113 protein-coding genes, 1 tRNA gene and 1 other RNA gene (1 of these 115 only partly in view) are annotated in these 111,234 nt (G+C 63.9%); 69 read left to right on the forward strand and 46 right to left on the reverse strand.

Translation table 11 applies throughout. From position 1 onward, the window contains the following. The first annotated feature begins 282 nt into the window (after positions 1–282). From ligA to AB4136_RS07400, 4 genes are all read left to right on the forward strand, one after another. Positions 283–2,499, forward strand: a complete 2,217-nt coding sequence (gene ligA / locus AB4136_RS07385; RefSeq protein ID WP_024924431.1) for an NAD-dependent DNA ligase LigA — start codon at positions 283–285, stop codon at positions 2,497–2,499. Next, the gene (locus AB4136_RS07390; protein WP_024924432.1) at positions 2,499–3,191 is read left to right on the forward strand and encodes a DUF2461 domain-containing protein; all 693 of its coding nucleotides are present in this window, start codon (positions 2,499–2,501) and stop codon (positions 3,189–3,191) included. Before ligA ends, AB4136_RS07390 begins: the two co-directional genes overlap by 1 nt. A gap of 100 nt (positions 3,192–3,291) precedes the next feature. Next, positions 3,292–4,044 carry an AzlC family ABC transporter permease gene (locus tag AB4136_RS07395; protein WP_024924433.1) on the forward strand — a complete coding sequence of 251 codons (753 nt, stop codon included), beginning with the start codon at positions 3,292–3,294 and terminating at the stop codon, positions 4,042–4,044. Next, positions 4,041–4,337, forward strand: coding sequence for an AzlD family protein (locus tag AB4136_RS07400; protein WP_024924434.1), 297 nt, complete (start codon positions 4,041–4,043; stop codon positions 4,335–4,337). The genes AB4136_RS07395 and AB4136_RS07400 overlap by 4 nt, the downstream gene beginning before the upstream one ends. Positions 4,338–4,367: 30 nt before the next feature. On the opposite strand, the gene AB4136_RS07405 is transcribed toward AB4136_RS07400, so the two are convergent. The 3 genes from AB4136_RS07405 to AB4136_RS07415 all read right to left on the reverse strand — a co-directional run bounded on the left by AB4136_RS07405 (position 4,368) and on the right by AB4136_RS07415 (position 7,799). Further along, positions 4,368–6,194, reverse strand: a complete 1,827-nt coding sequence (locus AB4136_RS07405) for an aminopeptidase P family protein (RefSeq protein WP_024924435.1) — start codon at positions 6,192–6,194, stop codon at positions 4,368–4,370. A 112-nt stretch (positions 6,195–6,306) separates the two neighbouring features. After that, the gene (locus AB4136_RS07410) at positions 6,307–7,179 is read right to left on the reverse strand and encodes a 50S ribosomal protein L11 methyltransferase (protein ID WP_024924436.1); all 873 of its coding nucleotides are present in this window, start codon (positions 7,177–7,179) and stop codon (positions 6,307–6,309) included. 41 nt (positions 7,180–7,220) lie between these two features. Beyond that, positions 7,221–7,799, reverse strand: coding sequence for an SCO family protein (locus AB4136_RS07415; RefSeq protein WP_024924437.1), 579 nt, complete (start codon positions 7,797–7,799; stop codon positions 7,221–7,223). Positions 7,800–8,011: 212 nt separating this feature from the next. On the opposite strand from AB4136_RS07415, the gene AB4136_RS07420 reads away from it, so the two are divergent. The 3 genes from AB4136_RS07420 (at position 8,012) to AB4136_RS07430 (ending at position 9,786) form a co-directional block, all read left to right on the forward strand. After that, on the forward strand, positions 8,012–8,515 hold the full coding sequence (locus AB4136_RS07420; protein ID WP_036255056.1) for a CreA family protein: 504 nt from the start codon (positions 8,012–8,014) through the stop codon (positions 8,513–8,515). 41 nt (positions 8,516–8,556) lie between these two features. Next, on the forward strand, positions 8,557–9,195 hold the full coding sequence (locus AB4136_RS07425) for a DapH/DapD/GlmU-related protein (RefSeq protein WP_024924439.1): 639 nt from the start codon (positions 8,557–8,559) through the stop codon (positions 9,193–9,195). Positions 9,196–9,474: 279 nt separating this feature from the next. Further along, positions 9,475–9,786, forward strand: a complete 312-nt coding sequence (locus AB4136_RS07430; RefSeq protein WP_024924440.1) for a hypothetical protein — start codon at positions 9,475–9,477, stop codon at positions 9,784–9,786. Positions 9,787–9,929: 143 nt separating this feature from the next. Here AB4136_RS07430 and AB4136_RS07435 read toward each other — a convergent pair whose 3' ends face one another. Beyond that, positions 9,930–11,081: a hypothetical protein gene (locus AB4136_RS07435; RefSeq protein WP_137900515.1), complete on the reverse strand. Its 1,152-nt coding sequence runs from the start codon at positions 11,079–11,081 to the stop codon at positions 9,930–9,932. Positions 11,082–11,482: 401 nt separating this feature from the next. Between AB4136_RS07435 and AB4136_RS07440 the strand changes: the two genes are divergently transcribed. Beyond that, positions 11,483–11,764 (forward strand): hypothetical protein, encoded by a 282-nt coding sequence (locus AB4136_RS07440; RefSeq protein WP_024924442.1) that lies wholly within the window; start codon positions 11,483–11,485, stop codon positions 11,762–11,764. Here the strand turns inward: AB4136_RS07440 and AB4136_RS07445 are convergent. From AB4136_RS07445 to AB4136_RS07455, 3 genes are all read right to left on the reverse strand, one after another. Further along, positions 11,761–12,345, reverse strand: a complete 585-nt coding sequence (locus AB4136_RS07445; protein ID WP_024924443.1) for a TMEM175 family protein — start codon at positions 12,343–12,345, stop codon at positions 11,761–11,763. The two genes, AB4136_RS07440 and AB4136_RS07445, sit on opposite strands and share 4 nt — an antisense overlap. A gap of 75 nt (positions 12,346–12,420) precedes the next feature. After that, positions 12,421–13,755 carry a DUF2778 domain-containing protein gene (locus tag AB4136_RS07450; RefSeq protein ID WP_024924444.1) on the reverse strand — a complete coding sequence of 445 codons (1,335 nt, stop codon included), beginning with the start codon at positions 13,753–13,755 and terminating at the stop codon, positions 12,421–12,423. A gap of 489 nt (positions 13,756–14,244) precedes the next feature. Continuing rightward, positions 14,245–17,010 carry an ATP-dependent helicase gene (locus AB4136_RS07455; RefSeq protein WP_024924445.1) on the reverse strand — a complete coding sequence of 922 codons (2,766 nt, stop codon included), beginning with the start codon at positions 17,008–17,010 and terminating at the stop codon, positions 14,245–14,247. A 267-nt stretch (positions 17,011–17,277) separates the two neighbouring features. On the opposite strand from AB4136_RS07455, the gene AB4136_RS07460 reads away from it, so the two are divergent. Then, positions 17,278–17,844: a glyoxalase superfamily protein gene (locus AB4136_RS07460; RefSeq protein WP_024924446.1), complete on the forward strand. Its 567-nt coding sequence runs from the start codon at positions 17,278–17,280 to the stop codon at positions 17,842–17,844. A 72-nt stretch (positions 17,845–17,916) separates the two neighbouring features. Here the strand turns inward: AB4136_RS07460 and AB4136_RS07465 are convergent, their stop codons facing one another. Continuing rightward, positions 17,917–18,351, reverse strand: coding sequence for a hypothetical protein (locus tag AB4136_RS07465; RefSeq protein WP_024924447.1), 435 nt, complete (start codon positions 18,349–18,351; stop codon positions 17,917–17,919). Between the two features lie 148 nt (positions 18,352–18,499). Here AB4136_RS07465 and AB4136_RS07470 point away from each other — a divergent pair, with 148 nt between their 5' ends. Further along, positions 18,500–19,369 (forward strand): dienelactone hydrolase family protein, encoded by an 870-nt coding sequence (locus tag AB4136_RS07470; protein ID WP_024924448.1) that lies wholly within the window; start codon positions 18,500–18,502, stop codon positions 19,367–19,369. Positions 19,370–19,382: 13 nt separating this feature from the next. On the opposite strand, the gene AB4136_RS07475 is transcribed toward AB4136_RS07470, so the two are convergent. Beyond that, positions 19,383–20,264 (reverse strand): EamA family transporter, encoded by an 882-nt coding sequence (locus tag AB4136_RS07475; RefSeq protein WP_137900516.1) that lies wholly within the window; start codon positions 20,262–20,264, stop codon positions 19,383–19,385. A gap of 93 nt (positions 20,265–20,357) precedes the next feature. On the opposite strand from AB4136_RS07475, the gene AB4136_RS07480 reads away from it, so the two are divergent. Both AB4136_RS07480 and AB4136_RS07485 read left to right on the forward strand, forming a co-directional pair. Next, positions 20,358–20,852, forward strand: a complete 495-nt coding sequence (locus AB4136_RS07480; protein WP_024924450.1) for an Lrp/AsnC family transcriptional regulator — start codon at positions 20,358–20,360, stop codon at positions 20,850–20,852. A 190-nt stretch (positions 20,853–21,042) separates the two neighbouring features. Then, on the forward strand, positions 21,043–21,291 hold the full coding sequence (locus AB4136_RS07485) for a hypothetical protein (protein WP_024924451.1): 249 nt from the start codon (positions 21,043–21,045) through the stop codon (positions 21,289–21,291). Positions 21,292–21,391: 100 nt separating this feature from the next. On the opposite strand, the gene AB4136_RS07490 is transcribed toward AB4136_RS07485, so the two are convergent. Both AB4136_RS07490 and AB4136_RS07495 read right to left on the reverse strand, forming a co-directional pair. Then, complete coding sequence (locus tag AB4136_RS07490; RefSeq protein ID WP_024924452.1) at positions 21,392–21,589, reverse strand: hypothetical protein; 198 nt, start codon at positions 21,587–21,589, stop codon at positions 21,392–21,394. A gap of 157 nt (positions 21,590–21,746) precedes the next feature. Continuing rightward, the gene (locus tag AB4136_RS07495) at positions 21,747–22,232 is read right to left on the reverse strand and encodes a thioesterase family protein (RefSeq protein ID WP_024924453.1); all 486 of its coding nucleotides are present in this window, start codon (positions 22,230–22,232) and stop codon (positions 21,747–21,749) included. A 102-nt stretch (positions 22,233–22,334) separates the two neighbouring features. On the opposite strand from AB4136_RS07495, the gene AB4136_RS07500 reads away from it, so the two are divergent. Continuing rightward, positions 22,335–23,762, forward strand: a complete 1,428-nt coding sequence (locus AB4136_RS07500; RefSeq protein ID WP_137900517.1) for an FAD-linked oxidase C-terminal domain-containing protein — start codon at positions 22,335–22,337, stop codon at positions 23,760–23,762. 157 nt (positions 23,763–23,919) lie between these two features. Next, on the forward strand, positions 23,920–24,399 hold the full coding sequence (locus tag AB4136_RS07505) for a GNAT family N-acetyltransferase (protein WP_024924455.1): 480 nt from the start codon (positions 23,920–23,922) through the stop codon (positions 24,397–24,399). A 54-nt stretch (positions 24,400–24,453) separates the two neighbouring features. Here the strand turns inward: AB4136_RS07505 and AB4136_RS07510 are convergent, their stop codons facing one another. Further along, a complete protein-coding gene (locus tag AB4136_RS07510) occupies positions 24,454–24,861 on the reverse strand; it encodes a DUF3011 domain-containing protein (protein ID WP_024924456.1) in 408 nt (135 codons plus the stop codon). A 225-nt stretch (positions 24,862–25,086) separates the two neighbouring features. On the opposite strand from AB4136_RS07510, the gene AB4136_RS07515 reads away from it, so the two are divergent. Beyond that, the gene (locus AB4136_RS07515) at positions 25,087–28,926 is read left to right on the forward strand and encodes an AsmA family protein (protein ID WP_024924457.1); all 3,840 of its coding nucleotides are present in this window, start codon (positions 25,087–25,089) and stop codon (positions 28,924–28,926) included. A gap of 75 nt (positions 28,927–29,001) precedes the next feature. Beyond that, complete coding sequence (locus AB4136_RS07520; protein WP_137900518.1) at positions 29,002–29,502, forward strand: GNAT family N-acetyltransferase; 501 nt, start codon at positions 29,002–29,004, stop codon at positions 29,500–29,502. A 38-nt stretch (positions 29,503–29,540) separates the two neighbouring features. Here AB4136_RS07520 and AB4136_RS07525 read toward each other — a convergent pair whose 3' ends face one another. The 6 genes from AB4136_RS07525 to AB4136_RS07550 form a co-directional block, all read right to left on the reverse strand. Further along, positions 29,541–30,104: a DUF4337 domain-containing protein gene (locus AB4136_RS07525; protein WP_024924459.1), complete on the reverse strand. Its 564-nt coding sequence runs from the start codon at positions 30,102–30,104 to the stop codon at positions 29,541–29,543. Between the two features lie 110 nt (positions 30,105–30,214). After that, on the reverse strand, positions 30,215–30,484 hold the full coding sequence (locus AB4136_RS07530; RefSeq protein ID WP_137900519.1) for a hypothetical protein: 270 nt from the start codon (positions 30,482–30,484) through the stop codon (positions 30,215–30,217). Between the two features lie 133 nt (positions 30,485–30,617). After that, positions 30,618–30,848 (reverse strand): ribbon-helix-helix domain-containing protein, encoded by a 231-nt coding sequence (locus tag AB4136_RS07535; RefSeq protein ID WP_137900520.1) that lies wholly within the window; start codon positions 30,846–30,848, stop codon positions 30,618–30,620. 10 nt (positions 30,849–30,858) lie between these two features. After that, complete coding sequence (locus tag AB4136_RS07540; RefSeq protein ID WP_137900521.1) at positions 30,859–31,071, reverse strand: DUF4169 family protein; 213 nt, start codon at positions 31,069–31,071, stop codon at positions 30,859–30,861. Positions 31,072–31,083: 12 nt separating this feature from the next. After that, entirely contained in the window at positions 31,084–31,614 is a 531-nt protein-coding gene (locus tag AB4136_RS07545; protein WP_137900522.1) for an SspB family protein, read from the reverse strand. Positions 31,615–31,747: 133 nt separating this feature from the next. After that, on the reverse strand, positions 31,748–32,428 hold the full coding sequence (locus tag AB4136_RS07550) for a TetR/AcrR family transcriptional regulator (RefSeq protein WP_137900523.1): 681 nt from the start codon (positions 32,426–32,428) through the stop codon (positions 31,748–31,750). Between the two features lie 161 nt (positions 32,429–32,589). On the opposite strand from AB4136_RS07550, the gene AB4136_RS07555 reads away from it, so the two are divergent. Continuing rightward, complete coding sequence (locus AB4136_RS07555; protein WP_137900524.1) at positions 32,590–33,795, forward strand: multidrug effflux MFS transporter; 1,206 nt, start codon at positions 32,590–32,592, stop codon at positions 33,793–33,795. A 180-nt stretch (positions 33,796–33,975) separates the two neighbouring features. Continuing rightward, a complete protein-coding gene (locus tag AB4136_RS07560) occupies positions 33,976–35,121 on the forward strand; it encodes a GGDEF domain-containing protein (RefSeq protein ID WP_171020930.1) in 1,146 nt (381 codons plus the stop codon). 29 nt (positions 35,122–35,150) lie between these two features. On the opposite strand, the gene AB4136_RS07565 is transcribed toward AB4136_RS07560, so the two are convergent. After that, the gene (locus tag AB4136_RS07565; RefSeq protein WP_137900526.1) at positions 35,151–35,702 is read right to left on the reverse strand and encodes an AAA family ATPase; all 552 of its coding nucleotides are present in this window, start codon (positions 35,700–35,702) and stop codon (positions 35,151–35,153) included. A 173-nt stretch (positions 35,703–35,875) separates the two neighbouring features. Next, positions 35,876–36,238, reverse strand: a transfer-messenger RNA (tmRNA) gene (gene ssrA / locus AB4136_RS07570). Positions 36,239–36,405: 167 nt separating this feature from the next. Between ssrA and AB4136_RS07575 the strand changes: the two genes are divergently transcribed. Together AB4136_RS07575 and AB4136_RS07580 are read left to right on the forward strand one after the other, a co-directional pair. Next, complete coding sequence (locus AB4136_RS07575) at positions 36,406–36,717, forward strand: DUF2853 family protein (protein ID WP_024924482.1); 312 nt, start codon at positions 36,406–36,408, stop codon at positions 36,715–36,717. Positions 36,718–36,858: 141 nt separating this feature from the next. Beyond that, positions 36,859–37,653, forward strand: a complete 795-nt coding sequence (locus AB4136_RS07580) for a thymidylate synthase (protein ID WP_024924483.1) — start codon at positions 36,859–36,861, stop codon at positions 37,651–37,653. Between the two features lie 38 nt (positions 37,654–37,691). Here AB4136_RS07580 and tsaA read toward each other — a convergent pair whose 3' ends face one another. Continuing rightward, positions 37,692–38,183, reverse strand: a complete 492-nt coding sequence (gene tsaA / locus AB4136_RS07585) for a tRNA (N6-threonylcarbamoyladenosine(37)-N6)-methyltransferase TrmO (RefSeq protein ID WP_024924484.1) — start codon at positions 38,181–38,183, stop codon at positions 37,692–37,694. Between the two features lies 1 nt (position 38,184). Then, positions 38,185–38,391 carry a TOBE domain-containing protein gene (locus AB4136_RS07590; RefSeq protein ID WP_024924485.1) on the reverse strand — a complete coding sequence of 69 codons (207 nt, stop codon included), beginning with the start codon at positions 38,389–38,391 and terminating at the stop codon, positions 38,185–38,187. Positions 38,392–38,598: 207 nt separating this feature from the next. On the opposite strand from AB4136_RS07590, the gene modA reads away from it, so the two are divergent. The 4 genes from modA to AB4136_RS07610 all read left to right on the forward strand — a co-directional run bounded on the left by modA (position 38,599) and on the right by AB4136_RS07610 (position 41,652). Further along, entirely contained in the window at positions 38,599–39,384 is a 786-nt protein-coding gene (gene modA, locus AB4136_RS07595) for a molybdate ABC transporter substrate-binding protein (RefSeq protein ID WP_024924486.1), read from the forward strand. Between the two features lie 16 nt (positions 39,385–39,400). Then, the gene (modB, locus tag AB4136_RS07600) at positions 39,401–40,105 is read left to right on the forward strand and encodes a molybdate ABC transporter permease subunit (protein ID WP_024924487.1); all 705 of its coding nucleotides are present in this window, start codon (positions 39,401–39,403) and stop codon (positions 40,103–40,105) included. Continuing rightward, on the forward strand, positions 40,102–41,214 hold the full coding sequence (gene modC, locus AB4136_RS07605; RefSeq protein ID WP_024924488.1) for a molybdenum ABC transporter ATP-binding protein: 1,113 nt from the start codon (positions 40,102–40,104) through the stop codon (positions 41,212–41,214). Before modB ends, modC begins: the two co-directional genes overlap by 4 nt. 96 nt (positions 41,215–41,310) lie before the next feature. Next, the gene (locus tag AB4136_RS07610; RefSeq protein WP_024924489.1) at positions 41,311–41,652 is read left to right on the forward strand and encodes a winged helix-turn-helix domain-containing protein; all 342 of its coding nucleotides are present in this window, start codon (positions 41,311–41,313) and stop codon (positions 41,650–41,652) included. A 35-nt stretch (positions 41,653–41,687) separates the two neighbouring features. On the opposite strand, the gene cobF is transcribed toward AB4136_RS07610, so the two are convergent. Next, on the reverse strand, positions 41,688–42,449 hold the full coding sequence (gene cobF / locus AB4136_RS07615; protein WP_024924490.1) for a precorrin-6A synthase (deacetylating): 762 nt from the start codon (positions 42,447–42,449) through the stop codon (positions 41,688–41,690). A gap of 143 nt (positions 42,450–42,592) precedes the next feature. On the opposite strand from cobF, the gene AB4136_RS07620 reads away from it, so the two are divergent. The 6 genes from AB4136_RS07620 (at position 42,593) to AB4136_RS07645 (ending at position 48,107) form a co-directional block, all read left to right on the forward strand. Beyond that, positions 42,593–43,609, forward strand: a complete 1,017-nt coding sequence (locus AB4136_RS07620; RefSeq protein WP_024924491.1) for a DUF4424 domain-containing protein — start codon at positions 42,593–42,595, stop codon at positions 43,607–43,609. Further along, the gene (locus AB4136_RS07625) at positions 43,609–44,124 is read left to right on the forward strand and encodes a dihydrofolate reductase (protein ID WP_024924492.1); all 516 of its coding nucleotides are present in this window, start codon (positions 43,609–43,611) and stop codon (positions 44,122–44,124) included. Before AB4136_RS07620 ends, AB4136_RS07625 begins: the two co-directional genes overlap by 1 nt. A gap of 150 nt (positions 44,125–44,274) precedes the next feature. Then, positions 44,275–45,369 (forward strand): FtsH protease activity modulator HflK, encoded by a 1,095-nt coding sequence (hflK, locus tag AB4136_RS07630; protein WP_024924493.1) that lies wholly within the window; start codon positions 44,275–44,277, stop codon positions 45,367–45,369. Further along, positions 45,369–46,283, forward strand: a complete 915-nt coding sequence (hflC, locus tag AB4136_RS07635) for a protease modulator HflC (RefSeq protein ID WP_024924494.1) — start codon at positions 45,369–45,371, stop codon at positions 46,281–46,283. The genes hflK and hflC overlap by 1 nt, the downstream gene beginning before the upstream one ends. A 3-nt stretch (positions 46,284–46,286) precedes the next feature. After that, complete coding sequence (locus AB4136_RS07640) at positions 46,287–46,472, forward strand: DUF2065 domain-containing protein (RefSeq protein ID WP_024924495.1); 186 nt, start codon at positions 46,287–46,289, stop codon at positions 46,470–46,472. Positions 46,473–46,601: 129 nt separating this feature from the next. Continuing rightward, positions 46,602–48,107: a DegQ family serine endoprotease gene (locus tag AB4136_RS07645; protein WP_024924496.1), complete on the forward strand. Its 1,506-nt coding sequence runs from the start codon at positions 46,602–46,604 to the stop codon at positions 48,105–48,107. A 47-nt stretch (positions 48,108–48,154) separates the two neighbouring features. On the opposite strand, the gene AB4136_RS07650 is transcribed toward AB4136_RS07645, so the two are convergent. Both AB4136_RS07650 and serB read right to left on the reverse strand, forming a co-directional pair. Next, positions 48,155–48,727 (reverse strand): GNAT family N-acetyltransferase, encoded by a 573-nt coding sequence (locus AB4136_RS07650; protein WP_024924497.1) that lies wholly within the window; start codon positions 48,725–48,727, stop codon positions 48,155–48,157. Continuing rightward, a complete protein-coding gene (gene serB, locus AB4136_RS07655) occupies positions 48,724–49,611 on the reverse strand; it encodes a phosphoserine phosphatase SerB (protein ID WP_024924498.1) in 888 nt (295 codons plus the stop codon). Before serB ends, AB4136_RS07650 begins: the two co-directional genes overlap by 4 nt. On the opposite strand from serB, the gene miaA reads away from it, so the two are divergent. Further along, a complete protein-coding gene (gene miaA, locus AB4136_RS07660; RefSeq protein ID WP_024924499.1) occupies positions 49,610–50,575 on the forward strand; it encodes a tRNA (adenosine(37)-N6)-dimethylallyltransferase MiaA in 966 nt (321 codons plus the stop codon). The two genes, serB and miaA, sit on opposite strands and share 2 nt — an antisense overlap. Before the next feature lie 103 nt (positions 50,576–50,678). Continuing rightward, entirely contained in the window at positions 50,679–51,470 is a 792-nt protein-coding gene (locus AB4136_RS07665) for a GGDEF domain-containing protein (protein ID WP_024924500.1), read from the forward strand. A gap of 74 nt (positions 51,471–51,544) precedes the next feature. Here the strand turns inward: AB4136_RS07665 and AB4136_RS07670 are convergent, their stop codons facing one another. Continuing rightward, positions 51,545–53,371 carry a helicase HerA domain-containing protein gene (locus tag AB4136_RS07670; protein WP_137900527.1) on the reverse strand — a complete coding sequence of 609 codons (1,827 nt, stop codon included), beginning with the start codon at positions 53,369–53,371 and terminating at the stop codon, positions 51,545–51,547. 157 nt (positions 53,372–53,528) lie between these two features. Between AB4136_RS07670 and AB4136_RS07675 the strand changes: the two genes are divergently transcribed. The 4 genes from AB4136_RS07675 to AB4136_RS07690 are packed head-to-tail and all read left to right on the forward strand — an operon-like array spanning position 53,529 to position 55,467. Beyond that, the gene (locus AB4136_RS07675) at positions 53,529–54,095 is read left to right on the forward strand and encodes a helix-turn-helix domain-containing protein (protein ID WP_024924502.1); all 567 of its coding nucleotides are present in this window, start codon (positions 53,529–53,531) and stop codon (positions 54,093–54,095) included. Between the two features lie 2 nt (positions 54,096–54,097). Beyond that, complete coding sequence (locus AB4136_RS07680; protein ID WP_024924503.1) at positions 54,098–54,406, forward strand: hypothetical protein; 309 nt, start codon at positions 54,098–54,100, stop codon at positions 54,404–54,406. A gap of 36 nt (positions 54,407–54,442) precedes the next feature. After that, positions 54,443–55,012 carry a GNAT family N-acetyltransferase gene (locus AB4136_RS07685; RefSeq protein WP_024924504.1) on the forward strand — a complete coding sequence of 190 codons (570 nt, stop codon included), beginning with the start codon at positions 54,443–54,445 and terminating at the stop codon, positions 55,010–55,012. After that, complete coding sequence (locus AB4136_RS07690) at positions 55,009–55,467, forward strand: GNAT family N-acetyltransferase (protein ID WP_024924505.1); 459 nt, start codon at positions 55,009–55,011, stop codon at positions 55,465–55,467. Before AB4136_RS07685 ends, AB4136_RS07690 begins: the two co-directional genes overlap by 4 nt. 71 nt (positions 55,468–55,538) lie before the next feature. On the opposite strand, the gene AB4136_RS07695 is transcribed toward AB4136_RS07690, so the two are convergent. Then, positions 55,539–57,338 carry an NAD(P)/FAD-dependent oxidoreductase gene (locus AB4136_RS07695; protein WP_024924506.1) on the reverse strand — a complete coding sequence of 600 codons (1,800 nt, stop codon included), beginning with the start codon at positions 57,336–57,338 and terminating at the stop codon, positions 55,539–55,541. Between the two features lie 296 nt (positions 57,339–57,634). On the opposite strand from AB4136_RS07695, the gene AB4136_RS07700 reads away from it, so the two are divergent. From AB4136_RS07700 to AB4136_RS07735, 8 genes are all read left to right on the forward strand, one after another. Further along, positions 57,635–58,972, forward strand: a complete 1,338-nt coding sequence (locus AB4136_RS07700; protein ID WP_024924507.1) for a DUF6600 domain-containing protein — start codon at positions 57,635–57,637, stop codon at positions 58,970–58,972. A gap of 344 nt (positions 58,973–59,316) precedes the next feature. Then, a complete protein-coding gene (locus AB4136_RS07705) occupies positions 59,317–61,098 on the forward strand; it encodes an acetolactate synthase 3 large subunit (RefSeq protein ID WP_081766885.1) in 1,782 nt (593 codons plus the stop codon). 73 nt (positions 61,099–61,171) lie between these two features. Further along, complete coding sequence (ilvN, locus tag AB4136_RS07710) at positions 61,172–61,747, forward strand: acetolactate synthase small subunit (protein ID WP_024924509.1); 576 nt, start codon at positions 61,172–61,174, stop codon at positions 61,745–61,747. 136 nt (positions 61,748–61,883) lie between these two features. Then, positions 61,884–62,480, forward strand: coding sequence for a LysE family translocator (locus AB4136_RS07715; RefSeq protein WP_024924510.1), 597 nt, complete (start codon positions 61,884–61,886; stop codon positions 62,478–62,480). Positions 62,481–62,671: 191 nt separating this feature from the next. Beyond that, positions 62,672–63,976 (forward strand): efflux RND transporter periplasmic adaptor subunit, encoded by a 1,305-nt coding sequence (locus tag AB4136_RS07720; protein WP_024924511.1) that lies wholly within the window; start codon positions 62,672–62,674, stop codon positions 63,974–63,976. A gap of 6 nt (positions 63,977–63,982) precedes the next feature. Next, complete coding sequence (locus AB4136_RS07725) at positions 63,983–67,129, forward strand: efflux RND transporter permease subunit (protein WP_024924512.1); 3,147 nt, start codon at positions 63,983–63,985, stop codon at positions 67,127–67,129. A 154-nt stretch (positions 67,130–67,283) separates the two neighbouring features. Further along, positions 67,284–67,847, forward strand: coding sequence for an NADPH-dependent FMN reductase (locus tag AB4136_RS07730; protein WP_024924513.1), 564 nt, complete (start codon positions 67,284–67,286; stop codon positions 67,845–67,847). Positions 67,848–67,981: 134 nt separating this feature from the next. After that, on the forward strand, positions 67,982–69,109 hold the full coding sequence (locus tag AB4136_RS07735) for an ATP-dependent DNA helicase (RefSeq protein WP_024924514.1): 1,128 nt from the start codon (positions 67,982–67,984) through the stop codon (positions 69,107–69,109). 60 nt (positions 69,110–69,169) lie between these two features. On the opposite strand, the gene AB4136_RS07740 is transcribed toward AB4136_RS07735, so the two are convergent. Then, positions 69,170–70,033, reverse strand: a complete 864-nt coding sequence (locus AB4136_RS07740) for a hypothetical protein (RefSeq protein ID WP_024924515.1) — start codon at positions 70,031–70,033, stop codon at positions 69,170–69,172. 153 nt (positions 70,034–70,186) lie between these two features. On the opposite strand from AB4136_RS07740, the gene AB4136_RS07745 reads away from it, so the two are divergent. The 9 genes from AB4136_RS07745 (at position 70,187) to AB4136_RS07785 (ending at position 77,281) form a co-directional block, all read left to right on the forward strand. After that, positions 70,187–70,510 carry an ArsR/SmtB family transcription factor gene (locus tag AB4136_RS07745; protein WP_024924516.1) on the forward strand — a complete coding sequence of 108 codons (324 nt, stop codon included), beginning with the start codon at positions 70,187–70,189 and terminating at the stop codon, positions 70,508–70,510. Next, positions 70,507–70,938 carry an SRPBCC family protein gene (locus AB4136_RS07750; protein ID WP_024924517.1) on the forward strand — a complete coding sequence of 144 codons (432 nt, stop codon included), beginning with the start codon at positions 70,507–70,509 and terminating at the stop codon, positions 70,936–70,938. The genes AB4136_RS07745 and AB4136_RS07750 overlap by 4 nt, the downstream gene beginning before the upstream one ends. Positions 70,939–70,983: 45 nt before the next feature. Continuing rightward, positions 70,984–71,205 (forward strand): hypothetical protein, encoded by a 222-nt coding sequence (locus AB4136_RS07755; protein ID WP_024924518.1) that lies wholly within the window; start codon positions 70,984–70,986, stop codon positions 71,203–71,205. Positions 71,206–71,215: 10 nt separating this feature from the next. Then, positions 71,216–71,689, forward strand: coding sequence for a DUF1801 domain-containing protein (locus tag AB4136_RS07760; protein WP_024924519.1), 474 nt, complete (start codon positions 71,216–71,218; stop codon positions 71,687–71,689). Between the two features lie 47 nt (positions 71,690–71,736). Then, the gene (locus AB4136_RS07765) at positions 71,737–72,210 is read left to right on the forward strand and encodes a DUF1801 domain-containing protein (RefSeq protein ID WP_024924520.1); all 474 of its coding nucleotides are present in this window, start codon (positions 71,737–71,739) and stop codon (positions 72,208–72,210) included. Between the two features lie 149 nt (positions 72,211–72,359). Further along, positions 72,360–73,100 carry a pyridoxine 5'-phosphate synthase gene (locus AB4136_RS07770; protein ID WP_024924521.1) on the forward strand — a complete coding sequence of 247 codons (741 nt, stop codon included), beginning with the start codon at positions 72,360–72,362 and terminating at the stop codon, positions 73,098–73,100. Positions 73,101–73,206: 106 nt separating this feature from the next. Beyond that, entirely contained in the window at positions 73,207–75,126 is a 1,920-nt protein-coding gene (locus AB4136_RS07775) for a potassium transporter Kup (RefSeq protein ID WP_024924522.1), read from the forward strand. 25 nt (positions 75,127–75,151) lie between these two features. Next, on the forward strand, positions 75,152–76,009 hold the full coding sequence (locus AB4136_RS07780; RefSeq protein ID WP_245317511.1) for an alpha/beta hydrolase family protein: 858 nt from the start codon (positions 75,152–75,154) through the stop codon (positions 76,007–76,009). A 6-nt stretch (positions 76,010–76,015) separates the two neighbouring features. Continuing rightward, positions 76,016–77,281 (forward strand): FAD-dependent oxidoreductase, encoded by a 1,266-nt coding sequence (locus AB4136_RS07785; RefSeq protein ID WP_024924524.1) that lies wholly within the window; start codon positions 76,016–76,018, stop codon positions 77,279–77,281. On the opposite strand, the gene AB4136_RS07790 is transcribed toward AB4136_RS07785, so the two are convergent. Further along, positions 77,278–78,465 (reverse strand): MFS transporter, encoded by a 1,188-nt coding sequence (locus tag AB4136_RS07790; RefSeq protein ID WP_024924525.1) that lies wholly within the window; start codon positions 78,463–78,465, stop codon positions 77,278–77,280. The two genes, AB4136_RS07785 and AB4136_RS07790, sit on opposite strands and share 4 nt — an antisense overlap. A 108-nt stretch (positions 78,466–78,573) precedes the next feature. On the opposite strand from AB4136_RS07790, the gene AB4136_RS07795 reads away from it, so the two are divergent. From AB4136_RS07795 to ilvC, 4 genes are all read left to right on the forward strand, one after another. Beyond that, positions 78,574–79,485, forward strand: coding sequence for a LysR family transcriptional regulator (locus AB4136_RS07795; RefSeq protein WP_024924526.1), 912 nt, complete (start codon positions 78,574–78,576; stop codon positions 79,483–79,485). A gap of 120 nt (positions 79,486–79,605) precedes the next feature. Next, positions 79,606–80,334 carry a GNAT family N-acetyltransferase gene (locus tag AB4136_RS07800; RefSeq protein ID WP_024924527.1) on the forward strand — a complete coding sequence of 243 codons (729 nt, stop codon included), beginning with the start codon at positions 79,606–79,608 and terminating at the stop codon, positions 80,332–80,334. A 100-nt stretch (positions 80,335–80,434) separates the two neighbouring features. Further along, positions 80,435–81,124: a TetR/AcrR family transcriptional regulator gene (locus tag AB4136_RS07805; RefSeq protein WP_373426369.1), complete on the forward strand. Its 690-nt coding sequence runs from the start codon at positions 80,435–80,437 to the stop codon at positions 81,122–81,124. Positions 81,125–81,148: 24 nt separating this feature from the next. Further along, positions 81,149–82,168, forward strand: a complete 1,020-nt coding sequence (gene ilvC, locus AB4136_RS07810; RefSeq protein WP_024924529.1) for a ketol-acid reductoisomerase — start codon at positions 81,149–81,151, stop codon at positions 82,166–82,168. Between the two features lie 351 nt (positions 82,169–82,519). Here ilvC and AB4136_RS07815 read toward each other — a convergent pair whose 3' ends face one another. Beyond that, entirely contained in the window at positions 82,520–83,065 is a 546-nt protein-coding gene (locus AB4136_RS07815) for a BA14K family protein (RefSeq protein ID WP_024924530.1), read from the reverse strand. A 189-nt stretch (positions 83,066–83,254) separates the two neighbouring features. Between AB4136_RS07815 and AB4136_RS07820 the strand changes: the two genes are divergently transcribed. The 4 genes from AB4136_RS07820 (at position 83,255) to AB4136_RS07835 (ending at position 86,420) form a co-directional block, all read left to right on the forward strand. Further along, positions 83,255–84,364 (forward strand): endonuclease/exonuclease/phosphatase family protein, encoded by a 1,110-nt coding sequence (locus AB4136_RS07820; RefSeq protein ID WP_024924531.1) that lies wholly within the window; start codon positions 83,255–83,257, stop codon positions 84,362–84,364. Between the two features lie 2 nt (positions 84,365–84,366). Beyond that, a complete protein-coding gene (locus tag AB4136_RS07825; protein WP_024924532.1) occupies positions 84,367–85,080 on the forward strand; it encodes an NUDIX hydrolase in 714 nt (237 codons plus the stop codon). Between the two features lie 219 nt (positions 85,081–85,299). Beyond that, positions 85,300–86,208 (forward strand): PhzF family phenazine biosynthesis protein, encoded by a 909-nt coding sequence (locus AB4136_RS07830; RefSeq protein ID WP_024924533.1) that lies wholly within the window; start codon positions 85,300–85,302, stop codon positions 86,206–86,208. 136 nt (positions 86,209–86,344) lie between these two features. After that, a tRNA-Lys gene (locus AB4136_RS07835) sits at positions 86,345–86,420 on the forward strand. A gap of 91 nt (positions 86,421–86,511) precedes the next feature. On the opposite strand, the gene AB4136_RS07840 is transcribed toward AB4136_RS07835, so the two are convergent. Beyond that, positions 86,512–87,801 carry a helix-turn-helix domain-containing protein gene (locus AB4136_RS07840; RefSeq protein WP_244437887.1) on the reverse strand — a complete coding sequence of 430 codons (1,290 nt, stop codon included), beginning with the start codon at positions 87,799–87,801 and terminating at the stop codon, positions 86,512–86,514. 322 nt (positions 87,802–88,123) lie between these two features. On the opposite strand from AB4136_RS07840, the gene AB4136_RS07845 reads away from it, so the two are divergent. The 7 genes from AB4136_RS07845 to AB4136_RS07875 are packed head-to-tail and all read left to right on the forward strand — an operon-like array spanning position 88,124 to position 95,458. After that, entirely contained in the window at positions 88,124–89,113 is a 990-nt protein-coding gene (locus AB4136_RS07845; protein WP_051504772.1) for a UDP-glucuronic acid decarboxylase family protein, read from the forward strand. Continuing rightward, positions 89,113–90,099 carry a UDP-glucose 4-epimerase GalE gene (gene galE, locus AB4136_RS07850; protein WP_024924536.1) on the forward strand — a complete coding sequence of 329 codons (987 nt, stop codon included), beginning with the start codon at positions 89,113–89,115 and terminating at the stop codon, positions 90,097–90,099. Before AB4136_RS07845 ends, galE begins: the two co-directional genes overlap by 1 nt. Then, complete coding sequence (locus tag AB4136_RS07855) at positions 90,096–91,943, forward strand: glycosyltransferase family 2 protein (protein WP_024924537.1); 1,848 nt, start codon at positions 90,096–90,098, stop codon at positions 91,941–91,943. Before galE ends, AB4136_RS07855 begins: the two co-directional genes overlap by 4 nt. Positions 91,944–91,975: 32 nt before the next feature. Further along, entirely contained in the window at positions 91,976–93,367 is a 1,392-nt protein-coding gene (locus AB4136_RS07860) for a UDP-glucose dehydrogenase family protein (RefSeq protein WP_024924538.1), read from the forward strand. A 7-nt stretch (positions 93,368–93,374) separates the two neighbouring features. Further along, on the forward strand, positions 93,375–93,947 hold the full coding sequence (locus AB4136_RS07865; RefSeq protein ID WP_024924539.1) for a DUF995 domain-containing protein: 573 nt from the start codon (positions 93,375–93,377) through the stop codon (positions 93,945–93,947). A gap of 15 nt (positions 93,948–93,962) precedes the next feature. Beyond that, positions 93,963–94,925: a glycoside hydrolase family 26 protein gene (locus tag AB4136_RS07870; protein ID WP_024924540.1), complete on the forward strand. Its 963-nt coding sequence runs from the start codon at positions 93,963–93,965 to the stop codon at positions 94,923–94,925. A gap of 29 nt (positions 94,926–94,954) precedes the next feature. Further along, positions 94,955–95,458: a DUF995 domain-containing protein gene (locus AB4136_RS07875; protein WP_024924541.1), complete on the forward strand. Its 504-nt coding sequence runs from the start codon at positions 94,955–94,957 to the stop codon at positions 95,456–95,458. 79 nt (positions 95,459–95,537) lie between these two features. On the opposite strand, the gene AB4136_RS07880 is transcribed toward AB4136_RS07875, so the two are convergent. From AB4136_RS07880 to AB4136_RS07920, 9 genes are all read right to left on the reverse strand, one after another. After that, positions 95,538–95,813, reverse strand: coding sequence for a hypothetical protein (locus AB4136_RS07880; RefSeq protein ID WP_137900528.1), 276 nt, complete (start codon positions 95,811–95,813; stop codon positions 95,538–95,540). Between the two features lie 381 nt (positions 95,814–96,194). Further along, the gene (locus AB4136_RS07885; protein ID WP_024924543.1) at positions 96,195–96,482 is read right to left on the reverse strand and encodes a hypothetical protein; all 288 of its coding nucleotides are present in this window, start codon (positions 96,480–96,482) and stop codon (positions 96,195–96,197) included. Between the two features lie 133 nt (positions 96,483–96,615). Continuing rightward, positions 96,616–97,626, reverse strand: a complete 1,011-nt coding sequence (gene cobT / locus AB4136_RS07890; protein ID WP_024924544.1) for a nicotinate-nucleotide--dimethylbenzimidazole phosphoribosyltransferase — start codon at positions 97,624–97,626, stop codon at positions 96,616–96,618. A gap of 24 nt (positions 97,627–97,650) precedes the next feature. Then, positions 97,651–98,418 carry an adenosylcobinamide-GDP ribazoletransferase gene (locus AB4136_RS07895; RefSeq protein ID WP_024924545.1) on the reverse strand — a complete coding sequence of 256 codons (768 nt, stop codon included), beginning with the start codon at positions 98,416–98,418 and terminating at the stop codon, positions 97,651–97,653. Next, positions 98,415–99,731 (reverse strand): cobyrinate a,c-diamide synthase, encoded by a 1,317-nt coding sequence (locus tag AB4136_RS07900; protein WP_024924546.1) that lies wholly within the window; start codon positions 99,729–99,731, stop codon positions 98,415–98,417. Before AB4136_RS07900 ends, AB4136_RS07895 begins: the two co-directional genes overlap by 4 nt. Further along, on the reverse strand, positions 99,728–100,513 hold the full coding sequence (gene cobA, locus AB4136_RS07905) for a uroporphyrinogen-III C-methyltransferase (protein ID WP_024924547.1): 786 nt from the start codon (positions 100,511–100,513) through the stop codon (positions 99,728–99,730). Before cobA ends, AB4136_RS07900 begins: the two co-directional genes overlap by 4 nt. Beyond that, positions 100,510–101,268 carry a precorrin-4 C(11)-methyltransferase gene (gene cobM, locus AB4136_RS07910; protein WP_024924548.1) on the reverse strand — a complete coding sequence of 253 codons (759 nt, stop codon included), beginning with the start codon at positions 101,266–101,268 and terminating at the stop codon, positions 100,510–100,512. The genes cobA and cobM overlap by 4 nt, the downstream gene beginning before the upstream one ends. Continuing rightward, positions 101,265–101,672, reverse strand: a complete 408-nt coding sequence (locus AB4136_RS07915; protein ID WP_245317510.1) for a cobalamin biosynthesis protein — start codon at positions 101,670–101,672, stop codon at positions 101,265–101,267. Before AB4136_RS07915 ends, cobM begins: the two co-directional genes overlap by 4 nt. After that, entirely contained in the window at positions 101,651–102,886 is a 1,236-nt protein-coding gene (locus tag AB4136_RS07920) for a bifunctional cobalt-precorrin-7 (C(5))-methyltransferase/cobalt-precorrin-6B (C(15))-methyltransferase (protein ID WP_024924550.1), read from the reverse strand. Before AB4136_RS07920 ends, AB4136_RS07915 begins: the two co-directional genes overlap by 22 nt. Position 102,887: 1 nt before the next feature. Here AB4136_RS07920 and AB4136_RS07925 point away from each other — a divergent pair, with 1 nt between their 5' ends. Then, positions 102,888–103,655, forward strand: coding sequence for a cobalt-precorrin-6A reductase (locus AB4136_RS07925; RefSeq protein WP_024924551.1), 768 nt, complete (start codon positions 102,888–102,890; stop codon positions 103,653–103,655). On the opposite strand, the gene AB4136_RS07930 is transcribed toward AB4136_RS07925, so the two are convergent. The 6 genes in view from AB4136_RS07930 to cobW are tightly spaced (at most 12 nt apart) and all read right to left on the reverse strand, a layout consistent with a single transcriptional unit that may run on beyond the window. Next, positions 103,619–104,383 (reverse strand): precorrin-3B C(17)-methyltransferase, encoded by a 765-nt coding sequence (locus tag AB4136_RS07930; protein ID WP_024924552.1) that lies wholly within the window; start codon positions 104,381–104,383, stop codon positions 103,619–103,621. The genes AB4136_RS07925 and AB4136_RS07930 overlap by 37 nt on opposite strands. Next, positions 104,380–105,129 carry a precorrin-2 C(20)-methyltransferase gene (locus tag AB4136_RS07935; RefSeq protein ID WP_441931006.1) on the reverse strand — a complete coding sequence of 250 codons (750 nt, stop codon included), beginning with the start codon at positions 105,127–105,129 and terminating at the stop codon, positions 104,380–104,382. The genes AB4136_RS07930 and AB4136_RS07935 overlap by 4 nt, the downstream gene beginning before the upstream one ends. Next, positions 105,126–105,758, reverse strand: a complete 633-nt coding sequence (locus tag AB4136_RS07940) for a precorrin-8X methylmutase (RefSeq protein ID WP_024924554.1) — start codon at positions 105,756–105,758, stop codon at positions 105,126–105,128. The genes AB4136_RS07935 and AB4136_RS07940 overlap by 4 nt, the downstream gene beginning before the upstream one ends. A gap of 12 nt (positions 105,759–105,770) precedes the next feature. After that, positions 105,771–107,114: a precorrin-3B synthase gene (gene cobG / locus AB4136_RS07945; protein ID WP_024924555.1), complete on the reverse strand. Its 1,344-nt coding sequence runs from the start codon at positions 107,112–107,114 to the stop codon at positions 105,771–105,773. After that, complete coding sequence (gene cobN, locus AB4136_RS07950) at positions 107,111–110,548, reverse strand: cobaltochelatase subunit CobN (protein WP_024924556.1); 3,438 nt, start codon at positions 110,546–110,548, stop codon at positions 107,111–107,113. The genes cobG and cobN overlap by 4 nt, the downstream gene beginning before the upstream one ends. A 3-nt stretch (positions 110,549–110,551) precedes the next feature. Next, on the reverse strand, positions 110,552–111,234 hold the 3' portion of the coding sequence (gene cobW / locus AB4136_RS07955) for a cobalamin biosynthesis protein CobW (protein ID WP_024924557.1). It continues 355 nt past the right edge of the window; the window shows 683 of its 1,038 coding nt (coding positions 356–1,038); its start codon lies off the right edge, out of view; the stop codon is at positions 110,552–110,554.

The raw sequence follows: 111,234 nt of genomic DNA on the forward strand, positions 1-111,234 counted from the left end.
CGGCTGCCGCGAATGGCGGCTTTGRGGTCCGAAGTCTGCCGTCGCGAATGACGGCGAGGTCGGTCCGGGGCAAGAACACTGGCGGGGCGCCCGGAAGGCGCCACGTACTGTTTGCTAAGAGGCACCGACCCGGCGCCCCGCTTCCCACCTCCCGCAAGGGAGCATTTCTCGGCAAAGGCCAGACGGAGATTTCCGGGTGTGGCAGTGGTGATGCGCGCCCCTCTTGAACCCGCACCCCCGGTCCGGCCATAGTCCGCAGCCGAAGCAGCCACGGAAATTGCCATGTCCTCTCTCTCCGAAAAAGACGTCGAAACGCTTGACCTGGAGGAGGCGGCCGCCGAGCTGAAACGACTGGCCGGCGAGATCGCCGAACATGACCGGCGCTACCACGCCGAGGACGCGCCGACGATCTCGGACGCCGACTATGACGCGCTGCGCCGCCGCAACCTCGCCATCGAGGACCGGTTCCCGGCCCTGGTTCGCGAGGATTCGCCGTCGCTCAGGGTCGGCGCGCCGCCGGCGGAAGGCTTCGCCAAGGTGCGCCATGCCGTGCCGATGCTCAGCCTCGCCAAGGCCTATACGGACCAGGACGTGGTCGACTTCCTCGATCGCGGCCGGCGGTTCTTCGAGCGCGACAAGGACCTCGACATCGCCTTCACGGCGGAACCGAAGATCGACGGGCTGTCGGCGTCTTTGCGTTACGAGAACGGTGTGTTCGTGCAGGGCGCGACACGTGGCGACGGCACGGTGGGCGAGGACATCACCGCCAATCTGAGGACGATCGCCGACATTCCGCACCGGCTGAAGGGCACAGGCTGGCCCGAAACCATCGAGATACGCGGCGAGGTCTACATGACCTATGCGGAATTCGAGGCGCTCAAGCAGCGCTCGGCGGCCGCCGGCGGCCAGGACTATGTCAATCCGCGCAACACGGCGGCCGGCTCGTTGCGCCAGAAGGATGCCTCCGTCACCGCCAGCCGCAACCTCAATTTCTTCGCCTATGCCTGGGGCTACACCACCGAGGACCCGGCGCCGACGCAGTATGAGGCGGTGCGGAAATTCGCCGAATGGGGGTTCAGGATAAGCCCGCTGATGGTGCGGGCGAAATCGGTCGACGACCTGATCGCCCAGTACAAGCTGATCGAGGAACAGCGCTCGTCGCTCGGCTACGACATCGACGGCGTCGTCTACAAGGTCGACCAGCTCGAATTGCAGCGTCGCTGGGGTTTCGTCACCGGCGAGCCGCGCTGGGCCGTCGCCCACAAATTCCCGGCCGAGCAGGCAACGACCACGGTCCACAAGATCGATATCCAGGTCGGCCGCACCGGCACGCTGGCGCCGGTGGCGCGGCTGGCGCCGGTCACGGTCGGCGGCGTCGTCGTCGAGAACGTCACGCTGCACAACGAGGATTACATCAAGGGCTTCGATTCGAACGGCGAGCCGATCCGCGAGGGCAACGACATTCGCGTCGGCGACACCGTCGTGATCCAGCGGGCGGGCGACGTCATCCCGCAGATCGTCAGCGTCGTCATCGACAAGCGGCCGGCGAACGCGGTGCCTTATGAATTCCCGCATACCTGTCCGGTCTGCGGCTCGCCGGCGACGCGCGAGATCAACGAGAAGACCGGCAAGGAGGATTCCCGCCGTCGCTGCACCGGCGAACTGATCTGCGCGGCGCAGGCGGTGGAGGGGCTGCGCCATTTCGTGTCGCGCGGCGCTTTCGATATCGAGGGGCTGGGCTCGGAGAACATCGACCTGTTCTTCAACGCCGGGCTGGTCAAGACGGCCGCCGACATCTTCACGCTGAAAGACCGGCGCACTGACGTCCAGCAGGCCCTGTTCGAGCGGCGCGAGGCGCAGGCGCGCGAGCGCGAGGCGGCGAAAGGCACGGCCCGCAAGAAGGTGCTTACGGCCGAGGAGCGCACCTATGAGGGGCTGGACAAGCTGTTTGCGGCCATCGACGCGCGCCGCGAGCCCGAACTCGACCGCTTCATTTTCGCGCTCGGCATCCGCCACATCGGCGAGACGACGGCGGCGGTGCTGGCCCGCACCTTCTCGACCATCGAGGAACTGATCCGCGTCGGCAAGGAGACGGCAGCCGCCGAGGATCCGCATACGGTGTTCCCGTCGGTCAACGGCATCGGCGACACGGTGATCGGCGCGCTGCGCGATTTCTTCGGCAATGAGCGCAATGACGAGGTGCTGGATGCGCTTTTGGCACAGGTGCACCCCAAGCCCTATGTCGTGACGGTTTCGGCCGACAGCGTCGTTGCCGGCAAGACGGTGGTGTTCACCGGGTCGCTGGAGAAGATGACGCGCTCGGAGGCCAAGGCGATGGCCGAGCGGCTGGGCGCCAAGGTGGCGGGCTCGGTTTCGGCCAAGACCGACCTCGTCGTGGCCGGCCCCGGCGCCGGTTCCAAGCTGAAAGCCGCGACCGATCTCGGCATCGAGGTGATCGACGAGGACAGCTGGTTGGAACGCGTCGGCAGGAGCAGCTGATGTCGGCCGTGTTCACCGGCTTCGGCCAGAAGGCCATTCCGTTCCTCAAGGCGCTGGATTTCCACCAGAACCGGGAGTGGTTCCACGAAAACCGCGACCTGTTCGAAAAGGAGCTGCGCGAGCCGCTCGGCGATCTGGTCGAAACGCTGACCGAGCGGTTTGGCGCCGCCGGCCTCGGCCTGCGCGGCGACCGCAAGAAGTCGCTGTTCCGCATCAACCGGGACGTGCGCTTTTCGAAGGACAAAAAACCCTACAACACCCATGTCTCGGCCATTCTGTCGCCGGACGGCACCAAGTCGGATTTGGGTGTTTTCTTCTTCTATCTCGGGCTCGACGCCTGTTTTGCCGCCGTCGCCTGGTGGCAGCCGGACGCCGCATTGCTGCAGGCGCTGCGGCGAGCCATCGAAACCCGGCCCGCTGAATTCCGCAAGCTGGTCGCAGCACTTGGCAAGGGCGGGTTGGAGTTCGGCACGCAAGGCGCGATGAAGCGCATGCCGCGCGGCTTCGAGCATGTCGTGGATGCCGATCTCGCCGCGGCCATCCGCAACCGCCATTTCGTCGTTCGCCAGACTATCGATCCCGCCGACATTCACACGCCGGCGCTGGCCGACCAGCTCGCAGCCTTCGCGGTTCACGCCAGGCCGCTGCTTGACTGGGGCAGGGCCATTCAGGGAAGCGTAGCGCCGCAATGAACGGCCCGACCTATCATTTTCGCTGATCGTTTGGCTCAAGCGAATTGGTGTGACAACCAGCCGCCGGCTACCTAAATACGGCCTTCCACAGGAGAGGCCGATGTCGTCGCAAGCGATCGCCGAAAGGTCCCGGGCCAGCGAATTCTGGCAGGGCGTGCGGCTGAGCACGCCGGTTGTCGTGGCTTCGGCGCCGTTCGCCATGCTGTTCGGGGCGCTTGCCGTCGACAATGGTTTTTCGGTCGTCGAGGCGATTTTGATGAGCGCCACCGTCTATGGCGGCGCCAGCCAGATGGTCGGCATCGAGCTGTTCGGCCAGCATGTCGCGCCCTGGCTGATCGTGCTTTCGATCTTCGCCGTCAATTTCCGCCACGTGCTTTATTCGGCCGGCATCGGCCGGCGCATCGCCCATTGGCCGGTCGTGCAGCAGGCGCTCGGCTATTTCATCCTGACCGATCCGCAATACGCCATCTCGGAACGCAAGGCTGAAAGCGGCGAGACGGTCAGCTTCATCTGGTATCTGGGGCTCGGCCTGCCGGTCTATGTGTTCTGGGTGGTCGAGACCGCGCTTGGCGCCTATTTCGGCAAGCTGATCACCAACACCCATTCGCTCGGCATCGACTTCCTGCTGCCGATCTATTTTTTCGGTCTGGTCATGGGTTTCCGCAAGCGGCCGCTGTGGCTGCCGGTGGTGGCGGTCAGCGCGGTTGCCTCGATCATCGCCTACAAGACCGTCGGCTCGCCCTGGCATGTCTCGATCGGCGCGGTCGCCGGCGTGCTGCTCGCCGTCATCCTGCCGCCGCACCATAGCGGCGTCGGCGTCAAGCCTGGCGACGAGATGGAGGAACAGCCGTGAGTTCGACCTTCTGGATCATCATCGCGGCGGCGATTGCAACATACCTTACCCGGGTCGGCGGCCATTTGGTCATCTCGCGCTTCGAGCGTGTGCATCCGCGCGTCGAGGCCGGGCTGAATGCGGTGCCGGCCGCGGTGCTTACCACGCTGGTGGCGCCGGCGGTGCTTGGCGCCGGTCCGGCCGAATGGGCGGCGCTCATCGTGGCAGGGGCCGTCTCGCTGCGCGGCGGGCTGCTGTCGATGTTCTTGGCGGGCGCCGCGGTGCTGATCTTGGCGCGCCAGTTCGTGGCGTAAGCACCTTTCCACTGGGGGAAGGTTGGTGCCTTACAGCGGTGCCGTGGCCTTTTCCAGCCAGGCCAGCGTCTCGCCATCCACCATCGGTCCGATCTCGGCCAGGACGCGGGCGTGATAGGCATCCAGCCATTCAAGCTCGGCCTTGGTCAGGAGATCGGCGCGGATCAGCCGGCGGTCGATGGGTGCGAGCGTCAGCGTCTCGAAGTTGTGCATGGCGATGTCGCCGCCTTCGATTTCCTCCGCCGGCGTGACGATGATCAGGTTCTCGATGCGGATGCCGTAATGGCCTTCCTTGTAATAGCCCGGCTCGTTGGACAGCATCATGCCGGCCAGAAGCTTCTCCGTGCCGGTGCGGGCGATGCGCTGCGGGCCTTCATGCACGGCGAGGTAGGAGCCGACGCCATGGCCGGTGCCGTGGGCGTAATCGCAGCCATGCTGCCACAGGGCCATGCGGGCGACGGCGTCGATCTCGGAACCGCGCGTGCCGGCCGGGAAGCGCAGCATCGAAATGCCGATCATGCCCTTGAGCACCAGCGTGAAGCGTTCGCGCATCTCTTCCGACGGCTTGCCGATGGGGACGGTGCGGGTGATGTCGGTGGTGCCGTCCTGATATTGCGCACCGGAATCGAGCAGGAACAGCTCGTCCTTTCCTAGCTTGCGGTTGGTCTCGGTGGAGACGCGATAATGCATGATGGCGCCATTGGGGCCAGCGCCCGAAATCGTGGCGAAGGACACATCGCGCAGCGACATCTGGGTTTCCTCGCCGGTTTTGCGGCGTACCTCTTCCAGCCGCTTGACGACGGTGATCTCGTCGAGCGTGCCTGGCTTCTGGCGCTCCAGCCAGCACAGAAGCTTGGCCACGGCGGCGCCGTCACGGCGATGCGCGGCGCGGCTGCCGGCGATCTCGGCCTGGTTCTTGGTGGCACGCGGGATGCGGGCGGGGTCGGCGGCGGCAATGACGGTGCCGCCATTGTCCTCGACCAGCATACGCAGCCGGTCGGCGGCGAGAACCGGGTCGAGCGCGACCTTGGCGCCGCCTTTTGCGAGGGCCACGACAGCGCCCTCGAATTCGGCTGGTTCGTGCAGATCGCTGAGCTGGGTGAGATAGGCGGCCACGGTGCGCGAAAACTTGCGGCTGTCCATGAACAGCTGGTGCTTGCCGTTGGCCGCCAGGATGGCGAAGCCGAGCGCCAGCGGGGTGTGGGGCACGTCGCCGCCACGGATGTTGAAGGCCCAGGCGATGGAGGAGGGGTCGGTCAGCACGGCATGAGTAGCGCCGTCCTTCTCGATCGCTGAAGCCAGTCTCGCCAGCTTGTCCTTGGCGAGTTCGCCGGCGAAGGATTGGGGATGCAGTTCGACCGGTGCGATCGGCGCATCGGGCTGGTCGTCCCAGATGAGATCGATCGGGTTCGCGGTCACCGGAACCAGTTCAGCACCGGACCTTGCCGCGCCTGCCTTCAGCGCCTTCACTTCAGCGATGGTGTGCAGCCAGGGATCGAAGCCGAGCCGTGCGCCCTTGCCGAGGTTCTCCGAAATCCACGAAGCGGGCGGATTGTCGATCAGGCTCTCGATGACGAAGATGTCGAGATCGACCTCGGCGCGCACCTGCAGCGTGTAGCGGCCGTCGACGAAGACGAAGGCACGGTCGCCGAGCACGATGGCGACGCCGGCCGAGCCGCTAAAACCGGTCAGCCAGCGCAGCCGCGCCGAGCGCTCGGGCACATATTCGCCCTGATGCTCGTCGGCGCGCGGCACCATGAAGCCGTCGAGGCCGTTGTCGGCCAGCCATCGGCGCAGCCTGGCAACGCGCGGCTTGCCCACGGTGGGATCGCCAGCGGGGTCGAAGGTCTGGAACATGGGCTAAAACCTGCGGGCTATTGGATTGCGTGGCCGGACCGTAACCGCATGGCCGATGCCTGACAATCGGCGCGGTGTGGTCCAGAAGTCTGGAGCGGGATGCGTGGCTATGTCAGCGCTTCATGTGGATGGTCACCCAGCCTTCGCGATGGGTGGTGCGTACATGGCGGAACTGCTGGCCGGCATAAGCCGCCACCACGGCGTCGCGCTGGCGGTCCAGAATGCCGGACAGCACGATGGAGCCGCCAGGGGCCAGGTATTTCGCCATTTCCGGTGCCAGTTTCATCAGCGGCCTGGCCAGGATATTGGCGACGATCAGGTCGAAGGGGGCACGGGCGGCAAAGACCGGGTGATGGAAACCAGGCGCGGTCACCGCCTCGACCAGCGACGAAACCTGGTTCAGCCGCGCATTGGCGACGGCGACCTCGATGGCGACAGGGTCGATGTCGGTGGCCAGAACCGGGATATGGGCGAGGCGCGCGAGCGCGATGGCCAGCACGGCGCTGCCCGTGCCGAGATCAAGCGCATTGCGCGGCTTTTCGCGGATCGCCACCCGCTCCAGCATAGCGAGGCAGCCGGCGGTGGTGCCATGGTGACCGGTGCCGAAGGCAAGGCCCGCCTCGATCTCGATGGCGATGTCGCCGGCGTGGCGCATCTGGCGGTCATGCGCGCCATGGACGAGGAAGCGCCCGGCGCGCACCGGTTTCAGCCCATCCAGCGAACGTGCCACCCAGTCGACATCCGGCAACACCTCGCGCTCGACCGGCCTGGACAGGCCAAGCGAGGCTAGCTCGGTCTTCAGGCGGGCCTCGATCGGCTCGATGTCGCCATCGGCGTAGAGCGAAACTTCGTGCAGGTCCCGATCCTCGTCGAGTTCCAGCACGGCGATCGGCAAGCCGTCCTCCTCGAACACCAGTTCGAGAGCGGCGAAGACGCGGTCGGCCTCGGCCTTGGAAGCGGTCAGAAAAAGGCGCGTCTGGCCCATGGGCACCTGTCTTGCGGCTCGGCCGCGTTAAAGGATCTTGCTTAGCCGTCTTTGGCCAGCCGCTTCAATTTGGCAAGTGCGGCGTCCGGGTTTTCCTCATAGGCGATGGTGCCGAAGAAGTCGCCCTTGCGGTTGAGCATCAGCACGGAAGCGGTGTGGTCCATGGTGTAGTCGCCGCCGCTGGTCTCGACCCGCTTGAAATAGATGCCGAACGACTTCGCCATGGCGCGCACCTTGTCGGGATCGCCGGTGATGCCGACGATGCGGTCGGAGAAATTGCCGACATAGGCCTTGATGACGTCAGGCGTGTCGCGCTCCGGATCGATGGAGACGAAGTAGGCCTTGATGTTCTTGCCGTCGTCGCCCAGCGTCTTCAGCCAGCCGGAGAGTTCGAACAGCGTGGTCGGGCACACTTCCGGGCAATGGGTGAAGCCGAAGAACAACACGGTCGGCTGGCCGCGGAAGGCCGCTTCGGTGACGGGCTGGCCGGTCTGGTCGGTCAACGCGAAGGGCGCGCCGAAGGGTTGGCCGCCATAGTGGCCGCGATACCAGTCGAAGGTCAGCCAGCCGATGCCGGCGGCCATGAGCACGAGAATGCCGATGAGGATTGAGCGCATCATGGGAAGGGTCCGGGCAGAAGTTCGTTTGCGGTTTCGGTAGCCGGTCCGTTTTCAGGACTTGCACGGCGAGACCATGTTCGGCGGCGACATTATCGCCTTGCCGAAACGAGCGCAAAGTGCGTCATTGCCGCAACCTGGACTGCGGACCGCCTTGCAAGCAGCAGGTGGCGGGCCCAAGTGAAGGTGGCATCAACGTAGCCAAGGAGGCTTTCTTGCTTCACAGCACGACGCGAAAACTGATTGGCGGGGCGCTGGTCGGCTCGCTGCTCGTCGCCGCCGGCGCGACCTTTGCCCAGGAGGTCGGCAAGGTCGGTGTCGACTGGTTGGGCAACGACATCATCGTGGAAGCCATCAAGGACCCGAAGGTCGAAGGCGTGACCTGCCACGTTTCCTATTTCGATCGCGGCGTCATCGACCGGCTGCAGAAAGGCAACTGGTTCGAGGACCCGTCGGACTCGGCCATTTCCTGCCAGCAGACCGGGCCGCTCAGCATCGGCGACATCGACCTCGGCAAGGGTGGCGAAGAGGTGTTCAAGCAGGGCATCAGCCTGATCTGGAAGAAGCAGGTGGTGAACCGCATCTACGACAAGGCCAACAACACGTTGGTCTACCTGTCGCATTCGCGCCAGGTGCAGAACGGCTCGGCCAAGATGGCGATCTCGACGGTGCCGCTCTACAACCAGAACGTCGCCTGGAAGAACGGCAAGCCGCAATAGCCCGGCTTGCGAGGTCTGGCTGCCCGGCGTAAAGCCGGGTCATGGACCGCAACGACCAACTCGTGCCGAAGGATCGGGAGCCTCGCATCCACCCGACCGCGGAGCTGAAATCCTGTCGCCTCGGCCGCTATTCGGCCATAGGCGAGCGCGTCGTGCTGCGCGAGGTGACGGTCGGCGACTTCTCCTATTTCGAGCGCCATGCCGAGGCCATCTACACCAGCATCGGCAAGTTCTGCTCCATCGCAGCCAACAGCCGCATCAATGCGCTGGAACATCCGATGGAGCGGCTGACCACGCACAAGGTCAGCTACCGGCCGAACGAGTATTTCCGCTGGCTGGGCGTCGACAACGGTTTCCGCGAGCGGCGCCGGGCGAGGCCGGTGACGATAGGCCATGACGTCTGGGTCGGCCATGGCGCGGTGATCCTGCCGGGGGTGAGCATCGGCAACGGTGCGGTGATAGGCGCCAATGCCGTCGTATCGCATGATGTGCCGGCCTATATGATCGTCGCCGGCGTGCCGGCGAGGCCGCTGCGCCGGCGCTTCAGCGAGGAGATTGCCGCGCGCATCGAGACGCTGTCCTGGTGGGACTGGCCACCGGAGGTGCTGGCCAGGGCTGTTCCGGACATGCAGGCGCTCGCCATCGAGGCCTTTCTCGACCGCTGGGAACGGGAAGCCTAGGCCGGCTTCAGGTCATTTTCACCAGCACCTCGTCTCAGTTCTTAACCATGAGTGTTTGCGCGGAGATATCGCGCAAGCTCAATTTGGTGTTCGCGGTAACCATTCTTGGTAACCAAATTATTTAACGTAAAACATTAAAGTTAAAAATTGGAAAACATTGTGTATTCCTAAATTACACTTCGCTCATACTTGTGTAGTTTGTGATCATGTGTACTATCAATCCTCAGAGGTACTGATGAAGAGGCGCAAGTAAACACTGTTGTAACAAGGAGAGAAGTCATGAAGAAATTCGCGATTGTACTCACTGCCGCAGTTGTTTCGTTTTCAACCGTCAGCGCTTATGCCGGCGGCTTCGGTTCCCACGGCAACAGCAACAACTCGGGCGGTGGGCTCATCAACATTTCCCCCGGCATCGCCCTGGGAGACATCGGCATCCTGAACGGCTCGCCGATCCTCAGCGGCAACAACACGCAGGTCGGTGGTATCCTGAACGGCGTGGGCGTCGGCATCCTGGGTGTCGGCACCGGTCTCAGCAAGGTCACCAACACCATTCTCGGCGGTGGCAACACTTATAAGCTCGGCAAGCACTGAGCATCAGGGGCGGTTTGCCTGAACAAGGCAATCCGGGGGGCGGGAGGGTTTTGCAGCCCTTCCGCTTTTGCCTTTTCAGGATTTGAGGATCATCCGATCATCTGAGCGCGCGATGCTGGTTTGCCCGGCGCGCATATTGGCGGTCAGATCTTGGCGCGCAGCGCGATAAAAGTATCGACGGTGTTCTCACGCACGTCGATCACCGTCTTGAAGGTGCGGGTCACATCCACCCGCAGCACCACGGCGGCGCGGGCGCTCGCGTCATAGGTAGCTTCCGCGTAGAAGATGCGCTTGCGCTCCACATTCTCCCACAAAAGATTGCGCTTGAACTCGCAGGCAACACCAGAGGCGAGCTTCAGGTCCTCGCGCAGCTTATAGCCGACCTCGAATTCGCCGCGGTTGACCCAGGAAGCGAGCGGGTCGTCGCTGTCGGCGGTTTCGTAACGGCCGTACCATGTGCCGCGCAGGTCGAAACCCTTTGGCAAAGGCTTGGCGAAGGTGAGCTGCCAGGCCGGTCGGATGCGCGAATAGGTGTCGTCGGCGCCATGCAGCAGCTCAGCGCCCAGCGCGAGGCCCGCAGTGGCGCCGCCAGCCCCGACATAAGTGATCTCGCCACGCAGGCCGTATTGGTTGAGCGAAACGCCAACCGGCGGACTGCCGAGCCGCTCGACGGCGATGCGCAGCGCCGTCGCCTGGACGCCCAGGGTGAACTGACCGAGCGTACGCACCAGTTTGATCGCGACCTGCGCGTTGCGCTTGTCGGGGTCGAGCTTGCTGGGCAGGAAGATGTCGTTCTCGAAATGCGTGAGGCCGGCTTTTTCGAAGCTGGTCGTGGCGTCGACGATGAGCGCGGTGGCGTTGCCGAGGTCCAGGCCGACCTGCACCTGGCCACTCACCACCTGCTTCAGCGTGCGGGTGCCGATCACGACGGGGCCGAAGTCGATATGGTCGCCCTTGGTGGTGGCGTTGTAGGCGAGGGTGCCGCGCAGTTCGAGGCCGCCGGCGAGGCGACGGAAAGCCTGCACCTGTACGCCGCCGGCGCGGTCGTCCTCGATGGTGACCTCGTCATGGCGCGTCGCTTGGCCTTCGGCGTTCAGCGAAACATAGGCGTCCTCGTCGCCCCATTTGCGGAAGAAAGTGCCGCGCAGCAGGGAATACCAGTCGGCGACTGGCTTATCGCTCCGCATCGCATTGGTGGTGTAGTGACGCTCGATGCTGGTGGTGATGGTTGGCTGCAGCGCCTCGCCAGCGCGGGCTGGGGTGCCGGCCAAGCCGAATGCGACGCTGGCGGTCAAGATCAGCGATCCGCCCAGCGCCCTTGCCGTCATTTGTGCCCAGGTCCCGCCAGTGTTTCGGGCATGATGGCATCTCCAGATACCAGACCCCTTCCGCCTGCTAGTGCGAAGCGGAAGGGGCCCGAGGTACCGCTCAAGGCGGAAGAGCAGACATCATTGCCTGCAAGTTCAAATTTTGCATAGAATCCATAAAAATATATTACCGTGTTATTATATACAGAACTTAAGATGTATTCGTTCTGATCTCGGAGAGTTCAAGAACGCGCGGCCGCGTGCTGAAAACTGTACGCTGTACTGCTTTTCGAGATGAAGTAGAAGTGTGCGCTGCACAATGGACTTGGTGTTGCCGCGATCCGCCGGTAGAAGGGGCGCATCGGCATATCATGGGCCTCGACGAAACATTGACCGACTGGCTGGAGATCCTGAAACAGGAAACCGCGACCGGCGAGCGCATGAGTCGCGAGGTGCCGGAGATGCTCACGCATCCCGAGATCAGCGAGCAGCAGGTCAGGACTCTGTTTTCGGCGCTCGAGAAGCAGGTCGATTTCGCTGAGAAGCTCAGGCTAGCCCTGGAAAAGTTCGACCACGACTTTCCCGTCATCACCGCCGCGGAGCGGCTCGAAGAACGCTATGCCGATCTCGCTGCTACCGTGGCGGAGAAGCTGAAGGCGATGCGGCGCTAGCCTTGTTTTTCGTGCAGCTGTCGTTCGAAGCGTTTGTCGGGCACGAACCACATGGCGGCGACACATACGTAAAGCGCGAGGCCGAGCCACTGGTTGACGAAGGCGAGCGCGACCGCCGCCAGATAGATGACCACCGAGAGCTTGCCCTTCAGGTCATTGCCCAGCCCGCGCGCGAAGGCGGTCTGTGGTCCGTGCAGCCGGCGAAGGGCGGTGACCAGCAGCCAGTAGGCTATGCCGCACAGCACCAGGTCGATGCCGTAGACGGCGACCGGGACCGGCGCGAAATGGTTCTCGCCCATGAAGGCGGTGGTTGCCGGCATCAGCGACAGCCAGAACAAAAGATGCAGGTTCGCCCATAAAACGCGGCCGTCCACCCGTTCCACCGTGTGGAACATGTTGTGCAGGTTGTTCCAGTAGATGCCGACATTGACGAAGGACAGCACGTAGGACAGGAAGATCGGCCACTGCGGCACCAGCGCCGAGAAGGTTTCGCCTTCGGGCACTTTCAGTTCCAGCACCATGATGGTGATGATGATGGCGACGACGCCGTCGGTGAATGCTTCGACGCGGCCTTTGCCCATGCTCTCTCCCGCTGCAGCCTATGGTAGAATCAGCTGCAAGCCATCATAGAGCGGCCAGGCTAGGCTAGGAAAGGTTCAGACGCCGCGACCATTGTCGGCGACGGTGGCCGCCTTGCCGCGCGAACTGCCGCCCACTACCACCAGCCGCTTGATCTTGCCCTGCTTGAAGGCGGCGAGGAAGCGCTTGTAGTCCTTGAAGGCAACGCAGCCATGCGACTGCGCGCGGCCGCCGCGCAGCAGATAGGAATGCGCGAGCAGGCCGGTGCGGCCATGCTTGGTCTTGCCGTCGGTGGGGGTGAGGCGGATCGCCTCGACGCCGTGGAACAAGGATTCCCGCATCGACAGATTGTAGGTGTCGGGCGGCGTCGGGCCGCGCATCTTCTGGTTCACGTAGCGGACATTGTCGGCCATTTCGCCAATGCCGGAATGCGCCTCCAGCCTGGAGCCATCGGGCATGGTGACGGTGGCGGAGGCGATGTCGTAGACGGCGGTACCGTTGCCGGCACGGGCGCTGGAGCCGGGCGAAGAGAACAGGTTGCGGAACGCTTGGCCAAGACCGCCGCTTTCCGCCGGATTGTCCGGTCGCGCATAGGCGAGCACCGGCTGCGACGGTTGGGTGATGCGCTTCGGCTTCGGGGCCGGTGGGGTCACGGGCTGAGGTGTCGCCTCGGCACGGCGCGGCTTTTCTTCCGCCTTCGGGCGCTCTTCGGCGCGAGGGCGATAGACCGGCAGCGGTCCGCTGTCCGGCACGGCGGCGAAAGCGGGCGCGTCGGTCTGGCCGGGATCGGCCAGCGCGATCTCCTGATCACCACTGTCGTCCTGCTGGTCGGGCAGCACCAGGCTCGCCACCAGAACATCGCGCACGGCGGCGTCGGGCGTCGGCGATGGCTCGGCGAAACCGAGCTCGACATTGGACGGGCCAGAGAGCGCGAGCGCAACGCGCGCGGCGCGTTCCGGCTCGGCGAGCTGCGGGCCGAAACGATCGGCGTCGGGCGTTGCGGAAATCGATGCGGTTGCGGCGAAGCGTTCACCGAGCGGGGCGTTCGCCACCAAAGCGGCAGCGGCTGCCGTCTTGGCCTTTTCCGCCATCGCCAGCTTCTCTGCCTCGGCCTGCCGTCGGAATTTCGCCCATTCGCGCGCGACAAGCGCTTGTTTGAGCTTGGACGCCGCTTCGCCACCGCGCGGATCGACCATGGCGGTGCTGGCACGCACGGGCATGAAATGCGCATTGGCGCGGATCGAAGTGGCGGCCGAATAGGCGCCCGCGACGGTTGCCAGCGACCATAGCGCAAGGGCAACACCCGCGCCGGGGATGGCCACCCAGGCGACTAATTTGCCCGAGCGGGCGAGGATTTTTTTCAGACCGTTTGCGGAACCGCCGCCCCGGACTACTTCACGCGCGAACGCCATGCCAACCGAACTTCTTTCAATCGGCGCTACACGTGGAAACCGCGCTACCCATTCGCCCGCCGGGAGGCCGGCGAAGCGGCGCGTTCCATTGCCGATCGTCTCAAAGGATGGACAAAGATGGTTAACCAATCCCTGTGATGCCCCTCTTTGGATTGGAGCCCGCCGCGACAAACCCTCCTAAAAAGGCAAGAAAGCGGCAAAAACGCCACATGGCAAGGATTTTTGTCCGATTCACCCAAAGAAAATGACGTTAGGGAAGGGCGTGGAAGCGGCCCGCGCAGGAGATGAAAAGCCAAGTGCATGGCGTTTCAAGCTTCGAATGCGGCGCGTTTCCGGGAGGCCGGGCGCAGACATCACCGACCCTCGGCGATGGCTTGGATCGTCGAGGCTTGGCGAAGTTCACCAAGCCTCTTCAGGCGCTTGCGGCAAGCGCTTCTGTCTGTTTGAGCTTGTTGGCCGGGTTAAAAATTGAACGCGTTCGGCGGTTTCTCACACCGCCGTCACGAACCCGTCCAGCACCTTCTTCTGGCCGGCGCGGTCGAAATCGATGGTCAGCTTGTTGCCGTCGATCGCGGAAATATTGCCGTTGCCGAACTTCTGGTGGAAGACGCGGTCGCCGACCTTGAAGGCCGATGGCTGGTCGGCGACGGACTTCGCCACCAATTCACCCTCGATGGTGCGGCCCTTCACCGAAGTGCGGCCGGCGCCGTAGCCGGAATCGACCTCGCCATAGCCGATGCGCTCGACCTGGTGGCCGCTGCGCGTGCCCCAATTGCGGCTGGTCGCCTCGGTGCGGTTTTGTTGCGCGCGTGCCCAACCGGGCGTGGCATAGCTGTTGGAGAAGGCGCCGCCCTGGCCCCTTTCTTGTCCGGCTGCGCCGCCTTTCTGGTCGCCACGGCCGGCAAAACCGCCGGACGGCGAGCCGAGGCTGTCGAAGCGCGAGGCGCCGTAAGGGTTCTGGCGTCCGGCTGAAAAACCGCCGCGCCCGGAAGCGAAGGCACCGCCGCCATAAGGATTGCCGTAGCCGCCATAGTTCGAGCCACCGCCCTCCTGCACCTCGACATGGGCTTCCGGCAATTCGTCGAGGAAGCGCGACGGGATGGTCGATTGCCACAGCCCGTGAATGCGGCGGTTGGAGACGAACCACAGATGCAGGTTCTTCTTGGCGCGGGTGAGGCCGACATAGGCCAGCCGCCGTTCCTCTTCCAGGCCCGAGCGGCCGCCTTCGTCCAGCGCGCGCTGGTGGGGAAACAGGCCTTCCTCCCAGCCGGGCAGGAACACGGTCTCGAACTCCAGCCCCTTGGCCGAATGCAGGGTCATGATCGAGACGGCGTCGAGACCCTCATTCTGCTCGGCGTCCATCACCAGCGCGACATGTTCGAGGAAGGCGCGCAGCGATTCATACTCCTCCATGGAGCGGATCAGCTCCTTGAGGTTTTCGAGACGACCCGGCGCGTCGGCCGAACGGTCGTTCTTCCACATGTCGGTGTAGCCGCTCTCCTCGAGAATTGTCTCGGCGAGTTCGGTGTGCGGCGTGGTGTCGAGCAGGCTTTGCCAACGGGCGAAGTTGGCGGCGACCTCGCGCAAGGCGGCGCGCGGCTTCGGCTTCAGTTCGTCGCTTTCGGCGAGCTTGCCGGCGGCCTCCAGCATCGGAACGCGCAGCGCGCGCGCCGTGTCGTGGATCTGGCGGATGGTGGCGTCGCCGAGGCCGCGCTTCGGCACGTTGACGATGCGCTCGAAGGCAAGGTCGTCGGCGCCCTGGGCGACGACGCGGAAGAAGGCCATGGCGTCGCGGATTTCCTGGCGCTCGTAGAAGCGCGGGCCGCCGATGACACGGTAGTTGAGGCCGATCTCGATGAAGCGATCCTCGAAGGAGCGCATCTGGAAGGAGGCGCGCACCAGGATGGCCATGTCGTTCAGCTTGTGGCGGTCTCGCTGATAGGCCTCGATGGTCTCGCCGACGGCGCGTGCTTCTTCGTCGGAATCCCAGGCGGCGTGCACATTGACCTTGGGGTCTTCCGGGTCGGGCCGGTCGGTGAACAGCGTCTTGCCGAGGCGGCCTTCATTGTGGGCGATGAGATGGGCGGCGGCACCCAGGATATGGGCGGTGGAGCGGTAGTTGCGCTCCAGGCGGATGACGGTGGCACCCGGAAAATCCTTCTCGAAGCGCAGGATGTTGTCCACCTCGGCGCCGCGCCAGCCATAGATCGACTGGTCGTCGTCGCCGACGCAGCAGATGTTGACGAGGTTTCTTTCCCTCTCCCCGTTCACGGGGAGAGGGTGGTCCGCAGGACCGGGTGAGGGGCGGGAGCTCGCCTCGGAGACGTTTGCGCCGCCCCTCATCTGCCTGCCGGCATCTTCTCCCCGTGAACGGGGAGAAGAGGGCTGTTTCGGTCGCTGCGCGAGCAGCCTGAGCCACATGTACTGAGCGGTGTTGGTGTCCTGGTATTCGTCGACGAGGATGTATTTGAACTTGCGGTGGTACTCGGCCAGCACGTCGTGATGCTGGCGGAAGATGCGGATCGGGTGCAGCAACAGGTCGCCGAAGTCGCAGGCGTTCAGCGTGGTCAGCCGGTCCTGATAGGCACGGTAGAGCTCGCGGCCACGGCCATTGGCAAAGGCGCGCGCATCGCCTTCCGGAATCTCGTCGGGGCCGAGACCCTTGTTCTTCCAGCCGTCGATCATCTGCGCGAAGGTGCGCGGCGCCCAGCGCTTGTCGTCCAGCCCCTCGGCCTGGATCAGCTGCTTGATCAGACGGATGACGTCGTCGGTGTCGAGGATGGTGAAGTCCGAGCGCAGGCCGGCAAGTTCGGCATGGCGGCGGAGCAGCTTGACGCCGATGGAGTGGAAGGTGCCCAGCCACGGCATGCCCTCGACCGCCTCGCCGACGAGGATGCCGACGCGCTGCTTCATCTCGCGCGCGGCCTTGTTGGTGAAGGTGACGGCTAGGATCTGCGAAGGGAAGGCGAGGCCCTGGCTGAGGATATGGGCGATGCGGGTGGTGAGCACGCGTGTCTTGCCGGTGCCGGCGCCGGCCAGCACCAGCACGGGACCTTCGGTGGTTTCCACCGCCTGGCGCTGCTCGGGGTTCAGCCCCTTCAGATAGTCGGGCGGGTTGTTGTGGCCCTGGCGGGCGGCCATGGCGCGGGCGGCGATGCCGGAGGGGCCTGACTGTGGTGCGGGTGCACGCGCGCTGTCGAAACGCGGAGCATCGTCCTCGTCGAAGAAGGGCATGTCGTGGGGGTCGCCGGCCATTTCGCCTCCGAATGTAGTGATTCGGGCGAGAAAGGCCAGCAATGTTCACACACTGTTCCCTAATTTGGCGGGTTTGCGGGCCATTGACGCCACCAGCAGGATGCGGCTAGCGTCGATTACGGCTCGACGCAGCCGGCAGTCCGCGCCCCGAAATGGGTATGGCGAATGCGTCGCGACACTTCAGTCTGGTCCTTGTCCCTTGGGGCGAAGGCGCCGGCAATGCGGACCCCGGTGAAGCCTGAGCGCCCTGACGAGAAGGATCGCATTATGCGCACATTCCTGGATGCCAAGGCGATGGCGAAAGCCATGCGCGAGACGCTTGCCGTCAAGAAAATCGACATTTCCCATTCCGAGGCGCTGGAGATCGTTGCCTGCCAGTTCGGCCTCGACAATTGGAACATCCTGTCCGCCCGGATCGAAGACAGAGCCGGGCAGGCGGGGGCACCGGCCGCCGATGCAGGCGATATCACCTTCGAACAGGCGGTTCCGATCGTGCGTATCTTCGACGTCGCCAAGGCGCACGAGTTCTATCTCGGCTTCCTCGGTTTCACGGTGGATTGGGAGCATCGCTACGGCGATAATTTCCCGCTCTACACGCAGGTATCCCGGGCAGGCCTCAGGCTGCATCTGTCCGAACATTCGGGCGACGCCAGCCCGGGCGGCAACATGGTCGTCTATATGAGCGGCGTCGAGGCCTTCCAGCGCGAACTGGCGGCGAAGGACTACCGCTACATGAAGCCCGGGCTGGAAAAGGTCGACGACCGGCTGGAGGTCGAGGTCATCGACCCGTTCGGCAATCGCATCCGTTTCATGCAGATCGTGACGGCCGGCTGACCGGCAGTACCGCTGCGGTTCAGAGCTGTGGCCGGAAGGCATGGCCTTCCGGCTTCTTGCGCCCTTTTTCTTCTAGAGGCCGAGCTGACTCTTGAGGCCCGGCACGGAATCCAGCACCTGGCTGGTCAATTGCGGACCGGCGGCGGTTTTCGCCTGCTGGATCAGCGTGGCGGCGGCCTGCTGGATCTGCGCCATGCTGAGGCCGGTCGATTCCAGCTGCGCGACGCCGTTGACCAGCGCGCCGGCCTTGCCACCGAGGATGCCGCCGAGCGCCGACTGCAGCGAACCGAGCAACCCGCCGCCACCGCTGGCGGGAGCCGCGCTCATCACGTCATATTGCTGGGCGAGCTGGTCGGCGCCCGGCAGCTTGGCGAACCACGGCTCGACCGTGGCGGCGTCGACTTCATGCTGGATGACCGACAGGATGGTGCCGACCACCTTTTCCGTCGTCGGCTGGTCTATGCTGGTTTTCTGCGCAATCGTATTCACAACGTCCTGGGCATTCATGGGGCTCACCTTTCGCCATATCCGTGCCCGTTGCGCGGGCTCCGGCAAAGCATGGAATGGTCGCTCGGACGAGGCCATTCACTTCGTCGTGATTCGACGCTCTGGACGGGCTCCTTATTCTGGCCGGCGTTGACCGCGGGAGTATGACATGACCAGGCCGGCCATCACCCAGGCGATGATCGACGCCTATGACGAATACACGCATCTGACGCTCGACCGTCGCGGCTTCATGGACAAGCTGACCCGCTTGGCCGGCTCCGGCGCCGCGGCTGCCGTCATCGCGCCGCTGCTGTCGGCCAATGCCGCGGCGGCATCCATCGTCGCGGCCGACGATCCGCGCGTGAAAGCGCAGGATATTACCTATCCCGGCAGCAATGGCGCCGTGAAAGCCTATCTGGTGCGGCCTGCGAAACAGGACGGCAAGGCAGGCACGGTTGTCGTCGTGCACGAGAACCGGGGCCTGAACGAGCATATCCGGGACATCGCGCGTCGCGTCGCTCTGGAAGGTTTCGTCGCGCTGGCGCCGGACCTTCTGTCGTCGCTCGGCGGTACGCCGGACGACGAGGACAAGGCGCGCGAGATGATCTCGCAGCTTGATGCCGACCGCACGGTTACCGACGCGGCGGCGTCTATCGCTTTCTTGAAGGCCGACGCCAATGGCAAAGTCGGTGCGATCGGCTTTTGCTGGGGCGGCGGCATGGTCAACCAGATGGCGGTCCACGCGCCGGACCTTGCGGCCGCCGTCGCTTATTACGGCATGCAGCCGAAGGCCGAGGACGTGCCCAAGATCAAGGCGTCGCTGCTGTTGCATTATGCCGGCCTGGACGAACGCATCGACGCCGGCATCGACGCCTTCCGCGCGGCGCTCGACGCCAACAAGAAGGATTACAAGATTTTCGTCTATGACGGCGTCAACCACGCCTTCAACAACGATACGTCGGCGGCGCGCTATGACAAGAAGGCGGCGGATCTCGCTTGGGAGCGCACCACCACCTTCCTGAAGCAAAAACTCGCCTGAACGTCGAGGGGGCTCAGTTGCGCGCCGGCGCCGGCTTGTGCATGGCAACGCCGGCCACCACCAGCGCGACGCCAGCGAGGTCCTTCATCTCGGGTATCTGGCGCAACACGATAGCACCGATCAGTGTCGCCACGGCCGGCAGCAGCGCCAGCATCAGCGCAAAGGTGGCGCGCGGCAGGCGAGCCATGGCGAACTGATCGCAGATGTAAGGAATAACCGAGGAACAGATGCCGACGCCGGCGGCCGCCATCAAAAGCATGGGCGAGGAAAAGGCGGGCAGGGCTTGTCCGAAGCCGACCGGCAGCACGACGACAAAGGCGACCGCCATTGCGGCGCCGAGGCCGGTCAGGCCGCCTGTTTCGGCGCGCGAAACGCGATGGCCGAGCACGATGTAGGCAACGAACAGGCCGCCATTCAGGAAAGCGAAACCCAGGCCGACGGGATCGCTTGCCCAGCGGATGTCGATGAGGATGAGGACGCCAGCGACAGCGACGACCAGCGCCGCGACATTGCGGGCGCTGCGCAGGCCGACCAGTGCCACGCCGATGGTGCCGACGAATTCGATCGCCGCCACCAGCGAGATCGGCAGGCGGTCGAGCGCCAGGTAAAAGGAGCAATTCATGATCGCGAGGCAGACGCCGAAGGCAACCAACAACCGCCTGGTGGCCGCATCGGTATGCGCGAAGGTGCGCCATGGCCGCGTCAACGGCAGGAAGATGAGCGCCGCGACACCGATGCGCAACCAGGCCATGCCAAGCACGCCGATCTGCGCGAAAAGCAGCACCGCGAAAGCCGGACCAAGGTAATGGAAGACGGCGCTGACGAGGAACCAGGCCGGTGCGGGGATGCTGGTCACCAGCCGGCTGGTAGCAAGGGGTTGCGCTTGATCGCTCATGGCATCATCATCGCAGGGAAAACAGCTTTTCCATATGAGCGGATGGTGCCCTGGAAACTCGATATGCCTTGAAAACGGAGATGGTTTTGACCGATGAGACTCGGAAACGAAAATGCCGACATCGATGCGATCGACGTGAAGCTGCTGCGGCTTCTGGAAAAGGACGCGCGGACCAGCATCGCGGAGCTTGCGCGTTCGGTGGGGCTGTCGGCGCCGAGCGTGGCCGAGCGGATCAGGCGGTTGCAGGAAAGCGGCGTGATCGAGGCCTACACGGTGCGCATCAGTTCGACCGCGCTTGGCCTGCCGCTTTCGGCATGGCTGCGTATCAGGCCCGTGCCCGGCCAGCTTGCTACCGTCGCCGAAATCATCCGCGGCCTGCCGGAGATCGCCTTATGCGATCGCGTCACCGGCGAGGATTGTTTCATCGCGCTTGCCCATGTCGGTTCGGTCGCCGAGCTGGAGCGGTTGATCGACCGCATCATTCCCTATGCGATGACCAACACGGCGATCATCCAGTCTTCGCCGGTTACCGCGCGTTCGCCATTGAAGGCGGCGCTGCGCGCGCTTGGGCATGATGCGGAGAGATGATGGGCCGGGACAAGGGCGTGGAAGCCGGCAAGCGTTTCCCGAAATCCACAGTGCCGCCTTGTTATCGCCGCCGCGCGCGAGTTTAGTCTTGCCCCGTGGGCGCGGTCGTTTAAGTCTGTCGGCGCTACTAGAAGCCAGTCAAGGCGATGTCATGGAAAAACCATTCGACCCCAAAGGATCCGGACCCAGAATGGACGATAATTTCGACAAGGCCGCCATCGCCGTCATCATCGTGTTCGGCGCGTTGATCATTGGCGGGCTGATGGCAGCCAACCTCGTCATGGGCCACCGCAACGGCTTCCTTTATGCGCTGGGTGCCGCCGGCACCGCCTGGATCGCCGGCCACATGATCCTGTTCGACCTGCCGCGCGCCTATGCGTTCATGGTGGCGGCGTCCTTCCTTTTGGCCTTCGCCTCGACGCTGTCGCTGGTGACCTGAAGGCGCGGGCGCGAACGGGTTCGCCCAGGAATTTCACACATTCGGCTAAGCATTTGTGGAGAGGCGTGCATGGCGCGCCTCTTTTTGACGTGGCCGGAATTCAACCCGGCCCGCGTTTCGAGCGCGCCTGCTTGAGGATGGCGCGCCAGCGCAGCATGTCAAAAGGGATCGGCTCGTTGGAGTTGGCGATCTGGAAGATTTCGTTGTTGAGGTTCTTCAGCGAACGCCAGAAATCGTAGTCGCTGATGCGCGGGTCGGCGGCCAGCTTGGCCGAGAGAGCCTCGATGTCGATTTTCATGCTCGTCCTTCGGCCGGCTTCCTCCGGCCATCCTCCGCGCTTCGTGCCGGCCTCCCGCTGCCGTGTTTTCGTGCGCGCCGCTGATTCGCTCAACGGCGCGAAACGGCTTCTCCCTGTTCAATATTGATTAAGGTTAACGCAGCCGATGCGGCTTCATCTAGACCGTCTTTCGGCGGATGCCGATCGAACGACCGGCGCGTTCGGGGAGGGCCAGGCCGGCATGGGCGGCGCGCATCGCTTCCACCTTGGCCAGCACATCCGCCGGGAAGGGAGCGACCTTCGGCCCGCTCATGTCGACATGCAGCGAAAGCGATTCGGATGTGGCGGCCAGCCAGCCGTCGACATGGCGGATTTCCTGATAGACGCGCAGCCGCTTCTCATCGTGGTCGAGAAGCTGGAAGGTGGCGGTCACCTTGTGGTCGAGATGCAGTTCCTGCACGTAGCAGACATGCACTTCGGCCGTGTAGATGGTGAGCTTGCGGCCCACGGCATAGTCTGGCCCCATGCCCATCAGCTCGAAGGCTTCGTCCGAACAGCGGTCGAACAGCACGTTGTAATAGGCCATGTTGAGGTGGCCGTTATAGTCGATCCAGTCCTTTTGGATATCCATGACGCGGGAGACAAAAGGGGCGGGGATGGGCATCGCGTAGTTTCCTCTGGCGCTGGACAAAGCCGAATGGCACGGCAGACTACGTGTCCATAAGGTGAGAGCAAGGGCCGCGCTGGTCCATTCGCGGAGGAAAGCATGGCCCTGAGCGACCTCGTATCGGTCGAACGCAACGAGGAAGGTATTGCCGCCGTCCTCGGTATCCTGAAACTGCAGCTCGACGAGCGCTTTCAGACCGGGCAGGCGATCCGCGAGCAGCACGCCCACACCACCACCTATATCCCGACACAGGCGCCGGATGGCGTCGCCTTCTGCGAGACGACGGAAGAGGTACAGGCGGTGGTGCGGGCCTGTGCTGCACACCACGTGCCGGTGATCGCCTTCGGTGTCGGTACCTCGCTGGAGGGCCATGTCAACGCGCCGGGCGGCGGCATCTCGGTCGACCTGTCGCGCATGAACCGGATCCTCGCCGTCAATGCCGAGGATCTCGACTGCCGGATAGAGCCTGGCGTGACGCGCGAGCAGCTCAACCAGTATCTGCGCGACACCGGCCTATTCTTCCCGATCGATCCCGGCGCCAACGCCACTTTGGGCGGCATGGCGGCGACCAGGGCATCGGGCACCAATGCGGTGCGCTATGGCACCATGCGCGAGAATGTCCTGTCGCTGACGGCGGTGATGGCAGACGGCGAGGCGGTGACGACCGGCAAACGCGCCAGGAAGAGCTCGGCCGGCTATGACCTCACTCGGCTTCTGGTCGGTTCGGAGGGCACGCTTGGCATCATCACGGAACTGACGCTGAAGTTGCAGGGCATTCCGCAGGCGATTTCGGGCGGCGTCTGCCCGTTCCCGACGCTGGAGGCGGCGTCGCGGGCGGTGATCCAGACCATCCAGATGGGTATTCCGGTTGCGCGTATCGAATTGGTCAACGCGTTGCAAATGCGGGCGATGAAAGCCTATTCCAAGCTCGATTATCCCGAGAGCCCATGCCTGTTCCTGGAATTCCACGGCAGCGATGCAGGCGTGGCCGAACAGGCGGAGACCTTCGGCATGATCGCCGAGGAAAACGGCGGCGGACCGTTTCTGTGGACCACCGTTGCCGAGGAGCGGACGAAGCTGTGGAAGGCGCGCCATGATGCCTATTGGGCCTCGCTGACCTTGCGGCCCGGCGCGAAAGGACTGTCCACCGACGTCTGCGTGCCGATTTCGCGATTGGCGGAATGCGTGGCTGCAACCGAGGCCGACATCGCCGAGATGGGGTTGATCGCGCCGATCGTCGGCCATGCCGGCGACGGTAACTTCCACGTGCTGGCGTTGATGAACCCGAACGATGCCGGCGAGGTGGCGCTGGTCGAGCGCTTTGTCGCCCGGCTCAACATGCGGGCGATCGCGATGGAGGGCACCTGTACCGGCGAGCACGGCATCGGCCAGGGCAAGGCCGGGTTCCTGAGAGCCGAGCACGGTCGCGGCGTCGACGTGATGCGCCAGATCAAGCATGCGCTCGATCCGCTAAACATCATGAACCCGGGCAAGATCCTGCCGGCCTCGGCCAATCCGCCGCATTGATCGTCCGGACAGGCTCGGCTACTGCCATTTCGTCCAATCGGGAATTTTATGCGCAGAGACGTTCATCGCTGAATGCCGGTCACGACCGGGAGGCCGCAAGGCCGATGCTGGCGCGTGCGCGCCACTCTCTGAAACTAAAAATTCCAAGGACATTTCCATGATAAAAGACCGTGGCGCGACGATCCGCGCCTATCGTGACGATCTCGACCGTGACCGGCTCGCCGAAATCTGGCTGGCGGCGTCGCGGGTCGGCCATCCTTTCCTGAGCGAGACGGAACTGCTCGATCAGCAGGCCAAGGTCAGGAATACCTACCTGCCACAAGCCGAGAATTGGGTCGTCGAGGACAATGGCAGCCAGGTCGGGTTCATCGGCCTGATCGACAATTTCATTGGCGGGCTGTTCGTCGACCCGACCGCGCATGGCAGCGGGCATGGCAAAGCGCTGGTGCTGTACGCCGCAACGCTGAAAGGAACGCTCGACCTGGAGGTCTATGCGGCCAATGTGGCGGCCATAGGCTTCTATCGACGCTTGGGGTTCCTTGAAGTCTCACGAAGCCAGCGGGACGATGAGGGCACATCGCGCGAGGTCGTCCTGATGCAGCGGCCGGCGTCGGAACAAGGCTGTCCCGGCAGATAAAACAAAACGGGCGGAACGGTGAGCCGTTCCGCCCGCCTCTCGGTCACATTGCGGCTAGCAATCGCCGTTGAAGAAGCAGTCGTCCCGACGGCGATCGTCATAGCGACGGTCGTAATAGGGATCGTAGTCGCGGCGCCGTTCGATGATGATGCCGCCGCCATTGTCGTCATAGTAACGACGCACGGGGCGACGGCTAGGCGAACCTTCGCCGAAGACGGCGCGGCACCCACCATCGACCCAGATGGTACCTGAATCACGGTCGTAACCCCAGGTGCGGTTGCGGATGCAGGGGCTGTCCGATTTCTGTCGCAGGATGACGGCGGATCGGAAATCGGCTTGGCATTCGTTGTATTGGTCGCCATTGGACGAACATGTCACGGTGCGCCCGGCGCTGGCCGGTACGGTGGAAACGCCCACAAGGGCGGCAAATCCGATGAGGGAGGCGGCGGCTATTCTGAACACGGTTGGATCTCTATTTCAGTATGAGCTCATTTTATGAAACGCCCCCCGACCCGACAAGACGCGGCCAGGCAGTGCAAGGCGAAACTAGCGCGTGGATTTCGTCATTTTTCCATCAGCGACATTCACGAATGCACCGACAAATGTAATGGATTGCGAGATGCCACTTTATCAACGCAGCATTGCCGTTAGATTGCGGGCACATTTTTACCCAGCGGTTTCGGAGTGATGCTCGCACGCCTGTTCGTTATCTTCGGTGGCCTGTTCGTGCTGGCGCTGCTTGCGGCGCTGGTGGTGCCGCCGTTCATCGACTGGACGGGCTACCGTGCCGACTTCGAGCGCGAGGCGAGTGCCATCCTTGGCCGCAAGGTGACAGTGAAAGGCAGCGCCACGGCGCGGCTGCTGCCGTTCCCGTCGGTGACCTTCACCGACGTGTCAGTGGCGGGCGGTCCCGGCGGTGCTGCTGCAATGACGGTCGACACCTTCTCGATGGATGCGGAGCTGGCGCCGTTCCTGCGCGGCGAGGTGCTGATCTTCGATATGCGGCTGGTGCGACCCAAGGCGACGATCGGCATCGCGGCGGATGGGAAGGTCGATTGGACGGTGCGGCCGTCTTCGCCCTTCGATCCTGCGCAAGTTTCGATCGAAAAGCTGACGGTGACCGGCGGTTCTGTCGAACTGCGCCAGGAGGCGAGCGGCCGCACCCATCTTTTGAGCGATATCAATGCCGTCGTCTCGGCAAAATCGCTGGCCGGACCGTGGCGCATGGAAGGTGCGCTGAAGGCCGACGGCGTGGCCACGCGCGTCAATGCTACGACCGGCAAGGCGGACGGGGCCGGCAAGATCGCGCTGAAGGTCAAAGCCGACCCCGAGGGTTACCCGTTGTCCTTCGAGACAGACGGCACGGCTGGCGTCGAGGACGGCAAGGCGCTTTATGCAGGCCAATTCCGCCTGTTTGGCGACAATGGCGCCCGGCCGGCCGCCGAAGGCAAGCCGGACGCAGGCGCGACGGGCACTGCGGAAGGTGGCAAGGCACCGCCCGGCTATCGGTTGACCGGTAAATTCCAGCTCGATCACAGCAAGCTGGCCGTCAACGAATTCCGTTTCGAGACCGGGCCGCTCGACAATCCTTATTCGGCCGACGGCAAGGCCTCAATCGACCTCGGTGCCGACCCGCGCTTCGCCATCACCGCCAGCGGCGCCCAGGTACAGTTCGACGAGGCATCCGGCGCAGGTCCGGGCGTGACGATGCCGCAACGCGTTGCGGCGCTGGAGCGGGTTCTGCTCGCGCTGCCCAAGCCGGCCATGCCCGGCACGGTCGAGGTGAAGCTGCCGGCGGTGGTGGCGGGTGACACCACGATCCGCGACGTTGCCGTATCGGCCGAACCCACCAGCGGCGGATGGGCGGTCAAATCGCTGGCGGCGACGTTGCCCGGCCGCGCCACATTGGAAGCCGACGGACTGCTCGGCGTCGACGGGGAAGTGCGGTTCACCGGCTCGCTGCTCCTGGCGGTGGCGCAACCTTCCGGCTTTGCCGCCTGGTTGTCGAAAGATGTCGATGAGGCGATCCGCCGCCTGCCTGGAGCGGGATTCCGCGCCAAGGTCGACCTGACCGATGCCCGCCAGAAGTTCGACGACCTCGAACTGGCGCTCGGCAAGGCCAGCTTTCGCGGCAGCCTCGACGCCAACCAGTCGACCGGAGCGAGGCCGGCCGTGGCGATGCAGTTGGAAGGCAGCGCCCTCGATGTCGAAGGGCTGACGGCGTTCGCCTCGCTATTCGTATCGGACAAGGGTTCCAGCCGCTTCGCCGCGAGCGATCTGGACGCCAAGATCAAGGCCGGGCCGGTCAATGCCTGGGGCTTTTCCGCCGACACGCTGGACACTGCGCTGCGGTTGCGCGCCGGTACGCTGGAGATCGACAAATTGTCGATCGGCGGATTGGCGGGCACGGCGGTGAGCGCGACAGGCCGCATCAAGGATTTTCCGGCCGCGCCGACCGGCAGTCTCGATGCTTCGATGCTGGGTGACGACCTGGCACCGCTGATCGACACGGCGGCCAGCCGCTTCCCAGACAATCGGGTGCTGTCGGCGCTGTCAGAGCGCGGCAAAGCGTTTCCGGGGCTGTTCGCCGATGCGCGCCTCGACGTGGTGATGAGCGCGGCCGACAATGGCGACGGCACCACGGGGCTGGCGCTTTCGGGTAAGGGCAAGGTGGGCGGTTCCGCGCTGTCGGTTTCGCTGTCGGCGCATGGGCGCGCGACGGAGCTCGCCAAGGCGCCGTTTTCGCTGACATTCGACGCGAAGAATCCTGACGCCACGGCTCTGCTCGCGCTTTACGGGCTGCCGGCGCTGCCGCTTGGCATGTTGGGCGAAGCGACCACCGACATCACTGCCCGTGGTACGTTGGCCGGCGGCATCGCCACCGCCTTCAACCTGTCGGGACTGGATTTCCGCGCGCGTTTCGACGGGACGCTCACCGACACGCCGCAGGGGCTGGAGGCCAAGGGAAAGACCGGTCTCGACGCTACCGACATCGAGCCGTGGTTGATGAGCACCGGTGTGGTGCTGCCGACCATGGGCATGGGGGCGGCGGTTGGCCTGTCGGCCGATGCAAGCTATGGCAACGGCCAGGCGACGCTTTCCGATCTCAAGGGCGGCGTCGGCGGCACCGCCGTGTCGGGCAATCTGAGCGCGGCGTTTGATGACGGACGGCCGCATCTCACCGGCAAGCTGGCGCTGGATACGCTCGATCTCGACCCGCTGGCGGCGATGCTGTTCGGCAATGACGCATTGGCAAGCGACGGCAGCAACTGGCCGAAGGCGCCCTTTGCCGCCAAACCCGCGATGCAGGCGACCGCCGACCTTGAGTTGAGCGCGGCCACGCTGTTCGCCGGGCCGCTGACAACCGCCCACGACGCCTCGATGTCGCTGAAGCTTAGCGATGATGGGCTCGGTGTTTCCAACCTGACGGCGAAACTGTTCGGTGGCACGATCACCGGTCTGTTCGACCTAAAGAACAATGACGGCAACGGCCTGTTCAGCGGCCAGGCGACGCTTTCCAGCACTGATCTCGCCACGCTGTTGCCGGCTTCGGGTCTGTCGGGCTCCGGTACTTTCACCGCCACGCTTACCAGCAGCGGCAAATCGGTCGACGCGATGGTCGGTTCGCTTGCAGGCTCGGGAACAGCGGCGCTGAGAGGCATGACGATCGCCAACCTCAATCCGGATGCGCTGCCGGCCTTGCTGAGCAAGGCGGACGAGCTCGGCCGCGACATCGATGCGGCGCGGACGGCAGGCTTCGCTCCCGGCATCGTGGGGCAGGGCAGCTACGTTGCACACGATGCCGACATCGCCTTCACCGTGGCCGGGGGCGTGCTGCGCGCGCCGCCCGTCAGCTTCGAGACACCGGCCTCGACACTGTCGGCGGAGCTTTCCGCTGATCTCGTCAAGGCAACGGCCACCGCGCGCGGTACGCTGACCTATCGCCCGGGCGACGAGGCGCTTGTCGGCTCCGAGCCGGCGCTGAACTACAGCATCGACGGACCGATAGCGGCACCGGCGCGCGCGTTCGACAGCGCGCCGCTGGCGCAGTTCCTGACGCAGCGGGCGCTGGAGAAGGAGCAGCAGCGGGTGGAGGCGATGCAGGCGGTTTTGCTGGAGAAGCAGAGGTTGCGTCGCGAAGCGCGCTACTATGTGGCGTTGCAGGAAGAGCGCGATCGCGCCGAGGAAGCAAGGCGCAAGGCGGAAGAAGAGGCCAGGCAAAAAGCGGAAGCGGACGCCAGGGCTGCCGCCGAGGCCAAGGCGAAGGCCGACGCGGAAGAGAAAGCCCGCGCCGAACAGGCAGCGGCCGCAGAGGTCGAGCGGCGCAAGGCGGAAGCGGCGATCAGACTGGCCGTTGAGGAAAAGGCCAGGCTGGAGGCGGAACGCCGGGCTGCCGAGCAGACGCCAACTGTCGTGCCTGCGCCGCGTGCCGAGCCCGTTCCGGCCCCGACACCAGTGCCCAAATCGGCGCCCAAACCGGCGCTGGAGCCGTTTTCGATTCGGGATTTCTTGAAGTCGCTGCAGTAGCGCGAAAAAGCCGGGCCATCGTGACTGTGCCAAGCAGGCGCGGCTGCGGACTATGGCCAATGAAGGGAGGCTGCGATGAACGATGTCAGCGTGAGGCTGGCCGATGTCGACGATGCCGAAGCCTTCAGGCAGATCCGTATCGAAGCGCTGCGGCTGGAGCCTTCGGCTTTCGCCAGCCGGGTGGAGGACTGGGAGGTTTTGCCAGACGAGGAATGGCGGCGGCGCATTGCCGCCAACCCGGTCTTCATCGCCTTTCGCGGCGCCGAGCCGGTCGGCCTGATGGGATTGTTGCGGGAGCAGTCTTCGAAATCGCGCCATCGCGCTACCATCGTCATGGTCTATGTGCGGACCAGTGAGCGCGGCACCGGCATGGCCAAGGCACTGCTCGACACGCTCGCCGAACATGCGTGCGGCATCGGCATTCTGCAGCTCGAATTAACTGTCAACGCCGACAATGACCAGGCGCAACGTTTCTATGAACGCGCCGGGTTTGTCCCGTTCGGCCGCATTCCAGCCGGCGTGATCCACGAAGGCACGGAGATCGACGAGGTGATGATGGCGAGACGTATCGGCTGACGGGGAAAACCGCCGGCTGGAGCAGCTCTCTCTGAGCCTCAAAGATAGGCGAAGCCGGCAGCCAGCAGGCCGATCACGCCCAGTGCCAGCGACCCGTGCCATGGCCAGCGTCGCCCGCGCATGATGATGGACAATGTGGCGATGGCGATGGCGATGTGCAGCAAGGTTACAGCCAGCGTCAGGATGTGATGGCGGCGCGTGTGCAATTCGCTGTCGGTCAGCTTTTCGTCGACCTGCTGCTCCAGGGCTTTCGCGTCGGCCTGGATCTTGGCGCTGTCTTGCTCGTTGCGCTTGGCGTTGGCGGTCATCGCGTCCGCCGTTGGCCCGCCTTGCGCCGCAGCCACTTCGTAAAGGTTCTTCTTGATGCTTTTGGCCTGATAGAAGGCCCATTGGTCGCTCGCCTTGTTCTGCAGATAGGCGGCGTCGCTCTTGTCGTTGATCGCCTCGGCGGTCTCAAGCGATTCAAAGCTGCCGACGGTCGCCGCCAACACCGCAAGCACAGCGATCGTCACCGAAACGGTGATGAGGAAGGGGTTGCCTTCGCTTGCCGCATGTTCAGCGTGTTCGGCCTGTTCCAGATGTTCCTGCGTGGCATCTTCCATCGTCATTCCCCCCAAATTGCCGGAAGTCGCCGTTTCCGAACCGACCGCCGCGTATCGCAGCGGCGTGCGTCAGGCAGGTCGCCGCCGGGCGCGGCCTGGTCGTCGTCAGGTCATTGCGCCGGCTGCGTGGCCTGTGCGGGCGCCGTCTGCTGTTGCTGAAGTTCCTGCTGATGCTTCAGCTTGCGTGCCGCCACCTGCTTTTTATGCAGGGCATGGCCGGCGACGCAGCCACCAACCGCGCCGACGACGCCGTGGTGTCCAGCATAGTGCCCGGCCACGCCGCCCGCAACGGCTCCGGTCAGGCAGCCCACGGCCCCTGCCTGGGAAACCGGCATGGCGAATATGGTTGCGATCATTCCTGCAAGCGCCAGGTTTTTCATCGACACACCCTTGTGGTTGTGTTGCAGCGAGTCCCTTACACGCGATGATGCGGAAGCGATTGTGGCGCGATTGCGACTGGCGGCGGTGCTCTCGCGGATGTGATCGAAGCGGGCAGACTTGTCGGCACGAGCGTTAGTGTCCCGTGCCAGCGCCTCGTTTCACCCAATCCAGCACGTAGAGCCGCAGGGCTGAGGAAAGATTGGCCTCGCGCGGGCGGGTTTCGTCGATCTCGGCGACCAGGGCCGCGACGGTGATCGTGCGGTTTTCCGCGATGGCTACGAGCTCGTCGTAGAACGGCTTTTCCAGGGAATAGGACGTGCGATGGCCGCGAATGGTGACAGAGCGTTTTTCGACCAGGCTCACGTCTTCCAGCTCAGTTCCGGTCCGGGGAGGGCGGCTTGCTATCGGGCGCCGGTTCGCGGCGATGGCCTTCGACGAAGTTGGCGGCGCGCTCCGCTTCCAGCCGCTCGCGCTGCTTCTCGGTCTTGCTGCGACCATGTAGGATGCGATTGCGCTCGGCTTCGGCGCTACGATCTTCGCGCGCCTTGCTTTTTCTGAGCTGGCGGAGATTGACGATCTCGGCCATGCGCCGCTGGCCCTACTTCTTGCGGAAGGCGTCGAGCGAAACGACTTCGGCGCCCTTTCCTGTGGCCGGCTCTTCGGCTGGCGGCACTTCGGGTTCCGCCGCCTTCTTCTTCGACGTTGTCTTCTTTTCCGGCGCGAGCGCGACCGGTGCCACGACAGGCTTTTCCTCGATCTCGGCCAACGTCTCGGTCTTGACGTCGAATTCCAGTTCGAAATTCACCGAGGGATCGTAGAAGCCGCGCACGGCGGAGAAGGGGATCTCGAGCTTTTCGGGGATATCCGAGAAAGACAGGCCGATCTCGAAGCCGGCTTCGGTCACCTTCAGGTCCCAATACTGGAACTGGATGACGATCGTCATCTGTTCGGGATAGCGTTCGCGCAGGCGCGTGGAGATGCGTACGCCGGGCGCCCCGGTCAGGAAGGTGATGAAGAAGTGGTGGTTTCCGGGCAGGCCGGTGCGTGCGACTTCGGCCAGAACCTTGCGCATGACGCCGCGCAGGGCTTCCTGGGCCAGAATGTCGTAGCGGATGTGGTCGTCGGCCATATGCCAGGGCGGTTCCGTTGAATCGTCCGCATAGCTGTAATCAAGCTTGGCGGGCTCGTAAACCGGATATAGGCCCGGCTCCGTTCAAGCCAGCGTGCTTCAGCGTTTTTTGGCGTGATGGTTACCGTTTGGATCAGACCGCAACGGCTTCGCGCAACGAGCCGGCTGGCTGGCGTGCGCCATAGGCCCGCAGGAAGGCGCGCACGCCATTTGTGGCGGACCGCAGCACTTCTTCTTCAGTCGGCTGGATGCCCATCATGAAGGCAATCTGCAGTTCGGCATTGACGAGAGCGATGAAATGGCGAGCGGTCACGTCTGGGTCTTCGATGGCAAGATGGCCGGCAAAGGCGAGGCGGGCAAAACGCGCCGCCAGCGCCGACAATGTCGTGCCAGGGCCGTTTTCGCGCCATTCAGCGAACAGTTCGGGATAGCGTTCGCTCTCGGTCTGGATCAGTTTGCGCAGGAATTTGCCATCGCGGCTGCAGATGCAATTGCGGTTCATGCGCACGGCATAGGCGATCAGGTCGGCCTCGAGATCCTTCGGTTGATCCGGGAAAGTGGCGAGCGTAGCGAAGCTCTCGGCATTCAGCCGTTCAGTGAGTTCGCGCACAACGGCGACGAACAGCTTCTCCTTGTCGCCATGATGGTTGTAGACCGTCTGGCGCGAAACCCCTGCTTCGACCGCGATCAGGTCGATGTTGGCCCCTGCAAAACCTTCCCGGCAAAACACCTTGGCGGCGGAGGAGATGACCGAAGCGCGCTTGGCTTCATGGCCGCGTGGCGGGAAGGTGTCAGCAGAAATCGTCTGGCTCATGGAAATCTATATAGTCGTGATTGACAATTTAGACAAGGATGTCTAATTTTCTGGACTGTGAATTGAGGGAATCGACACACCGTTGTCGGTATCTCGAGGGATGGAACGTCCTGGGGTTGGACACCGCATTGCGGTGTCAACCAGATTGAAAGAGCCATATTATGAACGCGCATTTCCTCCGCACCGCGGTGTTGCTTGGCCTTATGTCTGCCGTCGGCGCCTTCGCCGTCGACATGTATCTGCCGGCGCTGCCTTCGATCGGTGCTGATCTCAAGGCCAGCACGTCCGCCGTGCAGATGAGCCTTCTGATCTTTTTCCTGTCGATGGGTTTCGGCCAGATCGTCGTCGGGCCGCTGTCCGACATGTATGGCCGCAAGCCGCCGCTTTATGTCGGCCTTGCCCTGTTCATCGTCGGTGGTGTCGGTTCCGCGATGGCGCCGAACATCGAATGGCTCATCGCGTTCCGTTTCCTGCAGGGGCTGGGTGCCAGTGCCGGCATGGCCATACCGCGTGCCGTTGTGCGCGACATGCATACAGGCAATGAAGCCGCCAAGCTGATGTCCCTGCTGATGCTGGTGTTTTCGGTGTCGCCGATTCTGGCGCCGCTGTCCGGCAGCCTGATCATCGAAAGTCTCGGCTGGCGTGCAGTGTTCTGGGTGCTGACGGGCGCTGCTGTGATTGCCATCGTGCTTTTGGCTACGGCACAGAAGGAAACGCGGCCGGTCGAGGACCGTGTAGGATCATCCTTCGGCACGGCGCTGAAGAGCTACTGGTTCCTGCTCAAGGATCGCAATTTCCTTGGCCTGACTGCCATCGGCGGCTTCGGCATCGCCTCGTTCTTCGTCTATCTGGCAAGTTCGTCCTTCATCCTGATCGACCATTACGGCCTGTCGCCATCGCTCTACAGCGTGTTCTTCTCGATCAACGCCGTTGCCTTCATCGGCATGTCGCAGATGACCGGCTGGCTTGCTGACCGGTTCGGGTTGAAGCGCGTCGTGAAGGTTGCCGTCGTCGGCTACGCCACCGCCATGGTGGTGCTGTTGGCAGTGATGGCATCGGGCATCGACCAGCTGGGCGTGATGGCGAGCCTGCTGTTCATCGGCTACGGCTTCCTCGGCCTCGTCATCCCGACCACGTCGGTGCTGGCCATGGAAGAACACGGCACCATCGCCGGTACTGCCTCAGCGCTGATGGGCACGCTGCATTTCGCCATCGGTGCGGTGGCGATGGGCGTCGCCGGACTGTTCTTCGACGGCACGCCGCTGCCGATGGTGGCAGGCATCGCGCTGGCCGCTGTCATCGCCTTCGTGCTGACGCAGGTCACCCTCGGCCGTGCCCGTCAGGCGGTCGAGGCGCCGGCGGAATAAGTCTCTCCCAAGACTGATCGGAAGGGCCGGACAATTGTCCGGCCCTTTTGTTTGTGCGGCGAAAAGCTGATGCAGCGCCCGAATGTCGCGGCTTTTAGGCGCCGCGCTATCGTCTTGTTTACCCGTGCCGTGTAGATGTCGGGCCGCATTGGACGCGGGCAACGGGCGCGGGCGAAAACCTTGAAGTTCATTCCTTCGGCATTGCTGCTGCTTTTCGCGGCCAGCTTTTTCAGCGTCTGGCTGCTTGACCGGCGGCGCCGGCATCTCGTGCTGTTTTCGCTGGCCTTCCTGTCGGTCAGTGCCGGAACGGTGGTGCAACTCGCATTGTGGCCGTCCGACATCGGCCTCAACAGCCTGGCCTGCGCAGTGCTCTACACGGCAGGGCCATTGTTCCTGGCCGAAGGCGTGCTTTCGCGCTCGGGCAAGCGGATGCCACTCCTCGAACATGCCGCCTGGATGGCATTGATGGTCGGGTTGCTCGGCTATTTCTATTATGTCGTGGACAATCTCCAGATCAGGGCCTGTGCGCTCAATCTCGGCATGGCCGGTATCGTGCTCAGCGCTGCCTGGAAGCTGCGGCATCTCACACGCGGCAGCACCATCGACAAGGCGATGCTGTGGCTCCTGTCCGGTCTTTCGCTGACCTTCGTGGTGCGCACACTGCTTACCGGTGGCTCGGTGCCCACTAGTGACATCGCCGCCTTCTTCGAATCGCCATTCTGGCTGTGGGCGCAGTTCGCCATGTCGGTGCTCGGCGTGGCGATGGGGCTCGGCCTGCTGGTGGTGGTGTGCGCCGACGTGGTGCTCGGTCTCAAGAGCGAACGTGACAGCGACCTCTTGACCAGCCTGCTCAACCGGCGTGGTCTGGAGGCGCGCGCGGTCGAGGTTTTGTCCGGTGCCGTGCGCAATCCCCTCAGCGTTGTCGCCTGCGACATCGACCGGTTCAAGTCGATCAATGATCGCTTCGGCCATGCCGCAGGCGACGTCGTGCTTTCGACCGTTGCTGGAATCATTCGCGAGCAGGTGCGGGTAAAAGATCTCGTGGCGCGCATCGGCGGCGAGGAGTTCGTCATCCTGCTCAGGGATTGTTCGACGGACGATGCCTATATGCTGACTGAGCAACTCAGGGCCGCGATCGCCAGCTGCGAACTGGCCGGTCTGCCGGCAGGGTTCAAGGTCACTTGCAGTTTCGGCATCGTCGAGTGCCGTGCCGGCGAGGACCTTTGGGACGCGATCGGCCGCGCCGACAAGATGCTCTACGCGGCCAAACATGCCGGGCGCAACCGCACGCTGGCCGAAGGCGCCAGGCTGCCGCGCGCGGCCTGATGATATCGGGTCGTGACGGCTGTGGTCGCTTACGGCTTCTTCAATCGTTGAACGATGAAGGCGAGCCGCTCCTCGACCGATGCGTGAGGCAAGGTGATCAATTGATAGCCATAGCGCGGATAGGTGTCGGCCAGGGCGTCGTAGGTGCGCTGGGCTTCCTCGATGCCCTGCTTGCGTTCGGCATCCTGGGTGAAGATCTCCGGCCAAGGCGGCGCGATGAAGACGCGGCGGTTGTAGCGGAAATGCCCAGCCGCCTTCTGCATGTGCGCCGGTGTGGGCAGGCCGCACAACTTTAGATAGGCCAGTGTGTCCGGCACGCCGCGATCGAAGAACACAGGCCCGTCCTGCCTGGCGGCGGCGCGGTGGGAGCGCAATTCCCACGCGAGCATCAATTCAGCGAACAATGCCTTGTTGTCCCAGGGCAGGGCGGATCCGCCGACCGCCGACTGGTCCTGGATGATGTTGCGTCCGGCCTCGGGCGCGGTGGCATAACCACGCGCGGCAAGCGCTTCGATGAGCGTGGTCTTGCCTGAGCCGGGACCGCCGGTGAGCACGATGAAATGATCGGTTTGGTTCTGCATGGCTGTCTTCCCAGGAGTTTGGTGGCGCAAGCCGGACGGCGCGCGGCTCGACGAAAGGCATTTCGATGTTTCGGGAGGGATGCGCCTGGCGCTGGCCTGTCTGCAGGCAATGCGGCCAAAGATGGCCGGGTGGCGTGCGGCGGCTTTTTGGGGGGAGTTTGGGGAGGAGGAGAAGTGGAGGCTTCTGTTGCCAGGTGCCTCCGGACCCCGCCTAGAGGTGCGAACCGCTAGGGCTTGATTTGAAGCGTTCGCGCCGCATTAAGCAGCGAGACGAGCTTCCGCATAGTTGTCGTTGGCAACTATAAGTTTAGCCCGATAACGGTGGTACAATGCCGGGCAAAAGTACGATCTTTACACCTTCGTCGATCCTATTTCGCCCCCAGCAAAAGCCGCTCCCTCGGGGAGACAGCGGTTTTTGGTGGAGGCGCCGGGTACCGCCCCCGGGTCCGAACGGCTTATTTCATCGCCTGTTTATCGCCATAGTCGGTCGAGCCGACGAAACGAATATAGGGGGCGCGATCGGAAAATGAAAGGCTGCTTTCGCGGATCGATGCTGTGCCAATCGATGTTGTGAGGCTTGACTTGCGCAAAAGCGCAACCGAAGGTTTGGGTCGGTGAGGAGAATCCGGTTGTGTCCGGGTTCGCGGCTTATTCCAGTTGCTCTCACCGGACAGACGCATGGCTCCGATGAGGGGAATTCCTGATGAGCGATTATCTTGCAGACGTGAAGAAATATGACGCCGGCGCCAGCGCCGAAGTTGTCGAAAAGATCGTGAAGCACCTGGGCATCGCGCTCCGGAACCGCGATTCCTCGCTGGTGTCCTGCACCGACCCGGAAGAGCTCAAGCGCGTGAGAGACAGCTGGGTGGGCAAGAAGCTCGGCATCGCCGACGCCAAGAAGGCCGACGCAGCGATCGAGAAGACCTGCAAGGCCATGCATGCCGACCACAGCAAGGGCCGCGTGACCTTCTACTATCTGGTCGCCAAGGATCTCGGCAAGCTCGGCTCGCTCTAAGCTTCAGAGACACGTTGGATGTGTATCCGGCGCGGTATCGCGCCGGAAGGCTGTGGTTTGGCGTGCCTGGGCGATAGCCCTGCGGCGGCGGGTCGGTTATGATCGACAGCGACGCAAATCCCGCGAATCAGGGCAATAGCGATGCGCCAATATCTGGACCTGCTGAACCATGTGATGGAGCATGGCACCAACCGGGGCGACCGCACCGGCACCGGCACACGCTCGGTGTTCGGCTATCAGATGCGTTTCGATCTGGCCGACGGCTTCCCGGTGCTTACCACCAAGAAACTGCACCTGAAGTCGATCATCCACGAACTTCTGTGGTTTCTGGCCGGCGATACCAACATCAAATATCTGAACGACCACGGCGTCACCATCTGGGACGAGTGGGCGGATGCCAAGGGCGATCTCGGCCCGGTCTATGGCAAGCAGTGGCGCTCCTGGCCGGATGCGCATGGCGGCACCATCGACCAGATCGAAAATCTGCTCCGCGAAATCCGCTGCAATCCTTATTCACGCCGGCTGATCGTCTCGGCATGGAATCCGGCCGAGGTGGAGGCAATGGCGCTGCCGCCCTGCCACTGCCTGTTCCAGTTCTACGTTTCGGACGGACGGCTGTCATGCCAGCTCTACCAGCGTTCCGCGGACATCTTTCTCGGCGTGCCGTTCAACATCGCTTCCTATGCGCTGCTCACCATGATGGTGGCGCAGGTGACGGGGCTGAAACCCGGCGATTTCGTGCACACGCTGGGTGACGCGCACATCTATTCCAACCATTTCGAACAGGCGCGCGAGCAGTTGCAGCGCAAGCCGAAAACACTGCCGACGATGTGGATGAACCCCGAGGTGAAGGACCTTTTCTCCTTCCGCTTCGAGGATTTCCGTCTTGAGAACTACGTCGCCGACGCGACGATCAAGGCACCGATCGCGGTGTAATCGCCGCCGGCCAGCCGAATGGCTGCGGGGCGATCGTTTCAGCCCACTTCGAAGTCGCCGGCCTGCGGCGGAGCGATAGGCGTGAACAGCGTGCGGTCGGGTTTCAGGTCGAGCAATGGCGTGCCGTCGAGGCAGTCTATGCCGCGGACCAGAACGGTCGATCCCTCGACGTCGACCAACGTGACGATGGACGTGCCGATCGGGTTCGGCCTGACCGGCGAGCGCAGGGCGAAAGTACCGCGCGCACTGCCGTCATTGGCCGGGCTCTGCCTGACGAGGTCGCGGCGCGACAGATGCAGCCAGTAAAGTACTTCCAGCCGCTCGAACTGTTCGATGCCGGCCAGCGCCTGTTGCCAGAGCGGGAAGACCTCGATGTGGCAGACCGGACCGTCGGCGCGGCCCTGGCGCGGCGTCACCAGCCGCGAGGTCCAGGGTGTGCGGATGGTGCCGATGAAGACGAGCCCGGCATCCGTCGCCGCGGGCGCTTCGACGGCGATCTCGCCTTGGCGGATTTCGTTCTCGCGAACCAAATCAGTCGATGCCGACCATCACGTCGGATGCCTTGATCACGGCATAGGCCTGCTTGCCGACGGCGAGGCCAAGATCGGCGACGGCCTCGTTGGTAATCGAAGCGGTGACGACGGCGCCGCCGATGTCGATGCGGACATGCGAGGTGGTGGCACCCTTGGTGATCTCGACGATCTTGCCCTTCAAGGTGTTACGCGCGCTGATTTTCATGGAAAATTCCTTCGTTCGTTTCTGTCCGCCCCGCAGTGTCGCGCGGGCGGCCAAAATAGCCTGCCGGACAGCCGCACCACAACGTATTTTCAGTGAAACTCTTTTCCTGAAAAATGTGCAAAAGCCTTCCCTTTGTTATGTTCATATGAATATATCGCTCCGAGCCAAAGGCTGGACGGGTCTGCAAAATCAGGGAGAGGTTCGATGATGAAACGTAATGGTTTGGTGCTGGCGGCGCTGGCTGCCGGCAGCATGGCCGCGATGCTGGCGGCACCGGCGCGGGCTGATGAGCAGGTGGTGGTGTTTGCAGCCGCCAGCCTCAAGAACGCGCTCGACGCGGTCAATGTCGCTTGCGAGAAGGAAGTCGGCGAGACCGCCAAGATTTCCTATGCGGCCAGCTCGGCGCTGGCCAAGCAGATCGAGGAAGGCGCGCCGGCCGATGTGTTCATCTCGGCCGACCTCGACTGGATGAAATATCTGTCCGACAAGAAGCTGACCAAGGCCGATACCGAGGTGAAATTGCTCGGCAACGAGATCGTGCTGGTGGCGCCGAAGGATTCCAAGGCCGAGGTGAAGATCGCCAAGGGGTTCGATCTCGCCAAGGTGATCGGCGACGGCAAGCTCGCCATGGGTGATTTCAAGGCGGTGCCGGCCGGTAAATACGGCAAGGCGGCGCTGGAATCGCTCGGCGTCTGGTCTTCGGTCGAGGGCAAGGTGGCGCAGGCGGAGAACGTCCGCGCGGCCCTCAAGCTGGTCGCCACGGGCGAGGCGGCGGCGGGCATCGTCTATCAGACCGACGCCAACGCCGAGAAGGGCGTCAAGGTCATTGGAACCTTCCCGGAAGAGACGCATCCTCCCATCGTCTATCCGGCCGCCCAGACGGCAGCTTCCAAGGACAAGGATGCCCCCGCATTCCTGAAGTGCCTGCGATCTGCTAAGGCAGGCGAACTCTTCAAGGCGCAGGGGTTCACGGTTCTCGCGCCGACCCAGTAAGGCATAGCACTACCGAATGAACTGGCTGCTGGACCTCACGCCCGACGAATGGAATGCGGTCCGGCTGTCGATCAAGGTGGCGACGGTGGCGATGCTGGCCAGCCTTCCGGCCGGCATCGCGGTCGCGTTCTTGCTTGCGCGCGGTCGCTTCTGGGGCAAGACCCTCCTCAATGGTGTCGTGCATCTGCCGCTGATTTTGCCGCCGGTCGTCACCGGCTACCTGCTGCTGCTCGCCTTCGGCCGGCGCGGTCCTGCCGGAGCTTTCCTGGCGGAGCATTTCGGCATCGTCTTTTCCTTCCGCTGGACCGGGGCCGCACTTGCCTGCGGGGTGATGGGTTTTCCGCTGATGGTGCGGGCGATCCGGCTTTCCATCGAGGCGGTGGACCGCAAGCTGGAAGCCGCCGCCGGTACACTTGGCGCCAATCCAGCCTGGGTATTCGCTACCATCACGCTGCCATTGATCCTGCCGGGCATGATCGCCGGCGCCATCCTGTCCTTTGCTAAGGCGATGGGCGAATTCGGTGCGACGATCACCTTCGTCTCCAACATTCCCAACGAGACACAGACGTTGCCGTCGGCCATCTACACGTTCACGCAGGTGCCTGGCGGCGACGAGGGCGCTTTGCGGCTCACCCTCATCAGCATCGTCATCTCAATGGGCGCACTCGTCGCCTCGGAGGTGTTGGCGCGGCGACTCGGTCGGCGGATGGACATCGAATGAGTGTCTCGGTCGACATCGGTCACCATCAGGGCAGCTTTGTTCTTGATGCGGCCTTCGAAAGCACGGGCCGACTGACGGCGCTGTTCGGGCCGTCCGGTTCCGGCAAGACCTCGTTGATCAACGCGATCGCCGGGCTGATCCGCCCGCAGCGCGGCCGCATCGCCGTCGACGGGCGGGTGCTGGTCGACACCGGCGACGGAGTTTTCATACCCAAGCACAAACGCCGCATCGGCATGGTGTTCCAGGATGCGCGGCTGTTTCCGCATCTGAGCGTGGCGGCCAATCTGCGTTACGGGCGCTGGTTCGCGCCGGCCGCGGAGCGCTACGGCGATATCGGCGCGGTGGTCGAGTTGCTCGGCATAGGCCATTTGCTGGATCGGCGGCCGGCCGGGCTTTCCGGCGGCGAGAAGCAGCGCGTGGCGATCGGGCGGGCATTGCTGGCCAGCCCGAGATTGCTTTTGATGGACGAGCCGCTTGCTTCGCTGGACGAGGCGCGCAAGACTGAGATCCTGCCCTACATCGAACGTCTGCGCGACGAGACCAAGGTGCCGATCGTCTATGTCAGCCATTCGGTGGCGGAAGTGGCGCGGCTGGCGAGCGACGTGGTGGTCATGGCGCAAGGCAAGGTCGCCGCCTCCGGTCCGACCGCCGCGATCATGCAGCGGCTTGATCTTCTGGCGCATGAAGAGCGGGGCGAGGGCGGTGCCGTTCTGGACACGCATGTGCTGCAGCACGACCAACGGTTCGGCATGAGCGTGCTTGGCTCGCCGGCCGGCGAAATCCACGTGCCTTATCTGCAAGCGGCAGTCGGTCACCCGGTCCGGCTGCGTATTCGGGCCCGCGACGTGATGATCGCCACTGAACGGCCGCAGGGACTGAGCGCCCTCAACGTGCTGGCTGGCCGCATTGCCGCGATCGAGCCTGGCGAGGGCGCGGCGGTCGAGGTCAGGATCGATTGCAACGGAGTGGCCGTCATGGCGCGCGTTACCCGGCAGTCGCAGCATGCGCTGTCGCTGGCTCCTGGGCTCGACGTCTTCGCCGTCATCAAGACCGTCAGCTTCGACGAAGCCAATGTGGCGGCCACGCCAAGGGCGGAATTCGACGCGTGATGACGCTCTTGCGACGGCATGTCGCTATTCTCCCGTGGAATAACGAATGATCTTTTGACGTGGCGGCATCGACGCCCCAGACCGGGAGGAAGAACAATGCCGTCGCTCAGTCTGAGGATCAATCTCGATCCCGACGGTCGCATCGGGCCGGGCAAGATCGAACTCCTGGAGCAGATCGCCGCCTTCGGGTCGATTTCGGCCGCCGCGCGCGGCATGGAGATGTCCTACAAGCACGCCTGGGACCTGGTGGAAGACATGAACCGCGTCTTCGGCAAGCCGCTGGTGGCGGCGCAGACTGGCGGCCGCAAGGGCGGTGGCGCCCAGCTGACACCTGTCGGGCTGGCGGTTGTCAGCCGCTATCGCGCCATCGAGCGCGCGGCGACGGCGGCCGCAGCCGCGCATATGGACGCGCTGCAGGCGGAGATCGATGCCGGATGAGCAACGGCGTTGCGGTGGGCAGGTAGAGGCGCCGGCTACTCAGGCTTGCGCAGCAGATAGGTGTCCATGATCCAGCCCTTGCGCTGGCGGGCGTTTTCACGAGTGCGGACGATCTCGTCCTCGACGTCGCCGAGCCGGCCCTGGATGAGGATTTCGTCCGGCGTGCCGAGATAGGCCCCCCAATGGATGATGGCATCCTTGTCCGAGACAGTCTGAAAGGAACATTTGCCGTCCAGCATCACCACGGTGCTGGTGGCATTGCCGGGTAAGCCTTCTTCGGTCAGCCGGCGGCCCGTGGTCACCAGGAAGGGGTCGCCAATGCGGTTGAGCGCCATCCTGTGGCCGGCTGCCAGCGCCTGGATGGCGGTGATGCCGGGGATGACTTCCAGCTCAAAGGAGACATTGCCGCGCCGGGTGACGCGCTCAAGGATGCGCAGCGCTGAATCGTAGAGCGACGGGTCGCCCCAGATCAGGAAGGCACCGCAGCCGTCCTCGCCGATTTCATCGCGCACCAGCCGCTCGTAGATGCCGGCGATTTCCTCGTGCCAATCGTCGACCGTGGCGAGATAGGATAGCGCCGGCTCGGCGCGAACCGGTACGTCGAATTCGACGCGGCGGGAGTTCGGATTGGTGACGAAGCGGTCGCAGATCGCGCGGCGCAGGTCGGCGAGCTCGTTTTTCTTCGCACCCTTGTCGGGAATGAAAAGCACATCGGCTCGGTTCAGGCCGTTGATGGCCTGTACCGTCATATGTTCGGGATTGCCGGCGCCGATGCCGATGACGAGAAGCCTGCGCATGGGCGCTGTCCTGCCCGATCGCAGACGACCTGTCCAGTGTTGGCACCGGGTCGGCGGCCGGTCTTGGCGACGACGGAAGGGCTTTGAACGGGCGGTCGAAGCAAGTAGGGTCGGACAGGCTTGTTGGGAAGGGAATCGCTTCGATGGTCCGCATTGCGCTGACGCTCGGCCTCGCGCTTGTCGCGGCTCCTGCCTTCGCCAACGATTCCACCGCGGAACTGGGTGCCGGCGGGTTGATCCTGTCGCGCAACGACGTCGTCTCGATGGACAGCGAGGACCTGTTCATCTCGCGCGACAAGGTGACGGTGGACTATGTCTTTCGCAATACGTCGGACAAGGATGTCTCGACCGTCGTCGCTTTTCCCTTGCCGGAAATCGAGGCCAATCCCTATGAGATGCCATCCATTCCGGATGAAGGCAGCGACAATTTCCTCGGCTTCGAGGTGACGGTTGACGGTGCATCCGTCAAACCCGAACTGGAGCAGAAAGCCTTCGCGGTCGGCGTCGATGTCGGCGCGGAGCTTAAGGCGCAGAACGTACCGCTCTATCCTTATGGCAAGGTGGTGCTGGATGCGCTCGCCAAGCTGCCGCAACAGGTGGCCGACGACTGGCTGGCACGCGGCATCATCGTCATGGACGACTTTGACGACGGTACCGGCTGGAAAAGCGTGCGCTCGCCCTTCTGGCAGCTGCGCTCGACTTTCTGGTGGCGTGCGACCTTCCCGGCCAACAAGGCCGTGCATGTCGCGCACCGTTACAAGCCGAGTGTCGGCGCCACGGCGGGCCTGAATTTCTTCTACGACGGTAAATTCCAGGGCGAGTATGACAGCTACAAGCGCACCTACTGCATGGACAATGCCTTCGAGGCCGGTGTGCGCAAGGCGCAACAAAATAATACCGACGCCGTCCCGCAGCTTTATGAAAGCCGTATCGCCTATATCCTGACAACCGGCGGCAACTGGGCGACCGGCAGCATCGGCAAATTCAAGCTGACCGTCGACAAGGGCGACGCGCAAAGCCTGGTTTCGTTCTGCGGCGATGGTGTCCGCAAGGTCGGGCCGACCACCTTCGAAATGACCGCGGAGAATTACGTGCCGGAGCGCGACATCAACATATTGCTGCTCGACCGGCCCGACAGCGAAGGCGGAACCGGCAACTGATGTTTGTGTCCATTCATGTCGCGATTGCCGAGAATGGCGTGATCGGGCGCGAGGGCGGTTTGCCCTGGCGCCTGTCCACGGACCTGAAGCGTTTCAAGGCCGATACGCTGGGCAAACCCATCGTCATGGGGCGCAAGACCTGGGACAGTTTTCCCAGGCGCCCACTGCCGGACCGGCTGAATATCCTGGTAACCCGGGACGCGGCATTGCGCGCCGACGGCGCCGAAGTGGCGCATTCGCTGGAGGACGCATTGACGCTGGCGCGTATCCGCGGGCGCTGCATGGCGGGCGTCGACGAGATTTGCGTGATCGGCGGGGCGCAGATCTATGCCCAGGCATTGCCCTTGGCCGACCGGCTGCACGTCACCCACGTGCTAGCGGCGATCGACGGCGATGCTTATTTTCCGGTGATTGATCCACAGGTCTGGCGCGCTGTCTCGTCGCTCGACGTGCCGGCCGGCGAGAAGGACAGCCATCCGACCCGTCACGTCGTTTATGAGCGTCGTACCGGCTGACCGGGGACAAAGCGTCGCGGTCGAAGCGGATGGAAGAAGAGTGGCTTGGGACCCCGACGCGTTGAAAGCGCGTCATGGCATCCCTATAGAAGGACAGTACGGATTTGCGCCGACTTTCGGCGCATGAGGGATTCCAGCGAAAGGACATTCATGCCCTGGAACGACAAAAGTGGCGGCGGAGGCGGCCCCTGGGGAGGCGGCGGCGGTAACAACCAGGGCCCATGGGGGCAGGGACCGCGCGGTCCCGGCGGTCCACAGGGCTCGCCCCCCGATCTCGAAGACATCATCCGCCGTGGCCAGGACAGGCTGCGCAACGTGCTGCCCGGTGGCGGCAGCCCGGCTCTTTATCTGCTGATCGCACTGGTGCTGATCGCAGGCTGGCTGTTCAAGGCCGTCTATACCGTGCAGCCCGACGAGGTTGCGGTCGAGCTGCGCTTCGGCAAGCCGAAGGCCCAGCTTTCCGAACCTGGTCTGCATTTCCACTGGTGGCCGGTCGAGACGGTCGAGACCGCCAAGATTTCCGAACAGCTGGTCAATATCGGTGGCGGCGCCCGCAGCGGCAACACATCGGGCCTGATGCTGTCGGGCGACCAGAACATCGTCAACGTGCAGTTCTCCGTCGCCTATCAGGTGGCTGACCCACGCACCTATCTGTTCGATGTCGCCGATCCCGACGAGATGCTGAAGCAGGTGGCCGAGAGCGCGATGCGCGAAGCCGTCGGCCGGCGTCCGGCGCAGGATATTTTCCGCGATGACCGCCAGGGCATCGCGACCGCCGTGCGCGAAAACATCCAGGCGACGCTGGACAGCTACAAGGCCGGTCTGACCATCAACGCCGTCTCCATCGAAGATGCAGCGCCGCCACGCGAAGTGGCCGATGCTTTCGACGAAGTGCAGCGCGCCGAACAGGACGAGGACCGCTTCGTCGAAGAGGCGAACCAGTATTCCAACCAGAAGCTCGGTGCCGCGCGTGGTCAGGCTGCGCAGGTTCGTGAAGAGGCTGCCGCCTACAAGAACCGTGTCACGCAGGAAGCGGAGGGTGAGGCACAGCGCTTCATCTCCGTCTATGACGAATACGCCAAGGCGCCGGAAGTGACGCGCCAGCGCATGTATCTGGAGACGATGGAGAAGGTGCTGAAGGATTCCAGCAAGGTGATCGTCGAGCCGGGCAGCAACGGTCAGGGGGTTGTTCCCTATCTGCCGTTGCCGGCATTGCAGCCGCAGGCTTCGGGAGGGAACCGCTAATGGCCAATCGTCTCCCAGCCATCGTGGTGGCGGTCGCCATCATCCTGTTCCTGCTCTATTCCTCGGTGTTCGTGGTCAACGCCCGCCAACAGGCGATCGTGCTGCGCTTCGGCGAGATCGTCGACGTCAAGACCGAGCCCGGCATCTATTTCAAGGCGCCGTTCGCTATGTTCGACGCCGACACCGTGCAGATGATCGAAAAACGCGTGCTGCGCTTCGATCTGGACAACATCCGTGTCCAGGTCTCGGGCGGCAAGTTCTACGAGGTCGACGCCTTCATCGCCTACCGCATCTCCAACCCGCGCGTCTTCCGTTCGGCGGTGTCTGGTCAGATCGAGCTTGCCGAACAGCGGCTCAAGACCCGTCTGGACGCAGCGTTGCGTCGTGTCTACGGCCAGCGCGCCTTCGAGGCCGCCCTATCCGAAGAGCGCGGCACGATGATGCTTGAGGTGCGCGATCAACTCCGTCCCGACGCGACGTCGCTGGGGCTGGAGATCGACGACGTCCGCATTCGTCGCACCGACCTGACGGCCGAGGTCTCGCAGCAGACCTATGACCGCATGAAGGCCGAGCGTCTTGCCGAGGCTGAAAGGCTAAGGGCGCGCGGCAACGAAGCGGCACAGCGCATCAAGGCCCGTGCCGACCGTGAGGTGATCGAAATCGTCGCCGAAGCGAACAAGGAGTCGGAAATCCTGCGCGGTGAGGGCGATGCCCAACGCAGTGCGACCTTCGCCAACGCCTACAATCGCGATCCGGCCTTCTTCGACTTCTATCGCTCGATGAATGCCTACGGAACGGCGCTGGATGGCGCCGGCACCACAATGCTGCTTTCGCCGAATTCGGAGTTCTTCCGCTACTTCCGCGATCCAGCCGGCAAGGCGGCTCCGGCCGCTCCCGCTAAGCCTGCGCAATAATTCGTGCAGGACTTTCTAGCCGCCATGGGTCTGGTCCTCGTTGCCGAGGGCCTGATCTATGGCGGTTTTCCACGTCTGGCCAAACGGCTGGCCGGCGAGATGCTCGGCATGCCGGAGGGCGCGCTGCGTATCGCCGGTCTGATGGTGATCGCCGTCGGCGTCGGTGTCGTCTGGCTGGTGCGCGGCTGACAAATACGCCATCCTGCGGGCTAGGGATTTGTTCGCCGCGGGTGGTAACGGCCGCAAACGTGCCTTATTTCTTTTAACACTGACATCGCGTCGCGCCAGACGCTGTTGCTGACTTGCCGGGAGGCCCTGATGAAATCCTATTCCATCCTCAGCGCGGCAAGGAAGACGCTTGTCGCCGCCACGGCGGCGCTGGTCGTCGGTACGTCAGCCGTCTCGTTCGCGGCCGCACAGCCGCAGTCGTACGCCAACGGGCCGGCCTCAGTGGCCGACCTCGCGGAAGGCCTGCTCGGCGCGGTCGTCAACATTTCTACGTCGCAGATTGTCAAGGGCAGCGAAGGACCGGGCGCCGTACCGATGCCGCAGTTGCCGGAAGGGTCGCCTTTCCAGGATTTCTTCAACGATTTCTTCAAGGACAAGGGGGGCAACAAAGGCGGCTCGCAGAAGGTGCAGTCGCTGGGCTCCGGCTTCGTCATCGACGCCAATGAAGGCATCGTGGTGACCAACAACCACGTCATTGCCGACGCCGACGACATCGAGGTGAATTTCTCCGACGGCGTCACGCTGAAGGCAAAGCTCATCGGCACCGACACCAAGACCGACATCGCCGTGCTGAAGGTGGACCCCAAGGGCCACAAGTTGACGGCAGTGAAGTTCGGCGATTCCAACAAGATGCGCATCGGCGACTGGGTGATGGCGATCGGCAATCCGTTCGGCCTCGGCGGTACGGTGACGCTGGGTATCGTCTCGGCGCGCAACCGCGACATCAATTCCGGCCCATATGACGATTTCATCCAGACCGACGCCGCCATCAACCGCGGCAATTCGGGCGGTCCGCTGTTCAACATGAACGGCGAAGTCATCGGCATCAACACCGCCATAATCTCACCTTCGGGTGGCTCGATCGGCATCGGCTTCTCCATCCCCGCGCAACTTGCCGCCGGCGTGGTCGAGCAGCTGCGCCAATTCGGCGAAACGCGCCGCGGCTGGCTCGGCGTACGCATTCAGCCGGTGACCAGTGACATCGCCGAGAGCCTCGGCATGAAGGAACCCAAGGGCGCTTTGGTGGCCGGCATCATCAAGGGCGGTCCGGTTGACAACGGCACCATTCAGGCCGGCGACGTCATCACCAAGTTCGACGGCAAGGATATCGCTGAAACGCGCGACCTGCCGCGCGTGGTCGCCGAGAGCCCGGTCGGCAAGGCGGTCGACGTGGTGATCGTGCGCAAGGGCAAGGAGCAGACGGTGAAGGTCACGCTCGGCCGGTTGGAGGATGGCGAGAAACTCGCCTCCGCCGACGAGAGCAAACCCAGCGACAGCAAGGGCGCGCCGGTGGCGGCTGCCTCGGTGCTCGGCATGTCGATCGGCGAGTTGAACGACGAGACGCGTAGCAAGTTCGGCATTGCTGCTGATGTATCGGGCGTGGTCATCACCGATGTCGCCAAGGATTCGGCCGCCTCCGAACGCGGCATCCAGCCGGGCGAAGTGATCACCGAGATCGCGCAGGAATCGGTCTCGAAACCCAAGGACGTCATGGACCGCATCGCGGCACTGAAACAGCAAGGCCGCAAGAACGCGCTTCTGATGCTGGCGTCCAAGACCGGCGAACTGCGTTTCGTCACGATCCGGATGGATTGATTCCGGAAAACGGCGCAACGGGTTGACTTAAAAAGAAGAAAGGGCGGCTAGCGGGCCGCCCTTTTCTGTTTTTCCCAACCCTGGCGCTTCAGACTGTAAAAAGCGTGCGGGCGCAGACGCGTGTATTCTTCAGGAACCAGCGGGTGGTCAAAATCGCGCGACGGGTCTGCCGTCATGCCGATACGTTCCATGACAGCAGTCGAGCGGCGGTTCTCGCGTACGGCGAAGGAAACGATTTCGTCCAGACCAAGCGTCTCGAAGCCGAAGGCGAGCCATGCGCGTGCGGCCTCGGCAACGTAGCCATGGCCCCAGAACTCCGGCGCAAGGCGCCAGCCGATTTCGACAGAACCCTTCGGCAGGGCGGGAAGATAGTCGGCATCATAGAGGCCGACGAAGCCGATGCATTCGCCGGTCGCGGCTACCTCCACTGGTGCAAAACCGTAGCCGTGGCTGTCGATCCAGGCGCGCAACTCGTCCATCTTGGCGTCGGACTGCGCGCGATCGCGCCGGAACGGAAAGAACTCCATCACCTGCTTATCGGAATTGATGAGATGGAAGAGGGACCGGTCGCGCTCTTCCCAGTTGCGCAAGATCAGTCTTTCCGTACGGATCGGGATCATGTGGCGAAATCTTCCTGCCTGTAACCTTGCAGATAGAGCAGGGCGGTCAGGTCGCCATGGTCGATGCGCACTCTGGCCTGGGCGGCCACCGAAGGCTTGGCATGCAGCGCGACACCCATGCCCGACAGCTGGATCATGTCGAGGTCGTTGGCGCCGTCACCAACGGCGACGGCATCCGCCGGCGTGAGGCCGAGCCTGGCGGCGATGTCGATGAGCGCATCCGCCTTGGCGGCGCGGCCGAGGATCGGCTCCGCCACCTCGCCGGTGAAGCGACCGTCGCGCTCGACCAGGCGGTTGGCGCGGTTTTCATGGAAACCTAGCATCGTGGCGATACGGCTGGTGAAGACGTCGAAGCCGCCCGAGACCAGCGCGGTATGGGCACCGGCCTTGCGCATCGTCTGCACCAAAGCGCGGCCTCCGGAAGCCAGTGTGAGCCGATTGGCGATGATGCGGTCGACCACCGCGGTGTCGAGATCCTTCAGAAGCGCGACGCGCTCGCGCAATGCTGGTTCAAAGGCAATCTCGCCATTCATCGAACGGGCGGTGATCGCCGCCACCCGTTCCTTCAGTCCGACTTCGTCGGCGAGTTCGTCGATGCATTCCTGGTCGATCATGGTCGAATCCATGTCGGCGATTAGGATTTTCTTGCGTCGCGTCGCTTCGTCCTGGATGGCGAAGTCAACGGGGTTGGAACCGAGCGCGGTAGCGAGCGCGGCTGCGGTCTCCCGGCTGTCGGCGCCTGACGGCAGGACGAGATCGCAGGCGATCGTCTCGCCCAACCAACGCGTCGCGCTTGCGCCGACCGCCTGCGAGGCTTTATTCGCTAGGGCCGGCGTGAGTGCGCCGCCGGCTGGATTGGAGACGAGCGTGGCGACGAGCGGCATGGAGGAGACCCTGCGGGAGGTGGCCGACGAAGGCCGCGTGAAGGATGCGGTCCTGATAGCCGGCCCGACTGCCAGCGGCAAGTCGGCGCTGGCGCTGGAGGTGGCCGAGCGCTTCGGCGGTGTCATCGTCAACACCGATTCTATGCAGGGTTATTCGATCCTCAACGTGCTGACAGCGCGGCCTGCGCCGGCGGATCTCGCCCGGGTTCCGCATTTCCTTTACGGCCATGTCCACCCTTCGACCGCCTATTCGACCGGCGCCTGGTTGCGGGACGTCGAACGGCTGATCGACGAAGGCGCGCTGGCCGGTCGCCCTCCGGTCTTCGTCGGCGGCACCGGGCTTTATTTCAGGGCGCTGGCCGAAGGCATTTCAGCGATGCCGGATATCCCGGCGCATATCCGCGACCGCTGGCGTCACGAACTGGTCGAGCGCGGCGCGCCACGGCTGCACCGCGAACTGATGCACAGGGATTCGGCCACGGCCATGTTGTTGCGACCGAGCGATGGTCAGCGCATCGCCAGGGCGCTGGAAGTTCTGGATGCGTCGGGCCGTTCGATCCGTTCGTGGCAGGCCGAGCGTGGTCGCCCGTTGATCGATCGCGCCAGCGCGCATTTCTTCGTCATCGAACCAGACCGGGATGCCTTGACCCAACGCATCAACCGACGATTCGACGCGATGATCGACCAGGGTGCCATGGAGGAGGTACGCCAGATCCTGGCGCTCCATCTCGACCCGGCGCTGCCGGCCGTCAAGGCAATCGGCGTGCGTGAGCTTCAGTCCGTGCTGGCGGGCGAGATGGAAGCCGAAAAGGCGATGGAAATGGCCAAGATCGCCACCCGGCAATACGCAAAGCGGCAATCCACCTGGTTTCGCAACCAGTTCGGCGAGGAATGGCGAAGATTGTCGCCGGGCGAAGACATGGCGACCATCATTCGCATGTCGATCGAAAAGAGAAATCGATAGAATTCTCAGTATTAACGCTGCTTTTTCAAGGCTTGTTCAAGTTAACTGCGGCGTAAGCCTATCCGTGCCATAACCATCCGGCGTTGCAGTAGGCTGGGTGCAGATGCATTTTCACAAGGCGGAACACGCCTTCTTCGTCTTTATCTTTGTCATCGTCGCCGCCGGCATGGTGACGTTGCATGCCCACGGCGTGGTGGAGACCGCGACGGCCCAGATCGGCGATGGCGCGGCGTTGGACAGCGTCGCATATATCGGCACGCTGCTGTTTGCCATCGGCGTGCTTTTGGCCACCGCCTTCTTCTTTGGCGTGTTCTTCATCTACCCGCTGATCCGCGATCAGGTGCGCGAGGAGGGAAAGTTGCGGGCGATGACGGCGACGCTGAGCGCCCGTTCCGAGACACTTGAGCAGGCGGCGCTGACAGATGCGCTGACAGGCATGCAGAACCGGCGGTTTTTCGACGACGCGCTGCGCGAATACATCGCGGAATTCCATCGCATCGGCAAGCCGGTCGGGCTGATGATCCTCGATCTCGACCATTTCAAGAGCGTCAACGATACCCATGGCCACGATATCGGCGACGAAGTGCTGCGCTCGGTCGCCGGCTGCCTCAAGGGCATGACCCGCTACCACGATGTCGTGGCTCGGCTGGGCGGCGAGGAGTTCGGCATTGTGACCCCGAATATGGACGCGGAACTACTGACGCGTTTCGCCGAGCGCATCCGCAAGGGCGTCGCCAATCTGGCCATCGTCAACGGCAATGTGCGGCTGAAGGTCACCACCAGCGTCGGGCTGGCGGTTTGGGACCATTCCGAGACGGCCGAGGCCTTCTACCGCCGCGCCGACAAGCAGCTCTACGAGGCCAAGCGCCAAGGCCGTAACCGCGTGTGTGCTTAGGCCGGGCAGAGCGTCAATTCAGTTGAATTTTGAAATGGCGAACGAGCCGGCCAGGCTGGGCTCGCTCCGTCGGTTCAATCGTTCAGGGGTTTGAGGCCGAACGTCATCGGCTTCAGCCCGTAACGCGTGTCGAAATCGTCGTCATGCGGCGGGCGCGGCGCGGCCGGCTGCCGGTAGTCCGGGTCGCCGGGCTGGCGTGTGGCGTCGGCCATTTCGGAGAAATTCATCGCCGGCTGTGGCTTCGGTACGTTGCGCAGTTTTTCGACGATGCCGACGAGATCGACCTCGCCGTCACCGGAAGGTGCTTCCATGGAGTGTTTGGCTGTGCCGGGAATCAGGCTGCGATCCAGCTTCTCGAACTTCAGCCGCATGGTGGTGGCGACGCCCTCACCGAAGGCGATTGCCTCGCGCTGTCCCATCGAGGACAGGAAAGCAAGGCTGGAGGCGGAGGAGTCGGCAATGGCTGAACGGATGATCGCCTGGTCCTGTTCGTTGGACAGGCGCATGGCGAAGAAGGTCGAGCATTGCGACAGGATGGTCGGGTCGAGCTCGCCCGGGCGCTGCGTGACGACGCCGAGATAGCAGCCATATTTGCGGCCTTCCTTGGCGATGCGCGACAGTGCGTGTCGGGTCGGCGCGAAGCCGAGGCGCGGATCGGCCGGCATGTAGCGATGCGCTTCTTCGCACAAAAGCAGCAGCCTGAGCCGCCCCTCGCTCCACAGCGCGAGATCGAAGGCCAGCCGCGCGAGAACCGAACAGACCGAGTTGACGACCTCGGACGGCAGGCCCGCCATTTCGAAACAGGTTACCGGCCGGCCGTGATGCGGCACGCGGAAGATGTTGCCGACCGTTTCGTGGATGGTGTCCTCGATCAGGCGTGAATTGAACATGAAGCGGTAGCGCGGGTCTGCGACGGCCGATTCGATACGCAATTTGAGCGACTTCAGTGCCGGCCGCTCGGCCTTGCTTTCGAGCAGGCCCATGCGGTCATCGATCTGCTTCACCAGATCGGCGATCCGGTAGGGGACCGGTGTGTCGGCGGTCATGGTGTCGGCGCCGCGGCGCACATAGGCGACACCGTTGCCGGTGCGGTAGAGATGCTTCACCACCGGAATGAGATCGCGCAGAATGTCGACCTCCTCGGGCGGTGCCTCGCGACCACGGAACAGCACTTCGGCGAATTCCTCGAGGCGGAACATCCAGAAGGGCAGATCGAGCGTCGAAGCGTCGATCTTGACGCACTGGTCCTTCAGCGAAGAGGCGAATTCATTGTGCGGATCAAGGATCAGTACGCGCAGGTCAGGCCGCGCCGCGATCGCCTTGCGCAGCAGCAGCGAAACGGCTGTCGACTTGCCGACACCAGTGGTGCCGACCACGGCGAAATGCCGGGTCAACGTGTCGTCGACGGCAATCCTGGCCGCGATCGCCTCGTCCTGCGACAGTGTGCCGATGGCCACCGAAGGACGGCCGGCGAGGTCGTAGACGGCCTCGAGATCGCGGCTGCGGATGCGGTGGGCAACCGCGCCGATATGCGGGTATATGGTGATACCACGGTCAAAGAACGGTTTGGCGCCGGGCTCGAAACCATCGCGCACCTCGCCGACCAGTTCGACGCTGACCTCGATCGGGTTCAGGCCTTCGGCGTTCCAGGCAAGATCGGCCTTGGCGATCGCATAGACCAGACCGACCGTGCGGCTGTTGCCCAGATTGATGGAGATCATCTTGCCGACAGCCCATTGGCCACCGGCGGAACCATCTTCGCCGTCAGCGAAAGCGCTGATGGTGGCGCGGGCGCCGTCGCAGCGGACGACATGGCCGAGGATGCGCTTGTCAGTCTGAGCGGCGTCGCGTCGCTCCTGCGATACCGGCTCGCCGCCGGAGACTGCACGTTCGACAAACATCAACGAGGGGATCCCCACTACCTCAGCGAACTCTAATATGGTTCGGTTAAAGTCGCGTGTGAGGGGATGGTTTAGCAGCGGTTAAGGGCGGCGCGACAATTTGAACAATCCGGCAAAAGTCCCTTCCAGTTCATGCTTCATATGATATGTTGGACAAATGTCTGATATATCGAATGATCTTTCGGCAAGGATCGCCGATCGCATCCGCGCCGAACGGACGCTGCGGAACTGGTCACTGGCAGAGCTTGCCGAGCGTTCCGGGGTGTCCAAGGCGATGCTCAGCACCATCGAGCGTGCTTCGACGAGCCCGACCGCACCGATCCTGGTGCGCATCGCCACGGCTTTCGAGATGACACTGTCCAGCCTCATCGCCCGTGCCGAATTGCAGGGCGGCGGTGTTGCCCGGCGCAAAGACCAGCCTGAATGGCGCGACCCCGGCACTGGCTATGTGCGCCGCCATCTGTCGCCGCAGACTGATATGCCGATGGAACTCGTGCAGGTCGAATTGCCGGCCGGCGCGCGCGTCAACCTGCCTGCTGCTTCCTATGCCTTCATCCGCCAGCAGATCTGGCTGATGGCAGGGCGGCTCGACTTCACCGAAGGCGAGGTGGTGCATTATCTGGAGCCGGGCGATTGCCTGGCGCTCGGCGCGCCGGCCGATTGCAGTTTCTTCGCGCCCGGTCCGGAGCCGGCCCGCTACATCACCGCACTTATCAGGACCTGACCATGCCGCGCTTGCCGAAGCGAAACCACAATGGTGGGCCGCCGCTCGATGACTACAAGGGGCCGGCCTGGGGCAAGGGCGACCCGCACCGTTTCATGCATTGGCGGAGCGCCCACAAGGCGGCATGGAAGCCGAAATCGCGCGACATCGCGTTGTTCAGACTGGCCAAGGCGGAAGCGGTCGGGCTGACTTATGAGGAATACACGCTGGAATTGCTGGAGCGCGGCCACCACCTCAGCGCCGACGACGGCACCCGCGTCGATGAAATCAAACGGTCGCGCAAGCGCCGCGGCTTTAGCCATTTCGATTGAGCGTTTTGGCTCTTCCCATCAGCGAGAAGACAAAAGATGAGTTCCATCGAAATCAGACCCCTTGTCCGCTCGTTCGAGACATTGCGGGCGCTGGCCGAAATCCTGGTCGAGACCGTCGCGGCCGGCGGATCGGTGAGTTTCATGCATCCGCTGCCGCTGGATGCGGCCATCGCGTTCTGGGATGATTCGCTTGCGGCGGCGGCGCGGGGCGAGCGGGTGGTGCTTGGCGCCTTCGAAGGCGACGATTTGATCGGTACGGTCACGCTGCTGCTCAGCCTGCCGCCCAACCAGCCGCATCGGGCGGAAATCGCCAAGCTGATGACCCGGACGAGCCATCGGGGCAGGGGCGTCGCCACCCGGCTGATGCTGGCCGTCGAAGAGCTGGCCGTGCGGTGTGGCCGCACACTGCTGGTTCTCGATACGGCCGAAGACGGAGGGGCCGCCGCCCTATACGCGAAGCTTGGCTTCATCCTGGCCGGCGAAATCCCGGACTACGCCTTGAAGCCACATGGTGGTCTGACCGGCACGCTTCTGTTCTGGAAACGCATAGGTTCGGCCGGACAAACGCCGATAATCGCAAACGCCTTGAAGGATTTCGCTCAATGACATTCGCGATCGCACTCGAAGATCCGGCCAAACCGGACATCATCGCCCTGCTGGAGGACGGCGAGCGCTATGGGGCGTCGCTCTATCCCGCGGAAAGCAATCATTTCCTGTCCATCGAGAGCCTGCGGGCCAACAATGTGCGCTTCGTGGTTGCGCGGGACGCTGGCGGCATCGCCGTGGCAACGGGCGCGCTGGCGCTGAATGACGATTGGGCGGAACTGAAGCGCATGTGGGTTGTGCCGGCGGTACGCGGTAAGGGGCTGTCCAAGGCGCTGCTCGCCGATCTCGAAGGCAAGGCGCTGGAGGCAGGCATCGGCCTACTCCGTCTGGAGACCGGGGTCGACAATCACGAGGCGCTCGGCCTCTATGACCGCAGCGGTTTCGTACGGCGCGGGCCGTTCGGCGATTATCGCCCCGATCCGCTCAGCGTCTTTATGGAAAAGCGGCTGGCCTAGTTCGCCCGCATCGCATCCGTGGGAACACCGAAGCCGGACCGGCCCAACGTGCCGGCCCGGCCGCCCACCGCCTAACCCTTGTGATGCACATCCTGAAGGCCGTAGACCGGCGTCGGGATGCCGGCTTGGCGAGCCTTCAATTGCAGCGACAGGAATTGCGAATAATGGCGCGACTGGTGCAGGTTGCCGCCGTGGAACCACAGCGCTTCCTGCTGTGTCGGCTTCCACATGTTGCGCTGTTCGCCTTCCCACGGGCCTGGGTCCTTGGTGGTGCTGGAGCCTAGACCCCAGCATTTGCCGACCTTGTCGGCCACGTCCTGGCTGATCAGTTCCGCCGCCCAGCCGTTCATCGAGCCATAGCCTGTGGCATAGACGATGACGTCGGCCGGCAGTTCGGTGCCGTCTTCGAGCAGGACGGAATGGTCCTTGATTTCCTTTACCTGGCCGCGTTTCAACTTGATCTCGCCATCGATGATCAGCTGCGAGGCGCCGATGTCGATGTAGTAGCCCGAGCCACGCCGCAGATACTTCATGAAGAGGCCGGAGCCGTCGTCGCCCCAATCCAGCATGAACCCCGCCTTTTCCAGGCCTTGGTAGAAGGCCGCGTCTCGTTCCTTCATCTGCTGGTAGAGCGGGATCTGGAACTCGTGCAGGATCTTGTACGGCACCGAGGCGAAGATCAGGTCGGCCTTGGCGGTGGTGACGCCATTGGCCACCGCCTGTTCGGAATAGAGCGGGCCGAGCCCGACATCCATCAGCGTATCGGATTTCACGATATGGGTGGTCGAGCGCTGCACCATGGTGACATCGACGCCGTTCTCCCAAAGGGCCGCGCAGATGTCGTGGGCCGAGTTGTTGGAGCCGATGACGACCGCTTTCTTGCCGGTATATCTGTCGGGGCCCGGGTGCCTTGAGGAATGGTGCTGATCGCCCTTGAACGTCTCCATGCCCTTGTATTTCGGCAGATTGGCGCGGCCCGACATGCCGGTGGCGAGCACCAGTTGCTTCGGTCTCAGCACGATATCCTTGCCGTCGCGCCGCACCGTGACAGCCCATTCCTTCTTCTTGTCGTCATAGACGGCGCTTTTGGCCTCGGTGGATGACCAGTAATTCAGCTCCATCACCTTGGTGTACATTTCCAGCCAGTCGCCGATCTTGTCCTTGGGCGAAAAGACCGGCCAGTTCTTCGGAAAATCGATGTAGGGCAGGTGGTCATACCAGACCGGGTCGTGCAGGCAGAGCGACTTGTAGCGCTTGCGCCAGGAATCGCCTGGCCGTTCATTGCGCTCCACGATGATGGTGGGCACGCCGAGCTGCCTCAGCCGTGCGCCCAGCGCGATGCCGCCCTGGCCGCCGCCGATGATGAGGGTGTGTGGCTGCGTGGTGAAGCCGAGTTCGGCCACCTCCTTCTCGCGCTCTTCCTTCCAGCTCGGCCGGTTCCTGCCTTGACCATGCTTGGCGCCGAGCGGCCGGGTGAAGCCGGCTTTCTCCTCATGTCCCTTCAACTCGGCCATGGTGGTGAGCAAGGTCCAGATCTTGCCGTCCTTAACCCGGATGTGGCCGTAGCCGCGCGCAGCTTCGGTCTCGAAGGTGATCCAGCCCTCCAGCAGCCCCTCGTTTTCCGCGGCATCTTCGCCCTCGGCGATCGCGAAATTGGAGGGTTTGATGGCGCCAAGCTGGCTCTTCAGCATCGTCCTGATCTGGTCGCGACCCTCCAGCGTCTTGATGTTCCAGGTGAAGGCGACGAGATCGCGCCAGTAGCAATCGTCCTGGAAGAAGGAGACTGCTTTTTCGATGTCGCCTGCTGCCAGTGCGGTACCAAAATCAGCCAGCAACTTGGCGAGCTTTGCGTTGGGCGCCTTGTCGAGCATGTGGGTTCCTCCCATGGAATCATGATGATCGGTGTGGCTCCGCCGGAGCTGCCGGCTGGTCGGGAAAGTATCGGCAGAGACGGCGCCATTCGTCACGCCCCACCATAGTTTGGCGCGTTTTCAAGGATTTATCGCGCGTCGCGCCAGACAACGGCGTCCTCGCGAGAACGTGATGAGGCGCGCCGCAATGCCGCCGCCTCGCTTCGGGACCATGCTCGCACCGATATCTCAACCAGCGTTTAGGGGACGCTCGCAGGGGAGGTTTCGCAGAAGGGCACAAAACTGGAGCATGTGTCATGAACGCGAAGATTCTTGCGATAAGCCGCCGCGGGAGAGGGGCGGCACTAGCCCTTATTCTTGCTTTTGGCGGTATGGTCGGCACACCGCTGACGTTGCCCGCCTTTCAGCCGGCGCAGGCGGCCACTGTCTCAATGGCGGTGCGCGAGCGGCTTACTGAATACGGCGTCTGGCAAATCTCGCGCCGCTATGGCGAGGTTTGGGTGCCTTCCGTCGCGGTCGCATGGCGGCCATACACGGTGGGGCGTTGGGTGTGGACCGACGACGGCTGGTATTGGGAATCCAGCGAGCCTTTCGGCCCTGTCGTCTTCCACTACGGCCGCTGGGCCTATGACGACGATCTGGGTTGGATCTGGATCGCGGGCGACGAATGGGCGCCGGCTTGGGTGGTCTGGCGCCAGAGCACGGACTATGTCGGCTGGGTGCCGGCACCGCCGCCGGAGGAACGCGTGGTGTTCCGCGACGTGTGGTGGTCCTTCGTGCCGGTGGCGGCGATCGGTGCCGTCGAAATCCTGCCGGCGCTGCGCCCTGTCGAAAACAATGTGACCATCGTGCGCAACACCACCATCATCGAGCAGCGCGTGGTGGTGAACAACATCTACAACAACTCCACCGTGCAGGTGGAGAACCGGACCGTGCCCATCAACGCCGGGCCGGCGTTGGCGGCGTTGCCAAGGCCGGTCGTGGCGGCTGTGAGGGCCGCGAACATCGTGCCGCCGGCCAGGGGTTCGTTCGCACCGGGCAAGCTGGATGCGTCGAAGGCCGGCGAGGTCAAGCGGAGGGCAGCATCACTGCAACCAGGACAGCCTTTGCCTGTACCCGGCAAGCCTGCCACGGCGCCTGCTGGTGTCGCTCCCGTGGCGCCGAACGCGGCTGTGCCGACGAAACCAAACGGCGCGACTGCCGGCAAACCAGCGGTAACCGCGCAACCGGTGGTGCCGTCGAAACCCTTAGGAAACGCGCCGGCCGGGGTTGCACAGCTTCCGCTCAGGAAGCCGTTGCCACCTGCAGCACAGGCAAGCTCCGGATCGCCTGCAGCCAAGGCCAACATCGTCAAGAAGAAGACGGTGCAGCAGTCAGTGCAAGTACACAACCTACCGCACAAGCCGACACCGCCAAGTCCGGCGGTTGCGCAGCGCCACCGCGCGAACGCGGCGGTCGCACAAGGCAATGGCCGGCCACCGCACCACGCGGCGGCGAAACCAGTGCCTCAGCACCAGATGGCGCGCGTGAATGCGCCGCACCGGCCACAGGCCGCGCCGCATAAGCCGCCGCCGGCAGCGCGCAAGCCGGTGAAATGCGATCCGCACGATCCGCGCTGCAAGCCGCACGGCTGAGCGCTGCTGCGGTCAGGGACTGCCAGATGCCTCGCCGCGACCACCTCAGGGCAAGGTCGCGGCGAATGGCGTTGGTTCGGCGAGCACGAAGACGGCGGCTTGGCCGTTGCAAAATCAGTGCGATATCCCGGTTGACAGCGCTTCGTGCTTGCACCTATTGTCCGCCACCATGAAGACGGCACTCATTCTCGTAGGAAGGCGCGTGGGCAAGGCGGTGTAACCGCCAGGCGAAAACCTCCCATGCGCAACACACAGGCTCCCTCGGGGGCCTTTTTTATTATCCAAACCATGACCAGACGACCAGCAAGAGCTTGAAAAAGCAGGAAAAAGACGGAACCGAACCCATGAGCAACGGACAAAGCGAGCGGCGTGAGATGACAGGCGCCGAAATGGTTGTGCAGGCGCTGATCGACAATGGCGTCAAGCATCTTTTCGGATATCCGGGCGGCGCGGTCCTTCCGATCTATGACGAGCTTTTCCAGCAGGACGCTGTGCAGCACATCCTGGTGCGCCACGAACAGGGCGCCGGCCACGCGGCGGAAGGCTATGCGCGCTCGACCGGCAAGGCGGGTGTCATGCTGGTCACCTCCGGCCCCGGCGCTACCAATGCGGTGACGCCGCTGCAGGACGCGCTGATGGATTCGATCCCGCTGGTCTGCCTCACGGGCCAGGTGCCGACCTCGCTCATCGGCTCGGACGCCTTCCAGGAATGCGACACTGTCGGCATCACGCGGCCCTGTACCAAGCACAATTGGCTGGTGAAGGACGTCAACGAACTCTCGGCCATCATCCACGAGGCCTTCCATGTCGCTACCACCGGCCGGCCGGGCCCGGTGGTCGTCGACATTCCGAAGGACGTGCAGTTCGCCAGGGGCATCTATACGCCGCCGCAGACGGCGCCGCGCACCTCCTATCAGCCCAAGGTCCAGGGCGATCTGGAGAAGATCAAGGCCGCGGTCGAAATGCTGGCTGGCGCAAAGCAGCCGATCATCTATTCGGGCGGCGGCGTCGTCAATTCCGGCCCTGAGGCCAGCCATTTGCTGCGCGAACTGGTTGACCTGACGGGTTTCCCGATCACTTCGACGCTGATGGGGCTCGGCGCCTATCCGGCGTCGGGCAAGAACTGGCTCGGCATGCTCGGCATGCACGGCACCTACGAAGCCAATATGGCCATGCATGATTGCGACGTCATGCTGTGCGTCGGTGCCCGTTTCGACGACCGCATCACCGGCCGTCTCAACGCGTTCTCGCCGAATTCCAAGAAGATCCACATCGATATCGACCCGTCCTCGATCAACAAGAACGTGCGCGCCGATGTCGGCATTCTGGGCGATGTCGGCCGGGTGATGGAGGATCTGGTCCGGCTGTGGCGCGCCACTGCCAAGGCCGACAAGAAGGCGCTCTATCCGTGGTGGGAACAGATCGCCCGCTGGCGGGCGCGGGACTCGCTCGCCTATAAGCCAAGCAACGACGTGATTATGCCGCAATATGCGATCGAGCGTCTCTATGAACTCACCAAGGATCGCGACACCTACATTACCACCGAGGTCGGCCAGCATCAGATGTGGGCGGCGCAGCACTTCCACTTCGACAAGCCGAACCATTGGATGACTTCGGGCGGCCTCGGCACGATGGGCTACGGCCTGCCGGCGGCGCTCGGCGTGCAGATCGCCCATCCCGACTCACTGGTCATTGACATCGCCGGCGATGCTTCGGTGCAGATGACGATGCAGGAAATGAGCGCGGCGGTGCAATACGAGGCGCCGATCAAGATCTTCATCCTCAACAATCAGTACATGGGCATGGTGCGCCAGTGGCAACAGCTCCTGCACGGCAACCGGCTGTCGCATTCCTACACCGAAGCGATGCCCGACTTCGTCAAGCTGGCCGAAGCCTATGGTGGCCATGGTATCCGCTGCGAGAAGCCGGGCGATCTGGACGACGCCATCAAGGAGATGATCTCGGTCAAGAAGCCGGTTCTGTTCGACTGCCGTGTCGCCAATCTCGCCAATTGCTTCCCGATGATCCCGTCGGGCAAGGCGCACAACGAGATGCTGCTTCCCGACGAGGCAACGGACGAGGCTGTCGCCAACGCCATCGACGCCAAGGGCAGGGAGCTGGTGTGACGGATAGCGTGGCCTTGCCAGACGCGGCATAATCAACAAGTTAGCGTAAACGCCTGAGATCGAGATTCATCCGATGAATGCACAGCACCTTCAACCCACCGGCTCCGCCTACTTCATCGCCAAGGAAACGGAAGTACCGGAAAACCACACGCTGTCCGTGCTGGTCGACAACGAACCGGGCGTGCTTGCCCGCGTCATCGGCCTGTTCTCCGGGCGGGGCTACAACATCGAAAGCCTGACCGTCTCTGAGACCGAGCACGAGAAACACCTGTCGCGCATCACCATCGTGACGCGCGGCACGCCGCATGTGCTGGAGCAGATCAAGCACCAGCTCGAGCGCATTGTGCCTGTGCATCGGGTGGTCGACCTGACCGTGCGCTCGACCGAGCTCGGCCAGGAGCGGCCGCTGGAGCGGGAACTTGCCCTGGTCAAGGTGGCGGGAACGGGCGACAGCCGCGTCGAGGCGCTCAGGCTGGCCGACGCTTTCCGTGCCAGTGTCATCGACGCCAACACCGAACATTTCATTTTCGAGATCACCGGCAAGGGCTCGAAGATCGACCAGTTCATCGCCATCATGCGCCCGCTCGGCCTGGTCGAGATCTGCCGCACCGGCGTGGCGGCGATGAACCGTGGCCCGCAGGGGATGTAGGGCCGCGAAGGATTTCATGTCCGGGGCATTGTCACCGAGACAACAATTTTCGTGACTTGGACCGGCGGGTGGGTCAACTAGACTGACCTATTTGCCGGTTCTGTATCTGAAAACCGGCCCTATCCGAAAAGCCGCCATGTCCGTCGATACTTTCCTTGCCCTGCTGGTGTTTGCTTTCGTCACCTCGATCACGCCGGGGCCGAACAATTTCATGCTCCTGGCGTCGGGCGTGAATTTTGGCTTCACGCGCACCATCCCCCATATGCTGGGCATCGGTTTCGGCTTCCTGTCGCTGCTTCTGGCGGTCGGTTTCGGCCTCGGCACGGTGCTCACCGCCTTGCCGGCACTGCATATGGCCCTCAAGATCGCCGGCGGCGCATATCTGCTCTATCTCGCCTGGAAGATCGCGATGTCGCGTTCGATGGGTGGGCAGGCCAACGGCAAGACGCAGCCCATGACCTTCCTGGAAGCGACCGCCTTCCAGTGGATCAATCCGAAGGCCTGGGTGATGGCGATGACCGGCATGGCCCTCTACACGGACGCCGACAGGCCATTCCTGTCCGTGCTCTTGATTTCCATCGCTTTTGCGGTGGTCAACGTGCCATCGGTGTCTTGCTGGGCGGGTTTTGGCATGGCGCTGCGCGGCTTTCTGTCCGACCCGTCACGGCTCAAATGGTTCAACATTGCCATGGGCGTGCTCCTGGCGCTGACCTTGTGGCCGATGTTGCGCTGAGAAGCGCTTTTCGACTTCTCGGCAAGGCATTCCGGCAGGGGGCGCCGTTGTGCAGCGCACATTAAATCTTTGTAATGACGGCGTTTGCCCCTTTTTTGGCGGAGATTTGCGTTATTTTAGCGAATGACCCGCCGCGCGTGGCCATCGGATGGCGCTTGCGGAGGCGCTGATGGGTCGGATCGAGAGGGCCTTTGTCGGATCGCAGGAAAACATTCGCCGCACTTGGTGGGGCTGTCGCGATCGTGGCCGCAGGTCTCTATCTCTGGCCCGCGGGTGCGGCATGGGTCTGGCAAAAGCTGCCGTTCGGCCAGAAGGAGGTTGCCGCCCAGGCGGCGACCGATCTGAGCGGAGGCAAGGGCAAGGCAGGCAATCGCGCTGTCACTGTCGCGACAGCGGTCGCCAAGGTCACGGATTTTCCGGTTCAACGCTACGCTATCGGTTTTCTGGCTTCGCCGGCGGTGGCCAATATCAATGCCCGCGTCGCCAGCCAGGTGATGGCCATCGCCGTCACCGACGGCCAGATGGTCAAGCAAGGCGATCTGCTGATTTCGCTGGATGATCGCGCGCTGAAGGCGCAGGTCGAGAAGGACAAGGCGACGCTGGCCAAGGATCAAGCGCTGGCCGCAAGTGCCGATGCCGACCTTGCCCGCGCCCAGAACCTGCTCGCCAAGCAAGCCGGAACGCAACAGAGCTATGATCAGGCGCTGGCGGCCCAGAAGGCTGCTCACGCTACTGTGGCCGCCGACCAGGCGGCGATCGACGTCGACACCGTGCAACTGAGCTTCACCGCCATCACCGCGCCGATCTCCGGTCGACTCGGTGCCGTCAGCGTCAGCATCGGCGATCTCGTCACGGCCGGCGGCGCGACTGGTACCGGCGCGACACCATTGGTGACGATCACCGAAATGGATCCGTTGCGGGTCTCCTTCAATCTGCCGGAAGCTGACCTCAATCTTTTGCAGCAGGCGCTGGCGAAGCCGGGTTCAATCACGGTGACGCTGACCAAGGACGGCGATGCGAAGCCGATCGGCTCCGGCACGCTTGATTTTGTGAACTCCACGGTGGACACCGCGTCCGGCACCATCACGGCGCGTGCTACGGTGCCCAATGCCGACCTGAAGCTGTGGCCCGGGCAATATGTGAAGGTCACGGTCGATGCCGGCGCCATGCCGCAGATGGTGTCCGTGCCTACCGTTGCCATCCAGCCCAGCCAGAGCGGTTCGTTCGTCTATGTGGTCAAGGCCGACAACACTGTCGAGGCACGGCCGGTGGTAGTCGCGCTCACGCATGGTGAAGACAGTGCTATCGCCAGCGGCGTGAAGGGCGACGAAAAGGTCGTCGTCGATGGCCAGCTCAGCCTGAAGCCGGGTGCGGCGGTGCGCGAGGCAAGCGCCCAGGAAGGCACCGGCAAGACTGGAAGCGACAAGGGCGGCTCTGGCGACAGCAAGGCGCCGAAGTCGGCGGACAAAGCCACCAAGACCGAAACAGCGGGCTGACGAGCGATGATCTCCGAGTTCTGCATCCGCAGGCCTGTCGCCACATTGCTGATGTCGATGGCGCTCATTTTGGGCGGTCTGTTTGCCTACAAGTTCCTGCCGGTCGCGGCGCTGCCGAGCGCGGAATTCCCGACGGTCAATGTTTCCGCCTCGCTGCCCGGTGCTTCGCCGAACTCGATGATGACGTCGGTGGCCGTTCCGCTGATCAAGCAGATTGCAACCATTGCGGGCGTGGATTCGATCTCGACCAGCAACTCGCTGGGTTCGACCTCGATCGCGGTGCAGTTCGTGCTCAACCGTGACATCGACGCCGCCGCCGCTGACGTGCAGGCGGCAATCGCCCGAACGCAGCGGCAATTGCCGCCGGAAATGACGTCGCCGCCAAGCTACAGGAAGGTCAATCCGGCCGACGCGCCGATCCTGCTGATGGCGCTGGCCAGCGACACGGTTCCGCTGACCCAGCTCGACGCCATTGCCGAAAACGTCATCTCGCCGTCGCTGTCGACCATCGACGGCGTCGCGCAGGTGATGGTCTGGGGCCAGAAGAAATACGCCGTGCGCATCCAGATCGACCCGACGGCGCTGGCGGCGCGCGGCATCTCGATCGATCAGCTGCAGTCGGCGGTGCAGTCGGCCAACAGCAACGCGCCGGTCGGCGTGCTGCAGAACAGCAAGCAGCAGCTGACCATCACTACCAACACGCAGCTTCAGGATGCGGCTGCGTTCTCCAACATCATCATCGCCACCAAGAACGGCAATCCGGTCCGACTGGGCGACGTCACGCGCGTCATCGATTCCGTCCAGAGCACGACGACCGCCTCCTGGTTCGACAACACACGCGCCATCGTCCTGGCCGTTCAACGCCAGCCCGACGCCAACACCGTCGACGTGGTCGATCGCGTCAAGGCGATGCTGCCGTCCTTCGAGAGCCAGATGCCGGCCGCGGCGTCCATCAACCTGATGAACGACCGCTCGACCTCAATCCGCGCTGCGGTGGTCGACGTGCAGTTCACGCTTCTGCTCACAATCGCGCTGGTGGTGTTGGTGATCTTCGTCTTCCTGCGCCGCGTGACCGCGACGATCATCCCAGCCGTGGCGGTGCCGATTTCGCTGATCGCGACGCTCGGCGTCATGTTCCTGCTGGGATTCTCCATCGACAACATCTCGCTGATGGGCCTGACACTGGCCGTCGGCCTCGTCGTCGACGACGCCATCGTCATGCTGGAAAACATCTACCGGCACATGGAGGAGGACGGGCTGCCGGCCTATCAGGCGGCGCTCAAGGGTTCCCGCGAAATCGGCTTCACCATCGTCTCGATCTCGATCTCGCTGGTGGCGGTGTTCATCCCTGTGCTTCTGATGGGTGGTGTCATCGGCCGTATCTTCAACGAATTCGCGGTGGTGGTGACGGTCGCGATCCTGGCTTCGATGTTCGTGTCGCTGACGCTGACGCCGATGCTGTGCTCCAGACTTCTCAGCTTGCCGAAGCGGCATGGCAAGGGCGAGCACGGCCCCGAACACGAGCGCGATTGGCTGGTCCGTTCCTACGACGTCGTGTTGTCCTTCTGCCTGAGGCACCATTTCATGGTGTTCCTCGTCTTTATCGGCACCGCCATACTGTCGGTGTGGCTGTTCACGATCTCGCCGAAGGGTTTCCTGCCGCAAGAGGATATCGACCAGATCTCGGTGACGACGCGCGCGCGCCAGGACATTTCCTTCGACGCGATGGTGAAGCTGCAAGGGCAGGTGGCGAATGTTTTCCAGACTTCGCCCTATGTCGCCCATGTGACCTCGTCGGTGGGCTCGAATTCCGGTGCGCTGAACCAGGCGTCGCTCTACGTCCAGCTCAAGCCGAAGGCCCAGCGTCCCGACATGGCCACGGTCATTTCCTCGCTGCGGCGCCAGCTTGCCGGCGTCGCCGGCATCGATACCTATATGCAGCCGGTGCAGAACCTGCGCCTGGGCGCGCGCTCCTCGGCGAGCTCCTATCAGCTGGTCGTGCAGGCCCTGTCCACGAGTGATACCAATCTGTGGGCGCAGAAGCTGACAGACGCCATGGTGGCCGACCGTGCCACCTTCACCGATGTCACCAACGACTTGCAGAACAATGCCTTGCAGGCGTCTCTGATCGTCGATCGCGACAAGGCGGCGACGCTTGGCGTCGACACCAACACCTTGCTCAACAGCCTTTATGGCGGTTTTGGCACCGACCAGGTCACGACCATTTTCGGTGCCGCCGACAGTTACCAGGTCATCACCGAGCTTGATCCCAAGATCGACTGGTCGCCTGAGCGCATGCTGTCGATCCAGTTCCGCACCTCCAGCGGTTCGCTGGTCCCGCTCGGCGCCTTCGCGCGCGTCGACCGTACCGCCGGTCCGCTCACCATCAACCAGCTCGGCCAGCTGCCGGCGGTGACCGTCTCCTACAATCTGCCGGACGGCGTTGCACTCGGCGACACGGTCAACCGCATCGAGCAGATCAAGGCGCAGATCGGCGTGCCGAAGACCGTCTCGACCACCTTTGCCGGTACGGCCAAGACCTTCCAGGATTCGCTGGCCAACCAGGGCCTGTTGATCGCCGGCGCGATCCTGACGATCTATATCGTTCTGGGCATGCTCTATGAGAGCTTCATCCACCCGCTGACCATCCTGACCAGCCTGCCCTCGGCGCTGCTCGGCGCCATGCTGTCGCTCAGGCTGGCCGGCATGGATTTTTCGGTAATCGCCGTCATCGGCCTTCTGATGCTGATCGGCATCGTCAAGAAGAACGGCATCATGATGATCGACGTCGCACTGGTGCTGCGACGCGAGGGACGAACGCCGCTGGATGCCATCCTCAAGGCCAGCGTCATGCGTTTCCGCCCGATCATGATGACGACGCTGGCGGCGCTGATGGGCACGTTGCCGATCGCCATCGGCCATGGTGCCAGCGCCGAACTGCGCCAGCCGCTCGGCATCGCCGTTGTCGGCGGCCTGATGGTCTCGCAGGTGCTGACTCTGTTTGTCACCCCGGTCATCTACCTCTACATGGAGTGGTTGTCCGAGTGGCTGCTGAGCTTCGGCAGCAAGCGCAAGCCGGAGCTGCATGTGGTTGGCGGCGACCAGGCCTCGCTGTTCGAGGAAGACGAGGAGCGCAAGGCGGCAGCCGAATAGGCGACGCACTGTTCGCAATCTGTTGAATTGCCGCGCGGGTCGATCCGGGTAAGGTGTCCCCGCCTGTCGACGGCTGAGGGGATGAACGAGCCAGCGGGCGCCTTTTCGTCGGTCCCGCATATCGGGGCCAAGCAGCAATCCATTCTCCCAAGGGATGTTTTCCATGACCAAAGTGGCCGTGCTTGTCGGCAGCCTCCGCAAGGATTCCTTCAACCGCAAGATCGCCAAGGCGCTCGTCGCACTGACGCCGGGCCTCGAGTTCGATTTCCTCGATATCGGCGCTGTCTCTTTCTACAATCAGGATTTGGACACCAACCCGCCCGCCGACTGGGTCGCGTTCCGCAAGCATATCGCAAATGCGGACGCGGTTCTGTTTGTCACCGCCGAATACAACCGCTCGGTGCCGGGCGTGCTCAAGAACGCCATCGATGTCGCTTCCCGTCCCTATGGCCAGGGTGCGCTGAACGGCAAACCGGCGGCGGTGGTCTCGACATCGATCGGCGCCGTTGGCGGCTTCGGCTCCAACCATCATCTGCGCCAGTCCCTGGCCTTCCTCAACATGCCGGTGATGGCACAGCCGGAAGCCTATATCGGCAGCGCGGCCAGCCTGTTCGACGAAGCCGGCAACCTGACCAATCAGGGCACCAAGGATTTCCTGACCGCCTTCGGCAAGGCATTCCAGCAGCACATCGCGCTGCATACCAAGAAAGCTGCGTAAAGCCGTTTTCCGGTGAACAATGCGGGCCGGGCGTGCAAATGCCCGGCCTTTTTCATGCCACAAGCCGCTAACCTTTGGCAGCAATATGCGGCAAGGGTCTTGCCGACGGCGACAGAATCTCCTTTGTCTCGCCGATGGAATTTTCTCCTCAACAGGACGAGGCGCTGAAGGCGGTTGCGCGCTGGTTGAAGATCGGCCAGCCGCAGGTTTTCCGCCTGTTCGGTTACGCCGGCACCGGCAAGACCACGCTGGCGCGCTATTTCGCCGAACATGTCGACGGCCAGGTGCAATTCGCGGCTTTCACCGGCAAGGCGGCGCAGGTGCTGCGTTCGAAGGGCGCGGTGAATGCCCGCACCATCCATTCGCTGATCTACCGCCCGCGCGGCGAGGAGGCGGTGGAGGATGAGACCACCGGCAAGACCTCGATCAATCCGACCTTTTCGCTCAACCGCCAGAGCCCGATCGCCAAGGCAAAACTCGTCATCATCGACGAATGCTCGATGGTGGACGAACAGCTGGGGCGCGATCTGCTGTCTTTCGGCACGCCCGTTTTGGTGCTGGGCGACCCGGCCCAGCTGCCGCCGATCTCCGGTGGCGGCTTCTTCACCGAGCACGAGCCGGATTATCTGCTCACCGAGATCCATCGCCAGGCGCGCGACAACCCGATCATCAGGCTGGCACTCGACGTGCGTGAAGGCCGCGAGTTCATGAAGGGCGACTTTGGCGCCGCGCAGGTGATCGGGCGCGAGGATGTCACGCAGGACCTGGTGTTGAAGGCCGACCAGGTGCTGGTCGGTCGCAATCAGACGCGCCGCCGCTACAACCAGCGCCTGCGCGAGCTGAAGGGGTTCACCGCCGACTATCCGCAAGCCGGCGACAAGCTGGTCTGCCTGCGCAACGATCCCGCCAAGGGGCTGCTCAACGGCTCGTTGTGGAAGGTGATGACGTCGTCGCGCGAAACGGTAAAGCCGGGCATCAACCTGCTAGTCTCGCCCGAAGAAGACGATCCAGATCGCGGCGTCGCCAAGATCAAGCTGCTCAAGGCCGTCTTCGAGAACCCGGATGAAGAAATCCCATGGCAGCAGAAGAAGCGTTTCGACGATTTCGACTTCGGCTACGCGCTGACCGTACACAAGGCGCAAGGTTCGCAGTGGAACGAGGTCGTGCTGTTCGACGAAAGCTTCGCTTTCAAGGAAACGCGTCAGCGTTGGCTCTATACGGCGATCACGCGCGCGGCTGAGCGTTTGACTGTGGTGCGCTAGAGCGCAAGACATGCCTTGTCCGCGCCGTCGAAGCGACGGCGCAGCCCTTTGTTCAGCAGATCAGTCGATAATCTCGAACAGCAAGGCGGTGGCGTCGTCGCTCACCTTGAAGCGCGGATATGTCTGGCCGTCGGGGTCTTCCTCGCGCTCGATACGGCGGAGTTCGGCCATGAGGGCGACAAGGCCGCGTTCCGAGGTTGCCTTGATAAGCGCGGCACCGTCGTAGCGGCCATATTTGTCGGCCAGCGCGGAAAAGCCGTCTGTGGCCAGAAGGCCGCGTGCCGGCAGGGCAGGGGTAATCCGCTGCACGGCAAGATGGGATGCGGCTTCCGGCGCGCTGCCCAAAGTCCAGACCGCGCCGCCCGGTTGGTTGTGGCGAGCGCGCGAGCGGCGCAAGGCTTCGCGCACCGTCGGCTCCTCGGCCAGTGAACGCCATGCGCGAAGGCCGCCAGCCTGCGTGACGGCGCGGCGTGCGCTTTCGCCTTCGGCCTTGCTGTATGCCTCGCTGGTTTCGAATGTCGCGCCGTCGGCGCCGACGAGGAAAAGCCGGCAATCGCCGAGACCGTAGATGGCGAGTTCGGAGCCCTCGACACGCGCCAGCTGGAAACTCGCCGTAGGCAACGCCCAGGCCTCGACCGGGTCTGAGCCTGCAGCCTCGGCGATCAATTGCGCGACGCGGTTGTTGAGGGCACGCACCACATCGGCAATCGGCGTCGCGGTGGTGGCCTCGGCCTCGAAAACCGTTTTCGCGAAACCGGCGAGCCATGCCGCATCGGATGTCGGACCGAGCAGCGGCCGCCCGCCAAGACCGGTGGCGCCATCGATAACGAAGGCAGCGGACGCGTTGCCGCCGACGGCGTCCTCATTGGCGCGGGCAGCGTTTCCAGGGTCGGTCAGCGAATCGAGAATGCGCAGTGTTGGCATGGGGCCTCCCGGGAGCCCTTCCATGTCGCCCATCCAAAGCCTGGGCGCAACAGAAAGCTGGAGCCCTTTCACATCGGGGCGGGGAGTGGACTTGACTGACATATAGCTCTTTGGTTATACGTCAATCAATAGCCAGCGGGTTATCGATTTCAAATGCCGGACAATCACGATCTGCTCTTCAAAACACTCGCCGATCCGACGCGGAGGGCGATCTTCGAGCGGCTGTGTCGGGAAGGCGAGCAGACAGTCGGCGCCTTGACGGCGCGGGCAGGGGTCTCGCAGCCGGCCGTCTCCAAGCATCTCGGCGTCCTGAAACACGCGGGACTGGTGCGCGACCGCCATGAAGGACGGCAGACCCACTACAGCGCGCAACTCGCCGCTCTCTCTCCTCTGGTCGACTGGACCAGCGAAATGGCCGGGTTCTGGGAGAGCCGGTTCGACAAACTCGAAGATTTGCTGAAAAGGATGGACCAATGACTGAAACGTCGACCGAAACGCGCTCTGTCGTCGTTGAACGCGATATCCCTTTCCCACCGGAGAAGCTTTGGCGCGCGCTCACGCAACCGCACCTGATGGAGGAGTGGCTGATGAAGAACGATTTCAAACCTGCCGTCGGCCACCGCTTCAATCTGCGCGGCGACTGGGGCGGTGTGTTGGACTGCGAAGTCCTTGCCATCGATCCGGGCAAGACGCTGTCCTATACCTGGGACTTCGCCCACGACGATCCGGCCTACAATATGAAAAGTGTGGTGACGTTTACACTCACCCCAACGGGTTCGGGCACGCGTTTGCGTGTGGAACAGGCAGGCTTCCGGCCGGATCAGAAACAGGCTTTCGGCGGCGCCAAGGCGGGCTGGCAGCAGTTCCTCACGAACCTCGAACAGGTTTTGGCGAGGACGGAATGAAGGTTGCCGCGCCGACTTGGCTCGCTTTCAAGGGAGATAGAAACAATGAACTGGAACAAGTGGATACGTCAGGGCCATCGCTGGCTTTCGATTGTCTTCACGGCGACAGTCGCCGCCAATTTCGCTGCCATGGCGCTGGGACAACCGCCGGCCTGGATCGTCTATTCGCCGCTGCTGCCGCTCTTCCTGCTGCTGTTCTCAGGCCTCTACATGTTCATCTTGCCCCATGCCGCCAAGTGGCGCGGCGAGCGAAGCACGGTTGGGTAGAGTGAACGCAATGGCTGGAAAGACATCCGGAAAATCGGCGATGAGCACAAAGAAAACCACAACCAAGCCTGCGGCCGGGGAACCGGTGCTGCTCTCAGGCGGCAACCCGCAGATCGCAAAGGGCTACGGCGACGAGCCGGTTCAGGCCTATATCGCGGCCATGCCGGGCTGGAAGAGCGATATTGGTCGTCGCATTGATGCTGTCATCGAACGCACCGTTCCCGGCGTGCGCAAGGCGGTGAAATGGAATTCGCCTCTCTACGGCGTTGCGGACGAAGGCCAGGGCTGGTTCCTCGGCCTGCACGTGTTCGCCAAATATGTGAAAGTCAGCTTCTTCCGTGGTGCGGCGCTGGACCCAGTTCCGCCAGGCACCTCCAAACAGAAGGAAATCCGCTACTACGACATTCACGAAGGCCGGTTCGACGAAGCGCAATTTGCCGACTGGGTGAAGCAGGCTAGTCAGTTGCTGGGCGAAAAACTGTAACGTCCGGCGTGATAGCGACGACAAGCACGAAGGAAGCGATGGCGACGATGCAGAAAAACGGTTCGACGGACTTAGGCCAAGAAGCCTCCCCCTCCCAACTGATCGATGCCACGATCAATGCGCTTGGCGACTGGCGGGGTGAAGTGCTCGGACGACTTCGCGCACTTATCAAACGGGCCAAGCCCGACGTGGTCGAGGAAGTAAAATGGCGCAAGCCATCGAACTCGATGCTGGGTGTTCCGGTATGGGAGCACGATGGAATGATCTGCACCGGCGAGACCTACAAGGCCGCCGTGAAGCTGACCTTTGCCAAGGGTGCCGCGCTGGAAGACCCCACGGGTCTCTTCAACTCCAGCCTCGATGGTAATGTCCGGCGCGCCATCGATTTCCATGAGGGTGGCAAGATCAATGAAGAGGCATTCGTGGCGCTCATTCGTGCCGCCGTGGCACTGAATGTTTCGACACGGGCTGCAACGCACCCTGCCCGCTCCGGGAAAGCGCCGAAGAGCGCCCAAAGGTAGCGCTGGTGGGTACTTCTCGGGTTGACCGTGCATGGCATTGGCCCTGTGAGCTGGGCATGCTGGCGCACTTGCTGCCCCGTACTCGACCCTGTTTGTTTGCCTGGGGCTGGGCTATAGCTTCTGCCGCCCGCAACCGCCCAAGGCCGACCATGCCCACAAAACTATCCGTGAACCTCAATGCCGTCGCGCTGCTGCGCAACCGTCGCGATCTGCCTTGGCCAAGTGTCACCGGGCTTGGCCGCATCGCGCTTGCCGCCGGCGCGCATGGGCTCACCGTGCATCCGCGCCCCGATGAGCGCCACACCCGCCATTCGGACTTGCCCGAGCTCAGGGCGCTGATCGACGACGAATTCCCCAAGGCCGAATTCAACATCGAGGGTTATCCCACGGAAGATTTTCTGGCGCTTGTGGAAAAGCACCAGCCCGAACAGGTGACGTTGGTGCCGGACGATCCAGCGCAGGCCACCTCCGACCACGGCTGGAACTTCGTCGAACAGGCGGCCTTCCTGGCCCCCGTCGTGAAAAGGCTGAAGAAGGGTGGTTTTCGGGTCTCGCTGTTCGCGGATCCAGATCCGGCCGGGGTGACCGCCGCACGCGACATCGGCGCCGACCGTATCGAGCTCTACACCGGCCCCTATGGCGGCTATCATTCCGATTCCGAAAAGGCAGGTAAGGAGTTGGAAAAGCTCGGAAAAACCGCCGACGCGGCAATCGCTGCCGGCCTTGAGGTCAATGCCGGACACGACCTCGTGGTAGCCAATCTGCCGCCGCTGGTGAAACGTATCCCCAAATTGGCGGAAGTCTCGATCGGGCACGGCTTGACAGCCGATGCGCTGCAGTATGGCATGGCGGGAACGGTCGCAAGGTTCCTCAAGGCATGTGGATGGTAGGGTACGTCTTGCGGCTGCCGGCTATCTGCGGGCAGTGACGTCGGGGCACTTGATATTGCAATGCAGCAAGCGTAGAGCACCGCGCGCTTGAAACGGAGTGTCGCCGATGGCCCTTGCCAATAATGGCTCTGAGGCAGAAGCAACCGAACAACCCGAGCATTCCGGGGTCGAACAGCACAGCACCAAGGTGCTGATGCTGGGCGCGCTGGGGGTTGTCTATGGCGATATCGGCACCAGTCCGATCTATGCGTTCCGCGAGGCGCTGGTAGCAGCGTCTGGCAGCGAGCTGACCAAGCGCGAAGACATTCTCGGCGTCTTGTCGCTGATCATCTGGGCGCTGACGATCATCGTCACCATCAAATATGTCATGTTCGTGCTGCGCGCCGACAACCGCGGTGAGGGCGGTACGCTGTCGCTGATGGCATTGGCGCGCGCCACTTTCCAGAAACGCTCGGCCCTCGTGCTGGGCATCGGCATGGTCGGTGCAGCACTGTTCTATGGCGACGCCGTCATCACGCCGGCGATCTCCGTGCTCTCCGCGGTTGAAGGCATGAAGGTCGTTACGCCGGCCTTCGACCCCTATGTCGTGCCGCTGACCTTGTTCATCCTGGCCATCCTGTTTTCCGTCCAGCGCTTCGGCACCGGTGGCGTCGCCATGATCTTCGGGCCAATCACCGCCTTCTGGTTCCTTGCCATTGGCGCCTCCGGCATCGTGCATATTGTCGACGATCCCGAGGTGCTGCTGGCGATCAATCCCTACTACATCGTCCATTTCCTCATCAATTCGCCGGGTGTCGCCTTCGTCACGGTCGGCGCGATCTTCCTGGCGGTGACCGGCGCGGAAGCGCTCTACGCAGACCTCGGCCATTTCGGCCGCAAGCCGATCGTGCTGGCCTGGCTCTCCATCGTCTTCCCGTGCCTGCTGCTCAATTATGCCGGCCAGGCCGCCTATGTGCTGGCCAAGGGCGGTGAAGTCGGCCATCCCTTCTTCGAGATGAACGAGGGTTGGGCGCTGATCCCGATGGTCGTTCTGGCCACGGCGGCAACCGTGATCGCCAGCCAGGCGGTGATCTCCGGTGCGTTTTCGCTGACCCGTCAGGCCGTGCAGCTCAACATGCTGCCGCGCCTCGAAATCCAGCATACGTCCGAAAGGCAGTCCGGCCAGATCTACATGCCGCGCGTCAACTTCATCCTGGCGATCGTGGTTATGCTGCTCGTGGTCGGCTTCCAGCAGTCGAGTTCGCTGGCCTCGGCCTATGGCATCTCCGTCACCGGCAACATGCTGGTCACGACGGTTCTGCTGTTCGTGATCATGACCCGCATCTGGAAGTGGCCGCTCAGCGTCGCCGTGGCACTGACCGCGTTGTTCGCCTTCATCGATTTTGGCTTCTTTATTTCCAACATCGTCAAGGTGTTCGAAGGCGGTTGGGCCTCGCTGGCTGTCGCCTTCTCGGTGGTGCTGGTGATGTGGACCTGGGTGCGCGGCAGCCGCTACCTGTTCGAGAAGACGCGCCGCAACGAAATCCCGCTCGATTTCCTGGCCGGCAATCTGCAGAAGAAGAAGCCGCAGCTCGTCGCCGGCACAGCGGTGTTCTTGACCAGCGATCCGATGAGCGCGCCCACCGCGCTCATGCACAGCCTCAAGCACTACAAGGTGCTGCACGAGCAGAACGTCATTCTTTCGGTGGTGACGGCGCCGCAGCCGGTCGTGCCCGACAGCGAACGCGTCAAGATGGAGACGATCAACGAGCTGTTCATGCGTGTGACGCTGACCTTCGGCTATATGGAGCAGCCCAACATTCCGAAGGCTTTGGCCATCTGCCGCAAGCAGGGCTGGAAGTTCGACATCATGACGACCTCGTTCTTCCTGTCGCGCCGCTCGCTGAAGGCTTCGCCCAGTTCCGGCATGCCGGTGTGGCAAGACAGGATGTTCATCGGCCTTGCGCGCACGGCCGCTGACGCCACCGAATATTTCCAGATTCCAACCGGTCGCGTCGTCGAGATCGGTACACAGGTGGCGATCTAACCGTTCACGGGTCCTGGGGGAGGCAATGATGCGGGGGACCAAGCCATTGGCTGCCATGTTGGTGGCTGTCGTTGCAGCGTTTTCGTCCATTGGCGCCGCACGTGCCGCTGAGACGGTGGTGACGCTGGAAAGCGGCGTGGCCGGTACGCTCAGCCTGCCAGACGGCGTCGCCAAGGCGCCGGTGGTGCTGATGCTGCACGGTTTCGCGGGCAGCCGCGACGAAGTCGCTTCCATGTACAAGCGCGAGGCGGAGGCGCTGGCCGCCAATGGCATCGCCTCGCTGCGCATCGACTTCCGCGGCTTCGGCGAAAGTGATGGCAGTGCCGAGGATCTGACCGTCGACAGCCAGTTGGCCGACGCGACGTCCGCACTTGCCTATCTCAAGGCCAATGACCATGTCGATCCCGCGCGGCTCGGAGTGCTGGGCTTCAGCCTTGGCGGCGGCATCGCCATCCTGACGGCGGAGCAGAACCCAGCATTGGTGAAATCGCTGGTCACCTGGTCGTCCGTCGGCGACTTCCACAAGGACATGGTGGGCGACGTCGGCCAGAAGACGTTCGATAAGGCAGCGAAAGCTGGTGTTGCCGTCATCGACTTCGGCAATCACCAACTCGTTCTGAAGAAGGATTTCTTCGACAGCCTGGACAAGTTCCAGCTCGCGCCTGCCATTGCCCGCTATCACGGCGCCTATCTGGCTATTGCCGGCAGCGACGACTTTTCGGCGGCCTATGTCGAGCCGTTCGTCGCGTCCGCTCCAGCTAGCCCGAAGGAGGCGCTGGTGCTGCCGGGCGAGAACCACATCTACCATGCGCTGAGTTTCTTCCGCAGCGGTGTCGAGCCGGTGATCGCCAAGACCGCCGATTGGTTCGCCAAGACGCTGTAGCCATTGATGTCCAAACGTCTCGATATCGCCATTGCCGGCGCTGGTCCGGCCGGGTTGGCGACCGCGCTCTATCTGCATCGCGCCGGCCACAACGTCACCGTCTTCGAGCGTTTCGAAAAACCATCGCCCGTCGGCTCCGGCCTGATCCTGCAGCCGACCGGGCTCACAGTGCTCTCCGATCTCGGCCTGCTCGACGCGATCCTAACACTCGGCAGCCGCATCGACCGCCTGCATGGCGCCGATTCGTCCAGCGGCTGCACCGTGCTCGACGTGCGCTACGACGCCCGTCCGGGCGGGCGCTTCGGCCTTGCCGTCCATCGCGCGGCGCTGTTCGGCGTGCTTTATCGCGCCGTGCGCGAGGCGGGCATAACGATCGAGACCGGCGTCGATCTGATCGGCCTGGAAAGCGGCGAGCGGGCCCGCCTCGTTGATGGCGACGGCCGTGGTGCCGGCCCGTTTGATTTGGTCGTCGATGCCACCGGTTCGCGGTCGAAGCTGCGTGGGTATGCGGCGGCTCCGGCCGAGCCGCGGCCGCTGACCTATGGCGCTTTCTGGGCATCGCTTGGCTGGCGCGGCGAGGGTTTTGACGAGCATGCGCTGCTGCAGCGCTACAATCGGGCAAATGTGATGATCGGCGTGCTGCCGATCGGCCGGGCCGAGCCCGGCGGCGAGAAGATGGCGGCCTTCTTCTGGAGCTTGAAGCCGGCGGATGCCGAGGCGGTGCAGGCACGGGGGCTACAGGCATGGAAGGAGCGTGTGCTGGCGTTGTGGCCGGCCTGCGCACCTTACCTTGCGCAGATCGACAGCTTCGATCAGCTGACGCTGGCCCGCTATGGCCATCACACGTTGAAGATGCCGGCCGGGCGGCGGTTGGCCATCATTGGCGACGCTGCTCATTCGACAAGCCCGCAACTCGGGCAGGGCGCCAATATGGCGCTGCTCGATGCGGCGGCACTTTCCCATGCCTTGAAAGAGAACGGCGACGTGACCGATGCGCTGTCGGTCTATGCCGCGGCGCGGCGGCGGCACGTGCGCAGCTTCCAGGCGCTGTCCTTGATGTTCACGCCGTTCTATCAGTCGGATTCGACGGTACTGCCCTTCATCCGCGACCGGCTGGTTGCGATCGCGGCACGGGTGCCGCCCGCGCCGCAACTGCTGGCCTCGATGGTGGCCGGAACGATGGTCGATCCCTTCCGGTCGATCGGCCTGGTCGAGCCGGATTGGCGCGAGATACGTCCCAATCTCTCGACCGTCGCCGTCAGCGTCACCTAGCAACGGGTCGGCGCGGCCTTGACCGGGATCAGCGCCTGTCGCTGTTCCCGGCGGATGGCGATCGCGGCAATGAGCAAAGCCAGGATCGGGGCGATGGCAGCAAACAGCGGCACTGCGGCCAGGCCAGGGCCACGGTCAATCACCAGGCCGGACAGCCACGCGCCCAGCGCATTGCCGAGATTGAAGGCGGCGATGTTGAAGGAGGATACCAGGCTCTGGCCGCCTTCTCCGGCCTTGCCCAGCACCCACAACTGCAGCGGCGCCACCGTGGCGAAGCCAGCGGTGCCAAGCAGGCCGACGAAGATGACGGCCGCGACCTGCTGATGCATGGCGAATGCCGCAAGCGCCAGAGTGAGAGCCAATGCGGCCAGTGAAGCGATGACGGTGGCGTTGAGCCGCTTGTCGGCCAGGCGGCCGCCGAGAAGATTGCCGACCAGCAGGCCGCCGCCGAAGACGAGCAGGATGGGCGAGACGGCGGCCTCGGAGAAACCGGCCACCTGGGTAAGCAGCGGCGCGATATAGGTGAAGGCGCCGAACACGCCGATCCAGGACAGGATGGTGACGGCGAGCCCGACCAGCACGGCGGGCTGCACCAATATGGCCAGGCTGACGCTGTCTTGCGCCACTGCGTCGGCCTGCAGGCGCTTCGGCACCAGAAGCTGGATGACGACGACCGCGACAATGCCGATCAACGTCACCGCCCAGAAGGTGGAGCGCCAGCCAGAATGCTGGCCGAGCCAGGTGCCGAACGGCACGCCGAGGATGGTGGCGGCGGTGAGGCCGGTGAACATGACGGCGATCGCCGTCGCCTTTTTGTCGGGAGCGACGAGACTGGTGGCGACGACCGAGCCGACGCCGAAGAAAGTGGCGTGTGCGAAAGCGGTGACGACGCGTGCGGCCATCAGCGTCCAATAATCCGGCGCCAGCGCACAGGCGGCGTTGCCCAGCGTGAACACGACCATCAATGCCAGCAGCAGCGGCTTCTTCGGCAACCGCGCGGTGGCAATGCCGAGCAGCGGTGCGCCAAGCACGACGCCGAGTGCATAACCGGAGATCAAGAGGCCGGCAGCGGTAATGGAGACGCCGAGATCCTTGCCGACATCGATCAGCAGACCCATGATGACGAATTCGGTGACGCCGATGCCGAAGGCACCGGCGGTGAGAGCGTAGAGGGCAAGGGGCATGGCGGCGCTTTCCGGTTAGGCGGGGCGTTCGGACCGGAAAATGGACAGCATCGCTGCCATGAACTAGACTGCCGGCTGGCATAGGATCCTTGAACTAAATTCACAGATATGACGACCCGCATCGACACCAACCGGCTGGGCGAGATGGACGTGTTCGTGCGCGTGGTCGAGCTGTGCGGCTTTTCGCCGGCGGCACGCGCGCTGCGATTGTCGCCGTCGGGCGTCAGCAAGCTGATCACGCGGCTGGAAACCCGCCTCGGCACGCGGCTGTTCAACCGCTCGACGCGCAAGCTGGCGCTGACGGCCGAAGGCAGCATTTTCTATGACCGCTGCGTGCAAATCCTGGCCGATGTTGACGGCGCCGAACGCGAGGCCGCCGCCGGCGCGGTTCCGCGCGGTCGGCTCAGGGTCAATTGCAACGTCGCCTTCTCGCAATGGGTGCTGACGCCGGTCCTGCCGGATTTTCTGGCGCGCTATCCGGAGATCGTTCTCGATCTCGTCGTCTCGGACGTCGTGGTGGACCTGCTGCAGGAGCATGCCGATGTCGCCATCCGCATCGGCCCGCTCGCCAACTCCAGCCTGATCGCGCGCAAACTGGGCGCAAGCCGCGCCATCGTGGTTGCTGCTCCCGCCTATCTCGATCAGATGGGCACGCCACGGGAGCCTGCCGATCTTGCCCGCCACAATCTGCTCGGCTTCGGCTTTTCCAGGCTGGTCGAGGGCTGGCCCTTCCTGGGCGAGAACGGGCAAGTGGTGCGCGTTGCTCCGCAAGGCAATGTGCTGGTCAGTGACGGTGACACCATGCGCCGGCTGGCGGTGGAGGGCGTCGGCATCGCACGCGTGGCGCGCTTCCAGCTCGAAGAGGATCTCGCGACCGGCCGGCTGGTGCAGCTTCTCGAAGACTACAGCCCCGGCGAGGTCGAGCCGATCCATGCCGTCTATGTCGGGCAAGGCGGTGTGCTGCCGGCGCGTGTGCGCGCCTTCCTCGACTTCCTGACCGAGCGCGTGAAGGTGCGGTAGCGGCCGTCGCCGCTTTCGTGGGTCAATCTTTTTTCTCCAGCGGTGGCCGGTGGCGGATTGGCGAGACATATCCGCCGCCTCTAAGGCTCCCCATCAATGAGTAGCCTTGAGTTGAGAGCCATGTCCCTGTTTTCGCCCATCGTCACCGAATTCTGGAGAACGCAGTTCGCAAACGCGGCTCTTTTCCACGGAGACACGACTTTCACCATCGCCGTCAATCCGGAGCTCGAAGAGGGCAGCCGGGTCATGGTGCTGAAGACGACCGACGGTCGAGGCGCAGCCGTACTGACACCTACCATGGCCGACAGGCTGGGCCTTGCGGCAGGGCACGACCTAACGGAGGCGACGTTCCGCCGGAAACTGGCCGAGGCGGGTGTGATCCTCAATGGCGCGGATTTCGTGTTCTATTTTTCCGACGGCGCCAGGCAGGCCCTGACGCAGGAGAAGCCGGAAGCCGGTGTAGGCCAGCTGACGGATCAGGATGGCGCGATCTTTTCGGCGTTCCAGTCTTCGGCCTCCGAGCAGGATCTGGACGACGCCTATGTGGAACTCGACCACTGGGCGGTGTTCGGTTCCTTCGACGATGGTCGCCTGGTTTGCGCGGCCAGCATGTATCCCTGGGAGGATGCGCCGATCGCCGATACCGGTGTGCTGACTTTGCCTTCATATCGGGGAAAAGGACATGCCCGCAAGGTCGTGCGCGCGATCAGCCGGTATGCCTGCGAGCAGGGCTACGAACCCCAATACCGCTGCCAGACCGACAATCTGGCGTCCGTGGCCTTGGCCAAGACCGCCGGCCTGACCCTGTTCGGAACATGGGAGGTGATTTCACCCGACAGCCCGGACTGATGCGGGCTGTTTTCGACAGGTTCGAACGGCGCTGGCGAATCCGCTTGCAAAGCGCCGCGTTCGCCACTACGAAAGAACCGTAACGTACGGTACGGTTCTGATGGCAATGGAAACGACTGCCGAAAAGGCTGTCAACCAAAGTGGAGGGGAGGCGCGGCCGGCGCAACCCGAAACCTTGACCGATCGCCAGAAGGATGTGCTCGACACTGTCTTGCGCCTCCTTGTCGAGGAAGGCGATGCGCTGACCATGACGGCGGTGGCGCGGCGCGCCTCCTGTTCCAAGGAAACGCTGTACAAATGGTTCGGTGACCGCGACGGGCTGCTCACCGCCACTGTACAATGGCAGGCGTCGAAGGTGCGGGTGGCTACCGTCGATCGCGAGGGACTTGACCTTGCCTCGCTGAGCGCCAGCCTGGAAGGCTTTGCCCGCGACTGGCTGCGCGTCATTTCCAGCGACACCTCCATTGCCTTGAACCGTGTCGCGGTCGGCCATGCCGGCTCCGGCAAGGACGATCTCGGCCGCATCGTGCTCGAAAACGGTCGCTTCGCGCTGGCCAGACGCCTGAAGCCGCTGCTGGAGGCCGGGCGCGAAAAGGGGCTTCTCGATTTCGCGGACGCCGAAACGGCGTTCCGTACTTTCTTCGGACTTGTCGGCCGCGACGTGCAGGTGCGCCTGCTGCTCGGCGACAGACTGGATTTGACTGAGGCGGAGATCGGCGGCGACGCCGTCCGGGCAACGCAGCAGTTTCTCGCTCTTTACGGGGCAAAAACCGGGCCGAGAGGCCTCTGACTTCAAACGGGAAGGAAAGAAGAAATGCGTGTCTATTACGATCGCGACGCCGATCTCAATCTGATCAAGGGCAAGAAGGTCGCCATCATCGGCTACGGTTCGCAGGGCCGCGCCCATGCGCTTAATCTGAAGGATTCCGGCGCCAAGGAACTCGTCATCGGCCTGAAGGCCGGTTCGGCGACCGCCAAGAAGGTCGAGGCCGACGGCCTCAAGGTGATGACCGTTGCCGAGGCTGCCAAGTGGGCCGACCTCATGATGATGGCGACGCCGGACGAACTGCAGGCCGACATCTACAAGAACGAGATTGCCCCGAACATCCGCGACGGCGCCGCGATTGCTTTCGCTCACGGCCTCAACGTGCATTTCGGCCTGATCGAGCCGAAGGCGACGGTTGACGTCGTCATGATCGCGCCGAAGGGCCCGGGCCACACCGTGCGCGGCGAATACCAGAAGGGCGGCGGCGTGCCGTGCCTGATCGCGGTGCACCAGGATGCCTCGGGCAATGCCCACGATCTGGCGCTCTCCTACGCCTGCGGCGTCGGTGGCGGCCGCTCGGGCATCATCGAGACCAATTTCCGCGAGGAATGCGAAACCGATCTGTTCGGTGAGCAGGTTGTGCTGTGCGGCGGTCTGGTCGAACTCATCCGCGCCGGCTTCGAGACGCTGGTGGAAGCCGGCTACGCGCCTGAAATGGCCTATTTCGAGTGCCTGCACGAAGTGAAGCTGATCGTCGACCTGATCTATGAAGGCGGCATCGCCAACATGAACTACTCGATCTCGAACACCGCCGAGTGGGGTGAATATGTGTCGGGTCCGCGCATCATCACCGCCGAGACCAAGGCCGAGATGAAGCGCGTGCTCAACGACATCCAGACCGGCAAGTTCACCTCGGAATGGATGCAGGAATATCGTTCGGGTGCTGCCCGCTTCAAGGCGACCCGCCGCCTCAACGACGAACATCCGATCGAGCAGGTCGGCGAGAAGCTGCGCGGCATGATGCCGTGGATTTCGAAGAACAAGCTGGTCGACAAGGCCAAGAACTAAGCAGGCTTCACGGCTTTCTTCCCCGCGTCCCGGGCTTTGCTCGCGGGCGCCGATGACAGCCTCCTGTAATGTTCAGCGAGAAAACTCAAAGCCGGCGAATCGCTTCGCCGGCTTTTTTCATGTGCCAATTCGGCACGACTAAATTGGCATAAAGGTCGCATGTCTCCCGATGGGGAGGGCGGTCGTCCGGAAATGGACCTGCGCCCGGCGGCATCGGTGTCGACTTTGCGGTCGGCTCGGGGCCGATAGTTCCGTGCCGTTTCGACCGGTCCCGCGGGGGGCTACGGCGGCGGTACGAGAGCCGGTGCGGCGGGGGGCCGCGCCGGCTCAGTCGTTCAGAACATGACCGCTTCAGTAGCGGTAGGGCGAGATGCACTGCCGGCGAGGGCCGTAGTTCGGCTGGAACGTGTTGTCCCAAGCCCGGTACGAACGATAACGGGCATAACACCACTGCACATGGCCAGACGCACGCGGCGCGCGGTAGATGCGCGGCCGGGGCCGGTAGTAATAATCGTCATAGAGCATGCCGGAACCCAGGCCGAGCCCGAAATAGACGCCGGAATTGCCCCAGCGCGGGCGGTGGCGGTAGCGCCAGCCGTCGTCACGCCAGCCGCGGCGCCAATGACGGTCGCCCCGCCAGCCGTCGCCGCGCCAGTCACGATCGCCACGCCAATGCCGGTTGCCGCGCCAGCCATCGCCGCGCCAGTTGCGGCGCCATTCTTGGCTGGCGTTGCCACGATCGTTGCCGCCGGCCCAGCTGTCGCGCACCGTCTGGATATCGGATGGCGCGGCCGGGGCTATCGGCGCGGGCATGGGAACGGAAAATGCCGGCACGGAAAGGCCGACAAGCAGGCCGAGCGTCACGAGCCCGGTGCGGAAGTTGATGAGCCGTTTCATAACACTCTCCAATGAACCACAGGCCCCGCGCCCCTTGGATTTCGTGGGAGGCGGCGACAATGGGCCTCGGTGCATGAACGAGCGATGAACGGGTTGGTTTCATCAACTATTCCAAACGACTTGTCGCGTCCCGTTATCGAACAGGATCAGGTCTTGTCTTTGGCCGGGCTTGCAGGCAAACCTCATTCCATGTCGCTGCGCCTCGCCACTTTCAATGTCGAGAACCTGATGAACAGGTTCGACTTCTCCGGCTACCGCAACCAATTGAACGAGGACCGTACGCTGGCCCTCTTCGATATCCGCAGCGAGGCCGAATACAGGCTGCTCGAGCAAGCCCGCGTGATCGCCCATTCCGACGATACGCGCCAGCTGACAGCCTTGGCGATCGCCGCGACCCGAGCCGACATCGTCTGCCTGCAGGAGGTGGACAATATCGAGGCGCTGAAAGCGTTCGAATACGGCTATCTCTTCAAGATGGTGGGCGAGGGCTACCGGCAGAAATACACGACCGAAGGCAATGATTCGCGCGGCATCGACGTCGCGCTGATGATGCGTACCGAAACGGCTCATGGCCAGCCGATCGAATTCGTGCGCATGACCAGCCACGCCTATGTGACCTTCGAGCAGTTCGGCCTGTTCAACGACGATCTCGCCGCAATGGGGCATGAGCCCGGCGAACGTATCTTCCGCCGCGACTGCCTGGAGGTGGACGTGACCGTCGGCGGTGTGCCGCTCACGCTTTATCTGGTGCATTTCAAGTCGATGGGGCCACCGCGCAACGGGCTCGACGGTCGTGCCGCCACCATGCCGCTGCGCATCGCCGAGGCAAGCGCGGTGCGCCACATCATCGAACAGCGCTTCGGCAAGGATCACGCCGCCGGCAAACGCTGGGCGATCTGCGGCGACATGAACGATTATCGCCAACGTGTCCTCATCGGCGGCGATGCCCATGCCGGCTTCCACTTCGAGCCGGTGGTGGAGACGAACACCTGCCTCAACGTCTTCCTTTCCGACGGTTTCGCCGAAAACATCGTCGAGCGGCGTCCCGAAATGGACCGGTGGACGCTCTACCACACGCGCGGTCCGCAGGAGCGGCATCTTTGCCAGCTCGACTATATCCTGTTGTCGAAAGGGCTTGCGGCGCGAAACGCGGCCATTCCCGACATCGTGCGCAACGGCCAGCCGTGGCGCACGCCGTTCCCGCCCGGCCAGGAAGTGCCGCGGTTTCCGCGCATCGGCTGGGACCGCCCGAAAGCTTCGGACCATTGCCCGGTGGCGGTGACGCTGGATCTGGTCTGACCGTGGCGAAGTTCGAGCTGCCGCGCGATCAGATTGTGCCGGTGACCGCGGTCGAGGTCCGGCTCGATCCCGGCCCTCACCCCTTCGAATTGGAGAACGTCGCGGCTATCGAGGCGAACTGGCGGCAGGAACATGCGGCCAATCCGCGCCTGTTCGATGGCGCCATGGTGTTGCTTTCGGAATTGAAGCTGGACGGGCAGGGCAGGCTTGTCGGCCGCTGCCACAATGTCCGTTTCGCCACGATGCTCTATTGGCGCAAGAACAAGGGCAGTCCCGATATCGAGCATTGTTTCGCGCAGGCGGCCCTGGTGTCGCGCGACGGTGCGTTGGTGGCGGTGCGCATGGGGCCGCATACGGCCAATGCCGGCCGCATCTATTTCGCCGCCGGTTCGTTCGAAGCGGTGGACTTCGTCCAGGACCGCGCCGACATCGCCGCCAACATGCATCGCGAGGTGAAGGAGGAGACCGGGCTCGATCTTGGCGATGTCCGCCACGAGCCGCTTTACCATCTCCATTCGATCAATGGCTCGACGATGCTGTTCCGGCGCTACTTCCTGGCCGACGACGCCGATGTCGTCGCGGACGGGATCAGGACCTTCGTTGCTTCCGAAGCAGACCCCGAAATCGAAGGGCCGGTGGTCATTCGGTCCGCACAAAACCTGCCGGAGGGAGCACTGAACCATCTGGCCGCCGTTGCGCGCTGGCATTTCGGCTGACCAACGCTGCAGGCTGCGTCCAATGCGACATGGCCGGTTCGTTGGAACGCGCGGTGCCACGATGGCGGATGCCGTTTCCACTCGTGGCTGCTTGACAATCCCGGTCGGCGCGGACCCCTATGCTGGCCCGACACGTTGCTGGTGCCGATATTCTCCGCGTCGGATTTCACATTAATTTTCGCTCGCGATTGAAAACCGGGCGAGGGCAGGAACCTGATCATGACGCCACGCAACTACCTCGTCTACGACGTCTTCACCGGAGACAGGCTGGCCGGCAATCCGCTTGCGGTCGTGCTCGACTGCGAGGGGCTGGATCTCGAAGCGATGCAGCGCATCGCGCGTGAGTTCAATCTGTCCGAATCGGTCTTCGTGCTGCCCCCGGAGAATCCGAGGCATCGCGCCCGTGTCCGCATTTTCACACCCGACTACGAGATGCCGTTTGCCGGTCATCCGACCGTCGGCAGCGCGATTGCCCTGGCAGAACTTGCAGAGGGCAATGGCGATGCGATCTTCGTACTCGAGGAGAACATCGGGCCTGTTCGGTGCGCGGTCAGCCACGGCGACGGCGCGACCTTCGCCGAGTTCGATCTTGCCAAACTGCCCGAGCAATTGACACTGACGGCCGATCCCGAGGCGATCGGCGCAGCCCTTGGCCTTGGGCCGCATGAAATTGGCTTCGAGAACCATCGCGTCGCTTTTTTCAGTGCCGGCGTGCCCTATGTGACCATCCCGGTCGCCAATTTGCAGGCCGCCGCCAAGGCGCGGCTCAACAACGAGATGTGGGCGCAGCTTGCGCCGAAAAAAAGCGATTGGGCCTTCGCCAGCCCCTATGTCTACTGCCGCGAAACGGTGAACCAGGAAAGCGCTTTCCATGTGCGCATGATCGTGCCGGGCAACCCTTCCTATGAGGATCCGGCGACCGGTTCGGCAGCGGCGGCCTTCGCCGGTGCGATCATGCATTTCGACCGGCCTGGCGACGGCATGGCGCGTTACTGGATCGAGCAGGGGTTGGAGATGGGGCGTCCCTCGCGTATCCGCCTCGAGCTCGACGTTGCGGGCGGCAAGCTGGCGTCCGCCCGCATCGGCGGTCAGGCTGTGAAGGTCGCCGAGGGCAAGCTTCTGGTGTGAGCGGACACGCGCAAAAGGCGCAATCCAAGGGCATTGGAAAAGAACATCATCGATTTGTCGGGAAATGACAGGACAGGGCTGGACAGGAGCGGAAGCGGCGGCTATATGCCCGCCGACGCTGGTTTTCCAGCGGCGTGGGTGTGTAGCTCAGTTGGTAGAGCAGCTGACTCTTAATCAGCGGGTCCACAGTTCGATCCTGTGCACACCCACCATTTTCTCTCTTATTTATCATTGGTTTGCGGCCCTGCCTTTGCGCGGCAGGGCGAACTGCGGCCGACAGGTCTGGCCTGTCGGCGCACCGGTTCACTGCCCCAGTTCGCGTAGCCACCTTTCGAATGTGGGTGTTGCCGCGCCATCGCTCTTGGTGGCCAAAGGCGGCGTGTTGGTGGCGGCTGCCTTGCGCACTTCACGCGGACTGAGGCCGAATTCGTGCGAGAAGGCACGGGTGAAATTGGCGGCGACGTCGAAGCCGGCGTCTTCGGCGATATCCAGAATACGACTGCTGTTGGTCGGGTCGCTCAACGTCGCATAGGCATCCTGCAGCCGCTTCTTGCGGATGTAGTTGAGCACGCCGCCGCTCGCTTCGAAGAGCTGGTAGAGACGGGTCCGCGAAATGCCGGCGGCTCTGGAAATGGTATCCGGGTTGAGATCGTGCGAATGAAGATTGTCGTGGACGTGGCGGTGTACCCGCTCCATCACGCCGAGCATCGATTGCGCGACCGGTTCCTTGCCGGACGAAGGCAATGAAGCAAGGCAGGTGATGAGCATGTCGCGGATCGTGTGCACGATCTTCGGCAGGTCGTCGGCAACCAGGGTCGGTAGTCTGGCCTCGACGCTGGCAATGTAGTCGATCAACAGGGTAGCGAAGTTGCCGCTCAGGATCGAGTTGTTGGCTGCGACGAGCATTCCCGCGTGTTCGGCGAACAGGTCATAGGGCATGTAGAGGAGCATGACTTCGGACTCTGTCACACGCCCGCGATAAGGATGGCCAAGAGACCGGAATGTTACCGTGCCCGAGGTGCTTTCGACCACGTGCCCGTCAACCTCCGTCCAGGCGTGGCCCCGTCGGGGAATGCCGATATACCAGTGGTCGATCGAACTCGATTTCAGTTTTGCCGCCGATCTCACATAGCGGTAAGCGGCCGCGCGCTGCTGGACAAGCAACATCTTGCCGAGATTCCAGGCCGTATGTTCGGCGTTGAAGCCGTTCTCGGGCCTGGCGTCGTCCGGCAGAAGAACTTCGGCAATCGGGTCAAGATGCGCGCGCCACGCTGGAAACTGATCTGCGATCGCCAGCGGCAGCGTTGAAAATCGCAGCGGCTTCAGCGCGGGTTCGGTTGGTGCAGCACGATCAGCAACTGCCCCATTGACCGGTTCGCGTGGCCAACGCCGCCTTTCGACGCCGGGTACGGATTCCGCGCCGGGCGACGTGTCTGGCCTGTTCGGTCGGTCTGAATGATCACTCATCCAGAGCCCTCCACCAAGCCCCCCTTCGCCGATTAAACGTCGCGACTGGTTAAAAAGTTGCATGGTCAAGAAATGTCTACGCCTGCACTCAAGATTATTAACGCTGAGTAGTTGGTCGGCAGACATTGCTCAAATCAAATACACCCAAAAAAGGTCTCCGCGCATCACCTGCAGCAGTGGAGATATGTACTGAGCGATAATTTCTCGGATTTTGAGATAACGACACTCAAGCATGGATATGAGTAAGTATTAAGAAACGGAAATCTAATTAACATCGTTAACATTCAGTACAAAGTTCCAGAGTTGTCCAGCGAGAGTTGAGATAAGTTTCAAGCAACGTTGTGTTTTCGGTTCGTTGCCTGACGGTGTTGCAGAGTTTTCGGAGGCGTATGTGCGTAGTCGAGCATCATATCTTCGCTCCAATGCTGTATCAGCCCGGCGCGGCAGTCTGCAGATACGGCACGCGGAATCCTTGAAGACAATTCTCGTTGCTGGCGGCGCAGGTTTTCTTGGTTCGCATTTGTGCGAACGCCTCTTGCGAGAGGGGCATAGCGTGATCTGCGCCGACAATTTTTCCACGGGCAGAGCGGAAAACATCGGACATCTGAAGCTGCTGGGCGCTTTTACAGCGCGTCACCACGACATCATTGCTCCGCTCGATGCCGAGGTCGACGAGATTTACAATCTTGCCTGCCCAGCCTCGCCTCGGCACTACCAGGCAGATCCCATCCACACCACCAAGACCTGCGTGCTCGGCTCATTGAACCTTCTTGAGCTCGCCGCGCGGTCCGGGGCGCGTATCTTCCAGGCGTCGACCTCCGAGGTCTATGGCGACCCCAATGTGCATCCGCAGGTCGAGGCCTATTGGGGCAACGTCAATCCATTCGGGTCGCGCTCCTGCTACGACGAGGGCAAGCGCTGCGCGGAAACGCTGTTTCACGATTTCAACGCGGTGCACGGTGTCGAAATCAAGGTCGTGCGCATCTTCAATACCTACGGGCCGCGCATGCGGTCCGACGATGGCCGCGTGGTTTCGAATTTCATCGTCCAGGCGCTGCGTGGCGAAGACATCACCGTCTATGGCGACGGCTCGCAGACGCGCTCGTTCTGCTTCGTCGACGACCTGATCGACGGCTTCCTGCGCATGATGGCCTCGCCGGCGTCGCTGACTGGACCCGTCAATCTCGGCAACCCCGCAGAGTTCACCGTCGGTGAACTCGCTGAACTGGTCCTCGACTTGACCGGCTCCCGTTCGAAGATCGTCCGTCGTCCGCTGCCGGCCGACGATCCGCGCCAGCGGCGCCCCGACATTTCGCAGGCCACCCGTGATCTTGGCTGGCACCCGAATGTGCCTCTCGCCGACGGGCTGAAGCAGACCATCGCCTATTTCGACGGCCTTCTCTCAGCCAAGGGGCGCAAGCTTGCCGAGGTGGCGTGATGTCGGTCCAGCGTATCCTTGTTACCGGCGGGGCCGGTTACATCGGCAGCCACACAGCCAAATTGCTGCGGTCGCGTGGGCTGGAACCGATCGTCTACGACAACCTGGCAACGGGCAATCGTGTCTCGGTACGCTGGGGTCCGTTCATCCATGGCGACGTGCTCGACACGGTGCATCTGGCACGCACGATCACCCAGCAGAAGCCGGCCGCGATCATCCATTTCGCCGCCTCGGCCTATGTCGGCGAGTCCGTGAAGGAGCCGTCGAAATATTACCGCAACAATGTCGCGGGTACGCTCTCGCTCCTTGATGCCTGCCTGCAGGCGGGGGTCGACAAGATCATCTTCTCATCGAGCTGCGCCACCTATGGCGTGCCGGCCGTGCTGCCGATCGCCGAGACGACGCCGCAGGTTCCGATCAACCCCTACGGCAAGACCAAGCTGATCGCCGAACATATGCTGGCCGACTATGCGGCGGCATTCGGCCTGCGCTACGTGGCGCTGCGCTATTTCAACGCCTGTGGGGCCGACCCAGAAGGCGAATTGGGCGAATGGCATGACCCCGAGACCCATCTCATTCCGCGGGCATTGCTGGCCGCCGCCGGCCGCATCGAACGGCTGGATGTGTTCGGCGACGACTACGATACCGCCGACGGCACCTGCGTACGCGACTATATCCATGTCAGCGACCTCGCCTGGGCGCATGTGCTCGCCTACGAACATCTGGTGCGGGGCGGGGATAACATCGCCGTCAATCTCGGTACCGGCCACGGGTCGTCGGTTCTCGAAATCCTCGAGACCATAGATCGGGTCACAGGGCACAGCGTCCCCATCGCCATCCATCCGCGTCGCGCCGGTGATCCACCGGCTCTCTACGCCGACCCACACCTCGCCCGCGCCACGCTCGGTTTCTCACCCCAATATTCGGACCTTGAGACGATCGTGCGGACGGCCGCCCGGTTCTTCGGCCTGGAGGCGCAGCCATGACGACGCGCCTGGCCAACGACAATCTGCGAGGCTGGCCAACGGTCGAGCCGCTCATGGTGCCGGTCGTGACCGGTCTGCGGCGGATGGAGTATTTCGCCGGCGTGGCGCTTTGGCTCGGGGCTTTGGCCTATTTCTGGGTTTGGTGGCTGGCGCCGGTGCATCATTTCAGCCTGTTCGGCACGGTCTTGACCACCTGCGAGCTGGCCTGGATCACGCTGATCCCCGGATACTTCATGGCCGTCTTCGCTTTTGCCAGGAAGCCCACCGGGCCGCTTCGGATACCGCAGGGCAGCCGTGTCGCCATGGTGGTAACCAAAGCGCCGTCCGAGCCATTCCAGGTGGTCGCACAGACGCTGCGCGCCATGCTCGCACAGACAGTGCCGCACGATACATGGCTGGCCGACGAAGATCCGTCGTCCGAAACCATCGACTGGTGTCGCCGTCACAGCGTCTACGTTTCGACCCGCCGTGGGCGCAGCGATTATCATCGTCCAACGTGGCCGCGCCGCACGCGCTGCAAGGAAGGCAATCTCGCCTTCTTCTATGATCACTACGGCTATTATTATTACGACTTCGTCGCGCAGCTCGACGCCGATCACGTGCCCGAACCGGATTATCTCTGGCACATGTTGCGGCCCTTCGCCGATCCGGCGGTTGGCTATGTGTCCGCACCGAGCATCTGTGACAGCAATGCCAACCAGAGTTGGTCGGCGCGCGGCCGCCTCTATGCGGAAGCAAGCATGCACGGCGCCTTGCAGGCCGGTTACAATGGCGGTTTCGCTCCCCTTTGCATCGGATCGCACTACGCGGTGCGCACGCGGGCGCTCAAGGAGATTGGCGGTCTTGGACCGGAACTGGCCGAGGATCATTCGACCACGCTGATGATGAACGCGCATGGCTGGCGCGGCGTGCATGCGCTGGATGCCATCGCGCATGGCGATGGCCCCAGCACCTTCGGCGATCTGGTGACGCAGGAATTCCAGTGGTCGCGTAGCCTGGTCATGCTGCTTCTGCAATATTCGCCGACCTATGTGCCGCGGCTGCCGTTGCGGCTGCGCTTCCAGTTCCTGTTTTCGCAGGTCTGGTATCCGCTGTTTGCCACCTTCATGCTGCTTTTGGTGGCGACGCCGATCATCGCACTGCTGCGCGGAGAAAACTTCGTCGCGGTGACCTATCCCGATTTCCTGACGCATTTCATGCCGCTGTCGCTGCTGCTGGTCGGCCTATCCTATCGCTGGCGCGCGACGCGCAGCTTCCGTCCGATCGACGGCAAGATCCTGTGCTGGGAGAACGCGCTGTTCCTGTTGGCGCGCTGGCCCTGGGCGTTTGCCGGATGCATCGCCGCCTTGCGGGATTGGCTCACCGGCACGGTTGTCGATTTCCGCGTCACCCCGAAGGGCACTTCCGACGTCGATCCGTTGCCGTTCCGTGTCTATGCGCCCTACGTGGTGGTCGCGCTGGCCTCGATCCTGCCGGTTCTGCTGGTGAAGGACGCCGGCGCCAGCCGCGGCTTCTACCTGTTCGCCATCGTCAACAGCCTGCTCTACACGGTGCTGACCCTGGTCATCCTGTACCGGCACGAGCGCGAGAACCGGGTGCGGGCGGGCAGTCGCTTCCATCGCCCCGCGATCGCGGCTGGTCTCCTGTCGATGATCGTGCTGCCGGGCGTCGCTACGGCCGAGCACGGTCGTGAGAGCATCGAGGTGCTGGTCTGGGGTTCGGGTCGTCTACAGCTTTTCGACGAACGCTATTCGGCGGCCGGGGCGGGCGTTGGGCGAACCGCGCTGCGCACCACCGTTTTCAACCCGCATTGGCAATCGACGTCATCGGATCAACTGAACTGAGCAAGCAGAGGCGCCGCAAGGCGATAGACACCATGAAGATCGCGGTCATCGGAACAGGTTATGTCGGTCTCGTCAGCGGGACATGCTTCGCCGAATGGGGTCACGATGTTGTTTGCGTCGACAAGAACGCCGACAAGATCAGTCGCATCAACAACGGGCAGTTGCCGATCTACGAGCCGGATCTCGATATCCTGGTGGCCCGCAACCGCGAAGCGGATCGGCTGTCCTTCACCTGCGATCTGGCCTCTGCCATCACCAATGCACAGGTCGTGTTCATCGCGGTCGGTACACCGTCCCGCGTCGGGCAGGGCGATGCCGACCTCTCCTTCGTCTACATGGCGGCGCGCGAGATGGCACCGTTCCTGGCCGAAGGTGCGGTCGTGGCGGTCAAGTCCACCGTTCCGGTCGGCACTGGCGACGCGGTGGAGAAGATCATCGCCAGTGTCTGCCGGCGCGGCTCGTTCTCGGTCGCGTCCAATCCGGAGTTCCTGCGCGAGGGCGTGGCGATCGGCGATTTCCTGAAGCCCGATCGTGTCGTCATCGGCGCCGAGGACGGTCGCGCACGGGCGGTGATGCTGGCGCTCTATCGTGAACCGCTCGGGTCAACGCCGCTGGTCGTCACCGACCGGTGCACCGCCGAACTGATCAAATACGCAGCCAACGCTTTTCTCGCCACCAAGATCACCTTCATCAACGAACTGGCGGATCTGTGCGAGAGAGTCGGCAGCAATGTCGGCGAACTGGCACTCGGCATCGGCCTCGACAAGCGCATCGGCAACAGCTTCCTGAACGCCGGGCCGGGCTATGGCGGCTCGTGTTTCCCGAAGGATACGTTGGCGCTGCTGCGTATCGCGCAGGACTATGGCGTGGTGTTGCGCATCGTCGAGGAGACCATCGTCGCCAACGAAGCCCGCAAGCGCAAGATGGCGCTCAAGGTTGTCGACGCGGTCGGTGGCGACGTCGATGGCCAGACCATTGCGGTTCTGGGCCTCACCTTCAAACCCGACACCGACGACATGCGCGAAGCGCCGGCGGTGCCGCTGATCGAAACGCTGCAGCGTTACGGCGCAACCGTGCGCGGTTACGATCCGGTCGGGAACGAGAATGCCAGTTGCGTTCTGGAAAATGTCGCGCTGGTCGACGATCCCTATGAATGCGCGCGTGACGCCGATGCGGTCGTCGTCGTCACCGAATGGGACAGCATCCGCCGCATCGATCTTAGCCGTCTCAGGCGCGTGATGCGCAGGCCTGTCCTTGTCGATCTGCGCAGCGCCTTCGAGCCAGGCGCCGCGTCGGCCGCAGGGTTTCGGGTTTCGACCATCGGCCAACGTCCCGAGCGGGCCGAGCGCCTCAATCTGCTGACGGACGACGTGGATCGCGACACCTCGCGCCAGATCCGGTCCCGCCAGGTACGTGGAAAGTGAGGTTCACATGGACAATCATTCCATCACCTGGTCCCTGACGCGCCACGGCCTCCTGGCCGGCTTCGGCATTGCGATGTACTGCGGCTCGGCCCGGGCCGAAGAGCCAGTCGTGGTGCCGGCGCAGGCGCGCACCATGACTGCGCTCGACCTCTACGACCTCTATCGCGACAAGACCTGGCAATGGCCGGACGGCGCCGGCCGCATGCAAGACAGGGGTCGTCTCTTCAGGGCCTGGTCCGGCACTGGCGACAACGCAAGCTGGGCCGAAGGTCGCTGGGTACTCACCAATGACGGGCAGATGTGCCTGAGGGCCGTGTGGCACGGTCCGACCGGCGCCTCTCCCGACAAGACATGCTTCCGCCACAAGATCGATGAGGGCACGATCTATCAGAAGAAGGAGCCTTCCGGCGCCTGGTACGTGTTCAAGCACGCGGTGCCGGACAAAGACGACGAGTATGGCAAGCTCGTCGAACAGGACACGGTAAGCGCCAAGGTCATGGCCAACCGGCCGGTGGCGCAGGCCGTGCTTACCCCGGAACATGCACCGTTGCCGACCGCAGCGCCGGCAGGTGCTTATTGAGATCGGAGAACGACGATGAACAGGAAACTCGCGGCCATCGCGCTTTCATGCGTGGGGCTAATCGCATCGGGAGCGGTCATGGCGGCCAGCAACCTGCCGCTTGGTATCCCGAAGAACAACTCCGCCACGGCAACCATGCCGTCGGACAAGCGTCCGGTGATCACGCCCACATCCATCGGCTTCGGGGCCTATGATCCCTATGGCGACTTCGGCAGCGATTCCAGCTCGAAGATCGAGCATCTCTTCCTGCCGTGGGAGGATGTCGATCTGGGCACGCTGGCGGTTGCCGACGCCTATGCGCAGCAGCGGGGTCGCTCGCTGCTGATATCGGTGGAGCCGTGGTCGTGGTCGCCGCACTGGCGTGTCACTTCGCGGCAATTGCTTCACAGCATCCTGAACGGCGAACGCGATTCCTACATGGCGGCGGTCTGTTCGGAAGCCGCGACGCTCAAGAGCCCGGTGACGATCCGCTGGGCGCAGGAGATGGACGAGACCAGCAACCAGTTCTCTTGGGCGCACTGGCCGCCGGCCGACTATGTGACTGCCTACAAGCGCATGGTCACGATTTGCCGTCAGCACATCAAGACGGCCAAATATATGTGGTCGCCGAAAGGCAATGAGGGTCTCGAAGCCTTCTATCCGGGCGACGATTTTGTCGACGTCATCGGTCTGTCGGTGTTCGGTTATCAACCCTTCGACCGGGACAAGGTCGGTCACGACACCACTTTCGTCGAGCAGATGGAGCCGAAATACAACCGCGTCAAAGGTTTCGGCAAACCGGTGGTGGTGGCGGAACTGGGATACGAAGGCGATGACCACTATGTGCGCGACTGGGCCGAAAGCGTCGCCAAGACCTATCCGCAATTCCCCGAGTTGACCGATATCGTCTACTTCGACGACCGCGAGGTCTATCCGTGGCCCGACGGTTATGGGTTGCCCAACTGGCGCGTCGTGCACACGCAGCAGGCAGCGAACTGAACCAGGGTGGAAGCGCGGGAGGAAAGGTTATGTCCGCGATACGGAACATACTTCTATTGCTGGTCGCCGGCACCGTCGCCGGTACCGGAACAGCCTCGGCTGCGGCGCCCAGCGCCGCAGTCATAGAAAAGGCAAAGCCGCTGAACGACAACGAACTCTACAGGCTCTACAGCCAGCGGTCATGGATGTGGAAGGACGGCGCCGGCTATTTCGCAATCCCGATGCGCCGTTTCACCGCCTGGTCGGGCAGGGGCAAGACCCTGAGTTACGGGGTGGGCACCTGGTTCATCACCGATCCTGGCAAACTGTGTTTCCGGGCCGACTGGCATGCGATGGGTGGCGCCAAGCCCGACCTCACCTGTTTCAGCCATCGCAAGAAGGGTGACGTCGTTTATCAGAAGCGCGAGCCGAAGGGCGATTGGTATGTGTTCGCCAACGCGCCGGTAAGGAAAGACGACGAAGCCAGGAAGCTGCGGCACGGCGACTATGTCAGCCACCGGCTGACCAGGATCGAGGCTAAGCTGGACCACTAGTCATAGAAGGAAGGCGGCAGCTTTCAGGCTGCCGCCGGCAATCGTCGCACGCTGTGGCTAGGATGAGGCGTTGCCTGGACTAGGTCCGGGCAAAGCAACGGGCAAGATGGCCGAAGCCGCTCGGCGTGCAGATATAGGGAGCGTTGCCGTAGGATGGGGTGGCGCTGGCCACCTTGGCGATATCCTTCGTTGCCGTTGGCTTGTGCCTCGCGGCCACGACCTTGGCCTTCGGCTTGGCCGTCGGAACCAGGTACGCATAGCTCGTTTTGGCGCTGAAGGAGGCGGTTTTCACATTGCTGTCGGCAACGGCAGAACATCCCGCCGTGGCGGCGAGCATGATCGCGGCGCTAGCCATGAAAATCGTCCGGGCGTGGCCAACCATCCCGGAAGCTGAAGATTTATTGCCAAATGCCATGGGTCACGACCTCGTCGATTGGCGCAGGTTCAGTACAGCAACGATACTCGGGGAGCCTTAAGACGCCGTGGAGATGAAACTGAAAATGCAAGCTTTCCGCGGAAAGTACTGTTTCGGGCTAACGCGACACTGTCCGACGGTGCGTCCAGAAATCAGGGCCCGCATTCTGCGGCACATGGCCGACTAGCCGGTCCCCTAGCATTCCGTTTCGGATGTGGACATAGAAAAATGGTCGCAGGCCGCCATATTCAACAGATTTCTGATTTGGCGCCAGCCGATGCCGCGACGTAGCGGGTGTCATCCAGCTCGGATCGAAGGTCGCTATTTGCCGCAATAATGGTCGTTGACGTCGTTGGCCGCGCGCGCGTCGGGCCCGACGCGATGATAGGCGCAGGCGCCCGCCGCGGTGGTAAACATCTGGCTGTCGTAGTATCGGGGACCACCGAACAGCATTTCGACGACGGTGCGGCCGGCCGGAACGTAGCGCTCCCCGTGATGAGCGCGATGCTTCTTGTGATGATGTTTGTTTTCACCCGCGAAGCTTGGCGAGGCCAGCGGGAGGGCGATGGCGATCGTCAGCGCGCAGGTCGCGAAATGTCTGATCGTCATGGAAAATCTCCTGCTGTCGTCCGATGCCGGCATCTCGTCAAAACCACCATATGGCCGGAAGGTTCCTCGAAAACGACCGGCTTGGCAATGTCGGGCGATTGCCCGGGTCTTCTCCGGGCTTGCTGGCCCCGGTCTATTTCTCCGAAACGCCTGCCTCGGCGAAGCTGGCCATTCCCGCGTGGCAGGCGAGCGCCGAACGCACGAGATTGACAGCCAGGCAAGCGCCGGAGCCTTCGCCCAGTCGCATGCCGAGGTCGAGCAGGGGCGTGAGGCCCAGCGCCTGTAGCAAGCCGCGATGGCCGGCTTCGGCCGAGACATGGGCGGCAATGGTATGGGCAAGCCCGGCGGCATGCAGTTTGGCCAAGGGAGCCGCGGCCGCCGTGCAGACAAAACCGTCGAGCAGCACCGGCACGTTGCGGTGGCGCGCGGCAAGCGTGGCGCCGAAGATGGCGGCCAGTTCGCGACCGCCGAGTGCGGCTGCGGCTTTCAGCGGATCGGCCAGCACGGCAGCATGGCGTTGCAGGCCGGCCTCGATGGCGACCACCTTGCGCTTCAGGCCGGCGTCGTCGACGCCGGTGCCGCGACCGGTCCATTTTTCGGCGCCACCGCCGAAAAGGGCGGCCGAGATCGCCGCCGCCGGCGTGGTGTTGCCGATGCCCATCTCGCCGAGGCAGAGGAGATCGATATCGGCGTCGACGGCGTCGTAGCCGGCCGAAACTGCGGCAAGGAAGGCAGCCTCGTCCATCGCCGCGCCTTGCGTGAAGTCGCCGGTCGGATGGTCGAGATCGAGCGGGATGACGTCGAGTTCCGCGCCAGCCGCGCGGGCGAGCTGGTTGATGGCGGCGCCGCCGCCGGCGAAATTGGCCACCATCTGCACGGTCACTTCCGACGGATAGGCCGACACGCCCTGGGCGGTGACGCCGTGGTTGCCGGCAAAGACGATCACCTTGACGCGGTCCAGCTTCGGCATGTCGCGACCCTGCCAGCGGGCCAGCCAGGCGGCGATGGTTTCCAGCCGGCCGAGGCTGCCCTGCGGCTTGGTCAGCGTATCCTGACGGCGGGCGACGGCGGCGGCGGCGGTGTCGCTGCCGGCAGGCAGGTTGCGGCAGGCATTGTGCAGTTCATCGAGAGTTTTGAAGGACATGGCAGAAGTGTCTCCGAAAGAGAATCAGGTGAGCGACACGGAAGCGACGACAAGGATGGCGATTTCGCAAAGCTGCTGCAGTGCGCCGGCGGCATCGCCGGTATGGCCGCCGATCTGGCTGAGACAGAGCTTGCGGAAACCGTAGAAGATGAGGCCAAGCAGGGCCACGGCCACGATCGCGCCGCCCAGCCCGAGGGTGAGCAGTGCAACGGCGCCGAGGATCGCGCCTGCCTGTGCGGTGGTGGCAGAGACGGTGCCGGCGCGGCTGGAGAGGCCGTCGGCCGTGGCCGGTGGCATCAGATGCAGGAAGGCACCCAGCAGCCCGCGCGAGGCGGCGTGAGCGGCGATCAGCGCCAACAGCGCCGACCAGCCATGGGAGAATTCCGCCAGCGCGCTCCAGCGGATGAGGATGGTCAGGCCGAGCGCGGAAGCGCCATAAGCGCCGATGCGGCTGTCGTGCATGATCTCCAGCTTGCGATCGGTCGTGCGGCCACCGCCAAAACCGTCGGCGACATCGGAAAGGCCGTCCTCGTGTAGCGAACCGGTGGTCAGCATCATCGCGGCCAGCGTCAGAGCGGCTGCCGGGCCGGAGGCGACGCCGAAGGTGGTGGCAAGCGAAAAGACGATCGCACCGATCAGGGCCACAACCGCACCTGCCACCGGCGCCGCCCATATCGCATCGGCCAGCTTGCGGTCGCCGAAGTCGAGAACCGGCAACGGCGAGCGCGTGAAGAAGACCAGACAAAGCGCTATGTCGGTGAGGATCTTGCCGGGCGCGGAGAAGCGGCTCATGGGTTCATCGCGATGGCGTGGAAGAAGGTTCCGCTGACCGGACCCCGCCGTCCACCGGAGGGCCCGAGCGCGTTACCCTGGCCGTCGGCGAGCTCGGCGAGCGGCTCGTCGCTGCCGGTGTCGGTCACCTGAGCGTAGTGGAATTCGTGGCCGCGCACCACTGTTCCGGCAGGCCCGAGCGCGCTGTCGCTCTTCAGCCTGGCCTCGCGGTAGCCGAGGTTCATCTTGCGTTTGGCGAAGGAGGTCGAATGGCCGAGCAAGCCGAGCATGGAATGGGTGACGCCTTCGGCGTCTTCAAGGGCCTTGCCCAGAACCATGAAGCCGCCGCACTCGCCATGGACCGGCTTCGTCGCGGCGAAGCGCTTGATGCCCGCCTGGAAATCGCTGGCGGCGGCCAGCTTGCCCGCATGCAGCTCCGGATAGCCGCCGGGCAGCCAGCAGACGTCGCAGCTCTCGTCCGGCGCCTCGTCCGCCAGTGGCGAGAAGGGCACGATCTCGGCGCCCGATTTGCGCCAATGCGCGGCGACATGCGGATAGATGAAGGTGAAGGCGGCATCCTCGGCGAGCGCGATGCGTTGTCCCGGCGGCGGCAGCGCTGCCTCGAAACTGCCATCAGCCGGTTCGAGCGGGGCGGCGAGCGCCATGATGGCGTCGAGGTTCAGCGAAGCGTCGGCCATATCGGCCAGCCGGTCGAGATGCTGCATCAGGCTGGCATGTTCGCTGGCCTGGACAAGGCCGAGATGGCGTTCGGGCAAGGCAAGGGCTGAATCGCGCAGAATGGCACCGACTACGGGCAAGCCCAGCGCCTCGATGGCCTCGGTGCAGAGCTTGCGATGGCGCTCGCTGCCCAGCCGGTTGAGCACGACGCCGGCCACGCGCACATTCGGATCATAGCAGGAAAGGCCCTTGGCGATCGCCGCGGCCGTCGTCGATTGCCCGGAGACGTCAAGCACCAACAGGACGGGCAGCCGGTAGAGCCGGGCGAGGTCGGCGGCCGATCCCGTGCGCCCGTCCGGCGAAGGGATGCCATCGAACAGGCCCATGGCGCTTTCCAGCACCACCAGTTCGGCATTGTCGGCTGTCTGCGCCGCCAGGCCGTTGAGCAGGGAAGGCGGCATCGCCCAACTGTCCAGATTGACGCCGGGCAGACCGGTGGCGGCGGCATGGAAGCCGGGATCGATATAATCGGGACCGGACTTCGCGCCGCGCACGCGAACGCCGCGCCTGGCCAGCGCACGCAGGATGCCGATGGTGACGCTGGTCTTGCCGGAGCCGGAGCGCGGCGCGCCGACGATGAGGGCCGTCGCGTTCATGGTCGCTGCACCAGCCTGTCGCGCATGGCGACGATGCCGCCGATGACGATGAGCGCGGGAGAAACGATTGCCTCCCGCGCGGCTGCTTCGACCAGTGTGCCCAGCGTGGCGACCACGGTGCGCTCTTGTGGCAATGTGGCGTTCTCGATCAGCGCCGCCGGCATGTCCGCCGTCAGCCCACCTGCCATAAGGTCGGCGATGGTCGCCTCCATATGGGTCAGGCCCATATAGATGACGATGGGCTGGCCGGTGCGGGCAAGGGCTGCCCAGTCCGGCCGGTCGTCGGAGACAGCGGCGAAGCCCGTTGCTAGGATGATGGCGCCGTTGATGCCGCGCATGGTGGCCGGAATGCCGGCCGAGGTCAGGCCGCCGAAGGCCGAGGTGACACCCGGCAGAACCCGGTAGGGAATGCCGTGCTCGGCCAAAGCCAGCGTTTCCTCGGCGCCGCGCGCGAAGACATAAGGATGGCCGCCCTTCAGGCGCACCACCTTGCGGCCTTCCTTGGCGAGTTTCACGATAAGGGCGTTGATGTCTTCCTGCGGAATGGACAGCCGGCCGCCGCGCTTGCCGACATAGAATTTCTCCGCCCGTTCGGCGACAGCGATGATCTCCGGCGAGACCAGCGCGTCATGCACCAGCGCGTCGGCCTCGGTCAGCGCCGAAAGCACTTCCAGCGTGAGCAGGCTGGGGTCGCCGGGGCCGGAGCCGGCCAGCCAGACATGGCCGGGTTGCAGCCGCGGTTTGTGTGCGGTGAGCTTCTGGAAGGTTTCGGAAAACGTCATTGCCGGTTCCTGAAGCGCCGCTGATAATAAGGGTCGTAGAGCGAGCTTTCGGTGAAATCCTGCGCCGCCAGCGAACGCCCGACAAAGATCAGCGCGGTGCGCTCGATCGGATCGGCGGCAAGGGCGGCCGCGACCGTCTCCAGCGTCGCGCGGATGACGCGTTCGTCGGGCCAGGAGGCGCGAAAGACTATGGCGACCGGGCAGTCGCCGCCATAATGCGGGGTCAGTTCCGCCACCACCTGTTCGATGGCGTGGATGGCGAGATGGATCGCCAGCGTGGCGCCGGTGCGGCCGAAGGCCGACAGCGTTTCGCCAGGCGGCATCTTGGAGGCACGACCAGAGACGCGGGTCAGCACCAGGCTCTGCGCGACTTCCGGGATGGTCAGTTCGCGTTTCAGCGCTGCGGCCGCGGCGGCAAAGGACGGGACGCCGGGCGTCAGCGTGTAGGCAATGCCGTTGCGTTCGAGACGGCGGATCTGCTCAGCGACGGCACTCCACACCGAAAGGTCGCCTGAATGCAGACGCGCCACATCCTGGCCGGCCTGGGCGGCGGCAACATATTCGGCCTCGATCTCGTCCAGCGACATCGGCGCGGTGTCGACCAATCGCGTGCCTGGCGCGCAGTGTTCGAGCAGTTCGGGCGCCACGATCGAGCCTGCGTAAAGGCACACGGGGCACGAGCCAAGCAGCTTGGCGCCGCGTAAGGTGATGAGGTCGGCGGCACCCGGACCGGCGCCGATGAAATGCACGGTCATGCCGAGGCTCCGCTGGTGGCTATGGCGCAGGTGACGGCGCCGACAATGATGCGTGGCCCTAGCAGGCGCGCGCCTTCGCCCGCCGCTGCAAGCGCCGCGCTTTCCGAAACCGATGACGAACCGGCGATGGCGAGGGAAATTTCGGACCGGGTGAGCGTATCCTCTCCGCCTGGCTCATCTGCGGCGGTGACCTCAACCACGATCACCTCCAATCCCAACTTCCGTGCCGCGGCGAAGATGCCGACCTCGTCCTTCTTGAAGGTTGTGGTGGCCAGCACGGAGAGCGCGGAACGATCGAGACTGTGGCCGGCGAGCACGGCATCGATGGCGGCAATGACGCTCGCAGTATCCGCACCCTTGCGGCAGCCTATGCCCGCGACGATCATGTCTTGACCCAGCTCCATTGCGTCACCGGCAGGGCCGGGCGCCAGGCCTGCATGGTGCCGACGGGGGCAGCCCGCGAAATGGCGATGCGGGTCAGCGTGCCGCCGAGAGCCGCATGGCGGGCCACGAGCAGCGCCTCCATCTCCAGCGTCACCGCATTGGCCACGCAACGGCCGCCCGACGGCAGGGCCTTGAGCGCAGCGTCAAAGACGCCGGCGTCGGTGCCGCCGCCGCCAATGAAGATCGCGTCCGGTGCCGGCAGGCCGGCGAGCGCCTGCGGTGCTAGGCCTTCGACCACTGCGAGCCCCGGTACGCCGAAGGCAGCCGCATTGCGGCGAATGCGCCCGGCGCGCTCGGCATTGGCCTCGATGGCGACGGCGCGCAGCGAAGGGTGCGACAGCATCCATTCGATGGCGATCGAACCCGATCCCGCGCCGATATCCCACAACACTTCGCCGCGGCGCGGCGTCAGCGCGGAGAGCGTGACGGCGCGCACCTCGCGCTTGGTGATCTGGCCATCGTTCTCGAACAGATCGTCGGCGAGACCGGAGGCCAAGGGCAATATCCGCGCCTCGGATTCCGATTCAATCTCGAGCGCCAGCACATTGAGCGGATTGATGTTTTTGAGGTTGAAATCGCCGGCGCGGGCGCCGCGGACGACTTCTTCCTGACCGCCCAGTGCTTCCAGCACCGTCAGTCGCGATGGGCCGAAACCGAGCTCGGAAAGCAGGGTCGCTACCTTGGCCGGGGCTGCGCCGTCCGAGGTCAGCGCCAGTAAACGTGCGCCGGGATGCAGTAGCGGGCGGATCAGGTCGAGCGGGCGGCCATGCAGCGAGATCGTCTCGACATCCTGCAGCGCCCAGCCGAGCCTGGAAGCGGCGAGCGAAAGAGACGAAGGAGCGGGCACCACCACCATGTCGGCGGCGGCGACCTTGCGCGCCAACGTCACGCCGACGCCGTGGAAGAACGGATCGCCGGAGGCGAGCACGCAGACGCGGCGTCCGGCGCGGTCGAGCACGGCTTCCATTTCCGGGTCGAAAGGTGATGGCCATTCATGCATCTCGCCGGTGACGAGCGTACCGGCGAGGTCGAAATGGCGCTTGCCGCCAAAGACGAACTCAGCATCCGCGATCAGCCGCTTGGCCTCGTCGCCCAGACCCGCTACACCGTCCTCGCCGATACCGACGATGGCGAGCCAGGCGGGCGCGGCATGTGTTTCTTTCTCAGCAGGCATGATGTCCCACCGCATTCTGATCCTGGGCGGCACCACTGAGGCACGGCAGCTGGCCGGCCGGCTGGCGGCGCGGCCGGATGTCGAACTTATCCTGTCGCTGGCGGGGCGCACCGAAAATCCGGTCGCGCAGCAGGTGCCGACACGTGTCGGCGGCTTCGGCGGCGCGGAAGGGCTCGCGGCCTATCTGAAGGAGACCGAGACCGATCTGTTGATCGATGCGACGCATCCTTATGCGGCGCGCATTTCCGCCAACGCGGCCGAGGCGGCCCGTCTTGCCGGCGTGCCGATCCTGGCATTGCGGCGTCCCGGCTGGCAGCGTGAACAGGGCGATCGCTGGGTGGAGGTTGAGGGGGTGCCCGAGGCCGTCGCGGCATTGGGACCAATCGCACGGCGCGTTTTCCTGGCGCTTGGGCGACAGGAGGTTGGCGCCTTCGAAGCAGCGCCGCAGCATCATTATTTGTTGCGCAGCGTCGACCCTGTCGAACCGCCGCTTGGCGTCTCCCATGTCGACTATCTTCTGGCGCGTGGCCCGTTTCGCGAGGTGGACGAACACCGCCTGCTCGTGGACCAGCGCATCGATGCCGTCGTGTGCAAGAACAGCGGCGGCGAGGCGACCTATGGCAAGATCGCCGCGGCGCGTAGCCTTGGCATCGACGTGGTGATGATCCGCAGGCCGGTGCTGCCGGCCGTGCCTTCGGCGCCGAGCATTCCCGATCTGCTTGCCATGATCGATCATTCCCTGCGTCCCGTGGCCGAGCGCGGCGTGTAGATCAGCGCCGGCTTGCCGTCGCGCTTGATGACACGGGTTTCTGGCGATCCGATGATGACGCAGGTGGCCATGTCGGCCATCTCGGCCCTGGCGAAGGCTAGGGCTGCGACGTTGATGCGTTCGTCAGGGCGCCCGGCGGCGCGGCCGAAGATGACCGGCGTGGTGCCGGGCAACACGGCGGCCAGCGCCTCGAAGGCGCGACCGAGCTGCCATGGGCGCGACTTGCTGATCGGATTGTAGAGCGCGACGACAAAACCGGCGCCGGCCGCCGCCAGCAGCCTCAGTTCGATCAGGTCCCAGGGTTTCAGATTGTCGGACAGCGAGATGGCGCAGAAATCATGGCCGAGCGGTGCGCCGGCTCGTGCCGCCACCGCCAGCATCGCGGTGACGCCCGGCACGATCTGAAGGTCGATGTCGCGCCATTCGGCCGGACCGTCCTCGATCGCCTCGCAGACGGCGGCTGCCATGGCGAACACGCCGGGATCGCCGCCGGAGACGACGGCCACGGCATGACCTTCAGACGCCTTGACGATGGCTTCCTTGGCGCGCGCCAGTTCCTCGCGGTTGTCGGAGGCGATGCGGGTCTGGTGCGGTTTGAGGTCCAGCCGGTCGACATAGGGTTTGTAGCCATAGAAGAACTCGGCTTCCGCAACCGCCTGGCTGGCTTCCGGCGTCACCTGATTGGCGTTGCCGGGACCAAGCCCGATGACGAAGAGACGGCCGCTCATTGGTCCGCCCCCGGGCGGCCGGACCAGCCGGCAACCAGCACCACCGCGAAATAGGGCGCCTTGTCGTCTTCCTTGTCCTTCAGCCGCATGGAGATCGAGCCTGGCATGGTGCCGCGTTCGACATAGACGGCGCGGACCAGCTTGCCGGCGGCTTCCAGTGYCCTGCGGATCTTCGGCAGGTTGCGGCCTACCTTCATGATGACGGCGGCATCGGTGTCGGCCAGCCGGCGGGTCAGCTCGAACTCGCTCATCGTGCCGGGCAATACGGTCAGCACATCGTCGCCCTGGACAATAGGCAGGCCGTTGGCCGACCAGCAGCCCGACATGGCGGTCACACCCGGAATGACTTCGGTCGGATAACGATGAGCAAGGCGCACGTGCAGGTGCATGTAGGAGCCGTAGAACAGCGGATCGCCCTCCGAAAGGATGGCGACGGTTCGGCCCTGGTCGAGATGCTCGGCGACCTTTGCAGCGGACTCTTCGTAGAAGCCGGTGATCGCCGTTTTGTAGTCGTCGCTGTCCTTGTCGATCTCGGTGGTGACGGGATAGACGAGCGGCAGTTCGATCCAGTCCGGGCGATGGTGCTCGCCGACGATGGTGCGGGCATTGCCATTGGCACCGCGCTTGGAAAAATGCGCGACGACATCGGCCTCGGCCAGCGCGCGCACGGCCTTCAGCGTCATCAGTTCGGGGTCGCCGGGACCGGTGCCGACGCCGATGAGACGGCCTTTGACAGCCGCGCTCACAGGCCCGGCCTCGCCAGTGAATTCAGCGCGGCGGCGGTCATGGCGCTGCCGCCCAGCCGGCCGCGCACAATGGCGAAAGGCACGCCGTAGGAGTTCTCGGCCAGCGCGTCCTTGGATTCGGCGGCACCGACGAAACCCACCGGCATGCCGATGATGGCGGCTGGTTTGGGTGCGCCGTCGCGCAGCTTTTCGAGCAGATAGAACAAAGCCGTCGGCGCGTTGCCGATGGCGACGACCGCACCGGCCATATGCTGGCTCCACAGGTCGATGGCGGCGGCCGAACGCGTGTTGCCGATCGCCTTGGCGATTTCTGCGGTGCGCGGGTCGCGCAGCGTGCAGATCACCTCATTGCCGGCGGGCAGGCGGGCGCGGGTGACACCATGCACCACCATCTGAGCGTCGCACAGGATCGGCGCGCCGGCTTTCAGCGCATTACGGGCGGTGTCGGCGAAATCCGGAGAGAAGACAAAATGCCGGGCCGCCTCGACCTGACCGCAGGCATGGATCATGCGAATGGCGATGTCGGCCTCGGCTTCGGAGAAACGCGACAGGTCCGCCTCGGCACGGATGATGGCGAAAGAACGCTCGTAGATGGCGTTGCCGTCATGAATGTAGTCGTAGGCGGCCATGCTCATCCGTGCTCATTCCCGTGCGAAGGCTTGCGTGATCGCCGTCTCGCCCAGCCGGGCAAGGCAGGCGGCAACCGTTTCGTTGTCGCGCCTTGCGCCGCCGGCCAGCGCGGCAACGCGACCGAGGCCGCGCGCGGCTTCATATCGTGGGCTGTATCGGGGCGGAAGGGCCTTCGCCGTCCCGTCAACGACAAGTCCGGCTTTGTTTTCGTCGCCCACCAGCGTCAGCGCCGCTGCTGCCGGGTGCGCGCAGCCCTTGGCGCAGCCCGAAATATGCAGGGTGAACGAGCCGTCGAGAAAACCGGTATGGTCGGCGGCGATTGTTTCCGCGATCCCCCGCGTCGACAGATGACCGGACGCGCAGGCCGGCGTGCCGGGGCAGGCCGCGATATGGGTGCGCGGGTCGCTCGCTTCGGTGACGAAGCCGAGCGCGCCTGCGGCCTGTCGCAGTTCGGCACCGGCTTGCCTTGTCAGGCCAAGGAACAACAATGTGCGCTGTGGCGACGGGCGGATCTCGCTGGCACCGCGCGCGACTGCCTCGGCTGCGAGCCTTGCGATTGCCTGGGCCGGCATCGAACCGAAGGGCAGGGCGATGCCGAGAACTTCGGCCGAATTGGTGAGCGGGAAAATTCCAATGGGAAATGAATCGCTTGAGAGGGGCTTTTCAGAAGGTGATTCAATGACACCTTCGGGCGCGACGGCACTCCGCTCCGTGAGCTGTTCCGTATCCAGGTCCCGCGCTCGACCTTCGCGGCCCAGTGTGGCGATTGCCTTAAGAATCGCCATGGTCAGGTCGCTGGCTCGCGCTTCGTCGAACAGGCCCAGCGGTCGCGCTGTGGTCGCCGTGCCGCCAATCGAGAGATGCCAGCTTACGCTACCATCGCGACGAACCGCGACCAGCCGCACATCGGCTAGAATCGCGTCAAGGCTGATCAACCCGCCACCATCCACGACAACGGACACTTTTGGCCCGAGCTTGCCGGCAAGGCCGGCCTCGTAGATCGCGGCGCGGATCGCCTCGGCCAAGGCGCGCGGGTCGGCTGTTTCGCTCAAGTCCAGGCCGGCCAGAGGCCCGGTCTCGACCGGTACGCCGGTGCGCACGGCGATGCCCAGCGCATTCACTTCCGCGGCCAGCACCGCCGCGCTTGTCGCCGTCAACCCACGAATCTGGATCGAGCCGCGCGCCGTCACCTCCATGATGCCGTTGCCGTGGCGTGAGGCCGATTCGCAGAGTCCGATCAGGGCTTTGGAAGCGAGTCCTCCAGCAACGGGGTTGAGCCGCACCAAAAGCCCGTCGCCGGTCTGCATCGGCGCCGTCAGGGCGGGGCAGGCGCCCCGGCGTCGGGCGGCATTCATTCGGCTGCCTCGCTGCGGCCAGCCTCGGCGATCAATGCCGCGAGGTCGTCGTCGACCGAATTGCGCAGCGGGTGCCACAGTCCGCGCCGTCTTGCCGAGGCGAGGCGTTCGGCGATGAATTTCGCGGCTGCCGGGTTCTCGCGCAACAGGAAGGCGCGCACAGTCTCGTCGCCCAGATAGGCATCGTGCACGGCGCCGATCAGATTGCCTGCAATGGCTTGGGTGGTTTCGGCGAAGCCGACGAGCCTGTCGACCGTCTCGGCGAATTCCGAGGCGCCGCGCGGGCCGTGCCGCATCTGTCCCTCGATGAAGCGCCGGTTGACGGCGCGTGCCCGCACCACACGCGTCACCGCTTCTGACACCGAACGCGGCTTCGGCTTCGCCGGGTCAGTGGTGTCGAGTACGATAACGTCGGCCTTGCCGCCAAGCGCTGCGACAGCCGCCGCGAAGCCGCCAATGAAGGCGACGTCGGCGGAACCCTCGAGGATGTCGCGGCCGGGATCGTCGCCGGTATGCACGAGAAGATCAGCCTCCGCGATACGGCCGGCAAAGGCACCGGGCGCAGCTGCCCCTTCGCCTTCGGCGCCGCCATAGGCGTGCGAGGCTGCATCGAGATAGGCGCGGCCAAGCTCTTCGCGGCTTTGCCATTCGCCGCTGGCCAGCATGGCTTCCAGGCCGGCGCCGTAGGTGCCGGGCGAAGAACCGAAGATGCGTGGCTCGACCCGCCCTGCGGCACGCGTGGCGGCGGCGAGCGGATTTTCGGTGTCGTCCTCGTCTCGCTGGGCAACGGCGCGCGCGGCGGCGTCGATGAGCGCGATCTGGGTTGGGAACATGTCGCGGAACAGGCCTGATATGCGCCAGGTGACGTCGACACGCGGCCGCCCAAGTGCCGCCGGCGGCAGTACTTCGATGCCGGTGATACGGCCGGTGGCGGCATCCCATTGCGGGCGGCAGCCCATCAGCGCCAGGCCCTGGGCAATCTCCTCACCGCCGGTGCGCAGCGAGGCGGAACCCCAGAGATCGATGACCAGAGCGCGCGGCCAGTCACCATGGCTTTGCATGAAACTGACCACGATCTCGTCGGCAGCGGCCTTGCCGAGATCAAAGGCGGTCGGCGTCGGCATGGTGCGCGGATCTGCGGTGAACAGGTTGCGCCCGGTGGGCAGCACGTCGGTGCGGCCACGCGCCGGCGCGCCCGCCGGCCCTGCGGTGATGTGGCGGCCGTCGAGCGCGGCCAGCAGGGTGGCTTTTTCATTGATCGCGCTTTGCAGGCGCAGTGCGTTGGCCTCGCCATCCGGCGCGCGGCCATAGATATGCAAGCCGTCCTTGACCGCGAAATCCTTGACGTCGCACAGCCAGGCGTCGATGCGACGCAGCGCTTCATCTGGCGCGTCGGTCCTGGCGACGCCGGCTTCCGAGGCAAGGCCGGTCTTGGAGGCAGTCTCCACGATCAGCTTCGCCAGCCGGTCGCGACGGCGGCGGTCGAGCCCATCGGCCTGCGCATATTCGTCGACCAGCCGCTCCAGTTCCTGCTGGCTTTCGTCCAGGCCCGCGCCGGTCAACGGCGGCGGCAGATGGCCGAGGGTGACGGCGGCGATGCGGCGCTTGGCCTGTGCGGCCTCGCCCGGATTGGAGACGATGAAAGGATAGATGACCGGCAGCGCGCCAGTGACGATCTCGGGGAAGCAATTCTGCCCAAGCGCCACCGTCTTGCCGGGCAGCCATTCCAGCGTTCCATGGGCGCCGACATGGACGATCGCCTGCACGCCGAGCGATTGCTGCAGCCACAGGCCGAAAGCGACCAGTTCGTGGCGCGGCGGCAGCGTCGGGTCATGATAGTCGGCGCGCCGGTCCGCCGAGCGGCCACGATCCGGCGCCAGCGCCACGGTGACGTTGCCGAAGGTGGCCGCACGGAAGGGGAAGCGGGACGATGCCGCCGGCTCGCCCCAGGCTTCGACCACTATCCGGCGTGCCTCGTCCGGCAGATGTTCGGACAGTATTGCGTAGTCTTCCAGCGAAAGCCCTTCGCAGTTCCGTTCGAGAAGATCGAGCAGCACGCGCGGCGATTGCGGAATCTTCTCAACCGCGTAACCGGCCTCCTTAAGGTCGTGCAGCATGGCAAGCACGGAGGAAGGCACATCCAGACCGACGGCATAGCCGGTGCGCCCCGGTGCGCTCGGATAGTCCGGGATCAGGATGGCAAGGCGGCGTTCGCTCGCCGGTGTCTTTTGCAGCCGGATATGGGCGGCGATGCGGTTGGCGACGCTTTCGACACGATCGGGTTCCGGCCGGTTGGCGAAGGCGCGGAAGGCAAGAGCGGCATTCGCCTCGACCTCGGCCTTGAAGGAGACGGCGCCGGCGAGGATGCGGCCATCCAGCTCCGGCAGCACGACATGCATGGCAAGGTCGGCGGGCGCTAGCCCGCGCTGATTGGTTTCCCAGGCGTCACGGCGCGTGGTGGCGACGATGATCTGGAACACCGGCACGCCGGCACGGTCGAACAGCGTCTCGGTGCCGGGTTCCGCGCCGGAAGCAAAGGCGGTGGCGGTGACGATCGCCGCCGGCTTTAGCTCGCCGAACGCGGTCTCGACAAAATCGAGCGAGGTCTTGTCCTTCAAGCTGGAAACGAAGATCGGCACCGCGGCGATGCCGCGTGCCTGCAACGCTTCAGCCAAAGCATCGATAGGCGCGGCGTCGGCCGCCAGCAGCATCGAGCGGTAGAACAGGATCGGGACAACGGGGTTGTTTCCTTCTCCCCGTTCACGGGGAGAAGGTGCCCCGAAGGGGCGGATGAGGGGCGGCTCCTGCCCGTCCTTCAGACCCCCCTGCTGGGATATTCTCCCCGTGAACGGGAAGAAGGAAGCCAATCCATCCGCCACACCAATGCCCGGTTGATAAAAACCAGCCTTCGGCACTTCGACCGGCTGGGTTGCGACGACGTTCCGGCCGCAAAGCCCGGCCAGGCGTCGCACGAGCGCCGTCATGTTGGCTGCGCCGCCCTGGCGGAAATAGGAAAGCAGCGCCGCCAGCTCATCCGCGGGCAAGGTGGAGGCCTCGGTGAGCCGCAGGTCTTCATCGTGCGATTCGCCGGGCAGCAGCGCCAGCTTGATGCCCTTGGCACCCGCCACCGCGGCGAGCTGGTCGCAGCCGTAGCGCCACCAGTCGTGACCGCCGAGGATGCGCACCAGGATCACCTTGGCGTGTTGGGCCACGCTGTCGATCCACAGATCGACCGACATCGGGTGGCGCAGATCCCGCAACGCCGCCAGCCGCATCGAAGGCAGGTTGCCGGCATCCGCCTGCCAGGCCGATGCCAGTCCGGCCAGATCGCTGTCGGTGAACGACAGCGCCACCATCTCCGCCGGCTGCTGGCGCAGGTCGACTGGCTCGGCGATGTCGTCGAGCGAGGCGGAGGTGGTGGTCAGGATGTGCAAGTCTTACCCCACCAGAATACGTTCGATGGCCGGGCGGTCGAGGCCCTTCAGACCGATCACCACCAGCCGCGAGCGGCGGTCGTCGCTAGCGGTCCATGCGCGGTCGTAATAGTGGTTCACGCGCGGGCCGACCGCCTGCAGCAGGAGCCGCATCGGCTTGGCGTCGACTTCGACGAAGCCCTTCACACGCAGCACGTTTTCCTTCTCTGCGGCGTCGGCGACGCGGCGGGCCAGTTCGTCCGGATTGGCGATCGAGGGTATCTCGACGACGAAGCTATCGAAGTCGTCATGCTCGTGGTCGCCCATGCCGTCGTGATGGCTCTTGCGGTTCTCGATGTCGTCCTCGACCGCCAGGCCGAGACCGAGCAGCACGGAAGGATCGACCTTGCCCTGGGCGGTCGGCACCACCTTGACGGCGCGTGCGACGTGCTCGTCCAGCACGGCATTGGCTTTTGCCGTGCCAGCGGCGTCCATCAGGTCGCTCTTGGAAAGGATGATCAGGTCCGCGCAGGCGACCTGATCCTCGAACACCTCTTCGACCGGATCGTCATGGTCGAGCGAATCGTCCGCCACGCGCTGGGCGGCGAGCGCGTCCATGTCGGCGGCGACACGGCCTTCGGCCAGTGCCGGGCCGTCGACCACGGCGATAACGCCGTCGACGGTGACGCGGTTCTTCACGGTCGGCC

It is taken from the genome of Mesorhizobium sp. 2RAF21, assembly GCF_052115345.1.
Taxonomy (GTDB): Bacteria; Pseudomonadota; Alphaproteobacteria; order Rhizobiales; family Rhizobiaceae; genus Mesorhizobium; species Mesorhizobium terrae.

Excerpts from the sequence above, each read along its gene's own strand:
- ligA (WP_024924431.1), top strand. The coding sequence starts at position 283 with ATGTCCTCTCTCTCCGAAAAAGACGTCGAAACGCTTGACCTGGAGGAG.
- AB4136_RS07390 (WP_024924432.1), top strand. The coding sequence starts at position 2,499 with ATGTCGGCCGTGTTCACCGGCTTCGGCCAGAAGGCCATTCCGTTCCTC.
- AB4136_RS07395 (WP_024924433.1), top strand. The coding sequence starts at position 3,292 with ATGTCGTCGCAAGCGATCGCCGAAAGGTCCCGGGCCAGCGAATTCTGG.
- AB4136_RS07405 (WP_024924435.1), bottom strand. The coding sequence starts at position 6,194 with ATGTTCCAGACCTTCGACCCCGCTGGCGATCCCACCGTGGGCAAGCCG.
- AB4136_RS07410 (WP_024924436.1), bottom strand. The coding sequence starts at position 7,179 with ATGGGCCAGACGCGCCTTTTTCTGACCGCTTCCAAGGCCGAGGCCGAC.
- AB4136_RS07415 (WP_024924437.1), bottom strand. The coding sequence starts at position 7,799 with ATGATGCGCTCAATCCTCATCGGCATTCTCGTGCTCATGGCCGCCGGC.
- AB4136_RS07425 (WP_024924439.1), top strand. The coding sequence starts at position 8,557 with ATGGACCGCAACGACCAACTCGTGCCGAAGGATCGGGAGCCTCGCATC.
- AB4136_RS07430 (WP_024924440.1), top strand. The coding sequence starts at position 9,475 with ATGAAGAAATTCGCGATTGTACTCACTGCCGCAGTTGTTTCGTTTTCA.
- AB4136_RS07445 (WP_024924443.1), bottom strand. The coding sequence starts at position 12,345 with ATGGGCAAAGGCCGCGTCGAAGCATTCACCGACGGCGTCGTCGCCATC.
- AB4136_RS07450 (WP_024924444.1), bottom strand. The coding sequence starts at position 13,755 with ATGGCGTTCGCGCGTGAAGTAGTCCGGGGCGGCGGTTCCGCAAACGGT.
- AB4136_RS07455 (WP_024924445.1), bottom strand. The coding sequence starts at position 17,010 with ATGGCCGGCGACCCCCACGACATGCCCTTCTTCGACGAGGACGATGCT.
- AB4136_RS07460 (WP_024924446.1), top strand. The coding sequence starts at position 17,278 with ATGCGCACATTCCTGGATGCCAAGGCGATGGCGAAAGCCATGCGCGAG.
- AB4136_RS07465 (WP_024924447.1), bottom strand. The coding sequence starts at position 18,351 with ATGAATGCCCAGGACGTTGTGAATACGATTGCGCAGAAAACCAGCATA.
- AB4136_RS07470 (WP_024924448.1), top strand. The coding sequence starts at position 18,500 with ATGACCAGGCCGGCCATCACCCAGGCGATGATCGACGCCTATGACGAA.
- AB4136_RS07475 (WP_137900516.1), bottom strand. The coding sequence starts at position 20,264 with ATGAGCGATCAAGCGCAACCCCTTGCTACCAGCCGGCTGGTGACCAGC.
- AB4136_RS07480 (WP_024924450.1), top strand. The coding sequence starts at position 20,358 with ATGAGACTCGGAAACGAAAATGCCGACATCGATGCGATCGACGTGAAG.
- AB4136_RS07485 (WP_024924451.1), top strand. The coding sequence starts at position 21,043 with ATGGACGATAATTTCGACAAGGCCGCCATCGCCGTCATCATCGTGTTC.
- AB4136_RS07490 (WP_024924452.1), bottom strand. The coding sequence starts at position 21,589 with ATGAAAATCGACATCGAGGCTCTCTCGGCCAAGCTGGCCGCCGACCCG.
- AB4136_RS07495 (WP_024924453.1), bottom strand. The coding sequence starts at position 22,232 with ATGCCCATCCCCGCCCCTTTTGTCTCCCGCGTCATGGATATCCAAAAG.
- AB4136_RS07500 (WP_137900517.1), top strand. The coding sequence starts at position 22,335 with ATGGCCCTGAGCGACCTCGTATCGGTCGAACGCAACGAGGAAGGTATT.
- AB4136_RS07505 (WP_024924455.1), top strand. The coding sequence starts at position 23,920 with ATGATAAAAGACCGTGGCGCGACGATCCGCGCCTATCGTGACGATCTC.
- AB4136_RS07515 (WP_024924457.1), top strand. The coding sequence starts at position 25,087 with ATGCTCGCACGCCTGTTCGTTATCTTCGGTGGCCTGTTCGTGCTGGCG.
- AB4136_RS07520 (WP_137900518.1), top strand. The coding sequence starts at position 29,002 with ATGAACGATGTCAGCGTGAGGCTGGCCGATGTCGACGATGCCGAAGCC.
- AB4136_RS07525 (WP_024924459.1), bottom strand. The coding sequence starts at position 30,104 with ATGGAAGATGCCACGCAGGAACATCTGGAACAGGCCGAACACGCTGAA.
- AB4136_RS07530 (WP_137900519.1), bottom strand. The coding sequence starts at position 30,484 with ATGAAAAACCTGGCGCTTGCAGGAATGATCGCAACCATATTCGCCATG.
- AB4136_RS07540 (WP_137900521.1), bottom strand. The coding sequence starts at position 31,071 with ATGGCCGAGATCGTCAATCTCCGCCAGCTCAGAAAAAGCAAGGCGCGC.
- AB4136_RS07545 (WP_137900522.1), bottom strand. The coding sequence starts at position 31,614 with ATGGCCGACGACCACATCCGCTACGACATTCTGGCCCAGGAAGCCCTG.
- AB4136_RS07550 (WP_137900523.1), bottom strand. The coding sequence starts at position 32,428 with ATGAGCCAGACGATTTCTGCTGACACCTTCCCGCCACGCGGCCATGAA.
- AB4136_RS07555 (WP_137900524.1), top strand. The coding sequence starts at position 32,590 with ATGAACGCGCATTTCCTCCGCACCGCGGTGTTGCTTGGCCTTATGTCT.
- AB4136_RS07565 (WP_137900526.1), bottom strand. The coding sequence starts at position 35,702 with ATGCAGAACCAAACCGATCATTTCATCGTGCTCACCGGCGGTCCCGGC.
- AB4136_RS07575 (WP_024924482.1), top strand. The coding sequence starts at position 36,406 with ATGAGCGATTATCTTGCAGACGTGAAGAAATATGACGCCGGCGCCAGC.
- AB4136_RS07580 (WP_024924483.1), top strand. The coding sequence starts at position 36,859 with ATGCGCCAATATCTGGACCTGCTGAACCATGTGATGGAGCATGGCACC.
- AB4136_RS07590 (WP_024924485.1), bottom strand. The coding sequence starts at position 38,391 with ATGAAAATCAGCGCGCGTAACACCTTGAAGGGCAAGATCGTCGAGATC.
- modA (WP_024924486.1), top strand. The coding sequence starts at position 38,599 with ATGAAACGTAATGGTTTGGTGCTGGCGGCGCTGGCTGCCGGCAGCATG.
- modB (WP_024924487.1), top strand. The coding sequence starts at position 39,401 with ATGAACTGGCTGCTGGACCTCACGCCCGACGAATGGAATGCGGTCCGG.
- modC (WP_024924488.1), top strand. The coding sequence starts at position 40,102 with ATGAGTGTCTCGGTCGACATCGGTCACCATCAGGGCAGCTTTGTTCTT.
- AB4136_RS07610 (WP_024924489.1), top strand. The coding sequence starts at position 41,311 with ATGCCGTCGCTCAGTCTGAGGATCAATCTCGATCCCGACGGTCGCATC.
- cobF (WP_024924490.1), bottom strand. The coding sequence starts at position 42,449 with ATGCGCAGGCTTCTCGTCATCGGCATCGGCGCCGGCAATCCCGAACAT.
- AB4136_RS07620 (WP_024924491.1), top strand. The coding sequence starts at position 42,593 with ATGGTCCGCATTGCGCTGACGCTCGGCCTCGCGCTTGTCGCGGCTCCT.
- AB4136_RS07625 (WP_024924492.1), top strand. The coding sequence starts at position 43,609 with ATGTTTGTGTCCATTCATGTCGCGATTGCCGAGAATGGCGTGATCGGG.
- hflK (WP_024924493.1), top strand. The coding sequence starts at position 44,275 with ATGCCCTGGAACGACAAAAGTGGCGGCGGAGGCGGCCCCTGGGGAGGC.
- hflC (WP_024924494.1), top strand. The coding sequence starts at position 45,369 with ATGGCCAATCGTCTCCCAGCCATCGTGGTGGCGGTCGCCATCATCCTG.
- AB4136_RS07645 (WP_024924496.1), top strand. The coding sequence starts at position 46,602 with ATGAAATCCTATTCCATCCTCAGCGCGGCAAGGAAGACGCTTGTCGCC.
- AB4136_RS07650 (WP_024924497.1), bottom strand. The coding sequence starts at position 48,727 with ATGATCCCGATCCGTACGGAAAGACTGATCTTGCGCAACTGGGAAGAG.
- miaA (WP_024924499.1), top strand. The coding sequence starts at position 49,610 with ATGGAGGAGACCCTGCGGGAGGTGGCCGACGAAGGCCGCGTGAAGGAT.
- serB (WP_024924498.1), bottom strand. The coding sequence starts at position 49,611 with ATGCCGCTCGTCGCCACGCTCGTCTCCAATCCAGCCGGCGGCGCACTC.
- AB4136_RS07665 (WP_024924500.1), top strand. The coding sequence starts at position 50,679 with ATGCATTTTCACAAGGCGGAACACGCCTTCTTCGTCTTTATCTTTGTC.
- AB4136_RS07670 (WP_137900527.1), bottom strand. The coding sequence starts at position 53,371 with ATGTTTGTCGAACGTGCAGTCTCCGGCGGCGAGCCGGTATCGCAGGAG.
- AB4136_RS07675 (WP_024924502.1), top strand. The coding sequence starts at position 53,529 with ATGTCTGATATATCGAATGATCTTTCGGCAAGGATCGCCGATCGCATC.
- AB4136_RS07680 (WP_024924503.1), top strand. The coding sequence starts at position 54,098 with ATGCCGCGCTTGCCGAAGCGAAACCACAATGGTGGGCCGCCGCTCGAT.
- AB4136_RS07685 (WP_024924504.1), top strand. The coding sequence starts at position 54,443 with ATGAGTTCCATCGAAATCAGACCCCTTGTCCGCTCGTTCGAGACATTG.
- AB4136_RS07690 (WP_024924505.1), top strand. The coding sequence starts at position 55,009 with ATGACATTCGCGATCGCACTCGAAGATCCGGCCAAACCGGACATCATC.
- AB4136_RS07695 (WP_024924506.1), bottom strand. The coding sequence starts at position 57,338 with ATGCTCGACAAGGCGCCCAACGCAAAGCTCGCCAAGTTGCTGGCTGAT.
- AB4136_RS07700 (WP_024924507.1), top strand. The coding sequence starts at position 57,635 with ATGAACGCGAAGATTCTTGCGATAAGCCGCCGCGGGAGAGGGGCGGCA.
- AB4136_RS07705 (WP_081766885.1), top strand. The coding sequence starts at position 59,317 with ATGAGCAACGGACAAAGCGAGCGGCGTGAGATGACAGGCGCCGAAATG.
- ilvN (WP_024924509.1), top strand. The coding sequence starts at position 61,172 with ATGAATGCACAGCACCTTCAACCCACCGGCTCCGCCTACTTCATCGCC.
- AB4136_RS07715 (WP_024924510.1), top strand. The coding sequence starts at position 61,884 with ATGTCCGTCGATACTTTCCTTGCCCTGCTGGTGTTTGCTTTCGTCACC.
- AB4136_RS07725 (WP_024924512.1), top strand. The coding sequence starts at position 63,983 with ATGATCTCCGAGTTCTGCATCCGCAGGCCTGTCGCCACATTGCTGATG.
- AB4136_RS07730 (WP_024924513.1), top strand. The coding sequence starts at position 67,284 with ATGTTTTCCATGACCAAAGTGGCCGTGCTTGTCGGCAGCCTCCGCAAG.
- AB4136_RS07735 (WP_024924514.1), top strand. The coding sequence starts at position 67,982 with ATGGAATTTTCTCCTCAACAGGACGAGGCGCTGAAGGCGGTTGCGCGC.
- AB4136_RS07740 (WP_024924515.1), bottom strand. The coding sequence starts at position 70,033 with ATGCCAACACTGCGCATTCTCGATTCGCTGACCGACCCTGGAAACGCT.
- AB4136_RS07745 (WP_024924516.1), top strand. The coding sequence starts at position 70,187 with ATGCCGGACAATCACGATCTGCTCTTCAAAACACTCGCCGATCCGACG.
- AB4136_RS07750 (WP_024924517.1), top strand. The coding sequence starts at position 70,507 with ATGACTGAAACGTCGACCGAAACGCGCTCTGTCGTCGTTGAACGCGAT.
- AB4136_RS07755 (WP_024924518.1), top strand. The coding sequence starts at position 70,984 with ATGAACTGGAACAAGTGGATACGTCAGGGCCATCGCTGGCTTTCGATT.
- AB4136_RS07760 (WP_024924519.1), top strand. The coding sequence starts at position 71,216 with ATGGCTGGAAAGACATCCGGAAAATCGGCGATGAGCACAAAGAAAACC.
- AB4136_RS07765 (WP_024924520.1), top strand. The coding sequence starts at position 71,737 with ATGCAGAAAAACGGTTCGACGGACTTAGGCCAAGAAGCCTCCCCCTCC.
- AB4136_RS07770 (WP_024924521.1), top strand. The coding sequence starts at position 72,360 with ATGCCCACAAAACTATCCGTGAACCTCAATGCCGTCGCGCTGCTGCGC.
- AB4136_RS07775 (WP_024924522.1), top strand. The coding sequence starts at position 73,207 with ATGGCCCTTGCCAATAATGGCTCTGAGGCAGAAGCAACCGAACAACCC.
- AB4136_RS07780 (WP_245317511.1), top strand. The coding sequence starts at position 75,152 with ATGATGCGGGGGACCAAGCCATTGGCTGCCATGTTGGTGGCTGTCGTT.
- AB4136_RS07785 (WP_024924524.1), top strand. The coding sequence starts at position 76,016 with ATGTCCAAACGTCTCGATATCGCCATTGCCGGCGCTGGTCCGGCCGGG.
- AB4136_RS07790 (WP_024924525.1), bottom strand. The coding sequence starts at position 78,465 with ATGCCCCTTGCCCTCTACGCTCTCACCGCCGGTGCCTTCGGCATCGGC.
- AB4136_RS07795 (WP_024924526.1), top strand. The coding sequence starts at position 78,574 with ATGACGACCCGCATCGACACCAACCGGCTGGGCGAGATGGACGTGTTC.
- AB4136_RS07800 (WP_024924527.1), top strand. The coding sequence starts at position 79,606 with ATGTCCCTGTTTTCGCCCATCGTCACCGAATTCTGGAGAACGCAGTTC.
- AB4136_RS07805 (WP_373426369.1), top strand. The coding sequence starts at position 80,435 with ATGGCAATGGAAACGACTGCCGAAAAGGCTGTCAACCAAAGTGGAGGG.
- ilvC (WP_024924529.1), top strand. The coding sequence starts at position 81,149 with ATGCGTGTCTATTACGATCGCGACGCCGATCTCAATCTGATCAAGGGC.
- AB4136_RS07815 (WP_024924530.1), bottom strand. The coding sequence starts at position 83,065 with ATGAAACGGCTCATCAACTTCCGCACCGGGCTCGTGACGCTCGGCCTG.
- AB4136_RS07820 (WP_024924531.1), top strand. The coding sequence starts at position 83,255 with ATGTCGCTGCGCCTCGCCACTTTCAATGTCGAGAACCTGATGAACAGG.
- AB4136_RS07830 (WP_024924533.1), top strand. The coding sequence starts at position 85,300 with ATGACGCCACGCAACTACCTCGTCTACGACGTCTTCACCGGAGACAGG.
- AB4136_RS07840 (WP_244437887.1), bottom strand. The coding sequence starts at position 87,801 with ATGTCTGCCGACCAACTACTCAGCGTTAATAATCTTGAGTGCAGGCGT.
- galE (WP_024924536.1), top strand. The coding sequence starts at position 89,113 with ATGTCGGTCCAGCGTATCCTTGTTACCGGCGGGGCCGGTTACATCGGC.
- AB4136_RS07855 (WP_024924537.1), top strand. The coding sequence starts at position 90,096 with ATGACGACGCGCCTGGCCAACGACAATCTGCGAGGCTGGCCAACGGTC.
- AB4136_RS07860 (WP_024924538.1), top strand. The coding sequence starts at position 91,976 with ATGAAGATCGCGGTCATCGGAACAGGTTATGTCGGTCTCGTCAGCGGG.
- AB4136_RS07865 (WP_024924539.1), top strand. The coding sequence starts at position 93,375 with ATGGACAATCATTCCATCACCTGGTCCCTGACGCGCCACGGCCTCCTG.
- AB4136_RS07870 (WP_024924540.1), top strand. The coding sequence starts at position 93,963 with ATGAACAGGAAACTCGCGGCCATCGCGCTTTCATGCGTGGGGCTAATC.
- AB4136_RS07875 (WP_024924541.1), top strand. The coding sequence starts at position 94,955 with ATGTCCGCGATACGGAACATACTTCTATTGCTGGTCGCCGGCACCGTC.
- AB4136_RS07880 (WP_137900528.1), bottom strand. The coding sequence starts at position 95,813 with ATGGCTAGCGCCGCGATCATGCTCGCCGCCACGGCGGGATGTTCTGCC.
- AB4136_RS07885 (WP_024924543.1), bottom strand. The coding sequence starts at position 96,482 with ATGACGATCAGACATTTCGCGACCTGCGCGCTGACGATCGCCATCGCC.
- cobT (WP_024924544.1), bottom strand. The coding sequence starts at position 97,626 with ATGTCCTTCAAAACTCTCGATGAACTGCACAATGCCTGCCGCAACCTG.
- AB4136_RS07895 (WP_024924545.1), bottom strand. The coding sequence starts at position 98,418 with ATGAGCCGCTTCTCCGCGCCCGGCAAGATCCTCACCGACATAGCGCTT.
- AB4136_RS07900 (WP_024924546.1), bottom strand. The coding sequence starts at position 99,731 with ATGAACGCGACGGCCCTCATCGTCGGCGCGCCGCGCTCCGGCTCCGGC.
- cobA (WP_024924547.1), bottom strand. The coding sequence starts at position 100,513 with ATGACGTTTTCCGAAACCTTCCAGAAGCTCACCGCACACAAACCGCGG.
- cobM (WP_024924548.1), bottom strand. The coding sequence starts at position 101,268 with ATGACCGTGCATTTCATCGGCGCCGGTCCGGGTGCCGCCGACCTCATC.
- AB4136_RS07915 (WP_245317510.1), bottom strand. The coding sequence starts at position 101,672 with ATGGAGCTGGGTCAAGACATGATCGTCGCGGGCATAGGCTGCCGCAAG.
- AB4136_RS07920 (WP_024924550.1), bottom strand. The coding sequence starts at position 102,886 with ATGCCTGCTGAGAAAGAAACACATGCCGCGCCCGCCTGGCTCGCCATC.
- AB4136_RS07925 (WP_024924551.1), top strand. The coding sequence starts at position 102,888 with ATGTCCCACCGCATTCTGATCCTGGGCGGCACCACTGAGGCACGGCAG.
- AB4136_RS07930 (WP_024924552.1), bottom strand. The coding sequence starts at position 104,383 with ATGAGCGGCCGTCTCTTCGTCATCGGGCTTGGTCCCGGCAACGCCAAT.
- AB4136_RS07940 (WP_024924554.1), bottom strand. The coding sequence starts at position 105,758 with ATGGCCGCCTACGACTACATTCATGACGGCAACGCCATCTACGAGCGT.
- cobG (WP_024924555.1), bottom strand. The coding sequence starts at position 107,114 with ATGAATGCCGCCCGACGCCGGGGCGCCTGCCCCGCCCTGACGGCGCCG.